The organism is Nocardia sp. NPDC056952, from assembly GCF_042674185.1.
Lineage (GTDB): Bacteria > Actinomycetota > Actinomycetes > Mycobacteriales > Mycobacteriaceae > Nocardia.
Window position 1 is genome coordinate 914,371 of sequence record NZ_JBHURA010000001.1, and the last position, 113,334, is coordinate 1,027,704.

Annotated in this window: 104 protein-coding genes and 1 pseudogene (2 of these 105 cut by a window edge); 52 read left to right on the forward strand and 53 right to left on the reverse strand. The window is 69.0% G+C overall.

Annotated features, from left to right (window positions below):
- The 3 genes in view from ACFTS5_RS04060 to ACFTS5_RS04070 are tightly spaced (each overlapping or abutting the next) and all read right to left on the reverse strand, a layout consistent with a single transcriptional unit that may run on beyond the window.
- Window positions 1-666, reverse strand: partial view of an ABC transporter ATP-binding protein gene (locus ACFTS5_RS04060; RefSeq protein ID WP_378627219.1) — the 5' portion only. It extends 159 nt beyond the left edge of the window; 666 of the gene's 825 nt are visible here — the first part of the coding sequence; the start codon lies at window positions 664-666; its stop codon lies off the left edge, out of view.
- Window positions 663-1,823: a FecCD family ABC transporter permease gene (locus ACFTS5_RS04065; RefSeq protein WP_378627220.1), complete on the reverse strand. Its 1,161-nt coding sequence runs from the start codon at window positions 1,821-1,823 to the stop codon at window positions 663-665. Before ACFTS5_RS04065 ends, ACFTS5_RS04060 begins: the two co-directional genes overlap by 4 nt.
- Window positions 1,820-2,866: a FecCD family ABC transporter permease gene (locus tag ACFTS5_RS04070; protein WP_378627222.1), complete on the reverse strand. Its 1,047-nt coding sequence runs from the start codon at window positions 2,864-2,866 to the stop codon at window positions 1,820-1,822. The genes ACFTS5_RS04065 and ACFTS5_RS04070 overlap by 4 nt, the downstream gene beginning before the upstream one ends.
- A gap of 110 nt (window positions 2,867-2,976) precedes the next feature.
- On the opposite strand from ACFTS5_RS04070, the gene ACFTS5_RS04075 reads away from it, so the two are divergent.
- Window positions 2,977-3,675 (forward strand): hypothetical protein, encoded by a 699-nt coding sequence (locus tag ACFTS5_RS04075; RefSeq protein ID WP_378627223.1) that lies wholly within the window; start codon window positions 2,977-2,979, stop codon window positions 3,673-3,675.
- Window positions 3,676-3,769: 94 nt separating this feature from the next.
- Here the strand turns inward: ACFTS5_RS04075 and ACFTS5_RS04080 are convergent, their stop codons facing one another.
- From ACFTS5_RS04080 to ACFTS5_RS04100, 5 genes are all read right to left on the reverse strand, one after another.
- On the reverse strand, window positions 3,770-5,200 hold the full coding sequence (locus ACFTS5_RS04080) for a wax ester/triacylglycerol synthase family O-acyltransferase (RefSeq protein WP_378627224.1): 1,431 nt from the start codon (window positions 5,198-5,200) through the stop codon (window positions 3,770-3,772).
- Window positions 5,197-6,234: an alpha/beta hydrolase gene (locus ACFTS5_RS04085; RefSeq protein ID WP_378627226.1), complete on the reverse strand. Its 1,038-nt coding sequence runs from the start codon at window positions 6,232-6,234 to the stop codon at window positions 5,197-5,199. Before ACFTS5_RS04085 ends, ACFTS5_RS04080 begins: the two co-directional genes overlap by 4 nt.
- Window positions 6,235-8,220: 1,986 nt before the next feature.
- Window positions 8,221-8,733 carry a pyridoxamine 5'-phosphate oxidase family protein gene (locus tag ACFTS5_RS04090; RefSeq protein ID WP_378627227.1) on the reverse strand — a complete coding sequence of 171 codons (513 nt, stop codon included), beginning with the start codon at window positions 8,731-8,733 and terminating at the stop codon, window positions 8,221-8,223.
- Window positions 8,730-8,894 carry a hypothetical protein gene (locus tag ACFTS5_RS04095; protein WP_378627228.1) on the reverse strand — a complete coding sequence of 55 codons (165 nt, stop codon included), beginning with the start codon at window positions 8,892-8,894 and terminating at the stop codon, window positions 8,730-8,732. The genes ACFTS5_RS04090 and ACFTS5_RS04095 overlap by 4 nt, the downstream gene beginning before the upstream one ends.
- Before the next feature lie 93 nt (window positions 8,895-8,987).
- Window positions 8,988-12,224: a BTAD domain-containing putative transcriptional regulator gene (locus ACFTS5_RS04100; protein WP_378627229.1), complete on the reverse strand. Its 3,237-nt coding sequence runs from the start codon at window positions 12,222-12,224 to the stop codon at window positions 8,988-8,990.
- A gap of 177 nt (window positions 12,225-12,401) precedes the next feature.
- Between ACFTS5_RS04100 and ACFTS5_RS04105 the strand changes: the two genes are divergently transcribed.
- Window positions 12,402-13,970 (forward strand): MFS transporter, encoded by a 1,569-nt coding sequence (locus ACFTS5_RS04105; RefSeq protein WP_378627231.1) that lies wholly within the window; start codon window positions 12,402-12,404, stop codon window positions 13,968-13,970.
- 133 nt (window positions 13,971-14,103) lie between these two features.
- Here the strand turns inward: ACFTS5_RS04105 and ACFTS5_RS04110 are convergent, their stop codons facing one another.
- Window positions 14,104-14,724 carry a maleylpyruvate isomerase family mycothiol-dependent enzyme gene (locus ACFTS5_RS04110; RefSeq protein WP_378627233.1) on the reverse strand — a complete coding sequence of 207 codons (621 nt, stop codon included), beginning with the start codon at window positions 14,722-14,724 and terminating at the stop codon, window positions 14,104-14,106.
- 70 nt (window positions 14,725-14,794) lie between these two features.
- On the opposite strand from ACFTS5_RS04110, the gene ACFTS5_RS04115 reads away from it, so the two are divergent.
- A complete protein-coding gene (locus ACFTS5_RS04115; protein ID WP_378627235.1) occupies window positions 14,795-15,700 on the forward strand; it encodes a MerR family transcriptional regulator in 906 nt (301 codons plus the stop codon).
- Between the two features lie 47 nt (window positions 15,701-15,747).
- Here the strand turns inward: ACFTS5_RS04115 and ACFTS5_RS04120 are convergent, their stop codons facing one another.
- Window positions 15,748-16,260 (reverse strand): L,D-transpeptidase, encoded by a 513-nt coding sequence (locus tag ACFTS5_RS04120; RefSeq protein WP_378627236.1) that lies wholly within the window; start codon window positions 16,258-16,260, stop codon window positions 15,748-15,750.
- 143 nt (window positions 16,261-16,403) lie between these two features.
- The gene (locus ACFTS5_RS04125) at window positions 16,404-17,597 is read right to left on the reverse strand and encodes an FAD-dependent monooxygenase (protein WP_378627238.1); all 1,194 of its coding nucleotides are present in this window, start codon (window positions 17,595-17,597) and stop codon (window positions 16,404-16,406) included.
- An 82-nt stretch (window positions 17,598-17,679) separates the two neighbouring features.
- Here ACFTS5_RS04125 and ACFTS5_RS04130 point away from each other — a divergent pair, with 82 nt between their 5' ends.
- Window positions 17,680-18,384 carry a TetR family transcriptional regulator gene (locus ACFTS5_RS04130; protein WP_378627239.1) on the forward strand — a complete coding sequence of 235 codons (705 nt, stop codon included), beginning with the start codon at window positions 17,680-17,682 and terminating at the stop codon, window positions 18,382-18,384.
- A 268-nt stretch (window positions 18,385-18,652) separates the two neighbouring features.
- On the forward strand, window positions 18,653-19,036 hold the full coding sequence (locus ACFTS5_RS04135; protein WP_378628326.1) for a PaaI family thioesterase: 384 nt from the start codon (window positions 18,653-18,655) through the stop codon (window positions 19,034-19,036).
- On the opposite strand, the gene ACFTS5_RS04140 is transcribed toward ACFTS5_RS04135, so the two are convergent.
- Window positions 19,033-19,635: an exonuclease domain-containing protein gene (locus ACFTS5_RS04140; RefSeq protein WP_378627240.1), complete on the reverse strand. Its 603-nt coding sequence runs from the start codon at window positions 19,633-19,635 to the stop codon at window positions 19,033-19,035. The genes ACFTS5_RS04135 and ACFTS5_RS04140 overlap by 4 nt on opposite strands.
- A gap of 246 nt (window positions 19,636-19,881) precedes the next feature.
- On the opposite strand from ACFTS5_RS04140, the gene ACFTS5_RS04145 reads away from it, so the two are divergent.
- From ACFTS5_RS04145 to ACFTS5_RS04180, 8 genes are all read left to right on the forward strand, one after another.
- Window positions 19,882-20,184, forward strand: coding sequence for an urease subunit gamma (locus tag ACFTS5_RS04145; protein ID WP_101467224.1), 303 nt, complete (start codon window positions 19,882-19,884; stop codon window positions 20,182-20,184).
- Window positions 20,185-20,193: 9 nt separating this feature from the next.
- Entirely contained in the window at window positions 20,194-20,505 is a 312-nt protein-coding gene (locus ACFTS5_RS04150) for an urease subunit beta (protein ID WP_378627242.1), read from the forward strand.
- Window positions 20,506-20,562: 57 nt separating this feature from the next.
- Window positions 20,563-22,284, forward strand: coding sequence for an urease subunit alpha (locus ACFTS5_RS04155; RefSeq protein WP_378627243.1), 1,722 nt, complete (start codon window positions 20,563-20,565; stop codon window positions 22,282-22,284).
- A gap of 143 nt (window positions 22,285-22,427) precedes the next feature.
- The gene (locus ACFTS5_RS04160; protein WP_378627244.1) at window positions 22,428-22,973 is read left to right on the forward strand and encodes a YbaB/EbfC family nucleoid-associated protein; all 546 of its coding nucleotides are present in this window, start codon (window positions 22,428-22,430) and stop codon (window positions 22,971-22,973) included.
- Between the two features lie 109 nt (window positions 22,974-23,082).
- Window positions 23,083-23,412, forward strand: a complete 330-nt coding sequence (locus ACFTS5_RS04165; protein WP_378627246.1) for a type VII secretion target — start codon at window positions 23,083-23,085, stop codon at window positions 23,410-23,412.
- Window positions 23,413-23,414: 2 nt separating this feature from the next.
- Window positions 23,415-24,395 (forward strand): hypothetical protein, encoded by a 981-nt coding sequence (locus tag ACFTS5_RS04170; RefSeq protein ID WP_378627247.1) that lies wholly within the window; start codon window positions 23,415-23,417, stop codon window positions 24,393-24,395.
- Window positions 24,396-24,443: 48 nt separating this feature from the next.
- Window positions 24,444-25,115 carry an O-methyltransferase gene (locus ACFTS5_RS04175; protein ID WP_378627249.1) on the forward strand — a complete coding sequence of 224 codons (672 nt, stop codon included), beginning with the start codon at window positions 24,444-24,446 and terminating at the stop codon, window positions 25,113-25,115.
- A gap of 107 nt (window positions 25,116-25,222) precedes the next feature.
- Window positions 25,223-26,152, forward strand: a complete 930-nt coding sequence (locus tag ACFTS5_RS04180) for a LysR family transcriptional regulator (protein WP_378627250.1) — start codon at window positions 25,223-25,225, stop codon at window positions 26,150-26,152.
- A 9-nt stretch (window positions 26,153-26,161) separates the two neighbouring features.
- Here ACFTS5_RS04180 and ACFTS5_RS04185 read toward each other — a convergent pair whose 3' ends face one another.
- The 9 genes from ACFTS5_RS04185 to ACFTS5_RS04225 all read right to left on the reverse strand — a co-directional run bounded on the left by ACFTS5_RS04185 (window position 26,162) and on the right by ACFTS5_RS04225 (window position 35,385).
- On the reverse strand, window positions 26,162-26,974 hold the full coding sequence (locus ACFTS5_RS04185) for a carbohydrate ABC transporter permease (protein ID WP_378627251.1): 813 nt from the start codon (window positions 26,972-26,974) through the stop codon (window positions 26,162-26,164).
- Window positions 26,964-27,911, reverse strand: a complete 948-nt coding sequence (locus tag ACFTS5_RS04190) for a carbohydrate ABC transporter permease (RefSeq protein ID WP_378627252.1) — start codon at window positions 27,909-27,911, stop codon at window positions 26,964-26,966. The genes ACFTS5_RS04185 and ACFTS5_RS04190 overlap by 11 nt, the downstream gene beginning before the upstream one ends.
- Window positions 27,912-28,769: a metallophosphoesterase gene (locus tag ACFTS5_RS04195; protein ID WP_378627253.1), complete on the reverse strand. Its 858-nt coding sequence runs from the start codon at window positions 28,767-28,769 to the stop codon at window positions 27,912-27,914.
- Window positions 28,766-30,136 carry an ABC transporter substrate-binding protein gene (locus ACFTS5_RS04200; RefSeq protein WP_378627254.1) on the reverse strand — a complete coding sequence of 457 codons (1,371 nt, stop codon included), beginning with the start codon at window positions 30,134-30,136 and terminating at the stop codon, window positions 28,766-28,768. Before ACFTS5_RS04200 ends, ACFTS5_RS04195 begins: the two co-directional genes overlap by 4 nt.
- Before the next feature lie 36 nt (window positions 30,137-30,172).
- Window positions 30,173-31,294, reverse strand: coding sequence for an ABC transporter ATP-binding protein (locus ACFTS5_RS04205; protein WP_378627256.1), 1,122 nt, complete (start codon window positions 31,292-31,294; stop codon window positions 30,173-30,175).
- Between the two features lie 302 nt (window positions 31,295-31,596).
- Window positions 31,597-32,820, reverse strand: a complete 1,224-nt coding sequence (locus tag ACFTS5_RS04210; protein ID WP_378627258.1) for a cytochrome P450 — start codon at window positions 32,818-32,820, stop codon at window positions 31,597-31,599.
- 89 nt (window positions 32,821-32,909) lie between these two features.
- Window positions 32,910-33,761, reverse strand: coding sequence for an alpha/beta fold hydrolase (locus ACFTS5_RS04215; protein WP_378627259.1), 852 nt, complete (start codon window positions 33,759-33,761; stop codon window positions 32,910-32,912).
- 21 nt (window positions 33,762-33,782) lie between these two features.
- Window positions 33,783-34,229: a PaaI family thioesterase gene (locus ACFTS5_RS04220; protein WP_378627261.1), complete on the reverse strand. Its 447-nt coding sequence runs from the start codon at window positions 34,227-34,229 to the stop codon at window positions 33,783-33,785.
- A gap of 169 nt (window positions 34,230-34,398) precedes the next feature.
- Complete coding sequence (locus ACFTS5_RS04225) at window positions 34,399-35,385, reverse strand: zinc-binding dehydrogenase (RefSeq protein WP_378627262.1); 987 nt, start codon at window positions 35,383-35,385, stop codon at window positions 34,399-34,401.
- Window positions 35,386-35,592: 207 nt separating this feature from the next.
- Between ACFTS5_RS04225 and ACFTS5_RS04230 the strand changes: the two genes are divergently transcribed.
- Window positions 35,593-36,813, forward strand: a complete 1,221-nt coding sequence (locus tag ACFTS5_RS04230) for a DUF418 domain-containing protein (protein ID WP_378627264.1) — start codon at window positions 35,593-35,595, stop codon at window positions 36,811-36,813.
- 20 nt (window positions 36,814-36,833) lie between these two features.
- Here ACFTS5_RS04230 and ACFTS5_RS04235 read toward each other — a convergent pair whose 3' ends face one another.
- From ACFTS5_RS04235 to ACFTS5_RS04245, 3 genes are all read right to left on the reverse strand, one after another.
- Window positions 36,834-37,511: a class I SAM-dependent methyltransferase gene (locus tag ACFTS5_RS04235; protein WP_378627265.1), complete on the reverse strand. Its 678-nt coding sequence runs from the start codon at window positions 37,509-37,511 to the stop codon at window positions 36,834-36,836.
- A gap of 150 nt (window positions 37,512-37,661) precedes the next feature.
- Complete coding sequence (locus tag ACFTS5_RS04240) at window positions 37,662-38,633, reverse strand: zinc-binding dehydrogenase (RefSeq protein WP_378627267.1); 972 nt, start codon at window positions 38,631-38,633, stop codon at window positions 37,662-37,664.
- 33 nt (window positions 38,634-38,666) lie between these two features.
- A complete protein-coding gene (locus ACFTS5_RS04245) occupies window positions 38,667-39,338 on the reverse strand; it encodes a TetR/AcrR family transcriptional regulator (RefSeq protein ID WP_378627269.1) in 672 nt (223 codons plus the stop codon).
- Window positions 39,339-39,429: 91 nt separating this feature from the next.
- Here ACFTS5_RS04245 and ACFTS5_RS04250 point away from each other — a divergent pair, with 91 nt between their 5' ends.
- From ACFTS5_RS04250 to ACFTS5_RS04265, 4 genes are all read left to right on the forward strand, one after another.
- Window positions 39,430-40,917: an MFS transporter gene (locus ACFTS5_RS04250; protein WP_378627271.1), complete on the forward strand. Its 1,488-nt coding sequence runs from the start codon at window positions 39,430-39,432 to the stop codon at window positions 40,915-40,917.
- A gap of 106 nt (window positions 40,918-41,023) precedes the next feature.
- Window positions 41,024-41,674, forward strand: a complete 651-nt coding sequence (locus tag ACFTS5_RS04255) for an urease accessory protein UreF (RefSeq protein ID WP_378627273.1) — start codon at window positions 41,024-41,026, stop codon at window positions 41,672-41,674.
- A gap of 30 nt (window positions 41,675-41,704) precedes the next feature.
- Window positions 41,705-42,412, forward strand: coding sequence for an urease accessory protein UreG (gene ureG, locus ACFTS5_RS04260; RefSeq protein ID WP_378627274.1), 708 nt, complete (start codon window positions 41,705-41,707; stop codon window positions 42,410-42,412).
- On the forward strand, window positions 42,402-43,070 hold the full coding sequence (locus ACFTS5_RS04265) for an urease accessory protein UreD (RefSeq protein ID WP_378627275.1): 669 nt from the start codon (window positions 42,402-42,404) through the stop codon (window positions 43,068-43,070). The genes ureG and ACFTS5_RS04265 overlap by 11 nt, the downstream gene beginning before the upstream one ends.
- Window positions 43,071-43,131: 61 nt before the next feature.
- Here ACFTS5_RS04265 and ACFTS5_RS04270 read toward each other — a convergent pair whose 3' ends face one another.
- The 4 genes from ACFTS5_RS04270 to ACFTS5_RS04285 form a co-directional block, all read right to left on the reverse strand.
- Window positions 43,132-43,911, reverse strand: a complete 780-nt coding sequence (locus ACFTS5_RS04270) for a hypothetical protein (protein WP_378627276.1) — start codon at window positions 43,909-43,911, stop codon at window positions 43,132-43,134.
- Between the two features lie 205 nt (window positions 43,912-44,116).
- The gene (locus ACFTS5_RS04275) at window positions 44,117-45,538 is read right to left on the reverse strand and encodes an NAD(P)/FAD-dependent oxidoreductase (protein WP_378627277.1); all 1,422 of its coding nucleotides are present in this window, start codon (window positions 45,536-45,538) and stop codon (window positions 44,117-44,119) included.
- 157 nt (window positions 45,539-45,695) lie between these two features.
- Entirely contained in the window at window positions 45,696-46,580 is an 885-nt protein-coding gene (locus tag ACFTS5_RS04280; protein ID WP_378627279.1) for a tat pathway signal sequence, read from the reverse strand.
- 130 nt (window positions 46,581-46,710) lie between these two features.
- Window positions 46,711-46,917 (reverse strand): hypothetical protein, encoded by a 207-nt coding sequence (locus ACFTS5_RS04285; protein ID WP_378627280.1) that lies wholly within the window; start codon window positions 46,915-46,917, stop codon window positions 46,711-46,713.
- A gap of 189 nt (window positions 46,918-47,106) precedes the next feature.
- On the opposite strand from ACFTS5_RS04285, the gene recC reads away from it, so the two are divergent.
- The 3 genes from recC to recD are packed head-to-tail and all read left to right on the forward strand — an operon-like array spanning window position 47,107 to window position 55,852.
- Window positions 47,107-50,562 carry an exodeoxyribonuclease V subunit gamma gene (gene recC, locus ACFTS5_RS04290; RefSeq protein WP_378627282.1) on the forward strand — a complete coding sequence of 1,152 codons (3,456 nt, stop codon included), beginning with the start codon at window positions 47,107-47,109 and terminating at the stop codon, window positions 50,560-50,562.
- Window positions 50,559-53,921, forward strand: a complete 3,363-nt coding sequence (locus ACFTS5_RS04295) for a UvrD-helicase domain-containing protein (RefSeq protein WP_378627283.1) — start codon at window positions 50,559-50,561, stop codon at window positions 53,919-53,921. Before recC ends, ACFTS5_RS04295 begins: the two co-directional genes overlap by 4 nt.
- Window positions 53,918-55,852, forward strand: a complete 1,935-nt coding sequence (gene recD, locus ACFTS5_RS04300; RefSeq protein WP_378627285.1) for an exodeoxyribonuclease V subunit alpha — start codon at window positions 53,918-53,920, stop codon at window positions 55,850-55,852. The genes ACFTS5_RS04295 and recD overlap by 4 nt, the downstream gene beginning before the upstream one ends.
- 49 nt (window positions 55,853-55,901) lie before the next feature.
- On the opposite strand, the gene ACFTS5_RS04305 is transcribed toward recD, so the two are convergent.
- The 3 genes from ACFTS5_RS04305 to ACFTS5_RS04315 all read right to left on the reverse strand — a co-directional run bounded on the left by ACFTS5_RS04305 (window position 55,902) and on the right by ACFTS5_RS04315 (window position 59,656).
- Window positions 55,902-57,848, reverse strand: coding sequence for a DUF4153 domain-containing protein (locus ACFTS5_RS04305; protein WP_378627287.1), 1,947 nt, complete (start codon window positions 57,846-57,848; stop codon window positions 55,902-55,904).
- Between the two features lie 72 nt (window positions 57,849-57,920).
- On the reverse strand, window positions 57,921-58,958 hold the full coding sequence (locus tag ACFTS5_RS04310; protein WP_378627289.1) for an ATP-binding protein: 1,038 nt from the start codon (window positions 58,956-58,958) through the stop codon (window positions 57,921-57,923).
- Complete coding sequence (locus ACFTS5_RS04315; protein ID WP_378627290.1) at window positions 58,955-59,656, reverse strand: response regulator; 702 nt, start codon at window positions 59,654-59,656, stop codon at window positions 58,955-58,957. Before ACFTS5_RS04315 ends, ACFTS5_RS04310 begins: the two co-directional genes overlap by 4 nt.
- A 262-nt stretch (window positions 59,657-59,918) precedes the next feature.
- Between ACFTS5_RS04315 and ACFTS5_RS04320 the strand changes: the two genes are divergently transcribed.
- Window positions 59,919-60,836: a DMT family transporter gene (locus tag ACFTS5_RS04320; protein WP_378627291.1), complete on the forward strand. Its 918-nt coding sequence runs from the start codon at window positions 59,919-59,921 to the stop codon at window positions 60,834-60,836.
- On the opposite strand, the gene ACFTS5_RS04325 is transcribed toward ACFTS5_RS04320, so the two are convergent.
- The gene (locus ACFTS5_RS04325; protein ID WP_378627293.1) at window positions 60,810-61,490 is read right to left on the reverse strand and encodes a TetR/AcrR family transcriptional regulator; all 681 of its coding nucleotides are present in this window, start codon (window positions 61,488-61,490) and stop codon (window positions 60,810-60,812) included. The genes ACFTS5_RS04320 and ACFTS5_RS04325 overlap by 27 nt on opposite strands.
- A gap of 147 nt (window positions 61,491-61,637) precedes the next feature.
- On the opposite strand from ACFTS5_RS04325, the gene ACFTS5_RS04330 reads away from it, so the two are divergent.
- Together ACFTS5_RS04330 and ACFTS5_RS04335 are read left to right on the forward strand one after the other, a co-directional pair.
- Complete coding sequence (locus ACFTS5_RS04330; RefSeq protein ID WP_378627294.1) at window positions 61,638-63,212, forward strand: succinic semialdehyde dehydrogenase; 1,575 nt, start codon at window positions 61,638-61,640, stop codon at window positions 63,210-63,212.
- Between the two features lie 42 nt (window positions 63,213-63,254).
- The gene (locus ACFTS5_RS04335; protein WP_378627296.1) at window positions 63,255-64,082 is read left to right on the forward strand and encodes an SDR family NAD(P)-dependent oxidoreductase; all 828 of its coding nucleotides are present in this window, start codon (window positions 63,255-63,257) and stop codon (window positions 64,080-64,082) included.
- Between the two features lie 136 nt (window positions 64,083-64,218).
- Here ACFTS5_RS04335 and ACFTS5_RS04340 read toward each other — a convergent pair whose 3' ends face one another.
- Both ACFTS5_RS04340 and ACFTS5_RS04345 read right to left on the reverse strand, forming a co-directional pair.
- Window positions 64,219-65,022 (reverse strand): putative protein N(5)-glutamine methyltransferase, encoded by an 804-nt coding sequence (locus tag ACFTS5_RS04340; RefSeq protein WP_378627297.1) that lies wholly within the window; start codon window positions 65,020-65,022, stop codon window positions 64,219-64,221.
- Between the two features lie 64 nt (window positions 65,023-65,086).
- Entirely contained in the window at window positions 65,087-65,959 is an 873-nt protein-coding gene (locus ACFTS5_RS04345) for a YdcF family protein (RefSeq protein ID WP_378627298.1), read from the reverse strand.
- 163 nt (window positions 65,960-66,122) lie between these two features.
- On the opposite strand from ACFTS5_RS04345, the gene ACFTS5_RS04350 reads away from it, so the two are divergent.
- Window positions 66,123-66,974, forward strand: a complete 852-nt coding sequence (locus ACFTS5_RS04350; protein ID WP_378627299.1) for a bifunctional 5,10-methylenetetrahydrofolate dehydrogenase/5,10-methenyltetrahydrofolate cyclohydrolase — start codon at window positions 66,123-66,125, stop codon at window positions 66,972-66,974.
- Window positions 66,975-67,153: 179 nt separating this feature from the next.
- Here ACFTS5_RS04350 and ACFTS5_RS04355 read toward each other — a convergent pair whose 3' ends face one another.
- The 3 genes and pseudogenes from ACFTS5_RS04355 to ACFTS5_RS04365 all read right to left on the reverse strand — a co-directional run bounded on the left by ACFTS5_RS04355 (window position 67,154) and on the right by ACFTS5_RS04365 (window position 69,745).
- The gene (locus ACFTS5_RS04355; protein ID WP_378627301.1) at window positions 67,154-68,542 is read right to left on the reverse strand and encodes a hypothetical protein; all 1,389 of its coding nucleotides are present in this window, start codon (window positions 68,540-68,542) and stop codon (window positions 67,154-67,156) included.
- Window positions 68,543-68,653: 111 nt separating this feature from the next.
- Window positions 68,654-69,070, reverse strand: a pseudogene (locus tag ACFTS5_RS04360) (L,D-transpeptidase); the annotation flags it as partial.
- A 231-nt stretch (window positions 69,071-69,301) separates the two neighbouring features.
- Entirely contained in the window at window positions 69,302-69,745 is a 444-nt protein-coding gene (locus ACFTS5_RS04365) for a winged helix-turn-helix transcriptional regulator (RefSeq protein ID WP_378627303.1), read from the reverse strand.
- Window positions 69,746-69,820: 75 nt separating this feature from the next.
- On the opposite strand from ACFTS5_RS04365, the gene ACFTS5_RS04370 reads away from it, so the two are divergent.
- Window positions 69,821-70,705 carry an NADP-dependent oxidoreductase gene (locus tag ACFTS5_RS04370; protein WP_378627304.1) on the forward strand — a complete coding sequence of 295 codons (885 nt, stop codon included), beginning with the start codon at window positions 69,821-69,823 and terminating at the stop codon, window positions 70,703-70,705.
- A gap of 1 nt (window position 70,706) precedes the next feature.
- Here ACFTS5_RS04370 and ACFTS5_RS04375 read toward each other — a convergent pair whose 3' ends face one another.
- On the reverse strand, window positions 70,707-71,366 hold the full coding sequence (locus ACFTS5_RS04375) for a cyclodeaminase/cyclohydrolase family protein (RefSeq protein WP_378627306.1): 660 nt from the start codon (window positions 71,364-71,366) through the stop codon (window positions 70,707-70,709).
- A 151-nt stretch (window positions 71,367-71,517) separates the two neighbouring features.
- On the opposite strand from ACFTS5_RS04375, the gene ACFTS5_RS04380 reads away from it, so the two are divergent.
- Entirely contained in the window at window positions 71,518-72,555 is a 1,038-nt protein-coding gene (locus ACFTS5_RS04380) for an LLM class F420-dependent oxidoreductase (RefSeq protein ID WP_378627308.1), read from the forward strand.
- Window positions 72,556-72,618: 63 nt separating this feature from the next.
- On the opposite strand, the gene ACFTS5_RS04385 is transcribed toward ACFTS5_RS04380, so the two are convergent.
- Window positions 72,619-72,954, reverse strand: a complete 336-nt coding sequence (locus tag ACFTS5_RS04385; RefSeq protein WP_101468711.1) for an STAS domain-containing protein — start codon at window positions 72,952-72,954, stop codon at window positions 72,619-72,621.
- A gap of 132 nt (window positions 72,955-73,086) precedes the next feature.
- Window positions 73,087-74,586 (reverse strand): SulP family inorganic anion transporter, encoded by a 1,500-nt coding sequence (locus ACFTS5_RS04390; RefSeq protein WP_378627310.1) that lies wholly within the window; start codon window positions 74,584-74,586, stop codon window positions 73,087-73,089.
- A gap of 138 nt (window positions 74,587-74,724) precedes the next feature.
- Between ACFTS5_RS04390 and ACFTS5_RS04395 the strand changes: the two genes are divergently transcribed.
- The 3 genes from ACFTS5_RS04395 to ACFTS5_RS04405 are packed head-to-tail and all read left to right on the forward strand — an operon-like array spanning window position 74,725 to window position 76,950.
- Window positions 74,725-75,204 (forward strand): cation:proton antiporter regulatory subunit, encoded by a 480-nt coding sequence (locus ACFTS5_RS04395; protein ID WP_378627311.1) that lies wholly within the window; start codon window positions 74,725-74,727, stop codon window positions 75,202-75,204.
- A 59-nt stretch (window positions 75,205-75,263) separates the two neighbouring features.
- The gene (locus ACFTS5_RS04400) at window positions 75,264-75,746 is read left to right on the forward strand and encodes a cation:proton antiporter regulatory subunit (RefSeq protein WP_378627312.1); all 483 of its coding nucleotides are present in this window, start codon (window positions 75,264-75,266) and stop codon (window positions 75,744-75,746) included.
- Window positions 75,747-75,756: 10 nt separating this feature from the next.
- On the forward strand, window positions 75,757-76,950 hold the full coding sequence (locus ACFTS5_RS04405) for a cation:proton antiporter (RefSeq protein WP_378628328.1): 1,194 nt from the start codon (window positions 75,757-75,759) through the stop codon (window positions 76,948-76,950).
- Window positions 76,951-77,005: 55 nt separating this feature from the next.
- Here the strand turns inward: ACFTS5_RS04405 and ACFTS5_RS04410 are convergent, their stop codons facing one another.
- Complete coding sequence (locus ACFTS5_RS04410) at window positions 77,006-77,659, reverse strand: response regulator transcription factor (protein ID WP_301901138.1); 654 nt, start codon at window positions 77,657-77,659, stop codon at window positions 77,006-77,008.
- On the reverse strand, window positions 77,656-78,672 hold the full coding sequence (locus ACFTS5_RS04415) for a histidine kinase (RefSeq protein ID WP_378627314.1): 1,017 nt from the start codon (window positions 78,670-78,672) through the stop codon (window positions 77,656-77,658). The genes ACFTS5_RS04410 and ACFTS5_RS04415 overlap by 4 nt, the downstream gene beginning before the upstream one ends.
- Window positions 78,673-78,848: 176 nt before the next feature.
- Here ACFTS5_RS04415 and ACFTS5_RS04420 point away from each other — a divergent pair, with 176 nt between their 5' ends.
- Genes ACFTS5_RS04420 through ACFTS5_RS04430 form a run of 3 tightly spaced genes read left to right on the forward strand, consistent with a single transcriptional unit; the run spans window position 78,849 to window position 80,909 of the window.
- Window positions 78,849-79,124, forward strand: a complete 276-nt coding sequence (locus tag ACFTS5_RS04420; protein WP_378627316.1) for a hypothetical protein — start codon at window positions 78,849-78,851, stop codon at window positions 79,122-79,124.
- A gap of 29 nt (window positions 79,125-79,153) precedes the next feature.
- On the forward strand, window positions 79,154-79,612 hold the full coding sequence (locus ACFTS5_RS04425) for a CBS domain-containing protein (protein ID WP_378627318.1): 459 nt from the start codon (window positions 79,154-79,156) through the stop codon (window positions 79,610-79,612).
- A gap of 13 nt (window positions 79,613-79,625) precedes the next feature.
- Window positions 79,626-80,909, forward strand: coding sequence for an ArsB/NhaD family transporter (locus ACFTS5_RS04430; RefSeq protein ID WP_378627320.1), 1,284 nt, complete (start codon window positions 79,626-79,628; stop codon window positions 80,907-80,909).
- Window positions 80,910-80,924: 15 nt separating this feature from the next.
- Here the strand turns inward: ACFTS5_RS04430 and hutG are convergent, their stop codons facing one another.
- Window positions 80,925-81,842: a formimidoylglutamase gene (hutG, locus tag ACFTS5_RS04435; RefSeq protein WP_378627321.1), complete on the reverse strand. Its 918-nt coding sequence runs from the start codon at window positions 81,840-81,842 to the stop codon at window positions 80,925-80,927.
- Entirely contained in the window at window positions 81,839-83,026 is a 1,188-nt protein-coding gene (hutI, locus tag ACFTS5_RS04440) for an imidazolonepropionase (RefSeq protein ID WP_378627323.1), read from the reverse strand. The genes hutG and hutI overlap by 4 nt, the downstream gene beginning before the upstream one ends.
- Window positions 83,027-83,245: 219 nt before the next feature.
- On the opposite strand from hutI, the gene hutH reads away from it, so the two are divergent.
- Complete coding sequence (gene hutH, locus ACFTS5_RS04445) at window positions 83,246-84,805, forward strand: histidine ammonia-lyase (RefSeq protein ID WP_378627325.1); 1,560 nt, start codon at window positions 83,246-83,248, stop codon at window positions 84,803-84,805.
- An 83-nt stretch (window positions 84,806-84,888) separates the two neighbouring features.
- Here the strand turns inward: hutH and helR are convergent, their stop codons facing one another.
- Complete coding sequence (gene helR / locus ACFTS5_RS04450) at window positions 84,889-87,081, reverse strand: RNA polymerase recycling motor ATPase HelR (RefSeq protein WP_378627327.1); 2,193 nt, start codon at window positions 87,079-87,081, stop codon at window positions 84,889-84,891.
- 142 nt (window positions 87,082-87,223) lie between these two features.
- Complete coding sequence (gene hutU, locus ACFTS5_RS04455; RefSeq protein WP_378627329.1) at window positions 87,224-88,900, reverse strand: urocanate hydratase; 1,677 nt, start codon at window positions 88,898-88,900, stop codon at window positions 87,224-87,226.
- An 86-nt stretch (window positions 88,901-88,986) separates the two neighbouring features.
- On the opposite strand from hutU, the gene hutC reads away from it, so the two are divergent.
- From hutC to ACFTS5_RS04530, 15 genes are all read left to right on the forward strand, one after another.
- On the forward strand, window positions 88,987-89,742 hold the full coding sequence (gene hutC / locus ACFTS5_RS04460) for a histidine utilization repressor (RefSeq protein WP_378627331.1): 756 nt from the start codon (window positions 88,987-88,989) through the stop codon (window positions 89,740-89,742).
- Between the two features lie 381 nt (window positions 89,743-90,123).
- The gene (locus ACFTS5_RS04465; protein ID WP_378627333.1) at window positions 90,124-90,453 is read left to right on the forward strand and encodes a hypothetical protein; all 330 of its coding nucleotides are present in this window, start codon (window positions 90,124-90,126) and stop codon (window positions 90,451-90,453) included.
- 10 nt (window positions 90,454-90,463) lie between these two features.
- Window positions 90,464-91,060, forward strand: a complete 597-nt coding sequence (locus ACFTS5_RS04470) for a hypothetical protein (RefSeq protein WP_378627335.1) — start codon at window positions 90,464-90,466, stop codon at window positions 91,058-91,060.
- A gap of 719 nt (window positions 91,061-91,779) precedes the next feature.
- On the forward strand, window positions 91,780-92,829 hold the full coding sequence (locus ACFTS5_RS04475; protein ID WP_378627337.1) for a polyprenyl synthetase family protein: 1,050 nt from the start codon (window positions 91,780-91,782) through the stop codon (window positions 92,827-92,829).
- Window positions 92,826-94,088, forward strand: coding sequence for a hypothetical protein (locus tag ACFTS5_RS04480; protein WP_378627338.1), 1,263 nt, complete (start codon window positions 92,826-92,828; stop codon window positions 94,086-94,088). The genes ACFTS5_RS04475 and ACFTS5_RS04480 overlap by 4 nt, the downstream gene beginning before the upstream one ends.
- A gap of 50 nt (window positions 94,089-94,138) precedes the next feature.
- Window positions 94,139-95,134, forward strand: a complete 996-nt coding sequence (locus tag ACFTS5_RS04485) for a fatty acid desaturase (RefSeq protein WP_378627340.1) — start codon at window positions 94,139-94,141, stop codon at window positions 95,132-95,134.
- Complete coding sequence (locus ACFTS5_RS04490) at window positions 95,125-95,922, forward strand: methyltransferase family protein (RefSeq protein ID WP_378627342.1); 798 nt, start codon at window positions 95,125-95,127, stop codon at window positions 95,920-95,922. The genes ACFTS5_RS04485 and ACFTS5_RS04490 overlap by 10 nt, the downstream gene beginning before the upstream one ends.
- A gap of 36 nt (window positions 95,923-95,958) precedes the next feature.
- Window positions 95,959-97,005 (forward strand): mevalonate kinase, encoded by a 1,047-nt coding sequence (gene mvk / locus ACFTS5_RS04495; protein ID WP_378627343.1) that lies wholly within the window; start codon window positions 95,959-95,961, stop codon window positions 97,003-97,005.
- Complete coding sequence (mvaD, locus tag ACFTS5_RS04500) at window positions 97,002-98,066, forward strand: diphosphomevalonate decarboxylase (RefSeq protein WP_378627344.1); 1,065 nt, start codon at window positions 97,002-97,004, stop codon at window positions 98,064-98,066. The genes mvk and mvaD overlap by 4 nt, the downstream gene beginning before the upstream one ends.
- Window positions 98,063-99,145 (forward strand): phosphomevalonate kinase, encoded by a 1,083-nt coding sequence (locus ACFTS5_RS04505; RefSeq protein ID WP_378627345.1) that lies wholly within the window; start codon window positions 98,063-98,065, stop codon window positions 99,143-99,145. The genes mvaD and ACFTS5_RS04505 overlap by 4 nt, the downstream gene beginning before the upstream one ends.
- Window positions 99,142-100,239, forward strand: coding sequence for a type 2 isopentenyl-diphosphate Delta-isomerase (fni, locus tag ACFTS5_RS04510; RefSeq protein ID WP_378627347.1), 1,098 nt, complete (start codon window positions 99,142-99,144; stop codon window positions 100,237-100,239). Before ACFTS5_RS04505 ends, fni begins: the two co-directional genes overlap by 4 nt.
- Window positions 100,232-101,290: a hydroxymethylglutaryl-CoA reductase gene (locus ACFTS5_RS04515; RefSeq protein WP_358065645.1), complete on the forward strand. Its 1,059-nt coding sequence runs from the start codon at window positions 100,232-100,234 to the stop codon at window positions 101,288-101,290. Before fni ends, ACFTS5_RS04515 begins: the two co-directional genes overlap by 8 nt.
- On the forward strand, window positions 101,287-102,459 hold the full coding sequence (locus tag ACFTS5_RS04520; protein ID WP_378627350.1) for a hydroxymethylglutaryl-CoA synthase: 1,173 nt from the start codon (window positions 101,287-101,289) through the stop codon (window positions 102,457-102,459). The genes ACFTS5_RS04515 and ACFTS5_RS04520 overlap by 4 nt, the downstream gene beginning before the upstream one ends.
- Window positions 102,460-102,468: 9 nt before the next feature.
- Window positions 102,469-103,950 carry a flavin-containing monooxygenase gene (locus ACFTS5_RS04525; protein ID WP_378627352.1) on the forward strand — a complete coding sequence of 494 codons (1,482 nt, stop codon included), beginning with the start codon at window positions 102,469-102,471 and terminating at the stop codon, window positions 103,948-103,950.
- The gene (locus tag ACFTS5_RS04530) at window positions 103,947-105,425 is read left to right on the forward strand and encodes a flavin-containing monooxygenase (protein WP_378627354.1); all 1,479 of its coding nucleotides are present in this window, start codon (window positions 103,947-103,949) and stop codon (window positions 105,423-105,425) included. Before ACFTS5_RS04525 ends, ACFTS5_RS04530 begins: the two co-directional genes overlap by 4 nt.
- Here the strand turns inward: ACFTS5_RS04530 and ACFTS5_RS04535 are convergent.
- From ACFTS5_RS04535 to mftR, 6 genes are all read right to left on the reverse strand, one after another.
- Window positions 105,417-107,777 (reverse strand): SpoIIE family protein phosphatase, encoded by a 2,361-nt coding sequence (locus ACFTS5_RS04535; protein ID WP_378627356.1) that lies wholly within the window; start codon window positions 107,775-107,777, stop codon window positions 105,417-105,419. The two genes, ACFTS5_RS04530 and ACFTS5_RS04535, sit on opposite strands and share 9 nt — an antisense overlap.
- A gap of 52 nt (window positions 107,778-107,829) precedes the next feature.
- A complete protein-coding gene (locus ACFTS5_RS04540) occupies window positions 107,830-108,423 on the reverse strand; it encodes a SpoIIE family protein phosphatase (protein ID WP_170112222.1) in 594 nt (197 codons plus the stop codon).
- Window positions 108,424-108,442: 19 nt separating this feature from the next.
- A complete protein-coding gene (locus tag ACFTS5_RS04545) occupies window positions 108,443-108,856 on the reverse strand; it encodes an ATP-binding protein (RefSeq protein ID WP_056809992.1) in 414 nt (137 codons plus the stop codon).
- Window positions 108,846-109,226, reverse strand: coding sequence for an STAS domain-containing protein (locus ACFTS5_RS04550; RefSeq protein WP_056809990.1), 381 nt, complete (start codon window positions 109,224-109,226; stop codon window positions 108,846-108,848). The genes ACFTS5_RS04545 and ACFTS5_RS04550 overlap by 11 nt, the downstream gene beginning before the upstream one ends.
- 10 nt (window positions 109,227-109,236) lie before the next feature.
- On the reverse strand, window positions 109,237-110,142 hold the full coding sequence (locus ACFTS5_RS04555) for an STAS domain-containing protein (RefSeq protein WP_056809988.1): 906 nt from the start codon (window positions 110,140-110,142) through the stop codon (window positions 109,237-109,239).
- Window positions 110,143-110,252: 110 nt separating this feature from the next.
- On the reverse strand, window positions 110,253-110,879 hold the full coding sequence (gene mftR / locus ACFTS5_RS04560) for a mycofactocin system transcriptional regulator (protein ID WP_378627358.1): 627 nt from the start codon (window positions 110,877-110,879) through the stop codon (window positions 110,253-110,255).
- An 81-nt stretch (window positions 110,880-110,960) separates the two neighbouring features.
- Between mftR and mftE the strand changes: the two genes are divergently transcribed.
- Window positions 110,961-111,662, forward strand: coding sequence for a mycofactocin biosynthesis peptidyl-dipeptidase MftE (gene mftE, locus ACFTS5_RS04565; protein WP_378628331.1), 702 nt, complete (start codon window positions 110,961-110,963; stop codon window positions 111,660-111,662).
- A complete protein-coding gene (gene mftD, locus ACFTS5_RS04570; protein WP_378627360.1) occupies window positions 111,659-112,903 on the forward strand; it encodes a pre-mycofactocin synthase MftD in 1,245 nt (414 codons plus the stop codon). Before mftE ends, mftD begins: the two co-directional genes overlap by 4 nt.
- 100 nt (window positions 112,904-113,003) lie before the next feature.
- On the opposite strand, the gene ACFTS5_RS04575 is transcribed toward mftD, so the two are convergent.
- Window positions 113,004-113,195, reverse strand: a complete 192-nt coding sequence (locus ACFTS5_RS04575; RefSeq protein ID WP_378627362.1) for a hypothetical protein — start codon at window positions 113,193-113,195, stop codon at window positions 113,004-113,006.
- Here ACFTS5_RS04575 and ACFTS5_RS04580 point away from each other — a divergent pair.
- A protein-coding gene (locus ACFTS5_RS04580) for a hypothetical protein (protein WP_378627364.1) crosses the window boundary here: on the forward strand, window positions 113,188-113,334 show its 5' portion. Its footprint extends 123 nt past the window's final position; the window shows 147 of its 270 coding nt (coding positions 1-147); its start codon is at window positions 113,188-113,190; its stop codon lies off the right edge, out of view. The two genes, ACFTS5_RS04575 and ACFTS5_RS04580, sit on opposite strands and share 8 nt — an antisense overlap.

Below are 113,334 nucleotides of genomic sequence, written 5' to 3' on the forward strand. Positions count from 1 at the left end.
GATCGCGCCCGCGCGCATCACCACGAGCTCGTCGCTGTAGCGGATGGCGAGGTTGAGATCGTGCAGCACCATCACCACCGTGCGCCCGAACTCGGCGTGCAGCCGGTCGACGAGGTCGAGCACTTCCAGCGAGTGCGCGAGATCGAGGTAGGTGGTCGGCTCGTCGAGGAGCAGGATGTCGGTGCCCTGGGCCAGAGCCATGGAGATCCAGGCGCGCTGGCGCTGGCCGCCGGAGAGCTCGTCGAGGGTCCGGTCGGCCAGGTCGGCGATACCGGTCTGGGCCAGCGCGGCCGCGACCTCGGTCTCGTCGTCGGCCGACCACTGCCGCAACCAGGACTGATGCGGATGACGTCCCCGCGCGACCAGATCGGCGACGGTGAGCCCTTCGGGCGCGACCGGAGTCTGCGGCAGCATGCCGATCACCCTGGCCACGTCCTTGGTCTTCATCGACGAGATGGCCTTGCCGTCGAGTACGACCTGTCCCGCGCTGGGGCGCAGCAGCCTGCCCAGCGATTTCAGCAGGGTCGACTTGCCGCAGCCGTTGGGGCCGATGACCGTGGTGACCACGCCGGGCGCGATGTCGAGGCTGAGCTCGTCGACGATCACCCGCTCGCCGTAGCCGAGGGAGACGGCGTCGGCGGAGAGGCGATGAGCGGGGCTGGTCATGAGAGCGTGGCCTTCCGATTCATGCGGACGAGCAGGTAGAGCAGGAACGGTCCACCGAGCGCGGCGGTGACGATACCGACCGGCAGGTCGACGGGCAGGAGCGCGCGCGAGATGACATCGGCCCCGGCGACCAGTGCGGCACCGGTCAGCGCCGAGGCGATCAGCGGCTCGCCTGCGGTCCGCAGCGCCATTCTCGCGATCTGCGGTGCGGCGAGGGCGACGAATCCGACCGGCCCGACAGCCGCGGTCGCCACCGAGGCCGCCACCACCGACGCGCCGATGAGCAGCGCCTGCTGCGACTGGATCCGCACACCGAGCACCCGGGTCGAGTCCTCGCCGAGGCGCAGCGCGGCCAGCGTGCGCGCCGACACCAGCGACACCACGGTCACCACGGACAGCGCGACGACGGCCGGCACCACTCTCGACATGTCGGCTCCGTTGAGCGAACCGGTGAGCCAGAGCTGGGCACGGGCGGCATCGGTCAGGCTGGCACGGGTGAGCAGCCAGCTGATCACCGACATCAGGACCGCGTTCACGCCGATGCCGATCAGGACGAGCCGGAACCCGGTGACACCACGTTCGCCGCCGCCCCCGCGACCCCACGCCAGGAGATAGATGACGACCGCGGTCAACAGGCCGCCGGTCAGCGCGGCGATCGGGGCTCCGACGGTCGCGACCAGCCCGGTTGTCGCACCACCGCTGCCGACCAGCACCGCGACAGCGCCGACACTGGCGCCGGTGGTGATGCCGAGGACGTCCGGCCCGGCCAGTGGGTTGTGCAGGATCGACTGCATCAGCGCGCCCGACAATCCGAGCGCGGCGCCGACGACCACGGCCGTCAGCGCACGCGGCAAGCGCGATTCGATGATGATGAAGCGCTGGGATCTGGTACCGCCGCCGCCGAGCACGTCGAGTACGCGTCCCAGGGGGATATGGGTATCGCCGACGGCGATGTCCAGGCAGAACAGTGCGAACACCGCGACCGCCAGTGCCACGACGACGCCGAACACGACCGGCCGCAGCACCAGCGACACCGGCCCGACCCGCAGCGCGGGACGCACCCGGCGCAGCTCGGTCACTGCGCGATCCGCTCGGTCGGCGTTCGGGGGTTCGGCGGCAACCTGGTCGGCGGCTTTGCCCATCTCGACTCCACTCACAGCGCCACCAACTTCTTCCGACGCACCAACGCGATGAAGAACGGCGCGCCGATCGCGGCCAACATCACCCCGACCTGGAGTTCACCGGGGCGGGCGATCACCCGCCCGGCGGTGTCGGCGACGAGCAGCAGCAACCCGCCGAGTAGCCCGGAGTAGGGGATCAGCCACTTGTTGTCCGGTCCGGTGATGGTCCGGGCCATGTGCGGAACCACCAGGCCCAGAAACGCGATCGGCCCGATCGCCGCGGTCGCCCCGCCGCTGAGCAGCACCACTGCGAGCAGGCCGAAGGCCCGCGCCCGGGTGACGTCGACGCCGAGTCCGCGGGCGACATCGTCACCGAGGCTCAGCAGATTCAGGCTGGGGGCCGCGGCCATGGCCATGCCGACGCCGACCACCAGGAACGGCAGAACCTGCCAGAACACTTCCGCTTCGCGCCCGGCCACGTTGCCGACCACCCAGAACCGATAGGTGTCGAGCGCCGCGTTGTCGAGCACGATGATCGCGTTGGTCATCGCCTGGAGGAAGGCGGTGACCGCGGCGCCGGCCAGGATCAGGCTCAACGGACTCGCCTTGCCCCCACCGATCGAGGAGACCCCGAACACGATCACCCCCGCGATCGCCGACCCGGCGAAGGCGAACCAGATGTACTGCGCGGGCGCGGTGAACCCGAACAGGAAGATGCTCAGCGCGGCCAGAAAGCCCGCGCCCGCATTCAGTCCTAACAATCCGGCATCAGCGAGCGGATTCCGGGTATACCCCTGGATGAGCGCGCCCGCGACGCCCAACGCCACTCCGGCGACCAGGGCCAATGCGGTGCGCGGCAGACGCAGCTCACGCACGATTTCCTCGGCGGTGGAGCGGGCCGGGCATCGGAACGGGCCGCCGTCGCAGCCGAAAGCGTGTGTGACGGCGTCGAACACCGTGGTGGGTGTGAGCGAGCGGGTGCCGATGGCAATGCTCGCCACCACCGCCACGGTGAGCAAGACAACGAGCAGCAGAAGCCCGGTCAGACGACGACGTCTGACGGTGCCAGGGTGGATCACGGCGACGAACTTCTCCTGCCTCGAAACCGGACACGACTTGTGAAGTCTGGTAAGCCTAACCTATGTTCCGAGACATCATCGTCACGGGAACCAACGTTCGAGGAGGTTCGATGTCCGAGCCCGTCACCACCGCCACTTCCCGCACCACCGCCGCGTTCGACCGTGCCTGTGCCAGGTTGCAAGCGCTGCAACCCGAGCATCCGCGCGTGTATGCCGTCGCGGCGATGAGCGGGCAGGGCAAACGGCGATGGTGGCATGTGCCCAACGGGCTGTCCGAGGGCCGCGTCGAGCTGATGTACCGGCGTCACGCCGCGGAGATGATCAACGACGAGATCGCCGCCGAAGTAGTGGCCACCGCGCTCATCCACGCCGTGGCGGGCCGCGTCACGGCACTGTTCGTGATGGACGCGCAGGCATGGGATCCCGGCCGCGACAACCTGTGGATCCACCACGACAACGACGGCGGCATCGACTGGGCAGGCTTGTCCGACACCACGATTCGCGTCGTCGACTGCGATTCCGAGCCGGGTGCGGTCGCCTTCCCCTGCGAAGCCGCCATGGCGGTCTGGCTCGCCCAGCGCTGCGCGTCGTCGCTGATCCCGCTCCAATCGGTCCTCACTCGCTGCTCCGGTCTGCCCGCTCGCCGGTTCTGGACCCTCGTGGGCGAATCCATCATCGGCGCGGCGACCTACGTCCCCGATCTGGCACGCGCCGATGTCTCCGCGGGCGCGCGCCGTGGCCAGCTCCTGCTCGGCGCCTTCGAGGAACGCGGCCTCCCGGTGCGCCGCAGCAGCTGCCTGCAGCGCTAGCCAGATCTGGACGGTTGATCACCAGGATCTCATGCCGGTATCCGCCGCGCGAATTCGGTGATCGCGTATGCGGGCTCGGTCGGGCGGCCGCCGCTCACGCGCTGGTAGGCGCCACTTTCCCGAGGGCGTGCAGGGCGGCGGCAAGTGTGCGGAACGAGGCGAGAATCAACTCGCCGTAATGCTCCGGGTCCGGCATCATCGTGGCGTTCGTCGTGACCGCGATGACGATCTCGTCACCCTGCGAGGTGATCAGGTGACGCAGGCCGTCGCCGTCGAGGATGGGCAGTGACCCGACCGCGCGGCGAACCGGCCTGCCGCAGAAGACCAGCGTGTCGGTCACCGGCGGCACATTGCTGATCGTGGTGTTGCACAACGGCACTGTCGCCGTGTCGTCGAAACGCCTTTGCGCCCTTGCCCATCCGGCGGCGCGCAGCAGGAGCGCGGGTGCGGTCTGCACCCGCCGGTCGGTGCGTTGCACCACCGGGTCGGCGGTGCGCTGTTTGGCGCGGCTCGCCGACCGCTGAATCGCGGTCAGCCGCTCGATCGGGTCGACGATGTCGGTGTGCAGGTCGACGATCATCTGGCTGAGCTGATTCGCCGAATCCCATTCGGCGACACCGCGCATCGACATCGGCACCATGGCGGCCAGCGCGCCGTCGGGCGTTTCGTCGTGTTCGGCGAGGTAGGCGGCCAGTGCGCCGGAGATCGCGGTGAGCATCAGGTCGTTGATCGTGACCCGGTGGGGCGCCGCGGTTTTGGCGGCGAGTACCTCCGGCATCGGAATCGGTGACAGGTGAAAGGTGAGCTCCGCGTGGATGTCCCGGTTGAACCGGGTGGCCGGGCGCTCGGCGACGGGATCGTGGACGGTACCCGCATCGATCAGGGCCCGCAGCTCGTCCTGCGCCTTCCGCGCCCGGCGCAGACCGGCGACGAAGCGCACCGGCGCCGCCGCGAGCGCGCCCGCGGTGCGCACGGCGGTGGTCAGCGGCCGCGCCTCGTCGAGCTGGATCGCGGGCGCGGGTTCCGTGCCGAACAGCCGCCCCTCGAGTGCCCGGGTCGCCACGCCGTCGCCGGCGCTGTGGTGGAACTTCAGCGCCACGACGGTGGTCGTGCCCGGCATCGCCGGTACGCCGTCGACCCGGTCCAGTACATGGATCTCCCACGGTGGTCGTGTCAGATCCATCCGGGCGGAGGTGATCTCGGCGATCCGTGCGCGGGCGTCGTCCCACGAAGCCGCGACCTCCAGGCTGACGTGGTCGCGCACCGACAGGGTCGGGTCGGGCTCCCAGTACGGCAGGTCGAGGTCCATCGGGACGCGCCGCAAGCGCCGGTGGAACAGTTCCGCGTGCCCGATCCTCGCGCGCGCCCAGTCCAGTACCTGCTCGATCGTCAGCGGGGCGTGGCCCGACGCGTCGGCGAAGTAGACCGCGACGATGTTCGACAGGTGCCGGTCGGTTTCGTCGTAGACGAACACCGCGTCGCGCGGACTCAGTCGCCGGGAGCCCACCCGGAGTTCGGCGCTCATATGCCCAGTGCTGTCGCCATCATCGGCCAGGAGGCGTGCAGGTCGTCCTCCCAGTAGCCCCACGAGTGGGTACCGGTCGGTCGGATGTTGTAGGTGATATTCGTGCGGCCGAGTTCTCGGGTGCGCTGCGCCAGATTCGCGGTGCAATACGCCGTCGCGGCTTCGATGCCACCGCCGACGAGCATTTGATTCGTGAGAATCGAAGTCGGATTCTTTCCGTTGATGTGTACGCGCGGATTCGACAACGTGTCGTGTGGTCCCGGCAATCCGGTGCCCGCCGAGATATAGATCGGGATATTCGGCAAACGATGGGCTTGCACGTAGGGATCGTGCTCGCGCCAGGCGGCGTCGGTCTCGGGACCCCACATGTTCTCGGTGTTGCCGCCGCCCATCCGCACGACGAGGGAGACGAAGGCGCGGCCGATCGGATCGCTGGTCATCGCGCACCCGCTGTACGCGGAGACGCTGCGGTACAGGTCGGGCGCCTGGATCGCGAGATCGAGGACCGAGGTTCCCGCCATCGAGATACCGGCGAGGGAGTTGACGCCGTTGGTGCCGAAGGCGGCGTCGATCACGGGCGGCAGCTCCCGGGTGAGGAACGTCGTCCACATGTTGTTGCCGTTGTTCTCGAGGTTCTTCGCCAGGCCGGCGTCGGGTCGCTGCCAGTCGGTGTAATAGCTGAACGCGCCTTCCATCGGGATGACGACGTTGACGTGTTTGTCCGCGAAGAACCCACCGGCATCGGTCTGACCGGGCCAGTTGGCCGAATCCTCGCCGCCGCCCGCGCCGTTCAGCAGATACAGCGTCGGTGCCGGGGTCGAAGTGTCGACCGGCCGGAGCACCCGCAGGGCGATCGTGCGATCCATGGCGGGGGAGTAGACGCTGATGTCGGCGACCTGGCCGGACTGCGTCTGGCTCATCAGGCGCGCGCCGGGCGCGGCCGAAGCCTGCGCGCGGTCGACGAACAGGGGCGTCGAGGCCACAGCCAGGACGCAGACGGCCGACATGATCGCGCGGAGCATTTCGTTCTTCATGGTGTTGCGAGCCTGCTGACTTCTCGGGGCGGAAGCGGGGCCGGCCACACCGTGGCCGACCCCGTACCGCGCTGAACTACCTGCGCTGGATCTACTTGCCCGGGGTGGGCGTGCCACCGCTCACGCTGATCAGCGCCTGGATGAAGGGCAGAGCCGCGTCGCTGAGGCTGCCGGCGCCGGTCTGCATCAGTTCGTAGAGGGAACCCATGTCTAACTCCTGGTGATGAGGTGGATCAGGCTCGGTGAACGAGCCGAAGTGCCGATGCGGCCCGGGTTTACGGGAAGAAGGCTTCTACCGAACCCAGGAAGGCGGCGAGCAGGCCGTCGCCTTCGGCCGCGGAACCCAGTCCGGCGATCGCGGCCATCATGATCTCGGTCAATGAACCCATCGTGAATCTCCTTGCTCGGGTGAAAGGTCTGATCACAGCCGGATAAACCGCTGCGATGATGTCGGGAATCGACGGCGATTGCCCGCTCGGTGGCTATGCGCCGCCGAGGGGCGTGCCGCCACTCAGGCTGATCAGGGCGTCGACGAACGGCAGCGCGCCGTTGCCGAGGCTGGCCATGCCCGTCGCGAACAATTCGTAAAAGGATCCCACGTGTTACTCCTGAATATGGGGAAATTCAGCATCTGGGCTGAATCGACGATGCCGACGGGTGGTCGGGGTTACGGGAAGAACGCTTCCACCGAGCCCAGGAAAGTTCCGAGCAGGAGGTCGCCCGAGTTCGCGGACGCCATTCCGCCCAGGACGCCGAGTAGCAGCTCATCGAATGAGCCCATGGTGTATCTCCTTGCGCTGTTGTCCAGCCCCCGGAACTGGGGTGGTCCCTTGGTTCGGGTGGCTCTCACCATCGGTAACTGATGTGATGCCGGTAACGTAGCGCCGTCGTAGATGTGTGGCAAGGCAATGTTTCACTCACCGTGAATCGTTCATTTTTTTCATTCCTGATGGAAACTGCTCAGCGGTTGCCGTCACTGTCGGCCGGACTGCGTGTGACCTGTAGTTACCGCGACTGTCTGGCACAGTAAACCAGGATTCCACCGCGAACGTCCTCGTTCGCCGCAAGTGCGTCAAGGGGGATTGATGCCGATGCTGGGTAGTCTGATCAGCGGCTGCTCTGTGAGGCTGGGTGAGTGGAGGCTGTGGCTTGCGGCGTGAGGTTCTTCGATGAGGGGTTCTGGCCGCATCGGGCGAAACGGCCGTAGCTTCGTAGCTGCCTGTTGTCGAGTGGTTCGCCCCGGTACTGGATGTCCGGCGATCGCACCGACGTCGGCAATCCTCTTTTTTCCGAGACGGACCTGGCGTGAATCATGTCGATCAGCTATTGAAATGACGCGTTGACACCTGGCGTGGGTGGTAGGTAGGAATGGGTCGGGGGCGGACCGTCAACGGCCCGCCCCCGACTGTGTCGCCGTGTGTTACTTACCCGGCGTCGGCGTCCCGCCGCTGACCGTGATCAGCGCCTGAATGAAAGGCAGGACGGCGTCGCTCAAGCTGCCTGCGCCGGTCGCCATCAATTCGTACAGGGATCCCATTGTGTCTTCTCCTCGGGTGATGAAGTAATTATCGTTGGTCGGGCGGCGCGTTTACGGGAAGAAGGCCTCGACCGAGCCGAGGAAGGCTGCGAGAAGGCCGTCGCCCTCGACCATGGAACCCAGTCCCGCAATTGCGGCCATCATTATTTCCGTCAGCGAACCCATGGTGAATCTCCTTGCATGATCGGTAAGCATTCCGCCGGAAAATGGTCGTACCGTCGGTCGGAATGTGGATCACAATCAGATCTCTGTTGTGATGGGGGTAACGTAGCTCCGCTCATTTCCTACGGCAAGGAAATCGTCCGATTCGTGCAATTCGGGCAGAGATCCTTCCTGATGGAAGTGCCGGTGGGTATTGGTACCTGTCACGAAGGATCGAGCCGTGACCTGTACGGACGTCCAATCCCGTCAGATCCGACGATGAACGGCCACGTTCGCCGCCGGATCTGTCAATCCCCCTGGAGTTTGCCCCGCCAGAGACGTGCCGGAATTCCGCTGACCAGATCTTGTCGCCGCAGCACCTGGATGCGCCACGGCGTGAGGCGAAGTACCTGGAAGGCCCGGTCGTCGGCGCCCTGCCAGAACTGTCCGGGGTCGTAGCCGGCACCGGGTGGACTGCCGTGCCGATACAGATCCCACACGTGTGCGCGCTCGCCGGGATCATCGGTCCATTCGGCGACCGCGTCGACGGCGACGGTGTTCTGTGCCGGGCTCCAATAGGAAAACGTCACATGCGGATTTCCCGCGATATGGGCGGCCTTCACCGGCGTGCGGTAGGTTCCGAGCCAGCCGGCCGGGTGGTCGGAATCGGTTTCCCACACCGGAATCAGGACGCGCGACCGTGGGCGTCCCTTGGCGTCGACGGTGGTCATGGTCGCGTAGTTGACGGCGCCGACGATGGCGTCGAAGTCGGGCTTGATATCGGCGAACGTGTGCACGTGGGCGCGGGTGCGGTTGCTCACTGCTGATCCTCCACGCGTGCGCCGGCGCGGCGGCCGACGGTGGTGAGGACGAGGTCGGTGGTGCCGCCGTCGAGGAAGCCGTCACGCCCGTCGGTGGCGAGGTAGCGGCGGACGTGGTCGGTCACCGGGAGATCGGAGCTGTCGGTCACGGTGTGAGTCATGGATTCACCGTGCCCGGGTGGGCTTCGGACGGACTCAGGGTCTACTCGAGGCGGTCGGGCGATCGAGGTCGGTCGACGGTGTCCGCAGTGGGCTCAGGGCCGGTTCGGGACTTCCGCGAGGTGCAGGGTCGAGGGTTCGGCTCGCTCACCCTCGGCGAGGTTGTCGGCGAACCGGTTCGCTCCGATGTCGGCGAGGATGCGCGCCTCGATGCGGTCGACGTCGCCGCGTTCGGCCTCGGGCAACGGGGCGCCGGTGGACCGGCGCAGTGCGTCGGCGGCACCGAGTAGCCGCGCGGCGTGGGCCGAGAATCCGGCGAGCGACCGCGCTCCGGCCAGGCCTTCCAGCGCGAGTGCGTGGGCACGGGGGTCGCCGGTGCGCAGGGCGCAGCCGAGTCCACGCAGGTGCTGCCGTTCGGCTTCGCCGGCGTCATCGGCGAGTTCGGCGGTGAAGCCCAGTTCGGCGAGGATCAGGGCGGCACCGAAATGCGACCCCGCCCGCAGATGCCAGTCCAGCCAGGTGCCGAGGTACTCGCGCGCCGCCGCCAGGTCGCCGCGGCGGCGCGCGACGAGACCGAGCCCGAGTACCGCGGATTCTTCCCCGACGAGGTGTCCCTGGTCGACTGCCACCCGACGGGCCCGTTCGTGCAGTTCGGCGCTGCGGTCGAGCTCACCGCGTAGCAGTGCGATCCGGCCGAGCGAGGTGAGCCGCTCGCCGACTTCGGTCCACAGACCGAGTTCCTCGGCGGTGGCCAGCGCGCCCCGGTGGTGGTCACGGGCGGCGTCGAGGTCGCCGGTCACCTCGGCGTGGCTGCCGAGCAGGAATCCGGCGAGGGCCTGGCCCCAGCGATCGCCCACCTTCGCGAACAGATCCCGGCTCCGCTGGGCGTGCGCGCTCAGGCCGATCAGGTCGCCGCGGGCGAAGGCGTCGCGCGCCAGCGACACCGAGGCCGCCGCGACGCCCCAGTCATCGGCGTTGTCGGCGAAGGCGTTTCGCAGGTCGGCCGCGTCGTCCATGCCCTGGTGGGCGGCGAATCCGGAGTAGACGTGCGCGAGGTACCAGCGGGCACGCAGTTCGGCGGGTGTGGGTCGCTCGGCGAGGGCGGGCAGAGCATCGACCGTACGGCCGGCGCCGATCTCGAGAGCGCCGCGCCACAACAGGGCAACCCGGCGTGCGGCGGGCGCGGTCTCGCCGGATACCGCGACAGCGATGTCGAGTGACCGGATGCCCTCGGCGAGTCGTCCCCGCATCACCCAGTACCAGGCGAGGGCGTTGACCAACCGCAGCGCGTCCTCGGATCTGCCTGCGGCACGGGCGGTCTCGAGTGCCCGTCGCAGGTCGGCCGACTCGGCATCGAGCCGGGACAGCCAGCGGCGCTGGTCACCGGTGCGTAGGTGCTGGTCGGCCAGTTCGGCGAACGCGAGGTAGTAGGCGAGATGGCGCAGCCGGGTGTCGGGTTCCTCGCCGCTGTCGCGCAATCGGTCCGCACCGTAGGCGGCGACCGACTTCAGCAGCCGGTAACGCGGGCGGGTATCGGTGGCGGGGGTGATGATCAGGGAGCGGTCGACCAAACGGGCCAGCAACTCCGCGACCTCGGCGCCCGCGATGTCGCCACCGGCGCAGACGGCCTCGGCCGATTCCAGCGTGCCGCCGTCGGCGTGGGCCGAAAGCCGCCGCAGCACAGCACGTTCGGGCTCGTCGAGCAGTTCCCAGCTCCAGTCGATCACCGCACGCAGGGTGCGCTGGCGATCGGGTGCGTCCCGATAGCCGGACGACAGCAGCGTGAAACGGTCCTCGATCCGTTCGGCGAGCACGTGCACCCCGAGCGCGCGGACTCGCGTCGCCGCCAGTTCCAGTGCCAGTGGCAGGCCGTCGAGATGGGTGACGATCGTCGCGATCGCCGCCGCATTGTCGTCGGTGACAGCGAAGCCGGGCGCGCTCGAGCGGGCCCGTTCGACGAAAAGCTGTGCGGCAGGCGAGGTTTCCACCTCGCTCGACCCCGGTCCGGCGGCGGGTGCGGTGGGCAGGGCCAGCGGTGCCACCGGCCGGATGTGCTCGCCCGCGATATTCAGTGGCACCTGACTGGTTACCAGCACCCGCAGCTCCGGTGCGGCGGCGAGCAGCCGTGACACCACCGTGGCGGCCGCGTCGGCGACGTGCTCGCCGTTGTCCAGCACCAGCATCACCTGCTTGGCCCGCACCGCCTCGGCGAGATGGTCGAGCTGAGAGCCGTTGCCGGGCACCGGGAACGGGCTCGAACCGGCCGAATCGTCACGGACATCGAAGGCGCCCGCCACGACTTCGATGACCGTCGTCAGCGCGCTGTCGGTGTCGGTGCCCAGGCACAGTCCGGCGAGCTCGACGAACAGCACGCCGTCGCGCGCCGGATGCGCGGCCGCGGTGGCCAGTGCCAGGCGGGTTTTGCCGACACCGCCCGGCCCGGTGAGCGTCACCAGCCGTTCGGCGCCGATCAGCGTCTCGACCGCGGCGAGATCGTCCGCGCGCCCGATCAGGGAGGTGGGCGGGACGGGCAGGTTCCGGCGCGGTGTCACCGGTGCCGCGGGCGCGGGCCGCGCGGGCGCACCGAGAGCCGGATCCTGTTCCAGCACAGCACGATGCAATGCGGTGAGCTCGGGACTGGGATCGAGGCCGAGCTCTTCGGCGAGGTGTTCGCGCAGCCGACGGTAGGTTTCCAGGGCTTCGCCGTGCCGTCCCGACCGGTACAGCGCCAGCATGTGGGCCGAGCGTAACCGTTCCCGCAGCGGATGGAGCGCGGTGAGTTCACCGAGTTCGTCGGCGACCTGATCGTGTTCGCCGAGCGTGATCCGGGTCTGCGCGAGTTCCTCGACAGCGGTGAGCCGCTGTTCCTCCAGCCGCAGCACCGGGATCCGCGCGAACTCGTGATCGGCGAGGTCGGCCAGGACCTCGCCCCGCCACAACGCCAGGGCTTCGGCGAGAAGCGTTGCCCGAGCGGCGGTGTCGTCGGTGGCGCGCGCCCGGTGGAGCAATCGCTGGAACACCTGGGAGTCCACCGAGCCGTCGGCGACCTCGAGCAGGTAGCCGGGGGAGCGCGACACCAGCAGCTCGCGCCCGCCCACCTCGGCGTCGCCGAGAACCCGGCGCAACTGTGAGGCTCGCGTCTGCAACGAACCAGCGGGGTTGGCGGGCAGGGCCGTATCCCACAGATGCTCGACGAGCCGGTCGGTGGGCACGATCCGGCCCGGTTCGACCAGCAGTGCGCCGAGCAGAACCCGCACCTTGAGCTCTGGAACCCGGACGGATTGTCCCCCGTCGGTCCAGACCGCCAACGGACCGAGCACTCCGAAACGCATGTCACCCACCCTAAACGGCCCGTTCGCCGGCCCGACGGCGCACGGCGGGCGGCGCTGCGCCTCGGCCATCGCGCCGGACAACCGCTCGAGGTCGTCTGGAGTCGACCCGAAGGGTTCCTGAAGCACGGCCCGGCACTGTCGATCCCAGTTCGAATCGTCCTCGAAGGGAAACTCCTGATGTCCGAGTTCACCGATGTCCCCGAGCGGGCAGGTACCCGCCAATGGCTGGGGCTCGCGGTCCTGCTCCTGCCCACGGTCCTGCTGTTCCTGACCATGACCGTGCTGTTCCTCGCTACCCCGTATATCGCCGCCGACCTGTCGCCGAGCAGCGGTCAGCTGCTGTGGATCAACGACATCTACGGTTTCGTGATGGCCGGTTTCCTCGTCACCATGGGCACCCTCGGTGACCGGCTCGGCCGCCGCCGGCTGCTGCTGGCCGGGGCCGTGCTGTTCGGCGCCGCCTCGATCCTGGCCGCGTTCGCGCCGGGCCCCGAACTGCTGATCGCCGCCCGGGCGGCGATGGGCTTCGGTGCGGCCGCCGTCATGCCCGCCACGTTGTCGCTGATCACGACCATGTTCCGGGACGACAGGCAGCGCGCCACCGCCATCGGCCTCTGGGCCGCGTCGGTGTCGGCGGGTGTGGCGCTCGGGCCGCTGCTGGGCGGTCTGATGCTCGCCTCGCTGTGGTGGGGTGCGTCGATGCTCATCGGTGTGCCGGTCATGCTGGTCGTCGTTGCCGCGGTACCGGTGCTGATTCCCGAATACCGTGCGCCGAGCGCGGGTCGACTCGATCCGATCAGTGTCGCGTTGTCGCTGGCCGCGCTGCTGCCGTTCGTCTACGGCGTGAAGAAGCTGGCCGAGACCGGATTCGCCGCCGAATCGCTGCTCACGCTGCTCGCCGGTGTGGTGTTCGCGGTGGTCTTCGTCCGCAGGCAGCTGCGCCTGGCCGATCCACTGCTCGACGTGCGACTGTTCGCGAATCGCACGTTCAGTGGGTCGCTCGGTGTGTACATGCTGGCCGCCGTCGCCCTGGGCGGGGTGTACCTGCTGTTCACCCAGTACTTGCAGCTGGTCGCGGCCCAGTCGCCGCTGCAGGCCGGGCTGTGGATTCTGCCCGCCGCCATCGGCCTGGTCATCGTTTCCACCGTCACCCCCGCTCTCGCTCGCCGCGTTCGTCCCGCCTATCTCATCGCCGCGGGCCTGGCAGTCTCGGCCGTCGGCTACCTGGTGCTCACCCAGGTCGGTAGCGTTGCCGGGCTACCGCTGCTCATCGTCGGCTTCTACGTCCTCTACCCGGGCATCGCCCCGGCGATGGCCCTGATCCCGGGCCTGGTCATCGGTGCGGCCCCGGCGGAGAAGGCAGGCGCGGCCTCGGCCGTGAACAGCACCGCCAGCGACCTGGGCGTGGCATTGGGCGTCGCGCTACTCGGTAGCGTGGGCGCGGCCATCTACCGCGCCGATATGTCCGATGCGGAGGGAGCCGCCTCGGAAACCCTTCCTGCAGCGCTGAGTTCGGCCGGGTCGCTGCCCGCCGGCCTCGCCGATCCGCTCGTACTGGCTGCTCGGGAAGCGTTCACCAACGGACTCAACGCCGCCGCGTGGACCGCCGCGGTGCTCTCGGCAGCCGGTGCGGTGCTGGCGGTGGCGTTGCTGCGGCGGATCCCGGCGGGGGCGACCTCGGTGCCGGAGACAACGGAGGTTACGGAAGCAGGCGGTGTCGCCGAGCGAACCACTGTCGCTGTCTGACGGTCGCGAAATCTCGCCGACCGACAGCGGTCCGCAGCACCAGTTCGCCGGGTGCTGCGGATCGCTGTAATTCGTCGCCCTACAAGGTATTTCGAAGGGCTTCGCCGAAGATCCCGCAGTTGTGCGTCGGCGACTACCGCCGGTCGGCTCGTTCATCGGGGGAGGTGCGGCCGGTGACAACCATCAGTAGTTCTGCCGCTGTGCCGGTGATCGGTGTGCCGTTGCCCGCGGTCCAGGAGCTGTCGGTGGCTCGCAACGAGTATCCGGCCAGCCGATTCTGCGCGTGGAAAGGTGCGCCCATCGTCCACACGCGGTCCAGTGCGAGTTGCGCTGCCGTAGGTGGCATCACCCGGTCGATGCCGAGCGGGACGGCGATGTCCTGCCCGTGCACCAGCAGATCCATCAGCCGATCGATCGGTGTGGTGCCGATCGGGATGACCCTGGAGTCGATCGTGGCGCGCAGTTCGGCGAGCAACTCGGCGGTCGGTGTCCGGTCGGCGTGCCGGACAGCGGTGTCATGGATGAGGCGGTCGGTGTTGCCGCGAGCGCGGATCAGGTTCACCAGCAAGGCCGTGACCGTGACGCGGGTGGCCAGTACCAGGTGGGCCACGACGTCCCGGATCCGCCACCCCTCGCACAGTGACGCGGTGTCCCATGCCGATGCGGGCAGGCCGCGCAGCAACTCGACCAGGGTGGTGCGTTCGTCGGCCACCGCCTGCCAGATCGTGTCGTTCCTCGTGTCCGGTCCGGTCATCGTCGGTTCTCCTTCGCGTGGGCGTCCTCGGTACCGTAGGAGTTCCACCGAGGTGGAGGTGCCAGTGAAAGTGACTCACATCACATATCTGACGATCGGCGAGCTCGCCACCAGGACCGGCGTCGCGGTACGAACAGTCCGGTACTACTGCGATGCGGGCCTGCTGGACGCGGCGCGCACGCCCACCGGACACCGAGTGTTCGAACCCGGCGCGGTCGACCGGCTGGTGCTGCTACGCCGGCTGCGCTCCTTCGGCATCGGACTCGCGGCGATCGAGGACGTGCTCGACGGCACCCGCTCGCTCGCCGAGGTGATCGCGGCCGAACGCGTCGGCGTCGACGACGAACTCGACGCGTTGAACCGTCGCCGGGCGCTCCTGCGCGCCGTCGAATCGGCCGCTCCCGACCGGCAGGACGAGCACCTTAATCTGCTTGCCGCCGTGGTGGACCCGCGAGCGGCCCACGATGTGCTCGTCACGTTCTGGCGCCGCCAACTCACCCCGCTACCGGCCGCGGCCGTCGACGGTTTCCTCAGCATGAACGTCCCCGAGCTGGCACCCGACGCCCACCCCGAACACCTCCTCGCCTACGCGGAACTGATTGCCGCGGTATCGGATCCGGAGATCGCCACCGCCGTGTACGACACCATCCGCCACCGCAGCACCCCCGGCATCCGCGACGAACGCCGCCTCCTGTTCGACGTAGCCGATGCCTGCGTCGCGGTCGCACCCCTCGTCACCGCAGGCCAGCCACCCCGCCCCGGCCCTGAACTGGACCATTACGTCGCGATCCACGCGACCGCCCGCGACCGCCACGACACCCCGTCCTTCCGCCGCCAACTCCTCGTCGACGCCGCGGGCGCAGACCACCGAGTCCGCCGATACTGGCACCTCACAACAACTCTCACCGGCGAAGCCGCCACCTCCGGCACCACCCAACTCTGGCTCGTCGACGCCCTCACCGCCTCGGTGACGTGAAAAAAGGGAGGCCGATGAACGGCCTCCCTTTTTTCACGACGCAGAACTCAGGGAACGACTTCGACGATGTCGCCCGGCTCCAGCCACTCGTAGTGTGCCTTGGCGCCTTCCGGAGTCAGGCGGATGCAGCCGTGGGACTGCTCCTCGGTGGGTCCGATGTGGTAGGCGATGTCACCGTTGAAGAAGACCGCGTACTCCATGGGGGCGTTGTGCAGGGTGCTCCAGTGGAACGGCTTCTTGAAGGCCACCTTGAAGACTCCGGGCGGCGTTTCGTAACCGGGGCGGCCGTGGGACATCGGGCTCGGCCCGAACGTGACCTTGCCGTTGTCCATCAACCACGCGTTGTTGGTCGACAACTGCAGGCACGCACGGGCTTTCTCGCTGCACGGGGCCACCACGGGCTCCGGCGGCGGAGCGGGAATGATGGCGGGCACGCCGGGCACATCGGGCCCGCCGGGCCACAGTGGTTCGGCCTGAACGGGTGCTGTGACCGCGGCCCCGACCACCGCCGCGCACATCGCCGCCTGCACGGCCCATCGGGGAATACGACTACTACTCACGAAATCTTGCCTCTCTCGCCGCGCCCACCCCTGGTCGTCGTACGCCCAGAACATGAGCTTTCACCATCGACACAAGCCTCGGAAACATAGAGGTACTGCGATCATGGAGTATTACGATCGTGTTGAGCAAGCCCAGGGCCGGGCTACCGGCGCGTCACGCGCCGCAGCGGATCGACCCGGGCCGCCGCGGGAGGGTTCGCCCGGAACACGCGGGCCGCCAGCGGTGGCAACACCATCAGCCGGGTGAGCTGGTTGCGCAGCCAGATCCCGGTGTTCGTGGCGGGGACGAGCATGGCGCTGCCGGGGCCGACCGAACGCTGGCGAGCTCGCACGATCGGGCGGAAGTCGTGTTCGTAGCGGGCGAAGGCGGCGGCGTGGCCGTCGCTTTCGGCGAGGGTGGTGGCGAGACGATGCGCGCCTTCGATGGCGAGGGCGGCGCCCGAACCGGAGAACGCGGTGGGGCAGTAGGCGGCATCGCCGACCAGACCGACACGGCCGCGCGACCAGTTCGGCATGCGGATCTGCGTCATCGCGTCGAGGTAGAACGTCGGATCGGCGGTGGCGGCGTCGAGCAGGGCCGGGATTTCCCAGGCAGCGCCGGCGAATTGTTCGCGCAGTAGCTCGATCTGTGACGGCCTGTCGCGCGGGAAGTCGAACTCACGCGCTGTGCGAAACGCGAAGAACGCTTGCGCGTCTCGGTGATCGCCGGATCGATACACTCCGGCGACGCGGCCAGGCGTGTTGTGCAGCGTCACCTCCCGCCGCGCGCCGAAGCTCACATCCACCGTGGCGGTCGCGAAGCCGATGCCGAGCGGGTGCGCCGCCTCGGCCTCGCTCAGCACCGCGAGATTGCGCACCCGCGAATGCAATCCGTCGGCGCCGAAGACCAGGTCGAACTCCGCACTGGTGCCACCGGCGAAACTCACCTGCACCACGTCGCCGTCCTGGGTGATGGTGTCGACGCTGTCGCCGAAGCGGTAGTCGACGTCGTGAGCGGTGGCGTCGTAGAGAACGCGGGCGAGGTCGCCGCGCATCACCTCGATATCGCCGGGCTCGTCGAAGGTGCTGGTCGGCATACCGGCGACGCGTCGTCCCTCGGCATCGACGAAGGTGAGCGCCCGGATATCGGTGGCGAGGTCGCGCAACGCGGGCAGCACCCCCATGGATTCGGCGATACCGACCGCCGCGCCGCGCAGATCGACGCCGTTGCCGCCTACGCGCAGCGCCGGAGCTTGTTCGACGACGGTGGGACGGAACCCCTGGCGGGCGAGCCAGTAGGCGAGAGTGGGCCCGGAGATGCTGGCGCCGGAGATGAGAATGCGGGGACTGGTCGACATGACGACTCCTCAGTGACTGACCGTTGGTCAGTTTCCACGGTAAGCTCCTGACCGGTGGTCAGTCAAGGGATAGAATGCGCCGATGAGTGATGACGCAGCGGTCGGCACCAGGGAGCGCATCCTTGCCGTCGCGATGGATCTGTTCGGCGCGCACGGTTACCACCGCACGACGGTGCGGGCGATCGCCGACCAGCTGGACATCTCCAAGGCCGGTGTCCTCTACCACTTTCCGAGCAAGTACGACATCCTCGCCGGACTGGCCGAGCCGCTGCTCGTCGCCCTCGCCGACGCCGTGGCCGCGGCGGCCGACCCCGATCCGCGGGTCGCTCGCAGGCAGGCTCTCGAAGGCATTCTCGAGGTCTACATCGAGCATCGATATCTGCTGCGCCTCAACGTCAACGATCTCGCGCTCGCCGCGTCGGGCAGCATCTTCGAGCGGTTCCGCGACTTGGTGCTGGCAGCGAACGTGCTGGTGGCGGGACCGAATCCGACGCTGTCCGACCGCGTGCGCGCCGTGCAGGCATTGGGCGTGCTCAGCGACCCGGTGGTGTTGTTCGCGGACGAATCGCCGGCTGCCCTGCGTGCGGAAGTGCTGGCGGGGGTGGATCTGCTGTACCCCGACGAAGCGAATGCTGTTGTGGCGCACCGTGGTAGGCCCACCCTGCTCGATGAGAAGGGGGTAGCTGCGGCGCGCAGGATGAGCCGGGTCGAGCACCGTAGCGCCTCGGAGATCGCCGCCGCCCTCGGCGTCTCGCGAGCAACCGTGTATCGGTATCTCAAGGACTAATTATGAGACGAATTATGAGACATTAATGAGACGATTGGGTGCGTACTTGACGACTTAGGTAAGCCTGACCTACTCTGATCTCGGCGTACGGATGAGCCGGTGGTCCCGAGGGCTGCGGTCGACTCCGCCATCCTGCCGCGGCGGGCTCTGTTTTCGAGACGGAGCCCGCCGCTACGTCTTACCGGCTGCCGAGCGCCGTTTCGGATGGTGTAAACCGGACCGTATGAGCGAAACGCCCCTGTCCCTGGCCGATGTCACCCCCGAGTTGATGACCAAGGCCAGCGAAGGCACCTTCACCGACCTCATCGGCTTGCGCTACACCGAGGTCGGCCCCGACCGGGTCCGCGGTGAATGGCAGGTGCGCCCCGAACTGCACCAGCCCGCGGGTATCCAGAACGGTGGCGTCTACTGCACCATCATCGAAACTCTCGCGAGCGTCGGCGGCGGCGTCTGGTTCGGCGAGCGTGGTTCGGTCGTGGGCGTCAACAACAACACCGACTTCCTGCGCGCGGTCCGCGAGGGCCTCCTCACCGCCGAGGCCACCCCCATCCACCGCGGCCGCAGCCAGCAGCTCTGGGTCGTCGTCATCACCGACGCGGAAGGTCGCACCGTCGCCCGCGGCCAGGTCCGCCTCCAGAATCTCGCCGCCTAGCGGTCCCTCCGCCGATAGCCCTCGGGTCGATCGACGGTGGTGACCCGCCATCCGCCGCGGCCGAGCACCTCGACGACCAGCGCGCCGATGTTCCACGCGTCGTCGTCACCGCGGTGATGGGTGCCTTCGAGGGGGATGTCGGCGATCCGGAGTGCGTGGTCCATGCCGGGGCGCCGCCGCAGGTCGTAGGACTCGGCGAAGACCTGCTTGGCGTTGGTGTGCTCCGGGCCGAAGGGGTAGCCGACGCCGGTGGCCGCGCACTGGGTGCGGAACTGTTTGCGGTCGTAGTCGCCCCAGCTCGCCCACGGCCGCTCGCCTGCCGCGAACTCGTCGGCCAGGCGGCGGCACGCCTCACCGAACTCGACACCCTTGTCGACCTGCCGCTGGGTGAGAGTGGTGAGCTCGGTGCAGAAATCGCTCACCGTGGACCGGGCCGGGCGCACGATGATGTCGTGCTTGCTCACCCTGGTCCGGGCGGCGAGATCGACCACGGTGATCCCGATCTCGATGATCTCGTTGACCTGTCCGGCGGGCGGGTCGCCCGCCCAGCAGGTGGCTTCCACGTCGACCACGTTGAGCAGGCCGGTCCAATCGTTCATGGGGGTGACGGTACGGGCGCGTCATGGTGCGCTCCAGTGATATTCGTGGCGCGGCGATCCGTGGCACCGGCGCACCCGCCGCTCGGCCGGTGAGCCGGCCGTTCCCGGGCCGATCCTGGACCCATCGTTAACATCTCGTTAACCGCCTCGGGGTCGTCCCCGGTCGCGCTCGGCGGCGGTCGCCGCGCGGTCGCGGGACGTGCCAGAATGTCGCTCACCGACCACCACCCGCCGAGGAGAGAACGTATGCGCCTGTCGCCGCACGAGCAGGAACGGCTGCTGCTGAGCTATGCGGCCGAGCTGGCGCGCCGCAGGCAGGCGCGGGGGTTGAAGCTGAACCATCCGGAGTCGATCGCGTTGATCACCGATCACGTGCTCGAGGGAGCACGGGACGGGCGGACCGTGGCGGAATTGATGTCGTCGGGGCGGTCGGTGCTCACCCGTGAGGATGTGATGGAGGGGGTGCCCGAGATGATTCACGACGTGCAGGTCGAGGCGACGTTTCCCGACGGCACCAAGCTCGTCACCGTGCACCACCCGATCGGATAGGCGAGACCCATGATTCCCGGCGAATACCTCTGTGCCGAGGGCACGATCGAACTGAACGCGGGCGCGGTGCGCGTCGAACTGGATGTGGTCAATACCGGCGACCGCCCCGTTCAGGTGGGCAGCCACGTGCATTTCCCGCAGTCCAACGCCGCGCTGGAGTTCGACCGTGAGGCCGCCCACGGGCACCGGCTGGATATTCCCGCAGGCACGGCGGTTCGATTCGAACCCGGTCTGCCGCAGCGGATTTCGCTGGTTCCGCTCGGCGGTACCCGCGAGGTCTACGGCATCAGCATGAACCCGCCGGGGCACCTGGATGCCTGAGTTGACCGAAAACTATCGCGCGGCGGCCCGCTCGCCGCGACGTCCGGGAGAGAGCCGATGACCGAACTGAGCCGCGCCCGCTACGCCGAACTGTTCGGGCCGACCACCGGCGACCGTCTTCGCCTGGCCGACACCGACCTGATCGTCGAGATCACCGAAGACCGCAGTGGCGGACCGGGACTCGCCGGTGAGGAAGCGGTGTTCGGCGGCGGCAAGGTGCTGCGCGAGTCGATGGGCCAGTCGCGCGCCACCCGCGCCGACGGCGCACCCGACACCGTCATCACCGGTGTCGTGATCATCGACCACTGGGGCATCATCAAGGCCGACGTGGGCATCCGCGACGGCCGCATCTGCGGTATCGGCAAGGCAGGCAACCCCGACACGATGTCGGGCGTGCACCCGGCCCTCGTCGTCGGCCCGTCGACCGAGATCATCGCGGGCAACGGCCGCATTCTCACGGCGGGCGCCATCGACTGCCACGTCCACTTCATCTGCCCGCAGCTGATGGACGAGGCGCTCGGCGGCGGCATCACCACCCTCATCGGCGGCGGCACCGGCCCCGCCGAGGGTTCCAAGGCCACCACCGTCACGCCGGGCTCCTGGCATCTGGCCCGGATGCTGGAATCCCTGGACCACTGGCCGATGAACATCGTGCTGCTCGGCAAGGGCAACACGGTCAGCCAGGAATCGATGTGGGAGCAATTGCGTGGCGGCGCATCGGGTTTCAAGCTGCACGAGGACTGGGGCTCCACTCCGGCCGCGATCGACGCCTGCCTCACCGTCGCCGACGCGGCGGGCGTGCAGGTGGCACTGCACTCGGACACGCTGAACGAGGCCGGTTTCGTCGAGGACACCCTCGCCGCCATCGCGGGCCGTGGCATCCACGCCTACCACACCGAGGGTGCCGGTGGCGGCCACGCACCCGACATCATCACTGTCGCTTCCCATCTCAATGTGCTGCCCAGCTCCACCAACCCCACCCGGCCGCACACCGTCAACACCCTCGACGAGCACCTCGACATGCTGATGGTGTGCCATCACCTGAGTCCGTCGATCCCCGAGGACCTGGCCTTCGCCGAATCGCGGATCCGCCCGTCCACCATCGCCGCCGAAGACCTCCTGCACGATCTGGGCGCCATCTCCATGATCGGCTCGGACTCCCAGGCGATGGGCCGCATCGGTGAAGTGGTGATGCGCACCTGGCAGACCGCGCACGTGATGAAACGCCGCCGTGGCGCCCTGCCCGGTGACGGCGCGGCCGACAATGCCCGCGTGCAGCGCTATATCGCCAAATACACGATCTGCCCGGCGGTTTCGCACGGACTCGACGACGAGATCGGCTCGATCGAGGTCGGCAAGCTCGCCGACCTGGTGCTGTGGGAACCGGCGTTCTTCGGTGTCCGACCGCACGCGGTTCTCAAGGGCGGCATGATCGCCTGGGCCGCGATGGGCGACGCCAACGCCTCCATCCCCACCCCGCAGCCCGTGCTCCCACGACCCATGTTCGGGGCCGCGGGCCCGGCCGCCGCGGCGACCTCCCTGCACTTCGTCTCCGAACAGGCCATCGACGACGGCCTCGCGAACCGTCTGAACGTGCGCCGAAAGCTGGTGCCGGTCAAGAACGCTCGCCGCGTCACGAAGGCCGACATGCCCCACAACGACGCCATGCCCCACATCGAAGTAGACCCCGACACCTTCACCGTCCGCATCGACGGCGAAGTCTGGGCCGAGGAACCCGCCACCGAACTCCCGATGGCCCAGCGCTACTTCCTTTTCTGAGCGCCGCCTTCGCTGCGTCCGTGCCGGGCTGACGAACGCTGTCGCGGCTGTGTCCATTAGGCTCGTCGCGATCCGAGCGGGGCGGGTTTCGGCACGCCTTCCGCCGCACAGCGCCGGGGACCCCGGCGGGAGGGGAACACAGCATGGACGACCTGAACAACGCCGCCGCGGACCTGTCGCGCTGGGCGGAGGACCTGGAACAGAAGGCGCAGCGCTACCAGGAGCTGCACGCCAAGATGACGGCGGTGAGCGTCACCGATACCTCGGCCGACGGCCGGATCAGCGTCACCGTGGACGCCAACGGTTCGACCACCGCGATCACTTTGGCGGCCGCCGTGCGCGGCATGGATCCCACCGCCGTGGCGACCGAACTCATGGCCTGCACGCACCGTGCCCAGGCGCGCCTGCGTGATCAGGTCACCGGCCTGGTCCATGACACGGTCGGTACCGACGAGGCCGGGGCGGCGATCGTCGGCCAGTACAGCGACCGGTTCCCCGACCTCGACCCGACCTCGCCGGCGCCCGTGCCGCCCTCGGCGCCGCCCGCCGCTGCGGCCGCACCCATCGCATCGTGGCCGTCCGCGCCCGAGGCTCCCGCCACCCGCAAACCCGACCGTGATCGGGTTGTCGCGCCCGAGGAGCCGTCCGACGAGGACATGTTCTACCAGCGCAAATCCTGGTTGCAGTAGCCACCGCTACAACCCGGCACACATTCGAGGGAACCGAACGGGGTCGGGGCGCGTCCAACTAGATCGAGAGCTGCGGACTCGACCGAGTTCGCCGGAGGAGGGATTCTGCGTGACCAGTCTGGTGAATGTGAATCTGGATGCGATCAGGTCACAGGCCTGCTCGGTGGACGGCGTGTCCGGCGGGGTCGCCAAGGCGCTCGAAGCGGCGAACTATCTCGCCCATGCCGACGACGGCTACGGCCTGCTCGTGAAGCCGTACGCGGTGAGCACCCTCAACTCGCTCCACGACGACATCACCGAGGCACTGGCGCAGCTCGACACCCTGACCACGGAGATGCCGGGCAAACTCCGCACCGCCGCCGACACCTTCGAAACGTGTGACACCACCCGGGCCGGCGATCTGACGGGCAAGACCGCCGAGATCGAAAGGAATGTCTGACCATGGCCGACGGACCCAACGCGGCGGGCACGTTCCTCAACGAGCACACCGTCCTGCCCGGCACGGTGAGCACCTTCGACGACGGCGAAGCTCCCGAGAACGACCTGCTCCAAGACGGCGTCGACTATCGGGACACCTACTACCAGGAAAGCAACTTCCTGTTCAGTAACGTGGGTCGGCCGACGGGTGGGGACGAACCCGACGCGGGCATCATGAAGGGCACGCTCCAGGGTGACACCTGGGAGAACGGCCTCGGCCTCTACAACGCGATGACCGGCGACGGGTCGATCATGACCAAGGTCGACGCCATCTCCAAAGCGGCCGGTACCGCGGGTGATTGGGCGTCGGCGGCGACGATGTTCAGCAAGGCGATCAAGGGCACCTCCACACTGGCGAAGTTCGACCCGTTCAACTTCCTCGGTTCGCAACTGATGACCTGGATGCTCGAGCACGTCGAACCGATGCGCAAATCACTGGAATCGATCACCGGCAGCCCGGATATGGTCCAGGCGTATTCGGATTCGTGGAAGGCGATCGCCGAGAGTCTGACGACCACCGCGCAGGAGTGGGCTACCGCGCTCGACAGCGGAATCGGTGAATGGGCGGGCGCCGCCGCCGAAGCCTACGTGGCCACCGCGACCGAGCTGACGGGCAAGATCGCCGAGAAGGCGGCCGTCGCCGAGGTGCTGTCGGAGTGCAACGCGGCGATGAAGGGCATCGTCGAGACAGTGCGCGAGATCGTGGTCGAGATCCTGAGCAATCTCGCCGGCATGCTCGCCGAGATGACCGCACTGCTCATCGCCTCCGCCGGAACCGCCACCCCCGCGCTCATCGCCAGGGCGCTGCTCGACATCTCGCTGGCCACGGTGACGGTCTCGCAGATGCTGGTGAAACTGGCGCAGGCGCTGATCGATACGAAGATGCTGGCGCAGAGCGCGGTGAAGATCATCCAGGGCGTGACCGAGGTCGAGACCGCGAAGTAGCGGCCGAGGAAGCCGGTGCCGGCCCGTGCTCGGTGGCAGACTGCGTTTATGACGATCAACGATTGGGCCGATGTCGACAGCTACCTCGTCACCACGCTCGTCGGTGACGAGGGAGCGCCCGCACTCACCGCCAACGCCGATGCGGGGCTGCCCGCCATCGACGTCTCCCCACCCCAGGGCAAACTGCTGAACCTGTTGGCCCGCACCGCGAAAGCGCGCCGGGTGCTCGAGATCGGCACGCTCGGCGGCTACAGCACCGAGTGGCTGGCGCGCGCGGTCGGCGACGGTGGTCTCGTCGTCACCCTCGAATTCGAACCCCGCCACGCCAAGGTCGCGCGCGAGAACCTCGACCGCGCCGGCGTGGGGGAGCGCGTCGAGATCCTGGTGGGCGCGGCCCTCGACACCCTGCCCGGTGTCGCCGAGGATCTGACCGAACCGTTCGACCTGGTCTTCATCGACGCCGACAAGGTCAACAACTCCAACTACGTGCAGTGGGCGCTGCGCCTGACCCACCCGGGCTCGGTGATCATCGTCGACAACGTGGTGCGCGCGGGCGCGGTGGCCGACGAGCAGACCGAGGATCCCAATGCCCGAGCGAGCCGCGAGCTGATCGAATTGCTCGCCGCCGAACCGAGTGTCGACGCGACCGTCATCCAGACCGTCGGCGCGAAAGGGTGGGACGGATTCGCCTACGCCGTGGTGAACGGCCCGAATTCCTGATCTTCACCGCCCGGCAATGCGCAGGGTCATTGCCGGGCGTCCGGGATTCATCGGGAGGTTGTTCGCTGCCGCTAGCGTGGGACTGTTCGACTTCAGGAGCCGCCATCATGGAATTCCGTCATCTCGTCTCGTTCATCGCGCTCGCCGAGGAATTGCATTTCGGACGGGCGGCGCAGCGCCTGCATCTGACGCAGCCGAGCCTGAGCGCTCAGTTGCAGAAGCTGGAGAAGTCCCTGGAAGTGCAGCTGGTCGCGCGCAATTCGCACGAGGTGCGGCTGACACCGGCGGGCCGGGAGTTCGAGCTGCAGGCCCGCCAGATCATCGCCCAGCTCGACCGGGCCGCCCAGGCCGCGAAGGCGACCGCCGCCGGTCGCGCCGGCAGCCTGAACGTCGGCTACAACCTGCCCGCCAGCAAGCACATCCTGCCCGACGCGCTGGCCCAGCTCACCGACCGCCACCCCGGCATCTCGGTGTCGCTGTGGGAGAAGCGAACCGGGCCGCAGCTGGCCGCGCTGGCCGACGGATCCCTCGACCTGGCCATGGTCTACGGCCACCCCAGCACCGCCGACTTCCGGTACCGGCGTCTGCTGCACCGGATACCGCTGGTGGCGGTGGTCGGCAGGCAGCACCGCTGGGCCCACCGCTCGCACGTGCCGTTCGCCGAACTGCGGGATCAGGACTGCGTGCTGTTCGCCCGCGATCAGTGTCCGGCGATGTACGACGCGATCCTGCGGTCGGCCGCGCAGACCCGGATCTCGCTGAACATCACCCAGATCGCCGACGATCCGGGCGCCACCGCCCACATCGTCTCGGTACGCCCACTGGTCGGATTCGCCTCGCTGCCGCGGGCAGTCTCGGCGGGTATGGGGTCCTCGGACACCGACCCGGTAGCGGTGAAACTGGTCGATCCGGTCCCGACCCTGGATCTGCACGTGGTGTGGCGGGCCGACGAACAGAATCCGGCGGTGGCGATGTTTCTGGACTGTCTCGCGTCCACGGCACCTGCCCTGGCCGACGACCAGGTTCTGACGGCGTGAAGTCGTCGTTCATTTCAGTCCCGACCGCACGAACGCATTGACGATGTGGCGCTGCAGCACCAGATACAGCAGCAGCACCGGCAGACAGGCCAGACCCGCCAGCGCCATCATCGGTCCCCACTGATCACCTTCGGTGCCCATGAAACTGCGCAGTCCGAGCTGCAGCACACTGTTGGACTGACGCAGCACGACCGCGGGCCAGAAGTACTCGTTCCACGCGTTGATGAACAGCAGGATGCCGAGTGCGGCCAGTGCGGGTCGCAGGTTCGGCACCACCACGGTCCACAGAATCGACCACGACGAGCGCCCGTCGATCTTCGCCGCGGCGATGAGCTCTTTCGGGAACGCCGACATGTGCTGGCGCAACAGCAGCACCGCCAGCGCCGAGCACAGCGTCGGCAGCACGACGCCGATCAGGGTGTTGATCAGGCCCAGCTGGTTGAGCAGGATGTAGTTGGGCAGCATCGTCACCTGGAACGGCACCAGCCACACCCCCACGAACGCCAGATACAGCAGCTTCTGCAGCGGGAAGGTGTAGATGGCGAACGCGTAGGAGGCCAGCAACGCGATGAGGAGCTGGCCCGCCGCCGAGAGCACCGCGACGAAGAACGTGTTGGCGATCAGACCGGCGATGTCGACCTTCTGCGCCGCGTCGAGGTAGTTGGCCGTCGACAGGGGCCACGGGATCGGCGACAGCGAGGTGACGTCCTCGGGTCGGCGCAGCGACGTCGCGAACAGCCAGTAGATCGGGAACACGCAGACCAGTGCCGTGGCGGCGAGCAGCAGATGGCTGCCCAGCCCGCGCAGTCGTTCAATCGTCATGGACAGCAACCTTTTCCGAGATCCAGACCAGCAGTGCGGCCACCAGACCGAAGCCGAAGAACAGCAGCACACCGGCCGCGGCGCTCAGACCGGCGTCGAAACTGTGGAAGGCGTAGTCCCAGAGCAGGTAGTAGATGTTGGTGGTGGCCTGCGCGGGACCGCCCTGGGTCATCGAGTCGATGAGCGGGAAAGTCAGTGTGGGACTGAGCAACACGGTCGTGAGGACGAGGAACAGCACGGTGGGCGAGAGCAGTGGCAGGGTGATCCAGCGCCGGATCTGACCGGGTGAGGCGCCGTCGACCCTGGCCGCTTCGTCGTAGTCTCCGCTGATTCCGGCCAGGCCCGCCCACACCACGAGCACCGCGAAGCCGATCAGGTGCCAGGCGGTGATCGCGATGATCACGCCCTGCGCGGTCGCGGTCTCGTACACCCAGTTGCGGTCCGAACCGGTCACCTGGGCGAGGAAGCCCGTTCCCGGATGCAGCAACCAGCGCCACACCGCCGCCGCCGCGACCGGCGCGACCAGGAACGGCGCGAATACCAGTGCCTGATAGATCGTGCGCGCCCGACCGGTGACCCGTCGGCTCGCCATCGCGATCACGACCGGCAGCACCACCGTGAACGGCAACAGGCCCAGGATCAGTGTCCCGGTGCGACCGAGGGCGCCCCAGAACGGCGGAAGATCCAGCAGCCGTTCGTAATTCGCGGTGCCCACCGGTGTCATCGGCGCGGTCGGCAGCAGGTTCCACGAGTAGGTGGACAGCTGCAGGGCCTGCACCAGCGGTTGATAGGTCCACACCACCAGCAGGAACAGCGCTGGACTCAGGTAGAGGTAGGGCGCGACGAACCGGGCCACATGGCGGCGGGTGAGGCGCCGGCGCACCGGTGTCGCCGCGACCGGCGGTACCGGCGACGCCGGCGCATCGATGACGAACATCTACCGCACCGCCGCCCGCGCGGCGACGATCGCCGCGATCTGCTCGAGCATTTCCGACTCCGGCCGGTCATAGACCTTGGGCGTCGGAGCGGCGTCGATCGCGGTGGCCAGCACAGCCGACTCCAACACGTCGATGCGGCTGAACCCGAAGCCGACGAAGCCGCGGTGCCTGCCCGCCGGTGCCATGGGGTCCACCCGGTAGGCCGTCGCGGGACCGATCCACACCGGGATCCCGGCCAGCGCCGACGCACCGGTGAGGTGGTTGTGCCCGCACAGGATCATCCGGACATCGGTGCCCGCCACCACTTCGGCCAGCTGTTCGGCATCCTTGAGCCGGAGGAAGTCGAGGGTGGCCAGCGGGGAACGCAGCGGCGGATGGTGCACCACCAGCACGGTGCCGTGCGGGGCGGAGGTGCGCAGTTCCTCGGCCAGCCAGGCCAGCTGCTCCGGTTCGAGCTTGCCGTCGTGCTGGAACGGTGTGGTGCTGTCCAGCACGATGATCCGCACGCCCGCGATCTCGACACACTGGTCGTGCGGCAGGTCCGGGTCCACCGTGTCGCGGCCGAGCAGTTCGGCGCCGAAGGCGGTGCGTTCGTCGTGATTGCCCATCGCGTAGACGATCTCGGCGCCGAGTTCGGCCGCGACGGGTTCTACCGCGGCCCGCAACCGCCGGTAGGCCTCGGGTGATCCGTTGTCGCTGAGATCACCGGAGAAGATCAGCACGTCGACGCGCTGCCCGAAGTCGCGCAGCCGGTCGAGCACCGCCGTGAGGTTGGCGGCGGTGTCGACACCGTGAAGCAGTTCGCCCTCGGGCCGCAGGTGGGTGTCGGTGATCTGGACGATCGTCAGCCCGCTCATGACTTCGGCATGAGTTCGGTGCCCGCGGTGCGGGCGGCGGTGAGCGTGGACTGCGGGTCGGCGCCCTGGAACACGACGGCCTCGACGGCGTCCATCATCCCGTCACGCATCTGCAGATAGTTGTTGCCCGGCATCGACACCCACGGCTCCATGTTCGCCAGCTGCGCGACGTTCGGGCGCAGCAGCGGGTTCTGGTCGGCCCAGTCCTTGAGCCCGCCTGCTTCTTCGAGCAGACCGGTCCGCAGCGGCAGGTAGCCGATGTTCTGCGCGATCTTCTTGTAGGAATCCTCGCTGGTCAGGTGCTTGATCAGTTCCCACGCGGCCCGCTGCTTCGCCGGATCGTTGGACAGGATGTGCAGGCCCGCACCGGAATTCGTCGGGATGGCGGGCTTGCTGCCGAAGCCGGGCATCGGCGCCGAACGCAGGTCCCACTTGCCCTTGGACCCGGTGACGAAAACGCTCTGCAGCGCGCTGGTTTCGAGCATCATCCCGATCTCGCCGCGACCGAACGCCTCGTAGCCCTGCTTCTGATTGAGCTTGGGCATGCTGCCGCTGTTCACGAGGTTCTGCGCCATCTTGGTGACCTCGACGGCGGGCGCGTCGGCGAAGGTGAGGGTGTTGCGATCCTCGGAGATCACGCGGCCGCCGTTGGAGCGCACCAGCGACTGGAAGCACCAGTCCTTGGCGGTCTTGGTCAGGCAGTCGATGTAGACCCCGCCCTTGCCGGTGCGGTCGGCGATCGCCTTCGCGGCGGTGGTGACCTCGTCCCAGGTGGTGGGCGGCTTGGCGGGATCGAGACCGGCCTCGGTGAACAGCGACGCGTTCAGATACAGGACGGGCGTGGAGAAGACGAACGGAACGCCGTAGGTGTGGCCGTCCCAGTCGTCGAGGGTGCGGGCCCGGGGCGCGTACGCGTGGCGGGCGCCGTCGAAGTTCTGTTTCACTTCCGGTGCGCCGACCAACTGGTCCAGCGGCTTGGCCTTGAGCTGGTGGATGGTGAAGTCCAGGTCGGAGAAGCCGAGCTGGGCGACGTCGGGCGGGGTGCCCGCCACCATCTGGTTCTGGATGCTGGAGACGGTGTCGGTGGCCGGGTTGGGGCTGTTGCCCTGCGGCTTCTGCGCGGTGACCTTGATATTGGGGTGCTTGGCGCCGAAGTCGGCGATCAGGGCGTTGAAGGTGTCGGTCCAGGCGCCCGCCACACCGTAGCTGTAGGACTCGAAGACGATCGAAACCTGTTGGTCGGCAGCCAGTTCGGGAATCTGCGCGGTGGAGGTGGCGTCGGTGGACCCGGTGGTGCCGAGGCCGCAACCGGTGAGGGCGAGGGCGGCGGTGAACACCACGCCCAGCGCGGGCAGTGTGCGTTTCATCGTGGTTCTATCCTTCTCATCGGGGTGGTGCCGAAATCAGGGGACGGGGATCGCGGCCGCGTCGACGGCCGGTTCCGCGAGGGAACTGGGCGCTTGCCACGTCAGCCGCAGGCCGGTGTCGGGGTCGAACAGGTGGATGTCGGCGGGGTCGACGCGGCAGGCGATGTCCTCGCCCACCCGGACACCGGCCGGACGGGCCGCGCGCACACAGAGGCCGGACTCGAGGTGCACGAGTTCTTCGCTGCCGAGGTTCTCGACCATCCGTACCCGCCCCCGGACATCGGTCGAGGTGTCGTCGATCCGCAGGCGTTCCGGGCGGATTCCGGCGACGACGGCGGTGGCGTCGCCGGAATCCTCGGTGATGTCCAGCGCGGCATCGATGCCGTCGGCCATCACCGTCATATGGCCGTCGCTCGCGGTGACGACGGCGGGGAACAGGTTCATCGGCGGTGAGCCGAGGAAGCCGGCGACGAAGGTCGAGCGCGGGCGATCGTAGAGCTCCTCCGGGGTGCCGCACTGTTCGATGCGGCCCTGGTTGAGCAGCGCGATGCGCGTCGCCATCGTCATCGCCTCGACCTGATCGTGGGTGACGTAGAGGAAGGTCGCGCCGAGGCGCTGGTGCAGCGCGATCAGTTCGGCGCGGGTCGCGCTGCGCAGTTTCGCGTCGAGGTTCGACAGCGGTTCGTCCATCAGGAACGCGCCGGGATCGCGAACCATGGCGCGTGCCAGCGCGACTCGTTGCCGCTGTCCGCCGGACAGGGCGACCGGGCGACGCTCGAGCAGCGCCGAGATCTCCAGCGTCGCCGACACCTCGGCGACCCGCTGCGCGATCTCCGCGCGCGGCCTGCGCCGCGCCCGCAACGGGAACCCGATGTTGCGCGCCACCGATAGATGCGGATACAGCGCGTAACTCTGGAACACCATCGCCAGATCCCGCCGCTGTGGCGCCGCGTCCGTCACGTCGACGTCGCCCACCAGAATCCGCCCCGCGCTCGGCTCCTCCAGCCCCGCGATCATCCGCAACAACGTGGACTTGCCGCAGCCACTGGGCCCCAGCAACACCATGAACTCACCATCGGCGATGTCGAGACTCACCTCGCGCACCGCGTACTCGGCATCGAACTTCTTCGACACCGCTTCGATCTGCAGTCGTGCCATGCGCCCAGTGTCGAGCCCGCCAAGGCCCCCGTGCCGGGGCGATAGTGAACGTCGATCGGTCCAATCATCTCGACCCCACCGACGCACGAACCGCACCATCGGTGCTCGTCGTGCTCGTCAGACGTTGGTGGGGTTCGGCGAGGCTGTCACCGGGTGATCGGCCGATGGTGGAGAGCTCCGCCCCGGGGCGTTGATCTCCATCGTGGTGGCGGTCAGTGCTGTTTTCGGACGGTGGATCATCGAGTTCCGGCCACCGTGTTCTCGCAGGTAGGCGTGGTGCGAATCAGATACCAGCCGAGACTTCAGCGCAGCCGGACCGGTAGTTCGAGTAGGCCTCGGATGAGGGTGCTGGTTTGCCAGCGGAGGTCGGCGGTGGGGGCGAGGGTCAGGTCGGGGTAGCGGTGCAGGAGAGCGGTGAAGGCGATTTCGGCTTCTACGCGGGCCAAGGGGGCGCCGACGCAGAAATGGATGCCGTGGCCGAAGGCGAGGTGGCCGGCGGTGGGGGTGTCGGTGGCGAGGGTGTCGGGGGCGGCGAAGCGGGCGGGGTCGCGGTTGGCGGCCGAGAGGGCGACGTAGACGATCTCGCCCGCGGGGATCTCGATGTCGCCCAGCGTGACCGGTTCCGCGGTGTAGCGGGCGGTGGCCATGTCGACGGGGCCGTCGAAGCGCAGGAATTCCTCGATCGCGGCGGGGACACCGGTGGGGTCGGCGCGCAGGGCCTGCCACTGTTCGGGGTGGCGGAGCAGGGCCAGGACGCCGTTGCCGATGAGGTTCACCGTGGTCTCGTGGCCCGCGACCAGCAGCAGGAACGCCATCGACACCAGCTCCTGATCGGTGAGCCGATCGCCCTCGTCGTCCGCGAGGACCAGCTGGGACAGCAGATCCTCGGCGGGCGCGGACTGCTTGGTGCGCACCAGCTTCGCGAGATAGCCGACCATCGCGGCCGACGCGGCGGGACGCTCGTCCTGCTCGCCCTCGCCCACCACCGTGACCAGGGCCTTGGTCCAGGCTTGGAAATCCGCGCGATCCTCGAACGGGACACCGAGCAGCTCGCAGATCACCGTCACCGGAAGGGGATTGGCGAAATCGTTCATCAGATCGACCTCGTCGCGATCACCCATCGCGTCCAGCAGCGACGCGGTGATCTGCTCGATACGTGGTCGCAGCAGGGCGACCTGGCGGCTGGTGAAAGCCTTGTTCACGAGCTTGCGCAAGCGGGTGTGCGCGGGCGGGTCGGTGCCGAGCATATGGCTCAGGAGCGCGACGATATTCGGGTCCGTCGCCGTGGTGTCCCGCTTGGTGTGCAGGATCGCGTCGATCCGCACGACATCCTTGCGCAAGCGCGGGTCGGCGAGCGCGATCTTGGCTTCGGGATAGCCGACGACCACCCAGCGGACGACATCGTCGGGGAAGCGAACCCGATGGACGGGACCCTCGGCCCGCCACCGGCGGTACTGCGCGTGCGGATCGTCGAAGAAGTCGGCGCCGATGGACTCGACTGGGGCGGAAGCGGTGAGGTCGGCCATCGAATCGACGGTACCCGCGCCGGGCCCAGCGCGCATCGACCGTGAATACCGGCACCACGGAACACCCTGTGACGAACGCGAATTCGCGATCAGGTGGGGTGTGGCTCCGCCGTCGAGGTACTCGACTCGACCGATGCCAGGAAATCCCGCAGGAGCTCGGTGACGGTCTCCGGTTGTTCGAGGGAACTCGAGTGACCGCACGCGGGGATCGTGTGGAGCCGGGCATGCGGGATGAGCGAGGCGATGTGGCGGGCATGCGGGAGCGGGGTCGCGGCGTCGTCCTCGCCGACGATGATCTGGGTGGCAACGGTGATCGCCGGGAGTTCGCCGTCGACGGCGCCACGTTCGGTGACACCGTGGACGGCGTTTCGTGTACCGACACGGTCGATCGCGGCCAGGCGCCGCGACCACTCACGAACAACTTCCTTGCCGGTGGGCGAAGCCAGGAAGGCGGGGCCGAACAGGTGCGTGGCCACCCGGCCGGCGATGGGGCGGATGCCGAGCCAGCGCACTGCCAGGGCCAGACGGTGGTATTCGCCGATCTTAGCGGGATCCTCGGCGCGAGCGCTGGTGTCCAGGAGGGTGAGCGATCGCAGGAGTTCGCCGTGCCTGGCGGCCAATCGTTGGCCGACGAAGCCACCCATGGACAGCCCGACCCAGTGCACGGGGCCCGCGTCGAGAGCGCGAATCACTCCTACCGCATCGGCGGCGAGAGTGTCCATGTCATAGCCGCCGGCGGTGGGTGGGGTATCGCCCTGGCCGCGCCAGTCGAGGGTGACGCACCGGTAGTCGCGTTGCAGGGCCGCGAGCTGGGCGCGAAACATCCAGCCACCGAACAGCAATCCGTGGCCGAAGACCACGGTGGCGGCGCCCGGTTTGCCCGCGGGAGCGCCGGTGTCGGTGTAGGAGATCGGAACACTGTCGATCTGAATGATCGGCATGAGGTCACTCGCCGCCGGTGCTCAGGCCGCCGCGAGGCGGACGTTGCGCATCGTCACCAGCGCGGTGGCACACAGGACTTCGCCGGTCTCCTCCACCGAGAACACCTCGGCGGCGGCGATCGTGAGCAGTGCGCCGGGCTTGATCACCCGGCCGCGGGCGACCACGTTCGGGCCTTTGGCGGGCGCGAGAATCTTCACGGTGTAGTCGATGGTCATGTTCACCCAGCCTGCGGGCAGCAGCGTGCCCGCGGCCGAACCGGCGGCGAAATCGGCGAGCGAGCCGAGGACCCCGCCCTGGAAATAGCCGTCGTGCTGGGTGAGTTCGCGCCGGTGTGGTTGCACGATCTCGACGTCGCCGGGCTCGACCCGGCTGAAGTGGAAACCCAGGTGCGCGGCGGCGGGCATGGACAGCACGACGCTGGGAACCAGCTGTGCGAAGTCGGGATTGGGGGCCTGTGCTGCGGTCATCGGCTCAGTCCTCTGCTCGGCAGCGGCGCGGCGTCGCCGCTCCTCCTGCGGCGAATCCTGCCCGCTGACGGCGCGCGGGAACAGCCCATCGCGGAAATTTCGCCTGCTGTTGGGAGTCCGGAAAGAGTTCGGCCGGGCGAGTGGCGCGTTCACCCGCCCGGCCGAGCGCTCAGCGGGTTCCGGCGTGCAGGACCACTTTGCCGTTGCGGCCGGGAGTTTCCGACACCACCGCGGCCTCGGCGGCCTGCGTGAGCGCGAAATCGGCCTGGACATCCAGCCGCAGGGTGCCGTTGGCGGCGAGGGTGACGAGTTCGGTGATCAACCGGACGTAATCGGCGCGGTCGATGTCGGAACTGCGCTGCTGGCCCCAGAACCCTTTCACCACAGCCTGTTTGAAGATGACGGCGCCGGTGTCGATGATCAGCGGTTTGCCCGACAGCGCGCCGAAGGAGATCAGTTCACCGCGCGGGGCGAGCAGCGCCATCAGATCGCCCGCGGCCGGACCGCTGACCTGGTCGACGGCGCGCACGATCGGTTCGCCACCGGTGATGTCGGCACCGGTGGCGAGCCAGCCCACCGATTCGGTGTCGAGCACGGGACCGTAGCCGAGCTTTTCCAGCGCCTGCACCGACGACTGCCCGCGGACCAGGCTCAGCACCCGCACTCCGCGTTCCTTCGCGAACAGGTTGACCAGGCGACCGACCGCGCCGTTGGCGGCGTTCACCACGATCCACTCACCGGCTCGCACCTGTAGATCGTCGAGCAGCATCAGGGCGCTCAGCGGCATGGCGAGCAGCTGGCAGGCGGTCTCGTCGGGCACGGAATCCGGCATCGGCACCGCTTGCTCGGCGCGGGCGACGAAGGAATCCGCCCAGGCTCCACGGACCCCGGCGATCGCCACCCGCTGACCGACCTGAAGCGCGTCGACACCCGGGCCGACCGCGTCGACGACGCCGGCCGCCTCGGTTCCGGGGATCGCGGGCAGCGGCGGCCGATAGCCGTAGACGCCGCGGATGATCGCCAGATCGTGATTGTGGATCGGCGACAGCGACATCGCGATCCGCACCTCACCCGGCCCGGGCTCCGGGGCGGGCACCTGCTGCGCGGTGAGCACATCCTTCGGTTCGCCGAATTCGTCGATGACAACTGCCTGCATGTCCGCCTCCGTGGTGGTTGCGAGTCCCTGCCGAGCGTGATCGTGCTCCATTGTGGCACCGTGTCGGTCTCGGGTGGCTCAGGGATGCCCATGCTCGGACCCCGCTGTCAATACCTCGCAGGGCTGAGAGCGGGTCACTCCGACAGGGCCTGAAAATAGCTCGCACGGTGGACGAATGTGACCGGGTGGCGTGCGTACCCTCGGTGCATGGCAGACGCGCTCGGAACACGCTCGCCCGCAGTGCGATCCGGATCGCGGATCGCCGAGGTCGACATCCTGCGTGGGTTCGCCCTGTTCGGGATCCTGATCACCAACGTGGTCGTGGCGACCTCGCTGTGGTCGGTGGTAGGCACGCGCGAGGATCCGGTACTGCGCTTCGGCGGCACCGTCGACCTGCTGGTACGAGCCACCGTCGACGCGCTGTTCGCCGGGCGGTTCTACCTGCTGTTCGCGTTTCTGTTCGGGTACTCGTTCACGTTGCAGATCGCGGCGGCCCAGCGTGCGGGGGCTTCGCCGGTGCGGCGGTTGCTGCGGCGGTGTGCCGCGCTGATGGCGATCGGACTCGTCCACGTCTATCTGCTGTGGATCGGGGACATCCTCACCCTCTACGCGTTCCTGTGCCTGACCCTCATCGCGCTGCGCAAAGTGCGGCCGCGGACCGCGGTGATCACCGCGGTGGTGCTGTACGCGGTGTGGTCGGCGTGGAGCTTCCTGCCGGGCAGCGCCGGTCTTCTCGCGTTCGGTGAGTTCGTCGACCTGCCCGCGATATCGGCCGACTACACCGCCGACTTCGGGTCGACGTTCGCCGCGCAGACGGCGCTCGCGCCGGTGTTCCTGCTGCTGATCTGGTTCGGTCAGGGCGTGCCGAGCCTGGCGATGTTCCTGACCGGCATGGCGGCGGGCAAACGAAACCTGTTCGCGGATCCGGATACGCTGCGCCGCTGGTCCTTTCGCGCACTGGTGATCGGCTTCGGCATCGGCCTGCCGATCTCGGCGATGACCTTCGCCGAGTCGATGACCTGGTGGCACGCCCCCGCGGTGATCCACGGCCTGCAAATGCTGGTGAACCCGTTCATGACGTTCGCCTATGTCGCCGCGATCCTGCTAGCCGCGCAGTCCGCACGCCTGGGCCGCTACACCGCCCTGCTCGCCCCGGCCGGGCGCATGGCCGCCACCAACTACATCGGGCAATCCGTGGTGCTGATGCTCGTCTACACCGGATACGGCCTCGCCCTCGCCGATGACATCGCACCCCTGGGCGTCGTCGCGATCGCCCTGCTCACCTTCGCCGCCCAGCTCGCGTTCAGCACCTGGTGGCTGCGCGGTCATTGGTACGGTCCGGTGGAGTGGTTGCTGCGCGCCGCGACCTACCTGACCGTCCCGGCGTGGCGGCGCCCTGCCTTGCAGAATGCTCCGCCCGGCGCCTGAGCCGCCGACTCGGCGCTCTGTCAGCCGGCGGCAGGCTGCGGCGGGCGGTGGAACTCCGCCCGCCAGCGGTGCAGACCTGAGGCGTCGGCACGGGAGATGGTTTCCACCCGGACCAGGGTCAGGTCGGGAGCGGTGAAAGAGTCGATATCGGCGCGGGTGAGCGGCCACGGCGGGCCGGTGGTGGCGGGGGTCTGGCTGATGTCGGCGATCACGAGCAGGGTCGCGTCGGGCGCGAGGAGGTCTCGGATACCGGTGATGGCGTGGGTGCGGACGTCCAGGGGCAGGGATTGAACGGTGATCGACTCGATGACCAGGTCGAAGGCGTGGCGCCAGGTCGGCGGCGGGTGGAGGAGGTCGGCAACCTTGTAGGTGACGGGCGAATGCGGGAAACGGGCGCGGGCGCCACGGATCGCGGTGGGGGAGACGTCGAAGGCGGTGGTTCGGATGCCTTGGGAAGCAACGAATTCGGCGTCGATGCCGTATCCGCAGCCGATCACCACGGCCCGCGCTCCCTGGGGCAGGGTGGCGGTGCGGAGCCAGTCGACCAGCAGGGGATTGGGGACGTCGCGATCCCACGGAACCACCGAGGTCCCCGCGGCGGCCTCGGCGTAGAGCGGTTCGAACCATCCGGTCGGATCGTTCGCGGCCAGCGCCTGAGCGGCGAGGCGACGATCGGCGGACGGCTGCGCGTCGGTCATAGGTCCAGTCTTCACCACCGACGGTCGGCTCGTCGCCCGACATTCGGGGACGCGCCCGACGACCGCTGAGCTGGTCGGTTGATCATCAGGCCCAGGTTGCCGGAGATACCGACCAGATCACCACCACCGGAGCCCGATGATCTCGACCTGTCAGGGGATCAACACGACTTTGCCTGTGGTGGCACGGGATTCGAGAGCGTGATGGGCGGTGGCGGCCTCGGCCAAGGGAAATTCGGTCACCGCGGGGCGGAACAAGCCAGTGCCCGCGCCGGCGAGTGCGCGTTCGGACAGGACGCGCAGGTCACCGCCCGCCCGCTGGATCATCGGCGGGCCGAGCACGGTTTCGGAGGTGATGCCGCGCCCGGCGGTGTCCACCTGTGCCGGAGCACCGGCCGACCAGCCGAAGACCAGATGGGCGCCGCCGGGGCCGAGCAGGTCGACGGCGGCTTCGGCGACGGGTCCGCCGACGCCGTCGAACACGACGGTCGCGGCCCGGCCACCCAGCTGGGCGCGCACCTTCGCCGGCCAATCCGGCAGCGTGTAGTCGACCGCGATATCGGCGCCGTTGGCGCGCACCATGGCCACCTTGTCCGGTCCACCCGCGAGCGCGACCACCGTGGCGCCCGCGGCGACGGCGTACTGGACCAGCAGGGTGCCGATCCCGCCGGCGGCCGAGGTCACCACCGCGACGCTGTCGGCATCGAGATCGGTGAACTGGAGAATGCCGAGCGCCGTGCGACCGGTGCCGACCATCGCCACGGCGGCGCTGAAGCTCACGCCGTCCGGAATGGCAAGGAGGCGTTCGGCTTCGGTGACCGCGAGCTCGGCATAGCCACCCGGTGCGGTGCCCAGGTGGGCGACGACACGCGTACCGAGCAGGGCGCGGTCAACGCCGTCGCCGACGCGGTCCACGACTCCGGCGACCTCGCGGCCGGGGACCGTCGGCAGCGCGGGCGCCGGGAACGGGCCCGGCTCACCACGGCGTAACGCGGTATCGACGAGATGGACACCGCAGGCCGCCACCTCGATACGCACCTGACCCGGGCCCGGTGTCGGATCCGGGATCGACTCGTAGCGCAGGTTCTCGGCGGGACCGAACTCGTGGAGCTGAATCGCATGCATGACGTCAGTGTTCAACCTGAACGGTGCTCGAGGTCAAGCGCGACGGGCGGCCCGCGCGGCGAAACCGTCGCAGAGCGCTTCGAGACCGAGGAACAGCAGGTCCTCGGAGGTCAGGTCGCTCACCCCGGCGCCTTCGAGATCGGCCAGCGCCGGCGGGACGGGGAAGGAGGGTTTGCCCTCGAGGAGATCGCGCAGGCCGTTGGTGTCGTCGGTGGCGGTGCGCTTCTCGGCGAGCAGTGCGCCGCCGACCACCGGCAAGCTGGCGCCGGAGATGTAGTTCCAGACGGAGAATCCCATCGTGGTGGCCTCACGGGCGGTCACGCCGAGTTCGCGCAGGCCCTCGACCAGCCATGCCAGGCTGGTCAGGCCCTGCGGGCCGAAGCTGTAGCGGGGGACCGCGAAGGTGAGCAGCACCCAGGGATGCTGCTGATAGAGCTCCCAATCGATCTCCGCGGCGATGCGCACCCGGTCGCGCCACGTCCACCCGCGACCGGCCGGATCGGGGTAGGGGTGCCGGGCGGCGATCTCGTCGGTCATGGCCGCGATGAGTTCGTCCTTGTTCGCCACGTGCCGATACAGCGACATGGTGCCCACATCGAGGCGGTCGGCGATGCGGCGCATCGACACCGCGTCGAGTCCGTCGGCGTCGGCGAGGGAGATCGCGGCGTCGACGATCGCCGTGCGGGTGAGCTTCGTCTCGGTCATCCCATGACTCGCTGTCGTAATACAACCTTCATGCGTACACTGTACCCAGCTCTCGCGTACGGCGTACGCACAACCTCGGAAGGATGTCGGAATGACGAAGCTGGAACCGGCGGTGCCCACCGCAGTCGCCGGTGGACGCCGCGCATGGCTCGGATTGGGCGTGCTGCTGCTGCCGGTGCTGCTGGTGTCGATGGACATCTCGGTGCTCTTTCTGGCCATGCCGACCCTCACGGCCGACCTGGATCCCACCGCGTCGCAACAACTCTGGATCCTCGACATCTACGGGTTCATGCTCGCGGGTCTGCTCATCACCATGGGCAACCTCGGCGACCGGATCGGCCGACGCAACATCCTGCTCGCCGGCGCCGCCATCTTCGGTGTCGCGTCGGTGCTCGCCGCGTTCGCGCCCACCGCGCCGATCCTCATCGCGGCCCGCGTACTCATGGGCATCGGCGGTGCGACGCTGCTGCCGTCGAGCCTGGCGCTGATCTCCACCCTGTTCCCCGACACCCGGCAACGGGCCACCGCGATCGGTATCTGGACCGCGTTCTTCGCCGGTGGTTCGGCGGTCGGGCCGATCATCGGCGGCGTTCTGCTGCACCATTTCTGGTGGGGCTCGGTATTCCTGATCAACATCCCGGTACTGGCGATTCTGCTGATCTTCGGGCCGATCCTGCTGCCCGAACATCGCTCCGCCGCGCTGGGACCGATCGATCTGCCCAGCGTCGCGCTGTCGATCGGCGGCATCCTGCCGTTGATCTACGGCATCAAACACATCGCCGCCGAAGGCCTCGACGCAGTGTCGCTGGTGATCGCCATGATCGGCGTCGGGCTGCTCGTGCTGTTCGTGCGCAGGCAGCGGCATCTCACCGAACCGCTGCTCGACCTGTCGCTGTTCACGCGGCCGCTGTTCCGGGTGGCGATCGGGGCCAGCATGGCCGGCATGATGTCGCTCGCCGCGCTGAGTTACCTGACCAGCATCTACCTGCAGTCGGTCACCGGGCGTGACCCGCTGGCCGCCGCGCTGCTCGGCATTCCGATGGCGATCGCGGTGTTCGTGTGCTCGATGAGCGGCGCGCGGCTCGGGCTGCGGCTCGGCGTGCGGGCGACGTTCACGCTCGCGCTCCTGCTGTCGGCCATCGGCAACCTGATGCTGCTCGGCGTCGGTGTCGACGGCGGTCTCGGCTGGTACATCGCGGGCTCGGTGATCGCCGGTATCGGGTACGGCTTCTCGTTCACCCTGGTGTCGGATGTCGCGGTGTCGGCGGTGCCCGCCGAGCGGGCGGGTTCGGCGGTCGGGATCTCCGAAACGAGTTTCGAACTCGGCAACGCGCTCGGTCTCGCCCTGCTCGGCTCGGTGGCCGCGCTGGTGTTCCGTTCCGGCGGCGACTTCGGCGAGACCCTGGGCGACACCCTCCTGGAGTCCGCCGGCGACGACGGGCTGATCCACGCGGCCCGCGAATCCTTCGTCAGCGGCATGCACGTCGCGACCGCGGGCGGCGCACTGCTGCTGATCGCGATGGCGGTACTGGCCTGGCGCTCGGCTCGCACCGATACGACGACCACCGACGCGCGCTGAATCGCCCGCCGGTCACGACCACCGGGCGGCGTGATCGCCGCCACGGTGTGCCGGGCCGGGCGGCCTCACCGGGCAGACGTCCAGGTTTGTTGCATAGGATCGGCGGATGCGAAACGAGGGTGCGGCGGGACTGGCGACATTGCTCGCCCTGGCCGATTCGCGCCTGCCCATCGGTGGACACGTGCACTCCGGCGGCGTCGAGGAAGCGGTGTCATCGGGGTTGCTGCGCGACAACGCGAGCGTGGAGCTGTATCTGCGGCGCCGGGTATCGACTTCGGGACTGGTCAGCGCGTCGCTGGCCGCCGCAGTGTGCGGCGCAGCGCTCACGCCTGAACGCGCCGAGCTCGAAGCCGACGCCCGCACGCCCTCGCCCGCCGCGCGAGCGGCGTCGCGCGCGCAAGGCCGGGGGCTGCTCCGCCTGGCCAAACAGCTGTGGCCGCACCATGATTGGGCCGCGGTAGGTCCGCGCCCGCATCTGTCGACGGTGTTCGGCATGGTCGGCGCCGCGAGCGGAGCGAGCACCGAACAGCTGGCGGGCGTGGTCGTCTACACGACGCTCACCGGCGCCGCCACCGCCGCGCAACGACTGCTCGCCCTCGATCCCGCCGCCATCGCCGCGAGCACCGTGCGCCTGGCACCGCTGTGCGACCGGATCGCCGCCGAGGCCGCCGTCGGCCTCGCCGCCCTGTCCGATCCACTGCAGGACGCCCTCGCCGAACGCCACCTCCAGCGCGACATGCCATTGTTCGCGTCCTGACCCCGTGATTCCGAGAAGAATGGAGCCCCCATGCCTCCCCATCTGATCGATGGCGAACCGCACGATCACAGCCACGACCGGCCCAAGCGCGACCGCACCGCCGGTGAAGCGCTGCGCATCGGCATCGGTGGCCCCGTCGGCTCCGGCAAGACCGCGCTGGTGGCGGCTCTGTGCAGGCAGCTGCGCGATGAGCTGTCCCTCGCGGTGCTGACCAACGACATCTACACCACCGAGGACGCGGACTTCCTGCGCCGCCACGCCGTGCTGCCCGACGAGCGGATCACCGCCGTGCAGACCGGCGGCTGCCCGCACACCGCCATCCGCGACGACATCACCGCCAACCTCGACGCCATCGACGATCTCGTCGCGGCCAATCCGCCGCTGGACCTGATCCTGGTGGAATCCGGCGGCGACAATCTCACGGCCACCTTCTCGTCGGGCCTGATCGATGTGCAGATCTTCGTCGTCGACGTGGCCGGCGGCGACAAGGTGCCGCGCAAGGGCGGCCCCGGCGTCACCTTCTCCGACCTGCTCGTGGTGAACAAGACCGACCTCGCCCCACTGGTCGGCGCCGACCTCGGTGTGATGGAGCGCGACGCGGCCAAGGTCCGCGACGGCCGCCCCACCGCCCTGGTCTCGCTGACCGACGACCCGGCCGCCACCCCGGTCCTGGCCTGGGTGCGCGAGCAGCTGCGGGTCGCCGCCGAACAGGACGCGGCCACCGGCGTTGCGCACTGAACTGAGCATCGTCGCCGCACCGGGCAGGCTGCCCCGCATCGACGCGGTCGGCGGCCTGGCCGGGCGGCACACCGGTATCGACACCGTGCACCTGATCGGTACCGCGGCGACCCCGCTCGGCGGGGACGAACTCGACATCACCATCGTCGTGCGCCCCGGCGCCCGGCTGGTGGTTCGTTCGGTGGCGGCGACGATCGCCCTACCGGGCGCGGACACCATGATGTCGAACGCGCACTGGCGTTTCGACATCGGCGAAGGCGCCGAACTGGATTTCGATCCGGAACCCACCATCGTGGCCGGTGGCGCACACCATCAGGTGGTGACCACGGTCCAGGTGGCGCCCGACGCGCGGCTGCGGCTGCGGGAACGGGTGCAGGTGGGCCGCAGCGGCGAGGACGGCGGCGGGTGGCGCGGTGATCTGCTGGCCGACCTGGGCGACGTGCCGCTGCTTCGGCACCGGCTCGAGCTCGGAGCGGGTTCGTCGACCGACGATCGGCTGAGCGGGGCCCGTGCGCTCGACAGCGAACTGGTCTACCCGGACCATCGCCCTGCCTGGTCGGGCAGCGTGGACGAGGTTCGGCTGCCGCTGGCCGCGGGCGGCTCGCTCGCCACCCGCACGAGCAGCCGCCTGCGCGCGCTCGCGTTCGCGTCCGGATAGCTGACGAAAAGGCGGTGGGAGCCGGGCAGCAAGAGCCCGACTCCCACCGCTGGGAATTCGATCAAGCGTTGACGAGCTCGGCTTCGCTGTCGGCGGCCTCGGGGACCATCCCCCGCGGCGGCGCGAGGAAACCGCTCGCCGCACCCACCGCCGCACCGATACCGGCGCCGACGACCGTGACGGGGATCGACACGGCCATGTACGCGGCCATGCCGCCCAGGATCGGACCCGCGACCAAACCGATCGGCACGAACGGGATTCCGGCGACGAGCCCCGCCAACGCGCCACCCGTGCTCGCCATCATGGCGAACGGGATCGCGACGGTGGAACCGACCGCGGCGCCCCTGGCCGCCGAACCGAGGGTCTCGGAAGCGATCCGGTCCGAGCGGCTGCGCTCGAGCCCGACCGAGTCGAGGAATGTCGCCAGGTTGGCCTCGGTGTTGGCCGCGGCGTCGTTGATCTGGATCGAGGTGTCCACCGGCACGAAGTCCGGCACCGGAACCTGCTGGTCACCGAAGCGGAACTGGCCCGGCGGTGGCAGGATCGGCGGCACCGGCGCGACCGCGGTCGGTGCGTGCAGCGGTCCCACCGGGGACAGGTAATCCATTTCCGGCCCCGTCCGCGACCACTGCAGCGAGCTGCGGGTGTTCGCGGGCATCGGCTGCCCCACGTAAGGGGTGGCGTTGGGCGCCACCGCGTCGAACTCCGGTCCGGGCTGATGCTCGGGCTGGGTCACCGCCGCTTGCGCGGGATCGGCATTCGCGGTGCCCGTGCCGATCAGGGCCATGACCAGGGGTACCGCTCCGGCTGCGACGACCGAACCTACCTTCTGTCGCTGCAAGTTCGGCGCCCTGTGTTTCCCCGTCGCCATAGATCACCTTTCATCCTGGGGATTGGTCACACATATGACCTCCGACATTCGGACCGGCGCCCGACTCGGATGGGTCCGAAACGTCGGCAACCCGCAACAGCGGTCCGTGGAAAGGCAACTGGCACGCGAAAGGCCGGGTGGTTCGACGGAACCACCCGGCCTGCGTAGAGCTGTGTCAGCCGATCTTGCGCTGCTCCGCGGTGAGCGGTTCGGCGGTGGCAGGCGGCGCGCCCACGTCGGCCGCGAGTTCCTTGGCCTCCGCCTGATCGGCGTTGACCTCCTCGATCGCGAGCCGCGCGAAGATCCACTGCTCGGTCGCCGCCATCTGACCGCGGTTGCGGCCGAGGAACGACACGAACCAGCCGATCACCGTGACGATTCGGCTGCGGTAGCCGACCAGGTAGTACAGGTGTAGGGCCAGCCAGGCGAGCCAGGCGAGGAACCCGCTGAACTCGAGCTTGCCGATCTGGCAGACGGCGTCGAACCGCGAGATCGTGGCCATCGAGCCCTTGTTGAAGTACTTGAACGGCTTGCGCTCCTCCGGCGTCTGACCGTGCAGCCCGGCCTTGATCGCCTTGGCCGCGTAGGTCGAACCCTGGATGGCTCCCTGTGCCTGCCCCGGCACGCCGGGCACCGACATCAGGTCGCCGACCACGAACACGTTCGGATGACCCTTGACGGTGAGGTCGGGCTCCACGATGACGCGCCCCGCCCGGTCGACCTCGGTGCCCTCGGATCGCTCGGCGATCATCTTGCCCAGCGGGCTGGCCTGCACGCCCGCCGACCACACCTTGCACACGGCCTCGATGCGCCGCGTGCTGCCGTCGGCGTCCTTGACGATCACGCCGTGCGCGTCGACATCGGTCACCATGGCGTTGAGCTGGATCTCCACACCCATCTTCTCGAGCCGCTTGGCCGCCTTGGCGCCCAGCTTGGGACCCATCGGGCCGAGCACCGCGCCGGCGCCCTCGAGCAGGATGACGCGCGCGTCGCGGGGGTCGATGGTGCGGAAGGTGCCGTCGAGGGTGCGGTCGGCGAGCTCGGCGATCTGCCCCGCCAGCTCCACCCCGGTCGGGCCCGCGCCGACGACGATGAACGTCATCAGCCGGTCGCGCTCTTCCTGGGTGGTGGCCAGCTCCGCCTGTTCGAAGGAGCCGAGGATGCGCGCCCGCAACTCGAGCGCGTCGTCGATGGTCTTCATGCCGGGCGCGTAGGTGGCGAAGTGGTCGTTGCCGAAGTACGACTGCTGGGCGCCGGTGGCGACGATCAGGCTGTCGTAGGTGGTTTCGGTGTCGCGGTTGAGTAGTCGCGAGGTGACTTTCTTGTTCGCCAGGTCCACGTCGACGACGTCGCCGAGCAGCACCTGCGCGTTCTTCTGCTTGCGCAGCACCAGCCGCGTGGCCGGGGCGATCTCGCCGGTCGAGAGGATGCCGGTGGCCACCTGGTACAGCAGCGGCTGGAACAGGTGGGTCGACGTCTTGGAGATGAGCGTGACGTCGACATCGGCTCGGCGCAGATGCCGGGTGCCGAACAAACCGCCGAACCCGGAACCGATCACCACTACGTGGTGCCGCTTCCCGACAGACTCAGTGCTCATCGTCGCGCTCCTCGACAGACTGGGGTGGGCCCCGCGGTGGTGGTGACAGGGTTAACCGTAGTCGGCTCCGGTTGTGACGTCGCAACAAGAACCCGATAGCGGCGTGTGACGCGGTATCTCATCGAACGACAAGATCGACGATACGGGATGCGCCGAGTCAGCGACCTGCGAGAAGGATCTCGGCGACCCGGGTGTCGGTCTCGGCGCCGTCGGTGTATCCGCCTGCTCCGCCGAGCGCGTTCATGATCGACAGCGTGTACCGCTCACCGGCGCCCGCGACGCCGACCGAGTTGACCACCCAGCCGTCGGCCTCGGCCGACCAGCCGTTCTTCAGGCCGGGCCGCATCGACGCACCCGCGCCCCACACGCCCCAGTGCTGATTGGAGTCGACCGAGCGCATCCGGTCGAGCAGGTAGGCGAGATCGTCGGGGTGCATGGTGTCGAGGATGGTGTTCATCAGCCGATCCAGGTCGGCGGCCGTGCACTTCTGGAACGACCAGTCCGGGAACAGGGCGGTCGTGGTCGGCTGCGGGATCAGGCTGACCATGCCGTAGGCGCGGAACGCGTTGTTGTAGGCCATCCGGTCGAAGCCGATGTACTTCTGCCACAGCACATCGGTGGCGTGGTCGTTGGAGGTGGCCAGCATCGCCTCGATGTTGAAGCGGTCCTCGGGGGACAGGCCGATGGCGCCGACGCGGGCCCGGTTGAGCAGGTCGGCGGCGATGGCCAGCTTGATCGTGGACGCGGTCCAGACCTGGTTCTCGGCGTGTTCGTTGGCGTAGATGCCACCGGTCTTGCGGTCGCGCAGCACGTAGCCGACCACACCGGGGCGGCCGACGAGATAGGCGTCGGCCCGGGCGATCCGGGAGCTCAGGTCGGCGTCGAATCCAGGCACCGACACCTGGGTCAGCGCGGGCGGCGCGGCATGGGCCGGACCGGTGAGGACAGGGACGCCCGGAGTGAGGGCGGCCGCGGCGGCGAGGAGGCAGGCAGTTGCTGCGACTCGGGAAACGACACGGGTGGAGGGGGAACGGTCACGCACGATGGACCACACTCGCACACCGGACGCCGCAATGCACTACTTCACCCCAAATCCGGCATCAGGCGCGACAACCCCGCCGAGACGCACGCTGTCCGTCGCTCAGGGTTGTTGCGGCACAGCGCAATTGCTGTCAGTGATGCGCGGCGTGCGGAGTGGCGATGGTGCAGCCGTTGAGGCGGTGGCAGTGCTCGAAGGCTTCGCCGTGCCGGTCCAGTGGCCACGAATGCAGTACCTGATCAGGCCCGTAGCGCCGGGAATTGATCAGCTCCCAGCGCGCGCCCACTCGGCGGACGATGAAGCCGCCACCGGGAACCAGGGGAAACACCTGCGCGATCATGAAACGAAACCAGCCTTTCGCCCGCGGCCGTACTGTCCCACCCGAACCGCCACGATCCCACGCCCGGCGTCGAGGGTGCCGCAGGCGGGGCCGGGACGTCTTGCGGTGTGGCGTATTTCACTAGCCCGGTGCAGTGGTGGTGGCGGGGCCGCGCGATTGCGGGTCGGTCGCTGGGCGTATAAACAACGGATGCCGTTGCACCTCCATCGCGCCGAACGCGCCGACGCGCTGGCCGACGGACTGGGGCGTTTGCTGGGTGATGTTCCCGCCGATCCTTTCGCCACGGAAGTGGTCGCGGTGCCGGCCAAGGGGGTGGAGCGCTGGCTGGCGCAACGGTTGTCGGGCGTGCTCGGAGTCGTCGGCGCCGAGGCCCGCGACGGGGTGGCCGCCAATATCGCGTTTCCCGCGCCCGCGGCGATGGTGGCCGAGGTGCTGGCCGGTGCGAGTGGGGTCGCGCCCGCCGACGATCCGTGGGCGGGTCAGCGGCTGGTGTGGACGCTGCTGCGGGTGATCGACGAGGTCGCCGACCAGCCGTGGGCCGCCGTCCTTGCTCGGCATCTCGGCCTGCCCGGTACGGATCACCGTCTCGGCAGGCGCTACTCCACGGCCGCCCACCTCGCGGCCCTCTTCGACTCCTATACCGCGCAACGCCCGCAGGTCCTGCTCGACTGGGCGGCGGGCGCGGACACCGACGGCGCGGGCGGGCCGGTGCCCGACGACCTCGCCTGGCAACCGCGGTTGTGGCGCGCCCTGCGCAGCGCCGTGGGCGTCCCGAGCCCGGCCGAACGGCTCGCCGATGCCTGCGCCCACCTGCGCGCCGAACCCGCCTCGATCGACCTGCCCGAGCGGCTCTCCCTGTTCGGGCTCACCCGTCTGCCCGCCGATCAGCTGGCCGTGGTCACCGCTCTCGCCGCCCACCGCGAAGTTCACCTCTGGTCGGCGCACCCGAGTCCGGCGATGTGGGCCGCGCTCGGCCGGGTAGCCGTCGGCATCGCGGTGAACGAGGACGCGTCCGTACTCGCGGAGGGTCGACTCGGCGAACGGGCTGTCGGGGGCGACGGCACGGCCGACCCGGGCGGCAACGCCGTCGGCGCTGATCGCCGCGCGAACGACGCGGCCGTCCGTCCACGCGCGGACGACCACACCGCGGATCTGGTGTCCCACCCGCTGCTCTCGGGGCTGGCCCGGGATGTGCGGGAATTGGAGCAGCGCCTGAACCCGGTGCTGGACAGCGATATTCACCTCGCCGGTGCGACGGCCGCGCCCACCCTGCTCGGTGCCTTGCAGACCGCTGTTCGCGCGGACCGCGTCCCCGAGATCGGGGCGGTGCCCGACGGCAGCGTCGAGATCCACGCGTGTCACGGCCCGGCGCGGCAGGTGGAAGTGCTGCGGGATCTGCTGCTGAGCACGTTCGCGGCCGATCCGGCGCTCGAGCCGCGTGACGTGCTGATCATGTGCCCGGACGTGGAGGCGTTCGCGCCGCTGGTGCGCGCGGCATTCGGTCAGCGCGGGTCCGGGGTGGATCTGCCGATCGACGGCGAACACCCGGCGCATCAGTTGCGGGTGCGGCTCGCCGATCGCGGGCGGGCGGTGACCAACCCGATGCTGGCGGTGGTGATCGAACTGCTCGAACTGGCCGACGGACGCGTCACGGTGACGCAGGTGCTCGACCTGGCGGCGAGCGAAACCGTCCGCCGCCGTTGCGGTTTCGACGACGACGACATCGAACGGCTGCGCGAGTGGGCGGCCGAATCGGGCGCGCGATGGGGGATCGGGCAGCGTCAACGCGAGGCGTTCGGGCTGGCCGATTTCGCCCAGAACACCCTCAACGCCGCCGTGGACCGCATCCTGCTCGGTGTCACCGCCGACGAATCCGGGGACGACTGGCTCGATCTGGCGTTGCCGCTCGACGATGTCGACTCCAACGACGTCGACCTCGCCGGCCGCTTCGCCGAGTTCATCGACCGCCTCGCGGTGTGCCTGCGCGACCTGCGCGGCCCGCGCCCCGCCGCCGAATGGACCGCGGTGCTGCTGCGCGCGGTCGAGCTGCTCACCGACGTGCCCGACGCGCACGCCTGGATCCGCACCGAAGCGCGCCGCGAGATCGTGGCCGCCACCGAACACGCGGGCGACACCCCGCTGCGCCTCGCCGACGTGGCGGTCCTGCTGACCAGCCGCCTGGCGGGCGGCCCCGGCCGCGCGAACTTCCGCACCGGCGAACTCACCGTGTGCACGCTCGTGCCGATGCGGTCGGTGCCCCACCGTGTGGTGGTACTGCTCGGCCTCGACGACGACGTCTTCCCGCGTCCGGGCAGCGTCGACGGTGACGATCTGCTGGCCCGGAACCCGCTGGTCGGCGAACGCGATGCGCGCAGCGAAGACCGGCAACTCCTCCTCGACGCCGTCATGGCCGCGGGGGACAGGCTGCTGATCCTGCACACCGGTGCGGACCCGGTCACCGGCGCCGCTCGTCCGCCCGCTGTTCCCGTCGCCGAGCTGCTCGACGTGCTCGCCACCCATGTGGGTCCGGCGGCCATGGACGCCGTCCACGTTCGCCATCCCCTGCAGGCTTTCGACCGGCGCAATTTCGCCCCCGAGAAGCCACGCAGCTTCGACACCGTCGCCTTGGCCGGTGCCCGCGCCGCCGCGCGCCCGTCCCGGCCGCGTCCACCGCTGCTCACGGCGGCGCTGCCACCTGCTGCCGTCGCGGATGTCGCACTGACGGAACTGATCTCGTTCGCCGAACACCCGGTGCGCGCGTTCCTGTGGCAGCGGCTCGGCCTGCGGGTCCCCGAGGAATCCGAGGACATCGCCGATCAGCTCCCGATCGAACTCGACGGCCTGGCCAAATGGGACCTCGGCGAACGCATGCTGACGGCTCGCCTCACCGGCGCCGACCCGGCCGGGCTGCGCGCCGCCGAATGGCGCCGGGGAACTTTGCCCCCCTTCGGTTTCGGGGCCAGGGTGCTAGACGAAGTGGAGGGCACCGTCGACACTCTCGTGCGGACCGCGCTGCCCGACTACGAGGCGCCGCCGCGCGCCGTCGACATCGCCGTCGACCTCGGCAACGGCCGCACCCTCGCGGGCACCGTGCCCGAGGTTCGCGGCGAAACGCTGGTGCGCACCACCTACTCGCGGCTCGCGCCGAAACACCGGCTCGCGTCCTGGGTGTCGCTGCTGGCCCTCGCCGCCACCGAAGACCGCTCGTGGCAGGCGATCAGCACCGGGCGGGGGCAATTCCGCAGCAGGCCGGTGGCCAGATCGGTGATCACCGCACCCGAAGCGCCTGCCGCGCTGGCGATCCTGCGTGATCTGGTCCGGTTGCGCGACGAGGGGCTGTGCGAACCGCTGCCCTGCGCGCCCGCCGCCACCGCGGCCTACGCCGAGCGACGCTTCCGCGGTGACAGCGTCGCCGACGCCCTGCTCGCCGCCGAACACGCCTTCGACGGCGGGCCCAACGGCCCCGACAAATTCGGCGACCACACCGACCGGTACCTGCGCTATGTCTGGGGCCGCGCACCCCGATTCGCCGGTCTCGCCACCGAAACCAGCCGGCCGGGCGAGCCGGAGAGCACCCACTTCGGTGCGCTCGCGCGCCGCTGGTGGGCGCCGCTGCTCGCCGCCGAAAGTCAGGGACAGCCGTGACGGGAACCGTCTCGGCGCCGACCGCCTTCGATGCCACCGGTCCACTGCCGCAGGGCACCACGGTGCTCGAGGCCAGCGCGGGCACCGGCAAAACGCACGCGATCGTCGGGCTCGCGGTGCGCTATGTCGCCGAGGCGGGCATCGCGATCACCGAACTGCTCCTCGTCACGTTCAGCCGCGCCGCCACCCAGGAATTGCGCGAGCGCACCAGGGACCGTTTCGTCACGGTGGCGACCGCCCTGGCGGAGCCCGATACCGCACGGCACCATCAGGACGAGCTCGTCCGCGCGATGGCCGACGCCGACCCCGCCACGGTGCGCTTGCGCAGGCACCGATTGCTCACCGCCCTGGCCGATTTCGACGCGGGCACGATCGCGACCACCCACTCGTTCTGCCAGCGGATGCTCGACGAACTCGGCCTGGCCGGCGAACACGATCCCGGCGCTCGGCTGGTCGAATCGGTGGACGAACTCGTCGGCACCGTCGCCGACGACCTGTATCTGGCCCGCTACGCCCGCGACCGCGCCCCGTTCACCCTGCGCGATGCCCACACCCTGGCACTGGCGGCGGTTCACGACCGGCATGCCGACCTCGCGCCACGCACCGACGGCGCGGCGGGGGAGCGGGTCGCCTTCGCGAGCGCCGTGCGCGCCGAGACCGAACGCCGCAAACGCCGTGCGGGACTGCGTGATTTCGACGATCTGCTGGTCCTGCTGCACGATGTGCTGGCCGACGCCGAACACGGGCCGCGCGCCCGCGCCCGGATCAGGCAGCGCTACCGGGTCGCGCTGGTCGACGAGTTCCAGGACACCGATCCGTTGCAGTGGGACATTTTGCGCCTGGCCTTCCATCAACACGCCACCCTCGTCCTGGTCGGCGACCCGAAACAGGCCATCTACGCCTTCCGCGGCGCCGAAGTGCTCAGCTACCTCGACGCCGTGGCGCTGGCCGATCGACGCAGCGAGCTCACCCGCAACTGGCGCAGCGACGCCGGACTGCTGCGCGCCATCGACCATCTGTGTGGCGGTGCGGAATTGGGTCATCCCGAGATCAGCGTCTACCCGGTCACGCCGACGCGCCCGACGACCCGCCTGCACGGTGAGCCGGACGTCATCAGCCCGCTGCGACTCCGGGTGCTCCCACGGACCGGGGCCGGTCCGCGCAATCGGTCGGGGTTCCCGTCGGTGGGCAGGCAGCGGGCCAAGGTCGCCGACGACCTGGCCGCCGATATCGTCACCCTGCTCGAATCCGGTACCACCATCGACGCCAAACCTCTACGCGGCGGGGATCATTCGCTCAGCGAGGTCGGCGACGGCCGGGTGCGCAGACCGATCGGGCCGGGCGATATCGCGGTACTGGTGCGCACCCGATCCCAGATCGATGTGGTGCGTGCGGCTCTGGACCGGGTCGGGGTCGCCTCCGTTCTCGCCGGTGGCACCAGCGTCTTCGCGACCGTCGCCGCGACCGATTGGCTGTGGGTGCTGCGGGCCCTGGAACAACCGCATCGCGGCGACCGGGTGCGGCTGGCCGCGTGCACACCGATCCTCGGTGTGACCGCCGCCGAGATCGACTCGGGCGGTGCGGATCTCGTCGGCCGGGTGTCGACCCAGTTGCGTGACGCCGCGCGCTTGTTCGCGCGCGCCGGATTCGCCGCCGTGTTCGACAAGCTCGCCACCGAGACCGACCTCGCGCCCCGCCTGCTGGCGGTGGACAACGGCGAACGCGAACTCACCGACCTGCGCCACATCGCGCAGCTGCTCGACGAGGTGGCACTGGCCGAGGGGCTCGGCCTGACCGCGCTCACCCGCTGGCTCGCCGACCGCGTGCGCGAGCCGGAGGCCGGTAGCGTCAGCGGCCGCAGCCGCCGCCTCGATCGGGACGCGGCGGCCGTGCAGATCGCCACCGTGCACGCCAGCAAAGGCCTCGAATTCCCGATCGTCTACCTGCCTTTCACCTGGGACAGCGCCAAGAATCCGTATCCGGCGACGCTGCTGTTCCACGACGACAACGGCACCAGGGTGCTCGATATCGGCGGCAAGGAGGCGCCCGGGTACGGCGAGCGCCAGTTGCGGTGTGAGGCCGAGGAATCGGGGGAGGAACTGCGGCTGCTGTATGTGGCGCTGACCCGGGCGATGTGCCAGATCGTCGCGTGGTGGGCGCCCGCGGTGACCACCGGCGCCGCGCCGCTGCACCGGATGATGCTGGGTCGGCGCCCGGGATCGGCGCAGGTACCGCGCCGGGCCGAGATTCCCGCCGACACCGCTGCGGCGCAACGGATTTCCGAATGGGCCGCGTCCGCATCGGAGGTGATCTCGGTGACCGTGGTCGACCGTCCCGAGGATGTGGCGCCCCGGCGGGTGCGCACCGAGCTGCCGACCGGCGAGCTGGCGGCCGCGGGGTTCACCCGCGCGCTCGACCAGCAGTGGCGGCGCACGTCGTATTCGGCGCTCACCGCAGGCGCGCACGACGCACCTGGCGTGGCCGACGAGGAACCCGAGGACGGCCCGGGCCCGGACGACGAGCCGACCGAGGCGCCGGTCGACGCCCTGACCGGAAGCACGGCCGACCCGTCGTTGATGAACGACCTGCCCTATGGTGCCGAGTTCGGCACGCTGGTCCACGGCGTTCTCGAAACGGTCGACACCTCGGTGCCCGATCTCGCTGCCGAGGTCCACCAGCGCTGTGTCGAAGCGGTCGAGCACACGATGGCCGAGCTCGATGTCGACCTGCTCTCGACCGCGCTGCTCGAAGTTCTGCGCACCCCGGCCGATTTCGGATCCCTGGCCGAGATCGCGACCCGTGACCGGCTCAACGAACTGGAATTCGAGCTCCCGCTCGGCGGTGGTGATTCACCCGGACCGCGCTCGGCCGGGATGCACGCCATCGCCGCGCTGCTGCGTACCCACCTGCCCGCCGACGACGACCTCGCCGGCTACGCCGATCATGTTGCCGCACTGTCGGATACGGTGCTGCGCGGCTATCTCACCGGCAGTATCGACGCGGTGCTGCGGGTGCCCGACGAGACAGGTGAGCTGCGCTATCTGATCGTCGACTACAAGACCAACCGGCTCGGGACCGGCGACCTCACCGTCGAGCACTATCGCCGCGACCACATGGTCGCGGAGATGATCCGCTCGCACTATCCGCTGCAAGCGCTGCTGTATGCCGTGGCGCTGCACCGGTATCTGCGCTGGCGGCTGCCCGGTTACGACCCCGCTCGCCATCTCGGCGGCGCCCGATACCTGTTCGTGCGGGGCATGATCGGCGCGGCGACCCCACCGGGACACGGTGTCTTCGATTGGCATCCTTCGGCGGAACTCGTCGTCGCGCTGTCGGACCTACTGGCGGGGCGATCATGACATCTATCCAGGTGGCGCAGCGGGGGACCGGGTTGTTGCGGGTCTTCAACGAGGCGGGGGTCCTGTCGGCGGCGGACGTGCACGTGGCGGTGCGGTTGGGTCGCATGGGGCGCGAGGACAGCGAGGACGTGTTGTTCGCGGCGGCGCTGGCCGTGCGCGCGGTGCGCTCGGGATCGGTGTGTCTCGAGTTGGCCCGGATGCGCGAGATCGGCATCGATGCCGACGAAACCCGCGACAGCGTCACGGGAATCGACCCCGCGACCCTGCCCTGGCCGGACACCGACCGGGTGCTCACGGCCCTGCGGCGCAGTCCGCTGATCTGCGGTGGTCAGTCCGGTCCGCTGCGCCCGTTGCGGATTGTCGAAGCCGACGCCGAGGGTGGCGCGCTGCTCTACCTCGACCGGTACTACCAGCAGGAGCAGACCCTGCGACGAGTGCTCACCGAACGCAGCTCCGACCACCCCGCGATCGAGACCGAACTGGTGCGCGCACAACTGGATCGGCTTTTCGCCGACCCGCTCGGCGAGGGCCCCGACCGGCAGCGTCTGGCCGCTGCCCTGGCCGCGACCCACTGGACCACCGTCGTCGCCGGTGGCCCCGGCACCGGCAAAACCCACACCATCGCCCGGATCCTGGCCCTGCTCACCGCCCATCGCGCCGCCTCGCCGAAACTGCCCGCCTTGCGGATCGCGCTCGCCGCACCCACGGGCAAAGCGGCGGCCCGCCTGCAGGAAGCGGTGCGCGAACAAGCCGCCGTCCTCGGCCTGCCCGAACTCACCGCCTCGACCCTGCATCGCCTCCTGGGCTGGCAACGCGGACGCACCACCCGATTCCGCCACCACGAGCACAACCGTCTGCCCTACGACGTGGTCGTGGTCGACGAGACCTCGATGGTGTCGCTGACGATGATGAGCCACCTGTTCTCCGCGCTGCGCCCGGATACTCGCCTCGTGCTCGTCGGCGACCCCGACCAGCTCGCCTCGGTCGACGCCGGTGCCGTGCTGGCCGACCTCGTGGCCGGGCCGGTGAGCGGCGCGCCCAATCCCGCGCTGCGCGAGGTGCTCGGCCCCGATGTCGACGCGGTACCCGGGACTTCCGAAGGATCGCCGGTCGATCCACCAGCGACGCAGGCGCACTCGCTGACGGCTCTCGAGCAGCGGCGGTTGCAGGGCGGGATCGTCCGATTGACCAGGGGGCGCCGATTCGGCGGCCACATCGCCGATTTGGCGGTCGCCGTTCGCGCGGGTGACGCCGATGCGGCGCTGGCGATTCTGCGCGCGGGCGGTGACGACGTGTCGCTGTGTGGCCCCGACGATGTTCGCGCGGTGCGGGCGGATGTGACGACCGCTGCTCTCGCCGTCACGGCCGCCGCCGAAACCGGCGACGCGATCGGCGCACTGACCGCCCTCGAGTCGCATCGCCTGCTCTGCGCCCACCGCCAGGGCCCGTTCGGCGTGGAACGCTGGGACCGCATGGCGGCCGAGTGGGCGGCGGCAGGCGGCGCGGGACCCGAAGGGCCGCAATCGGTCTGGTACCCCGGCCAGCCGCTGCTGGTCACCGCCAACGACCACGAAGCCCGCATCTACAACGGTGACACCGGCGTCATCATCCGCCGCCCCGACGGCTCACTGCGCGCCGCGCTCCAGCGCGGCAGCGAGCCCTACCTGGTTCACCCGACTCAATTCCCGGCGGTGGTCACGGTTTTCGCCATGACCATCCATCGCAGCCAGGGCAGTCAGTACGACACCGTCTCGGTCGTGCTGCCCGAACCCGAATCCACGCTGCTCACCAGGGAACTCCTCTACACAGCCATCACCAGGGCGCGTTCCCACGTCCGCGTCATCGGCACCGAAGACGCCATCCGCGCCGCGATCGGCCGCCGTGTCCTGCGAGCCAGCGGATTGTCCAGAACTGTTGCGCCGCAGGGGTAGTGAGTGATGACGCGCGGTCGCCCGTAACGAGCGAGCGCGCCTGCGGCGGTCAGCGGGCTGAGCTGCGAGACCAGTTCCAGGACCACCAGTGGTCGGGGTCGAGGTCGTCGACGACGGGGGTTTCGATCTGTGTCCGCAGGTGTGCGGGCAGCGGGTCGAGGGCGGGAAGGATGTCGGGGGACAGACTGCTCAGGTAGTCCGCGTCCAGGCGGCCGCTGGTCTGCCAGCGGTCGATATTGCGTTCGGCGACAAGATATTCCGGATTGATCACCGCGAGGGCGATGAGGGTGGCCAACGCCGCGCCGATCGCGGCGCGCGGCACCCAGCTCCAGTGCAGTCGTGCGATGGCGGCCAGCACGAGAACGTAGACGAGGCCGACCCACAGCTCGCAGGTGGTCACCAGCAGGCGCAGCACGGTGAACCCGTAAGCCTGCTGGTAGGTCCACATCCGGCCCAGTGCGGAGCACACGATGACCAGCGCCAGCACGCTCACCGCGCTCAGCAGGACGCGCAGCGACCGGCGGTCGGCAGTGGTTTCCCGCACCGACCAGTGCAGTACCGCGAGGATCACGGCCAGCGTCAGAACGCTCACCGCCGACAACTGCCAGAAGCCGCTGCGGGCGTATTCGGCATAGGTCAGACCGGCGGTGCGCTGCACGTAATCGTCGCCACCGAACAGTGCGACGAACTGCGCGCCGACGAATACCGCGAACAACACGGTCAGCGCCCCGACCGGCAGCATCCACTCACTGCGTGACCACAGCCGCTGCGGCCGCACCGAATCCGCCGCGCGTGAAGGTGGCCCGGCCAGCACATACAGCGCTCCGAGCACACCTACCGTGACGACAGCGAACAAGAAGATCCACTGCCACATGGCCGGGCCGTCCACGGTCGGGACGAGCCCGTTCAGCAGCTCGGCGAAGGTTGCGTCCGCCCCACCGAGCAGCGGCACGAACACCACCAGCAACGCCGCCGTCGCGGCCACCGAGATCCCGTACCGGCGGATACTCGAGGTCCCCACCGACCGCGACTCCCGCAGCCCCGAGAACGCCCACGGCACCGCCCCGAACGATGCCAACGGCACCGCGAACATGTCGTGCGCGATGCCACGCACACTTCGTCGTCCCAACACCGCCAGCGACCCGGCGACGCATGCCGCGAGCACACACAGCACGAACAGCCAGCCCGCCGCCCGAACCGTTCCCACTCCCAGCAGCACCATCGCGGCTGCCGCCCACCAGGCCCGATCGCCGATCGAAACAGCGCGGGAGGCTGCCGCGACGTCGTCGGCGTTGGACGGTGCGAGTGCACCGGTATCCGAAAGTGGTAGTGGTTCAGCGGTGTTCGTGCTGACTTCGTCGGCCGCAGCCGGCACCGGCGTGGACGGAGCCGGCGCGGGTGACGTTTCGGCCGTCGGTGCGGAATCCGAGGTGGGCTCGGGTGACGGACCGCCGGACCGGGCGCGATAGTCGACGACGCAGAGAGCTCCGGCGATGGCGGTCCCCGCGATCAGCCAGCCGATGCCGGGACGGTCGAGCGGGATCACCGTGGCGCCGATGATTCCGGCGAGTGCCGCGGCCGGGAGGACACCGGGTGGGCGCGCTACCCGCTGCCAGCGTGGGGGGACAGGGGGAATGGGCGGTGGCAGACTCGGCCACGCCGCGGTTCGCAGGTCGGCGGTCCCGGACGGGGCGGCCGGCAATTTCGCGAACGAGACCGAGACGGGCGGTGCGGGCGGCGTGGCCGGGTCCGGCGAGGTCTTGGTGAGCACAGCGGTCGACTGAGTACCGGAGCCTTCCGCATCGCCGCCCACCTGGAGGTCTGCGGCGGTGCTGCCGGAGTCGGGCACGCCGCTCGCGACTGCTTCGCTTGCCGGGTCGGTCGCGGTTGTGGTCGTGTCGGCGCCGGGCTTGTCGGCGGCTCGTGCCGCGGTGTGCTGGTTCTCGGCGGCACCCTGATCGGGCGTCGGCGCCTCGGGTATCGGCTTGTCGGACATAGGTTCCCCTCCTGGAGGTGTGCGGATGCGTCCCGGGACCTAAGTGCCGGGTCGCTGGTTTCGAAGTAGAGGTCAGTCCGTGGGAAGGACGACGCGGATGCGGGAGCCGGGGTCGGCGACAGCGATGGTGCCGCCGTGCAGGTCGATCACCCAGCGGGCGATGGCCAGTCCGAGGCCGGTGCCGCCGCCGTCGGTGCGCCCGCCACGGGTGAAACGGTCGAAGACGGTGGCGCGCTCGGCTTCCGGGATGCCGGGGCCGTCGTCCTGGATCTCGACGACGGTCCCCTCCTGGTGGGTCGATGCCGAGACGCGGACCTCGCCGCCGGACGGGCCGTGCCTGGCGGCATTGTCGAGCAGGTTGAACAGCACCTGATGCAGACGGGCCCGGTCGGCGAACACGGTCGTGCAGCCGGGTTCGATCCCGGTGGTGAACCGGACACCGCGACCGAGCGCGGCGGTCATCACCTCGGCTTCGGCGATCACCTCCGCCAAGAGTGGTGCCAGCGGCAGGTTCTCGCGATCCAGCGTGAACGCGCCCGCCTCGATGCTGGACAGGTCGAGCAGTTCCGAGACGAGCAGGCCGAGGCGTTCGGTCTGGGCCAGCGCGGTGCGCAGCGTCGCCGGGTCGGGTTCGCTCACCCCGTCGACCAGATTTTCCAGCACGGCGTGCAGCGCGGTCACCGGCGTGCGCAGCTCATGGGACACATTGGCGATCAGGTCGCGCCGTTGCCGGTCGGCGGCGGCCAGGTCGGCGGCCATCTGGTTGAAGGCGGTCGCGAGCTGACCCACTTCGTCCCGCGAGGACGCCCGCACCCGGAAGCTGTAGTCGCCCTGGGCCATTCGCCGCGCCGCCGCGGTCATCTCGCGCAGCGGCCGGGTGATCCCGTGGGCGAGGAACTGCGAGGTGAGCAGCGCGATGCCGATCGCGGCCACCGTGGTGCGTGGCGGCAGCCAGCCGATCTTCAGCCGGAAGTACCCGAACGCGACACCGCCCGAACACAACATCAACACGGCCAGCTTGAGCTTGATCGACCGCAGCCGGTCCAGCGGCCGCGGCAGCACGTCGGCGATCCGGTCCATCAATTCCGCGGCGCGGTCGGCGGTCGTCATCGCGCGTCCAGGGCGTACCCGACACCGTGTACGGTGCGGATGAGATCGGCACCGAGCTTGCGCCGCAACGCTTTCACGTGCGAATCCACCGCGCGGGTCCCCGCCGCGTCGGACCAGTCCCAGATGTCCTCGAGCAATCGCTCCCTGGCCAGCACCGCCCTCGGACGCTGCGCGAGCCGGGTCAGCAGGTCGAATTCCAGGGGGGTGAGCCGTGCTTCGGTATCACCGCGCCACACCCGCCGTTCGGCGAGATCTATCCGCAGATCGCCGACGACGATGCTGGTGTCGCCCCGCTCGGCGGCCCGATCCACCCGCCGCAACAGGGCGTGTACCCGGGCGGCGAGCACCCGCATCGAGAACGGTTTGGTGAGGTAGTCGTCGGCGCCGACGCCGAGCCCGATGAGCTGGTCGGTCTCGTCTGTGCGCGCGGTGAGCATGAGGACGGGCATGTGTCGCTCGGCCTGGATCCGGCGGCACACCTCCAGCCCGTCGAACCCCGGCAACATCACATCGAGAACCACCAGATCGGGTTCCCCCGCCAGCGCCGCCGCCACCGCGGCGGGCCCGTCGTGTGCCAGGTCGACGGTGAACCCTTCGGCCCGCAACCGCGCGGCCACGGACTCGGCGATCGTCACCTCGTCGTCGACCACCAGGATCCGGCGTGCCGCCTGTCCTGTCCCGCCCCCACTGTTGTCCATGGTGCGACCCTAGCGAGCGGGTGTGGAGGGTTGCGACGCCAAATGTGGAGATTCTGTGTGGAGTACACTCGCGACGTGCACGAGTGCTTCCGTTCCACCCCGCCGCCCGCCTCCTGAGCGAGGTGCCCCGCCGCGCTCGGTAGTAGCGCGCACCGGCCGAACCGGCCGCCCGTGGTTTCGCTGGGCCGACCCGTCGAGCCTGCTCACTCCAGCACCTCGCTTCTCGCGACCCCCTCACCTTCTGTCGCAGGAGCGCACACCCATGTCTGTTTCGCTGTCCGCCCGCACGGGCACAGCTGATCTCGTCGTCGCCGGAATCCTCTGGGGGACCGGCGGCCTGCTCGGCACCCTCGTTCAACGATCGACCGGTCTGTCCCCGATCGCGGTCGCCGCCGTGCGCCTTGCCGTCGGTGGGCTGCTGCTGGTGGGACTCTGCGTGCTCACCCGCCGGGCGATCCCGCGTGGTGCGCCCGCATGGCGACGCATCGGCGCGATCGCCGTCCTGGCGCCGGTGTTCCAGGGCTGCTATTTCGGCGCGGTGGCACTGTCCTCGGTGAGCCTGGCGACCCTGATCACCATCGGGATGTCGCCGGTCGTCGTCGCGCTGGCCGAGTACCTCACGGGCAGGCGAGCTCTCGATCGCACCCGCGCCTGCGGCATGGCGCTCGCCCTCACCGGCCTCGCGCTGCTGGTCGGCGCACCGGGTGCGGACGGGGCGCGGGCGCTGTGGGGCGCGGCCATGGCGCTGGGTGCGGCCACCGCCTTCGCCGTGCTCACGGTGATCGCCGCGGTTCCGGTAACCGGACTCGACCCCGTCACCGGCACCGGCGTCGGGTTCACCGCGGGCGCGATCCTGCTCGCCCTGCCCGCGGCCATGACCAGCACCGCGCTCGACCCGAATCTGCCCGGCATCCTGGGAGCTCTCGCGCTCGGGCTGTTCCCGACGGCCATCGCGTACACGCGCTACTTCCGCGGCCTCACCGCGGCGGGCGCGGGCACCGGCGCACTGCTGGCGCTGCTCGAACCGCTCACCGGCACGTTGCTGGCGGTGCTGTTGCTGGATGAGCGGCTCGGTCTCGTCGGCTGGTTCGGCGCGGCGCTGCTCTCGCTCGCCCTGGTCACCGCGGGACGCGTGGCCGGGGACCCCGCAGCGCTACGGATCAGGGAACAGGCCGGGTAGTTCCATCGCGTAGGCGAGATCGTCGCGGGTGCCCAGGGTGACCAGCAGGACGCGAATCATGGTCACCCTGGCCTCGGACGCCAGCGCCGGATCGGGATCGCTGCCGGGCTCACTGCCCGCGGTGAGCCGGTAGACGATGTACTCGCACACGTGCAGCGCCGCGTCCAGGTCCAGCGGTGCGGGGATCGGGCGCCCGAGTTCGCCGAAGGTCTTGCGCACCAGGTCGCGAATGTCGTCGAGGGCGCGTTCGCGATAGCCCGATACCACCGAGCCGGGATCGTGCAGCTCGGCGAACAGGGGCCGCAGCATCGGGCCGTGCCCGCGCGCCCAGTCCACATACGCGTCGATCAGCCGGATGCCCAGCTGGACCGGCTCGTCGGTGCCGGCGAGTGCTTCGCGGATGCCGCCGACGAGGCCGTCGTTGGACGCGTCGAGCACCGCGTGCAGCGGCTCGGACGCATTGCCGAAATAGCGGTAGAACGTGGGCCTGGCCAGCCCGGCTTCTTCGATGATCTGGGCGACGCTCAACCCGCGCGAACCGTTGCGGGTGAACACCGCGGCGGTCGCCTCGATGATCCTGGCGCGGACTTCCTCGGCCTGCTCCTGGGTCTGCGGCGGGCGCCCGCGACGCACCGTCGTCGCTTCCTCGGTCATCGCACCTCCCTCACCGCTGGTCCTCGCGCACTGAAAGCTTGACACGAACCAGGGCGCTGGCATTAATCTAACACTAGTGTTCAGTAAATAACCTGAACGTGCGCGACCCGTTCCGCGCGATCCATCTGTTGAGGAGAAGGGCCGACAATGACGACAGCCCCCGAGCTGACCGCCGAACCCACCGCGCTGCCCGCCGCGCTGGTCAAGCCCCTGTTCGAGCGCGGCGTCGCCGGTGGCGCACCGTCGGTCGCGGTTTTCGCGCCGGCCACCGGCCACAAGATCGGTGACCTGCCGCAGTCCTCGGTCGCCGATATCGAACGTGCCTTCGCGGTCGCCCGGCACGCGCAGCGCGACTGGGCCAAGGTCCCGGTGAAGCAGCGTGCCGAGATCGTGCGCCGCTTCCACGACATCGTGCTCGCCGAGCAGGACACCATCCTCGACATCGTGCAGACCGAGACCGGTAAGTCCCGGCCGCACGCCTTCGACGAGATCGCCGACGTCGCGCTGAACGCGCGCTACTACGCCACCGTCGCGCCCAAACTGCTCGCCGACCGCAAGCCGCGCGGCGTGCTGCCGGTACTCACCTCGGTCGAGGTGCACAACCGGCCCAAGGGCGTCGTGGCGGTCATCTCGCCGTGGAACTACCCCCTGGCGCTGGCCGCCTCCGACGCGCTGCCCGCCCTGATCGCGGGCAACGCGGTCATCGCGCGCCCCGACAACCAGACCGCGCTCACCGCGCTGTGGGCCATCGACGCCGCCGAGCGGGCCGGGCTGCCGCGCGGTCTGTGGCAGGCGGTGCTCGGCCGCGGCCGGGAGATCGGTGGCGAGGTGATCGCGCGCGCCGACTACGTCGACTACACCGGTTCCAGCGCCACCGGCCGGACCATCGCCCAGCAGGCCGGCGAGCGCCTGATCGGTTACTCCCTCGAGCTCGGTGGCAAGAACCCGCTGCTCGTGCTGGCCGACGCCGATGTCTCCAAGGCCGCGAAACTGGCTGTGCGCGCGTGCTTCTCGTCGGCCGGTCAGCTGTGCGAGTCGATGGAGCGTATCTACGTCGACGCCACCGTGTACGACCAGTTCGTCGCGGAATTCGTCGGCAACGTCAAGAACATGTCGCTCGGCGGCGAGCTCGACTACAGCCGGGACATGGGTTCGCTGACCTTCCAGCGTCAGCTCGACACCGTCAGCGGGCACGTCGACGACGCGGTCGCCAAGGGCGCCAAGGTGCTCGCCGGTGGCCGTGCCCGCCCGGATCTCGGCCCGTACTTCTACGAGCCCACCGTGCTCGCCGACGTGGCGCCCGGCATGACGGTCTACCGCGAGGAGACCTTCGGCCCGGTCGTCTCGGTGTACAAGGTCGACTCCGACGAAGCTGCCGTCGAGGCGGCCAACGACACCGCCTACGGCCTCAACGCCAGCGTGTGGAGCCGGGACGTGAACCGCGGCAAGGAGATCGCCGCCCGGATCAACGCCGGCTCGGTGAATGTGAACGAGGGTTTCAGCGCCGCGTGGGGCAGCGTCGACGCGCCCTCGGGTGGTCTCGGCATCTCCGGCCAGGGGCGCCGCCACGGTCCCGAAGGCTTGCTGAAGTACATCGACACCCAGACCATCGCGGTCCAGCGGGTGCTGCCGATCGCGCCGCTGCCCGGCATGTCCGAGCAGATGTGGGCCAAGACGATGACGCTGGTTTTCGGTGTCATGAAGACGCTGCGCCAGAAGTAGATGCGGCAGAAGTAGCAACACGAGCAGGGGTAGGTAGCGAGAATGAAGTTGGAAACGGTCGCAGGCAAGCGGGTCCTCATCACCGGTGCCGCCATGGGACTCGGCAAGTTGTTCGCCGAGAAGGCCGTTGCCGAGGGCGCCGACGCGGTAGTGCTGTGGGATATCAACGAGTTGGCGCTGCGCGAGACCGCGGCGCAGCTGACCGCCGCGGGCGGCAAGGTGCACCACTACGTGGTGGACGTGTCGTCGCAGGACTCGATCCGTGAGGCGGGCGAGGCGGTGCGCAAGGAGGTCGGCGGCATCGACATCCTCGTCAACAACGCGGGCATCGTGCGCGGCAACACCTACTTCTGGGAAACCGAGAACCGCGCCGACATCGACAAGACGATGGCGATCAACTCCTTGGCTCCGATGTACGTCACCCTGGAGTTCCTGCCCGGCATGGTCGCCGGTGCCGGCGAGGGGCGCGTGCTCAATATCGCGTCGTCGGCCGGTCTGGTCGCCAATCCGCGCATGGCCGTGTACGCGGGGTCGAAGTGGGCCGCGCTGGGCTGGTCGGATTCGGTGCGCCTCGAGCTCGAGCAGGCGGGCCACGACCACGTGAAGGTCACCACGGTCTGCCCGACCTACATCAACACCGGCATGTTCGACGGCGCGAAGGGCATTCTGTTCACGCCGATGCTCGAGCAGCACGAGGTCGTCGACACCTCGTGGTCGGAGATGAAGAAGGGCGGCGCCCTGGTGGTGCTCCCGTGGACCTCGCGGATGAACCGGGCACTGACCGGTCTGCTGCCGATCAAGGTTCGCGACTTCTACCTGAACGCGGTGGGCGTGTACCACTCGATGGATCAGTTCACCGGACGCAAGTAGGCATTCGGGACGGGTGCCCCCGTCGACGGGTCGCGCAGGCGATCGGTCGACGGGGGCATCGTCGCGTCCGGCGGCAGTGCGCGCGGCCTCGTCGACGGGCTACTGATCGGTCTCGACGGTCGTGGTGTCCACGCGATCAGCGATCCCGGGTGCCGAGAACCACCGTGGCGTAGTACTCCTCGGACTCGGCGACGCGCGGCGTGAGACCGTGCGCGGTGAGCACCGAACACGCGGTGTCGACCTGCCCCGCCCCGGTTTCCACCAATACCGTGCCGCCCGGCGCCAGCCAGGTGGCCGCCCCTTCGGCGACCCGGCGGAACACGTCGAGCCCGTCCGCTCCACCATCGAGCGCGGCGAGCGGCTCGTGCTCGCGTGCCTCCGGTGGCAGATCCGCGACTCGGGCACTCGGCACGTACGGTGTGTTCGCGAGCAGGATGTCGATGCGCCCGCGCAGGTCGCCCGGCAGCGCGTCGAACAGGTCACCGCCGAACACCGGCGCGCTGATCGGCGCGAGATTCTCGCGCGCGCAGGCGACGGCGACGGGGTCGATATCAGCGGCGACGAGCTCGACATCGCACCCACGTGCGGTGAGCTCGGTCGCCGCGCACAGCCCCAGTGCCCCACAGCCACAACACAGGTCGACCACGCAGGCTCGCGCCGTGTCCGGCGCGACGCCGTCGACCGCCTGCTCCACCAGGAACGCCGTGCGCTGACGCGGTACGAAAACGCCAGGACGCACCGCTACCCGCTGCCCCCGGAATTCCACCCAGCCGAGCAGATATTCGAGCGGAGTCCCCGAGACCCGCTGTCCGACCAACGCATCGAGGCGCCCAGGATCGCCGCCGGCCGCCTCGATCAGCAGCGCGGCCTCGTCCTCGGCGAATACACATCCCGCGCGCCGCAACTCGACGACCACCTCGGGAAAACCGGAACCACTCATGCGCCGATTGTTCCTGACCGGGCAACCGAATTTTCACCGCCGGTGACGGTGGCGGCGCGACGAATCAGCGCGCGGTGTCCAGTTCGAAGGTGCGCGTCGCGTCGAGATAGATCCCGCGCTGGGCGTTGCGCGCGGGCGGAGGCAATTGGGAAACCAGCTGTTCGAGCGAGGTCGTGGCGCCGACCACGGTCGTCCCCGCGACGATGAAGTCGGCGACCGCGCGCCGAATGTGATTCGGCGAGGTCACCACCACCGCGCTGGTCGCGCCGAGATCGCGCAGCAGTCGCGTGCTGAACAGCGCGTTCTGCACGGTCGACCCGGCCCGGTCCTCCACATGGATCCGATCGCCCGGCAGCCCGCGCGCCACCAGCCAGCGCCGCATCGCCTCGGCCTCGGAGATGCCGTTCTGCGGATTGCCGCCGGTCACGATCACCGGTGAGAACGGTGCGGCGATCGCCTGCAACCACGCGGCGGTGAGCCGGTTCTCCAGCTCCGGGCGCAACGCGCCGTCGGGCAGCAGCCCGTAGCCGAGGACCACGATGCCGGTCTGTGGACCGACGAGCGCGGGCAGCGGGTTGGGCAGGGTGGCAGCGGCCGCGGTCACCGCGTGCAGCACGCGATTGGTGCCCGCCGCCATGCCCGCGTCGATACCGCCGAGCCGGGCCAGGGCGTCACCGACCGCGGCTCCGTCACCCGCGTAGTGCGACCAGATCGCCTGCAGCGCGAGCGCGTCGGCATCATGGGGATCGGCGGCGATCAGGGCACGCAGGTCGGCGCGTCCCGCGGCGTCGTCACCGTCGGTGAAGTGGCGCTGTGCCGAGTTGTAGAGCGCGGCCACATCGGCTTCCGCGGCGGCCGGGCCGACCGTGGTGCCGGTCAGCGCGGCGGTCGCCACGACAGCGGCGGCCAGGTGTTTCCAGTGTTTCGAGATCTTCACGACAGTCGCAACCCTTCCCGCGAACGGTTCGGTACGTGCTGGCAGAGCAGAGCTGCCGACACCCTACGACCGCCCGTCCGGACCGCGGTGGACCTCGACCAGCTTGCGCGCGTCGCGGCCCGGCGCCACGTCGCCGGTCCGGCGGCGGATAAGGTGTCACACCGTGGATACCGCTTCGCTGACCGGCAAGGAACTCGCCGCCGCCATCAACGCCGACTCGAAGGAGCGCGCGGCCGCGCTCACCGCCGCGGGCACCGCGCCGACGCTGGCGCTGATCGTCGCCAACGACGACCCGGCCAGCGCCTGGTACGTGAACTCCCTGCGCAAGGCGGCCGAACGGCTCGGAATTGCCTGCGAGCGCATCGATCTCGGCGCCGACGCGAGCGCCGAGGCGATCCGCGCCGAGCTGAGCGCGCGCAGCGCCGACCCGGCGACCGACGCGATCATGCTGCAGACCCCTCTGCCCGCGGGCGTGAACCTCGACGACGTGAGTTCGGCGATCGCCGCGACCAAGGACGTCGACGGTGTCAGCCCGCTCTCACTCGGCCTGCTCGCGTCCGGCCTCGACGGTTTCGTCCCCGCCACCTCCGAAGCCGTCGTCGAGCTGCTGAAGCATCACGGGATCGCGCTGCAGGGGCGTCTGGTCACCGTGGTCGGCCGCTCCAACATCGTCGGAAAGCCCCTCGCTCAGCTGCTGCTCGCCGAGAACGCGACCGTTACCGTCGCGCATTCACGCACCGCCGATCTGGCCGCGGTGACGACTCCCGCCGATATCGTGGTCGCCGCGGCGGGCCGGATCGGCCTGGTCACCGGTAAGCACATCGGCGACGGCGCCGTGGTGGTCGACGTGGGTACCAACGAGGCCGCGGACGGCAAGATCGTGGGCGATGTCGACGCGGCGTCGGTCACCGGTAAGGCCGCGGCGCTGAGCCCGGTGCCCGGCGGTGTCGGCCCGGTGACCACCGCGTTGCTCATGCGCCATGTGGTCGTCGCGGCCGAGAAAGCACGCGCCTGAGCATCTTTCGCGATTCGCCCGCGGGATCTACCCGCGGGCGAAGTCGATACCGTGTGGTCTCGGCGCGACAGCGCGTCGAGACCCGTCAACGGCGGTAGACCAGCGGCCGCCTGCTGATCGAGTGCGGACCATGGTCGGTGCCGAGGCGGCCGTAGTCGAGACCGGCCCGCGTTTCGGAGCTAGCGGGGTGCCGCTCCGAATGACGTGATCAGCGTCTTGTTGCCGACCTCGGCGGTCCCCACCAGCTGTGGTGTGTAGGTGCTGGGGGCCGAATCCGGTCGGAACGCGGTGATCTTGACCAGGTACTGCCCGGTGTAGGCGCCCGGGGTGATCTCCACGCAGTGCGTAGTTCCCACCGGAGTGGAGTCGATCCCGGCCTGGATGGCGGCCGCAGACGGCGCCACGGCACCTGGTGCCACGAGGGTCCGTGCTTCGTCGCCGGAGCGCGCGACGTAGTAGGCGTGCTGGAAGGCCATGATCGCCGCGATTCCGGACTCGGTGCCGCCCGCGCCGTTGCCCCGCACCATGGCACCGATCTGTTCGGTGGGGCACTCGGCCGTCACCGGGCTCGCCGAACTCGGGATGAGCGGGGTGCTCGCCGCCGTGGAAGCCGGTGCGGGCCCGCGCAGTTGGACATAGGTGCCGCCGAGGAGCACAGCGCCTGCCACCGAGGCGACCAGTGGTGCGACCCAGCGGGGCACCCGCCGTCGCTTGGAGCGGTCGATCATCCGCGCGAAGACTTCGTCGTCACCGTTGTAATCGGGTGCGGCACGCGAGGATTCGTCGTCGGCGCCGTTGTCGGTGTCGTGTGATGACAGGGCGTCCGTCTCCGGGTAACCGGGTGCGAGGCGTGGTGGGAAGGTGTCCGCGCCGAGGTACTCGGGCGCCGGGTGCGGCGGGAAGGTATCCGGACCTCGGTAGTCCGCCGCGGGGCGTGGCGGGAAGGTATCCGCACGGTTCTCGGGTGCGGGGCGTGGTGGGAAGGTATCCGCACGGTTCTCCGGCGCGAGGCGCCGTGGGAACGTGTCCGCGCCGCTGGTCGGCACGGCCGCCGGGCGCGGTGGGAAGCTGTCCGCACCGGGGTACTCGGGTGTGGGACGCGAATGCCAGGTCGACGCGGCGTCGTAGCCGGGCCTCGGATGTTCGAGGGCCGCCCACGCGGGGCCGGGGGCGGTGACGATCGGGAGTTGATCGGTGTCGGGGCCGTTGTCGTCGATCGAGAACGCGGTGTCCGGGAGGCGGTGGCGCGCACCGGGATCGAATTTCCCGCCGACCACGGGCAGCCGATCGGTGACGGTGGCGTCCGCCGGGACGACGGGAACGACCTCGTCGTGTTCGGCGTCGCGAAGCCGGGCCGCCGAGATGACCGGAATACCGGCCGGTGTCGTCGGCCCGCCTTCTATCCGGTGGCGGGCGCCGCCGGCGGGCTGATCGCTCGCCCGGCGGGGCCGTGGCGCGCTCAGGTCGCGGGACCGCCGAATCGGGGTGACAGCCGCGAGCGGAGCACCGGCCGATCCCGGGTCGTGCTGTCGAGCCCCGATCGGTCTGTGCGCTTCCGGTCGATCCATCGCCCCACCTTCATCAGGCTCGTCGCCGTCAGGGTATGTCCCGCAACGATTTCGTTACGGGCACGATACTGCCCTGACGGCGCGTTCGCCGAATGCCACGAGGGAAAATGTTTACCAGTGGATATAGACCTCATCGCCGATGCCGACATTCTCGTAGTACCAGGCGGCGTCGTCGGGTGCGAGGTTGATGCAGCCGTGGCTCACATTGGCGTTGCCCTGCGAGTCCACCGACCACGGAGCCGAGTGCACCATCACACCACCCCAGGTGAGGCGCACGGCGTATTCACCGTCGATGATGTAGCCCTCGGGGTCGTCGAGCGGGATGCCGATGGTCCGCGAGTCGAACACCACCGACCGATCCTTCTCGAGCACGCTGAACGTGCCGGTGGGAGTTTCGAAGCCGGGCTTGCCCATCGACGCGGGCATCACCCGCACTACCTGTCCACCCTGGCTGACGGTGAAGGTGTGCGTCGACAGGTTGGCCTCGGCGTAGGTGCCACCGCCGTATTGGGTGCGCTGGCCTCCGATCAGGTCCGCGGACGCGGCTCCCGACCAGGCTGCGGCCAGTATTGCCGCCATGATCGCGACGAACAGGACACGAAATGCGCTCCTCATAAACGCCACCCCTTCACTCACTCGTAGGCGGATCCCAAGTCTAGGCCGCCATGATCAACTCGACCTATCGAAGTGGTAACGGCCGACGGGCTCAACGGTGTGTCGTCTTGCGTTCACGCAGGTCGGGGCCCCGATAAACCGTTCTCACTTCGAGACCGGTGACAGCGGGCGCCCCGGTTGCGGCACCGGGGCTGGTTCGGCGGTGCGCGCGGCATCGAAATCGGCTCTGGCGGCGGTGATCTCCGCGTGGTGGTCGACCACCCAGGCACCCATCGCCTGGCTGATCCGCCCCAGATCCGCCCCGAGCGCGGTGATGCTGTACTCCACCCGGGGCGGCATCGTGGGGAACACCTCGCGCCGGACCAGGCCGTCGCGTTCCAGGTCGCGCAGCGTTCGGGTGAGTACCTTCTGGGTGATGCCGTCCAGGCGCCTGCGCAAGGCGTTGAAACGCACCGGCCCGCCCGCCTCGCGCAGGCTGCCGAGGACCAGCAGCACCCATTTGTCGGCGAGTACCGACAGCAGTTGCCGCGCGGGGCAGTCCCGCAGGAACGCTTCGACCGAACTCTGATCCCCACTGACGGTATCCACGGGGTACCACGGTATCCGAAAGGTGCCTACTACCGTTGGGACACCACTCGGCGCAGACTCGGCGGTATGTGGCAGATGATGCAGAGATCCTTCGGCGGTCCGGACGTCTTCGAAAGGGCAGAGGTGCCACGGCCGACACCGGGGCCGGGGGAGGTGCTGGTGCGCGTCGTGGCGACCAGCGTCAACGCCGCGGACTGGAAGGTGCGCAGCGGTGTGATCCGGCGGCTGGGGGAGCCGCCGCTGGTGCTCGGGCTCGATGTGTCCGGGATCGTCGCCGCCGTGGGCGACAAGGCGACACGTTTCGCGCCGGGAGACGCGGTATACGGCATGGTGTTCGGCGGCGCGAACGCGGAATACGTAGTGGCGCAGCAGAATCGACTGGCCCGCGTGCCCGTCTCGATCGACCCGGTGCACGCGGCCGCCCTGCCGGTGGCCGGGGTCACCGCCTGGCAGGCACTGTCCTCGGTGCGGCCGGGCGAGCGGGTCCTGGTGCACGCGGCGGCCGGTGGTGTCGGGCATCTGGCGGTGCAGATCGCCGCGCGACGCGGCGCGTCGATCGCGGCCACCGCGCGAACCGGCAATCACGCCTATCTGCGCGAACTCGGCGTCACCGAACCGATCGACTACCGGACCACCGATTTCACCGCCGCGGTGCGCGAGGTCGACCTGGTGGTGGACCTGATCGGCGGCGACTACACGGATCGATCATTGACCGTCCTGAGCGAAACCGGACAGGTGGTGGCCGCCGAAGGTCCCGCGACACACCCGGATTCGCGCGTGCGCCGACTCTATGTCGATCCGACGACGGCCGTGCTCGACGAGCTCGCGGCGACGGTCGACCGAGGGGAGCTGACCGTCGACATCGCGCAGATCCTGCCGATCACCGAACTCGCCGCCGCGCATCGGCACAGCGAATCCGGTCGGGTCCGCGGCAAGATCGTGCTCACCGCGGACCGCTGACTCAGCCGCGGACCGCGTGCAGCACGTCGCCGTGCAGGGCGTCGGCGCGGGCGGCGATGGTATCGACGCGCAACAGCGCGGCGGCGAACGGGTCGCCGAGGTCGGCGGGCAGCGAGCCGACGTTGATCTCGATATTGAGCTGCGAACTCATCGCCGCGGCGCGGGCGGCGTCGGCGGCGGCGCCGATATCGGTGACCACGTTCGGATTGCCGATCGGCAGCAGTTCAGCGGCCAGCGAGAGGATTTCGTCGGCTTCGTCGACCACGGCGGCGGGCACACGCGCGGCTTCGACGAGTGCCGCGTTGATCGCCGCGGTGCGGGCGGCGATCTCGGCGTCGGTGTCCTTGGGCAGCTTGTAGGCGGCGCCGACGGCGGTGAACGCGGCCGCGTCGGCATCGGCGAGCGCGAGCGACCTGGCCAGCGCGGCGTCGGCGGCCACGATGATCTGGTCGATCACCGGCCGGTTCTGCGCGTCCTTGGCCCGGGTGGTGTAGCGCGCCACCATCGCCACCAGCGCGGCGGCCTGCGCGGCGTGCAGCGCGGCCACGGCCCCGCCACCGGGGGCGGGCACCTTCGCGGCCAGCTCCGACAGGTAGTGCTCCAAGGTCACCGAACCGAAGGAGGGGGCGATCTGCTGCGGCGACACGGTGGGCTGCGACACGACGGGGTGGCCTTTCGATGCGGCGAGAATTGCGTGGAATCTTCCCCCCCAACGCTACCGCGTGCCCGCCCACGCACCCCGCTCGACCAGCACCTGTGCCGACAGACCGACCGGTCGGGGTGTGCGTGTTGTCCGGGGCTATGTTGGGTGCATGCGGATCGGATTGAGCATCAACTACACGGACGGTTTCAAGGAGACGGCGGCCGAGGTCGCCGACCTGGAACGCGCCGGCCTCGACATCGTCTTCGTGCCGGAGGCGTACTCGTTCGACGCGGTGAGCGCGCTGGGCTTCCTGGCCGCCCGCACCGAGCGGGTGCAGCTGGCCTCGGGCATCCTGCAGCTCTACACCCGGACCCCCAGCCTCACCGCGATGACCGCGGCGGGCCTGGACTACGTCTCCGACGGCCGTTTCATCCTCGGCATCGGCGCGTCGGGTCCGCAGGTCATCGAGGGCTTCCACGGCGTCCCCTACGACGCCCCGATCGGGCGCACCCGCGAACTCCTCGAAATCTGCCGCACGGTGTGGCGCCGCGAGAAGCTCAACTACCAGGGCAAGTACTACCAGATCCCGCTGCCCGCCGAGCGTGGCACCGGCCTGGGCAAAGAGCTCAAGCTGATCAATCACCCGGTGCGCGCGGATATTCCGGTGCTGCTGGCCGCGCTCGGCCCGAAGAACGTGGAGCTGGCCGCCGAGGTCGCCAACGGCTGGCAGCCGATCTTCTTCCTGCCGGAGAAGGCGAAGGACGTGTGGGGCGACGCGCTCGCCGCGGGCAAGGCCAAGCGTGATCCCGCGCTGGGCGAGCTCGACATCTTCGCCGGTCCCGCACTGGCGATCGGTGAGAACGTCACTCCGCTGCTCGAGTTCGTGAAGCCGCACCTGGCGCTCTACATCGGCGGAATGGGCGCCAAGGGCAAGAACTTCTATCACACCCTCGCCACCAAGTACGGCTACGGCGAGGCCGCCGACCGCATCCAGGAGCTGTACCTGGCGGGCGACAAGCAGGCCGCGACCCAGGCCGTGCCCGACGAGCTGGTGCGCGACGTGTCGCTGATCGGCCCGGAGAGCTTCGTGAAGGAACGCATCGCCGCGATGGCCGAGGCGGGCGTCACCACGCTCAACGTCACGCCGATCGCCGAGAACGCGGCCGGTCGCGTGAAGCTGATCGAGCAGCTGCGCTCGCTCTGCTGACACCCACCGACGACAAACGCGCCGCCGTCCGGAGATTTCCGGGCGGCGGCGCGTTGTGTTGTGTCAGGACGTGAACGACGCCAGGGCGGCGTCCAGGGTGGTGTGCATGGCGAACACCTGGTCCAGGCTCGTCATCTTCAGCTGACGGCTGGTGGCGGGTCCGTCGGCCACGACCGCGATCGAGGTGGTCTCGCCTGCCCGCTGATGTGCGGCGACCAGCGTCGCCATGCCCGCCGACGCCAGGAACCCGACCGCGGTCAGGTCGATCACCAGCGCCGCCGGTTTCTCGGCCAGGATGGCCTCGATGGTGGCATCGAGCGCGGGTGCGGTCGCCAGGTCGACCTCGCCGGTCACCGTCAGCACCGTGACGCCGTCGTGTACCGCCGTCGTGGTGGTCATCGTGTCCGTGAGTGGATACGCGTCTCCGGAAGAGTTGGTCACTGTTCAACAACACACAACTTTGCCCGAATACGCAAGCCACAGCGTTTGCTCGCTACGGGATCGCCATGGTCGGGGTCCGTCGCGGCGATGCTAGTTCTCCTCGCCGCCGAGGCCGGACAGCCGTTCGTGCCTGGCTTCGGAGGCGGCGTTGAGCCCGATGATGTCGACCTTCTTGCCCTTGGCGGCGTATTTGGTGGTGATGGCGTCGAGCGCGGCGACGGTGGAGGCGTCCCAGATGTGGCTGTCGGACAGGTCGATCACGATGTTCGCCGGATCGTCGACGTAGTCGAACTGGTAGACGAGATCGTTGCTGGAGGCGAAGAACAGCTCGCCGCGCACCTTGTAGACGCGGATGTCGTCGGCGGTGCGCACCGCCACGACCTCGGTGAAGTGCGCGACCCGATGGGCGAACGCCACTATCGCGACCAGCACTCCCACGATCACGCCGTACGCCAGATTGTGCGTGACAACGGTGACGACCACGGTCACCAGCATCACCGTGGTCTCGGCGAGCGGCATGCGCCGCAAGGTCTTCGGTGCGAGGGAGTGCCAGTCCACGGTCCCCACCGACACCATGATCATCACGGCCACCAGCACCGCCATCGGGATCTGCGCCACGAGCCCGCCGAGCCCGACGACCAGGCCGAGCAGGAACACCCCGGCCAGGAATGTCGAGATCCGGGTCCGCGCGCCGGAGACCTTGACGTTGATCATGGTCTGGCCGATCATCGCGCACCCGCCCATCCCGCCGAAGAACCCGGTGACGAGATTGGCCACGCCCTGACCCCAGCCCTCGCGGGTCTTGTCCGAATGTGAATCGGTGATGTCGTCGACGAGCTTGGCCGTCATCAACGACTCGAGCAGTCCCACCAGCGCCATCGCCAGCGCGAACGGGGCGATGATCCGCAGGGTGTCGAGGTTCCACGGCACCTGCGGGAGCCCGAGTGCGGGCAGGCTCGTCGGTAGCGCGCCCTCGTCGCCCACATTCGGCACCTCGAGCGAGCAGGCGATCGTCACCGCCGTGAGCACCACGATCGCGACGAGCGGCGCGGGCACCACGGTGGTGAGCTTCGGCAGGAAGAACAGAATCGCCAGGCTCGCCACCAGCATCGGATACACCAGCCACGGCACCCCGATCAGGTGCGGCAGCTGCGTCAGAAAGATCATGATGGCCAGCGCGTTGACGAATCCGACCATCACACTGCGCGGGATGAACCGCATCAGCCTGGCCACGCCGACCACGCTCAACACCACCTGGAACACCCCGGCCAGCAGCACGGTCGCGATCAGATAGTCGATGCCGTGCTCACGCACCACGGGCGCGATCACCAAGGCCACCGCGCCCGTGGCCGCGGAGATCATGGCGGGCCTGCCGCCGGTGAAGGCGATCGTCACCGCCATCGTGAACGAGGCGAACAGCCCGACCCGGGGATCCACCCCGGCGATGATCGAGAACGAGATCGCCTCCGGAATCAGCGCGAGGGCGACCACCAGGCCGCCGAGCACTTCGATCCGCAGCCGTGTCGGGCTGCGCAGGGCCGCGAGTACCGAGGTGTCGTCCCGAGCTGGCCGAGGCGCCGACACGGCCATCCCGAACTCCGTTCCGCTAGAGGCCGGGGGTCCGGCAGTCGACAACCTTAACTTCGCGTGAGGTCGGGGTTTCGCCTGGTATGCCCGGTGCGCAGGGTAGGGGGTGGTGTTATTCCCATCTGGTCGTACTGTGAGGGCGTGAACATCGATGTGACGCCTTTACCGGGAATCGGCGTGTGCAAGGACTTTCCGCTGGCGGAGGCGCGCCGCCGGATCGGCGTGATCGAACATCGCGACGGCTCCGTCGACCTGGTCGTCTCGCGAGCGGGCGACTACGATTCGACCACCTCGATTCCCCTGTCCGACACCGAGATCGGTGTGCTGGCCGGCCTGCTCGGCGCGCCGCAGGTGGTGCAGAAGACACGCGAGACCCACAGTGCGGGGGAGCTGTCGACCAGGCAGTTCGCGATCGATCGTGGCAGCCCGTTCGACGGTAGGCCGCTGCGCGACACCGAGATGCGCACGCGTACCAAGGCCTCGGTCGTGGCGGTGGTGCGCGCGGGTGAGGTGACTCCTTCGCCGGGAACCGATTTCACCTTCATCCCCGGTGATCTGGTCGTTGTGGTCGGCACCGACGAGGGTCTGGACGCGGCTGGACGGCTTCTCGACGCCGGCTGACAATCCATGCGGATAGTAAAGGGCAGGTAAGGTATCCCTAGCTGAGGTTAGGTGATCCCATGAATGTAGAAGTGACGTCCCTGCCGGGAATCGGTGTCCGCAAAGAGTTTTCACTGTCGAAGGTGGACCGCCGGATCGGCATCGTCGACCACCGCGACGGCGGTACCGACCTGATTTTCACGAAGGTCGGCGACCCGGATTCCACCGTCCAGATTCCACTGTCCGCTGTCGAAGCCCGCACGCTGGCGAGTCTGCTCGGCGCACCGCAGCTGGTCGCGCAACTGCGCGAGGAACATCGCGAACTCGACGGAGTGAGCACGCGGTCGATGCTGGTACCGCCGAACTCGCCCTATGCGTCACGACGTTTGGGCGACACCGAGTTGCGGACCAAGACCCGCGCCTCGATCGTGGCGGTCCTGCGCGCGGGCCGGGTCCTGGCATCGCCAGGACCGGAGTTCGTGTTCGCCGGCGGCGACATGGTTGTCGTGGTCGGCACGAATGCCGGACTCGACGCCGCCGCTTCGATCTTGACCGACGGCTGAGCCGGTGGAGATCAGTGGAACCGCGCTGGCATTGATCCAGCTGGGGGCTGTGTTCTTCGGGTTGGGTGTGCTCGGGCGGATCGCTGCCCGCATCGGCCTCTCGCCCATCCCGCTCTACCTGCTCGGGGGGTTGGTCTTCGGTACGGGCGGTCTGATCGAGTTGCACGAGGTGGAGGACTTCATCCACATCGCCAGCGAGATCGGCGTCGTGCTGCTGCTGTTGCTGCTCGGTTTGGAATACACCGCCGGTGAACTGGTCACCGGCATGCGCAAATCGTGGCCCGCCGGTCTGCTCGACCTGGTGCTCAACGCGACTCCCGGTGTGATCGTGGCGCTGATGCTCGGCCTCGGGCCGACGGGGGCGATCGCGATGGCGGGCGTCACCTACATCTCCTCCTCCGGGATCGTCGCCAAGGTACTCAACGACCTCGGCCGCCTGGGTAACCGGGAGACGCCGACGGTGCTGTCGATCCTGGTGTTCGAGGACCTGGCGATGGCGGTGTACCTGCCGGTGCTCACCGCGGTCCTGGCCGGTGTCGGATTCGTGGCGGGGATGACCACGGTCGGTATCGCGCTGGTCGCGGTGACCCTGGTGCTCATCGTCGCGCTGCGCTACGGCCGGTACGTCTCGGCGATCGTGGCGAGTGAGGATCGGGAGATCTTCCTGCTCAAGCTGCTCGGTTCGGCGCTGCTGGTGGCGGGTATCGCCTCGGCGGTGCAGGTGTCGGCGGCGGTCGGTGCGTTCCTGCTCGGTATCGCGATCTCGGATTCGACCGCGCACGATGCCACCAAGATCCTCGAACCGTTGCGTGACCTGTTCGCGGCGATGTTCTTCGTGCTGTTCGGTTTGAGTACCGATCCGGCGAGTATTCCGCCGGTGCTGGGCTGGGCGGTGCTGCTGGCCGTGGTCACCACGGTCACCAAGATCGCCACGGGGTGGTGGGCGGCCAAACGGGCGGGGGCCTCGCAACTGGGCCGCGCCCGCGCGGGGACCGCGTTGGTCGCGCGCGGTGAGTTCTCGATCGTCATCGCCGGTCTGGCGGTGGCCGCGGGTGCGGTGCCGGCCGAGTTCGCCGCGCTCGCCACCACGTACGTGCTGTTGATGGCCATCATCGGCCCGATCGGCGCCCGCATCGTGGAACCGGTGATGCGGCTGGTGGTCGGTCGCAAGCAGCGTGTGAAGGTCGACCCGCACGCAGAATGACGACCCGTGTCCGGGCCCCCCGCGCGATCGTTCGGTGCGGGGGCCCTCGGTGTTCTCACGGCTCGATCAATCCGGCGCGGATGGCGTATCTGGTCAGGTCGAGCCGGTCGCGCAGGCCGAGTTTCTGCAGGATGTTGGCGCGATGGCGGTCGACGGTCTTCGCGCTGATCACCAGCTCGGCGGCGATCTCGCGCGCCGAGTACCCCTCGGCGATCAGCTTGAGCACCTCCTCCTCGCGGGGGGTGAGGATCGTTTCCGGCAGCGCGGAGCCCTGCCGGGCGAGTTGCAGGTAATCGCGCACGAGTGCGGTGACCGCGCCCGGGTAGAGGAACGATTCACCGCGCATCGTGGCCCGGCACGCCTCGATGAGGTCGCGATCGGCCACCGACTTCAGCACGTAGCCGGAGGCGCCCGCCTTCAGCGACTCGAAGAAGTACTGCTCGTTGTCGTACATCGACAGCATCAGGATGCGTACCGGATGGTTGTTCCTGGTGATCTCGCGGGCGGCCTGGATGCCGGTCATCCGCGGCATGGCGATGTCGAGGATCACCAGGTCGATGCTGTCGTCGGCGAGGGCGGTGACCGCGTCCAGCCCGTTGGCGGCCTCGGCGACCACGAGCAGGTCCGGTTCGTTGTCCAGGATCATGCGCAACCCGCTGCGCACCAGGGCGTGGTCGTCGGCCAGCAGAATCCGGGTCGGCGCGCTCATGCGGGCACTGCTTCGCGTGCGGCGACCGGGACGATCAGTTCGACCGCGGTACCGCCCGAGGCCGGGGACGTGATGGTCAGCGTGGCGTCGATCAGCATCGCGCGCTCGCGCATCCCGCGGATGCCCGCCCCGTCCTCGACCGCGCCACCGCGACCGTTGTCGGTCACCCGCAGCATCACGGTGTCGGCTCTCGGTGTGATCAGCAAGCTCACCTCGTCGGCGTCGGCGTGGCGCAACACGTTCGTCAAACTCTCCTGGGCGACCCGGTAGCAGACGAGTTCGATGTCGGGGTCGAGGCGGCTGATCGCCGGGTCGACCTCGCGACGCACGGAAATGCCTGCCGTGCGGCTGAATTCGTGACACAGCGCGGTGATCGCGCTGTGCAGGCCGAGTTCTTCGAGCACGTCGGGCCGCAGCCGCGCGGCGATCCCGCGCACCTCGTCCAGACAACCGCGCACTGTTTCCTGAGCCGCCTCGACTTCTTCGCGCAGGTCGGCGGGTGCCCGGTCGACGACCCGTTTGAGCCGTAACAGCGCCACGGTCAGGCTCTGGCCGATCTCGTCGTGCAGTTCGCGGGCGATGCGCCGCCGCTCACCCTCCTGGGCGGCCAGCGCGGTCCCACCGGCGACCGAACGCTCGGCCTCCAAGCGGTCGAGCATCGCGTTGAACGTCTCGATCAGCTGATGGAAGTCCCCGCTGGCCCCGCGCTCGAGGCGGACAGCGCGCCGGGGCGGGTCGACGCGGCGCATGGAGGCGACCAGCTCGTCGAGCGGAGCCAGCGACGTGCGCAGCGCTACGGCGTTCGCCGTCAGGATCACCGCCAGCCCGATCACCAGCACCGGCACCTCGGTCAGGCGCAGCCGGGCCGACACCGTGGCCGGGGAGAAGGCCAGGATCAGCGTGCCGAGGGTGAAGATCACGCCGTTGAGCACGCAGATCCGCCAGAACAACGCCGTCACCGGCGTTCGGATTCGCCGCGAGCGTCCTGCTCGCAGCACTGCGAGACGGTTCATGACACCAGCATGCTGGCGCCCCCGCGTTCTGTCCATGGTGCCCAGCACCCATCCCGCACCCGGTGACCGGCGCCGACCCGCCCAGGAAATGGGTGTCACGGCCGATAGTGCCCGCCACCTGCGCGAACCAGACTTCGATCAGACGCTTTCGACGAGCCGAGGAAGGACCGCCGGCCATGGACATCGACCGGACGACGATCCCGGGAGCAGGTGTGCTGCACAGCTTCCACACCCGCCACGGCATCCGATTCGCCCTGCTGACGCACACGTCGGGCACGCGACGGCTGCTCGCCTACGCAGGGGGTGGCGACGAACCCACGGTCGACATCGAGCTCGAACCCGACGAAGCCGACCAGGTCGCCGAGCTGATGCGTTCGCGGCCCTTCGGCGACCGGCTCGCTCGCCTCGAACAACGCCTGGACCACCTGACCGGACGGCAGGCCCACCCGTGAGCACCGTCGAATCCCCCCGGAGCCATGCCATGCGCGCACGCGACATCGCGATGAACCTGCCGACCGTTCGCACCAGCGACCCCGTCGCCCGCGCGGTGCGGCTGATGGTCGTCAACCGGTTGCCCGGTCTGATCGTCGTCGACGAGCTCGACCGGCCGGTGGCGGTCCTGCCGGGAACCCAGGTGCTGCGCCTGGCGATTCCCGCCTCCTACCACGACGACCCGACACTGGTCCGCACGATCGACGAGGTGCACGCCGACCTGTTCTGGCAGGAACCCGGCAGCCTCACCGTGGGCGACTGCCTGCCCGACGGCGCGAGCAAGCCTGCCACCGTCACCCCCGACGCGACCCTGCTCGAAATCGCGATCCTGATGGCGCGCAAGCACAGTCCGCTCATCGCCGTGGTCGACCGTTCGCGCACCCTGTGCGGCGCGATCACCCTGGAACGGTTGCTGACCAGCCTCGCTGTCGTCGGCCCCGGCGACTGAACGCCACGCGCTCATGGCCGCAGCGCTTGCCGTCACCATCTTCGTGGTCGCCTTCTTCTTCATCGCCACGGAGAAAGCCGACAAGGTCAAAACCGTCCTGATCGCCGCGGGGGCGATGGCTCTGCTCGGCCTGATCCCCGGCGACGAGGTCTTCTATTCCGCCCACGAGGGCATCGACTGGAACGTCATCTTCCTGCTGCTCGGGATGATGATCATCGTCGGCGTCATCAAGCAGACCGGCCTGTTCGACTATCTGGCGATCTGGTCGGCGAAACGCTCGCGGGGCAATCCGTATCGCCTGATGGTGATGCTGATGTTGATCACCGCGGTCGCGTCACCGTTCCTCGACAACGTCACCATCATCATGCTGGTCGCCCCGGTGACGCTGGTGGTGTGCCGACGTCTCGGCATCGCCGCGCAACCGTTCCTGATCGCCGAGGTGCTCGCGTCCAATATCGGCGGCGCGGCGACGCTGATCGGTGACCCGCCCAACATCATCATCGCCAGCCGGGCCGGGCTGACGTTCAACGACTTCCTCGTGCACATGGCCCCGATCGTGGTGATCACCTTCGTGCTGTTCGTCGCGCTGACCCGGGTGCTGTTCCGCTCGGCGCTGCGCACCGATCCCACCTCGGTCGAGGCGGTGATGGCGCTGCAGGAACGGCGCGCGATCCGCGATCCGGCACTGCTGGTGCGCTCGATGGTCGTGCTCACCGGTGTGGTCGTCGGCTTCTGCCTGCACAGCGTGCTGCACGTCGCGCCGTCGGTGATCGCTCTGGTCGGCGCGGGCATCATGGTGCTGGTCTCCGGCCTCGACATCGGCGAGGTCCTGCACGAGGTGGAATGGCCGACGCTGGTGTTCTTCATGGGACTGTTCGTGATGGTCGCGGGCCTGGTACACACCGGGGTGATCGCCGCCATCGGTGACGCCGCGATCGGCTGGGTCGGTGACGACTACTTCCTGGCCGCGACCGCGCTGGTGTTCGGTTCGGCGATCCTCGGCGCGTTCGTCGACAACATTCCCTACACCGCGACCATGGCGCCGGTGGTGGAGGACATCGTCGCGGGCGCACCGGATCCCGCTACCGGGCAAGCGCTGTGGTGGGCATTCGCCCTGGGCGCCGACTTCGGCGGGAACGGCACGGCGGTGGCGGCCAGTGCCAATGTGGTCGCCCTCGGGATCGCCGCCCGCGCGGGGCAGCGGATCACCTTCTGGCAGTTCACCAAGTACGGCATGTTGGTCACGATGCTCAGCAGCGTCATCGCCTGGATCTATGTGTGGATCCGCTACTTCTGAGTCCCGCGCCGGAGTTCACCCGACGTGACGGGTGACGATCCGGTGGATCAGCCGGGCGGCGGTGCGGGCGGTGCGGTTGTCGATGTCGAGCCGCGGATTCAGTTCGGCGACATCGACAACCGCGAGTTTGCCGCAGGCGGTGACGCGGTCGCACACGGCCTGGATCGTGGACAGCGCGACACCGTAGGCGGCAGGGGCACTCACACCGGGAGCCACCGCGGCCGGAAGGACGTCGAGATCGATCGTCAGATACAGCAGGTCGATCCCGGCCAGGAAGACGTCGACGAAGGCGGCGACCCGGGTCGGCTCGCAGTCGTCGTCGAGGAGATAGCGCACGCCGAATCTGTCCGCGGTGTCGAACAGGACCCGGGTGTTGCTGGGCTGGCTGATCCCGATCACCGCGTACCGGACGTCGTCGCCGGTCTCGAGGATCTGCCGGAACGGGGTGCCGGAACTGGGCACGGGATCGGGCCGCAGGTCGAAATGCGCGTCGAGGTTGAGGATCCCGATGACGCTGCCGGGGACGCGGCGAGCCGAACCGGCCAGCCCGAGGTAGGTGCCGTAGGCGACCTCGTGGCCGCCGCCGAGAACGACCGGGAAAGCGCCGTCGTCCAGCAGCGCGGACACCGTCTCGCCCAGCCGCCGCTGACCGTCCTCCAACCGGTCGTCCGTGACGGCGATCGTCCCCGCGTCGAAGGCGCGCAGTTCGGTGGCGAGCGCCATCGGCGACAACGCCCCGCGCAGCGCGTCCGGGCCCGCCGCCGCGCCGAGGCGGCCCTTGTTCCGGCGCACGCCTTCCTCGCAGGCGAAACCGACGAAAACACACGCGCCGGGATCGTCGCCCGGCTGGTAGGGCGTGACGGCCTGATGCCAGCGCAGGTGCTCCGGCGTCGTGCCGTCGACGCGACCGGTCCAGGCGGATTCGGAAGTCATCGCACCCCACCTCGATGCGCGACGAGGACTCCTTCGCGCCACACCTGACCGACCAGCGCAACGCCGGGGCGGTAGGCGAGGTGCAGGTGCGAGGGGGCGTCGAGCGCGATGACATCGGCGCGGGAACCAGGGGAGAGGGAACCGATATCGGTGCGCCGCAACGCCTTCGCGCCACCTGCGGTTGCCGCCCAGACCGCTTCGTCGGGCGTCATGTGCATTTCCCGCACCGCCAGGGCGATACAGAACGGCAAGCTCGTGGTGTAGCTGGTGCCCGGATTGCAGTCCGCGCCGAGCGCGACGGTGACTCCCGCGTCCACCAGCGCCCTGGCATCGGGATAGCTGTTGCGCGTACAGAAGTCGGCGCCGGGCAGCAGCGTGGCCACCGTATCGCTGTCCGCGAGCGCGTCGATATCGGCACGATTCACGTGCGATACATGATCCACCGACGCGGCGCCGAGCTCGACGGCCAACTGCACCCCTGGTCCCTGCCGCAGCTGATTGCCGTGGACGCGCGGCACCAGCCCGTGTGCGATCCCCGCGGTCAGCACGGCATGCGCCTGATCGCGATCGAAGGCGCCCTGCTCGCAGAACACATCGATCCACCGGGCATACGGCGCGCACCGCGGAATCATCTGCTCGCACACCATCGTCACGTAGTCGTCGGCGCGCCCGGCGTATTCGGGCGGCGGCACGTGTGCGGCCAGCAGCGTCACCTCGTCGGTGCGGCGGGCCGCGATCCGGACGCTGCGCAGTTCGTCGGCCACGGTCTGCCCGTAGCCGCTCTTGCACTCGACCGTGGTGCTGCCTGCCCGCAAGGACTCGTCCAGCAGCCGTCGCACAGTCGCCGCGAGCTGCTCGTCGCTCGCTGCTCGCGTCGCGGCGATCGTGGTGCGGATGCCACCCGCCCCGTATGGCCGCCCCGCCATCCGCGCCGCGAACTCCTCGGCGCGGTCGCCCGCGAACACCAGATGCGAATGCGACTCGACGAACCCGGGCAGCACCGCGCGTCCGCCGAGATCGAACGCGGTGTCGGCGGCCGGTGCGGCGGCACTGTCACCCACCCACGCCACCCGCCCGTCGTCGATGACCAGTGCGGCGTCGCGCCGCAGCCCCAGCGGGCCCTCGCCCAGCGCCGGGTCGTTGGTGACGAGAGTGCCGATATCGCTCAGCACGGTGGTGGGCATGGAGGAGTCCTCCTGGGCGCGTTGTCGAGCACGGCGGTGTGTGAGGGGTACATCATGTGCGCGGGAGAGCAGCGCGGCACGTTCCCCGCACCGTAGCGGCCCTTCGGATCGTAGAGCGCGGGTAGAGCCCGGTGGATGCTCGCCAGGATACGTACGATAGGTATAGACCTGTATAGACAAGAACGTCAAGGGATAGCCCGCAGTGAGGGGAGAAGCATCGTGAGCATCGACTCGGATCGGCCCGGACCGGTCGTCGTCGGCACGGGTCCGGTCTCGGCGCGGGATCTGGTCCGGGTGGCCAGGGACGGCGTCGCGGTGGTGGTGTCCGACGATGCCGTCGCCGCCGTCGAGGCGAGTCGTGCGCGGATCGAAGCGCTGGCCGCGGACCCGAGGCCGGTGTACGGGGTGTCGACCGGGTTCGGCGCGCTGGCCGTCCGTCATATTCCGCCGGAGTCACGCAAGCAGTTGCAGCGGAGCCTGATTCGCTCGCATGCGGCGGGGTCGGGCGCGGAAGTGGAGCGGGAGGTGGTGCGCGCGTTGATGTTGCTGCGCCTGTCGACCCTGGCCACCGGCCGGACCGGGGTGCGCCCGGTGGTCGCGCGGACCTATGCCGCGCTGCTGTCGGCGGGCATCACCCCGGTGGTCTACGAGTACGGCAGCCTGGGCTGTTCCGGTGATCTCGCGCCGCTGGCCCACGTCGCACTGGCGGTGATGGGGGAGGGCACCGTCCGGGACGCGACCGGCGCGCTGCGATCTGCCGCCGAGGCCATGGCCGATGCCGGGATCGCCCCGGTCGAGCTCGCGGAGAAAGAAGGCCTCGCGCTGATCAACGGCACCGACGGCATGCTCGGCATGCTGGTGCTCGCCTGCCACGACCTGCGGGCCCTGCTGCGGCTGGCCGATGTGACCGCATCGATGAGCGTGGAGGGTCTGCTCGGCACCGACAAGGTCTTCGCCGCCGACCTGCAAGCACTGCGCCCGCAACCGGGCCAGGCGGTCGCGGCCGCCAATATGGTGCGCGTGCTGGCGGATTCGCCGATCGTGGCCAGCCACGCCACCCCGGACTGCACCGTCGTCCAGGATGCCTACTCGTTGCGCTGCGCACCCCAGGTCGCCGGCGCCGCCCGCGACACCCTCGACCACGCCGAACGCGTCGCCGGCCACGAATTGGCCAGTGCCGTGGACAATCCCGTCGTCACCCTCGACGGCCGGGTCGAGTCCAACGGCAATTTCCACGGCGCCCCCGTCGCCTATGTGCTGGACTTTTTGGCCATCGTGGTCGCCGACGTCGCCTCGATGAGCGAACGCCGCACCGACCGCTTCCTCGACAAGGCCCGCAACCACGGCCTCGCCCCGTTCCTGGCCGACGATCCCGGCGTCGACAGCGGTCACATGATCGCCCAGTACACCCAGGCCGCCATCGTCTCCGACCTCAAACGTCTGGCCGCCCCCGCCTCGGTCGACTCGATCCCCTCCTCGGCGATGCAGGAGGACCACGTCTCGATGGGCTGGTCCGCCGCCCGCAAACTCCGCCGCGCCCTCGACGGCCTCACCCGGGTGCTGGCCATCGAAGCCCTCACGGCGGCCCGCGGATTGGACCTGCGGGCACCCCTCACTCCAGCACCCGCCACTGCCGCCGTCGTGTCGAGGCTGCGCACCGAAGTTCCCGGTCCGGGCCCGGACCGCTACCTCGCCCCGGATATCGAAGCGGCGGTTCGGCTGGCGACATCGGGTGCGTTGCTGGCCGCCGCCGAATCGGTGACCGGCCCCCTCGGCTGACGGCGACCGCGGCCCTGGGTACCGAGGCGCCGGCGTGGACCGCTGCCTCGCCCGCGAAGGCGAGGCAGCGGTCTCGTGAATCGCTACGCTCGCAGCCGTTGTGCCTGCTGGACCTCGGTGAGTCCGCGCAGCGACTCGGGCAACGGGCTCTGGTGCAGGACCCCGAGACGTTGGGTGGCCCGGGTCAGCGCGACGTAGAGTTCGGCCGCCCCGCGTGGCCCGTCGGCGAGAATCCGCTGCGGATCCACGACCAGTACCGCGTCGAACTCGAGACCTTTCGTCTCCGACGCGGGCACCGTGCCCGGCACGCCCGGCGGGCCGATCACGATGCTCGTCCCCTCGCGGCCTGCCTCGTCCTGAACGAATTCCTCGATCGCGGAGGACAATTCGTCGGCGGTGATCCTGCGCGACCAAGGGGCGACACCGCAGGACCGGACCGAATCCGGCGGCCGGACGTCGGGGGCGAATTCGGCGAGCACATCGGCGGCCACGGCCATGATCTCCGCGGGGGTGCGATAGTTCACGGTCAGGGAACGGTAGATCCAGCGGCCGGGGACATAGGGCTCGAGCATCGTGGCCCAGGACGTCGCGCCCGCCGCCGACCGGCGCTGGGCGAGATCGCCGACGATCGTGAAGGAGCGGCTCGGGCAGCGCCGCATCAGTACCCGCCAGTCCATCGCCGACAACTCCTGGGCCTCGTCGACCACCACGTGTCCGTAGGTCCACTCACGGTCGGCCGCGGCACGTTCGGCGAGTTCGCGGGTGTCGCGCTCGAGGAAGCGTTCGGCCAGGTCTTCGCCGTAGAGCATGTCCTGGGCAAGCAGGTGGTCCTCGTCGTCCATCAGGTCTTCGCGGCTGATGAGGGTGTCCAGCACGCCGGCCGCGTACTCGGCCTCGGCCTTGCGCTCTCGCTCGGCGGAGTCGTCGGCGGCTTTGTCGCGGCCGAGCAGGTCGACGAGTTCGTCGAGCAGCGGCACGTCCGAGACCGTCCACGCGCCACCGTCGGCCCGCCACAGCGCCTCGTCCGCGCCTGCCGCCCGCAACCGATCGTGTGACGAATACAGCTGGGACAGCACGGTTTCCGGTTTCAGGATCGGCCAGCACTGATCTAGTGCCGCGGTGAACTCGTCGTTGTCGGCGAGCTCGCGGACCAGGTCGGCGCGCAGTTGTTCCCATGCCTCGGTGTCGTCGCGAGTCAGCCAGCCCTCGCCGATCCGGGCGATCGCGCGCTCGGTGAGGACATAGGTGATGATCTCGGTGAACACCGCGCGCGCCTCGTTGTGCGGGCGCCCGCTCTCCCTGGCCTCCTGCCTGGCCCACTCCGCGGTCGCGGCATCGATGCGCACCGTCACATCGGTCAGCGCGATCGTCAGCGGCGCCTCGGGCAGTCGCTGGCGATCCGCGATCGTCGCGGCGAGGACGTCGAGGATTCGCAGCGAACCCTTGTGCCGGGCCGCCTCGGGGGAGTCCTCCGCCGTCGCGCGCAGACCGGGCACCAGGTCGGCGGTGGTGGCGAACACGACATTCGTCTCGCCGAGCGAGGGCAGCACATGGGCGATGTGGTTCAGGAAGGCCGGATTGGGCCCGACCACGAGCACGCCTTGGCGCTCCATCCGCCTGCGCTGGGTGTAGAGCAGGTACGCGACGCGGTGCAGCGCCACCACGGTCTTCCCGGTGCCGGGACCGCCCTCGATCACGGTCACGCCCGGGTGCTCCAGGCGGATGATCTCGTCCTGTTCGGCCTGGATCGTCGCGACGATGTCGCGCATCCCGTCCCCGCGTGGCGCGTCGACCGCGGCGAGCAGCGCGGCGTCCGTTCCGCCCTCGCTCCCGTCCGGGCGCCCGAGCACCTCATCGGTGAAATCGACCACCCGGCGGCCCCGGGTGTGGAACTGCCGACGCCGGCGCATGCCCTCCGGGTTGGCCGCGGTGGCGACGTAGAAGGCGCGCGCCGCAGGTGCCCGCCAGTCCAGGAGCAGCTGTTCCAGATCGTTCGACTCGTCGAACAGCCCGATCCGGCCGATATAGGACCGCTCGCCCGAGGCCGCGTCGAGCCGGCCGAAACACAGTCCGTTGTCGGCCACATCGAGGCGCTGTACTTCCTTGCCCAGCGCCCGCACCTCGTTGTCGCGCTCCATGGGGGAGTCGCCCTTCGTGCGCAGCGCCGCGCTGTAGCGGCCCTTCACCCGTGCCCGCTCGGCATCGAGGCGCGAGTACAACCCGGCGACATAGCTTTGCTCGGATCGGCGTTCCTCTTCGTACCCGTGCGCTGACATAGGCCCCTAACTGTACTTTTTCCGGTGCGACCGGATGATTGTGCAGCACCCCCGGGGCCTTGCCGCAAGTCCCTGTTTACGCTATATATTGAAAGTGGAAAGAGCCTCGGCGATGCCGGGGCTCTCGTCTTTTCCGGGCCGGTCAGCCCTCCTGCATCGGAATCCGCACACCCCGTTCACGAGCTACCTCGGCCGCGTGCTCGTAACCCGCGTCGACATGTCGCATCACGCCGGTGCCCGGGTCGTTGGTCAGCACCCGCTCCAGCTTCCGCGCGGCCAGCTCGGTGCCGTCGGCGATGCACACCTGGCCCGCGTGGATCGAACGGCCCATCCCGACCCCGCCACCGTGATGGATCGACACCCAGCTCGCCCCGGACGCGGTATTGAGCAGTGCGTTGAGCAGCGGCCAGTCCGCGATCGCGTCGGAGCCGTCGGCCATCGCCTCGGTCTCGCGATAGGGGGAGGCCACCGACCCGGAATCGAGGTGATCGCGGCCGATGGCCAGCGGAGCGGACAGCTCACCCGAGGCGACCATCTCGTTGAATCTCAGGCCCGCGCGATGACGTTCGCCGTAGCCGAGCCAGCAGATCCGCGCGGGCAGACCTTCGAACTTCACCTTCTCGCCCGCCATGGTGATCCAGCGGCGCAGATGGTCGTTGTCGGGGAACAACTCCACGATCGCGCGGTCGGTGGCGGCGATATCGGCCGGATCACCCGAGAGCGCGGCCCAGCGGAACGGACCGAGGCCCTCTTCGAAGAGCGGGCGGATGTAGGCGGGAACGAAGCCGGGAAACGCGAAAGCCCGGTCGTAGCCGCCCTTTCTGGCCTCGTCGCGAATCGAGTTCCCGTAGTCGAACACCTCGGCGCCGGCGTCCATGAAGCCGACCATCGCCTCGACATGCGCGGCCATCGACGCCTGTGCCTCGGTGGTGAACCAGACCGGATCCTTCTCGGCGAGGGTGTGCCAGTCCTCGAGCGCGACCCCGATCGGCAAGTAGGACAACGGATCATGGGCCGAGGTCTGATCGGTGACGATATCCATCGGTGCGCCCATGGCCAGCAGTGCGGGAAAGACCTCGGCCGCATTGCCGACCAGGCCGATCGAGAGCGGCCTGCGCTCGTCACGCGCTGCGACAGCGAGATCCAGTGCCTCCCGCAAGGTCTCGGCCTTCGTGTCGAGGTAGCCGTGCGCGATCCGCCGGTCGATGCGCGCCGGATCGCAGTCCACGCACAGCGCGACCCCCTCGTTCATCGTCACCGCGAGAGGCTGCGCGCCCCCCATCCCGCCGACGCCCGCCGTGAGAGTGATGGTGCCGGCGAGGGTGCCGCCGAATCGCTTGCGTGCCACCGCGCCGAAGGTCTCGTAGGTGCCCTGCAGAATGCCCTGGCTGCCGATGTAGATCCACGACCCGGCCGTCATCTGCCCGTACATCATCAGCCCCATCTGCTCGAGCCTGCGGAACTCGTCCCAGGTGGCCCAGTCGCCGACGAGATTCGAATTCGCCAGCAGCACCCGCGGCGCCCACTCGTTGGTGCGGAAAACTCCCACCGGCTTCCCGGACTGCACCAGCAATGTCTCGTCCGCGGCGAGGGTCTCCAGCGTTCGCACGATCGCGTCGAATGCCGCCCAGCTGCGTACCGCCCGCCCGGTCCCGCCGTAGACGACCAGGTCGTCGGGGCGTTCGGCGACCTCGGGATCGAGATTGTTCATCAACATCCGCAAGGCGCCCTCCTGCTGCCAACCGAGGGTGTGCAGCTCGCTGCCGCGCGGAGCGGACACGGGACGTGGGCCGGAGACAGGCGGTGTCGCATCGGTCATGGGGACCAGTATATTCCTGTATATACAAGTAACGACGAGTTTCGAGCGCAACGTATTCTCTGGGCGAGGCGAGGAGATATTCGGTGGTGGCGATCGAGGTAGTCGATGCGGAGCTGGCCGCGCTCTACGGCGAGCTCGGCAGCGAATTCGCGGCGTATGAGCGGGTCAAGCAGCTGATCATGGCGCAGATCAAGGCGCGCCGGTGGAACGCGGGGGAGCAGATCCCCTCGGAGAACCAGTTCGTCGCCGCGCTCGGCCTGTCCCGGATGACGATCAATCGCGCCCTGCGTGACCTGACCGCCGACGGCGCGCTCACCCGGGTGATGGGTGTGGGCACCTTCGTCGCGGCGAGCAAGGCCTCCTCACCGCTGTTCGAGGTCCGCAACATCGCCGACGAGATCACCGGTCGCGGACATCGTCATCGCACCGAGGTGGTGTTCGTGCGATCCGAGGTTCCGGGCGATGCCGAGCTGGCGAATGCCATGGGCGGCACGGTATTCCACTCGCTGCTGGTGCACTTGGAGGACGGCGTGCCGATCCAGCTCGAGGACCGCTACGTCAACCCGGCACAGGCCCCCGACTACCTCGCCCAGGACTTCACCGCCGTCACTCCGAACGTCTACCTCAGCGAGGTCGCGCCACTGTTGCGCGGTGAGCATGTCGTCGAGGCGGTGCGGGCCGCCCGCGAGGAGTGTGTGCTGCTCGGCATCGACGCCGACGAGCCGTGCCTGCTCATCCGGCGCCGCACCTGGTCCTCGGGCGGGTTGGTCAGCATGGCACGGCTCGTGCATCCGGGTTCGCGCAATCGGCTGGAAGGCAGCTTCGGTAGCGAACCGGGCTGACTGTGCGTCGAGTGCGCCGAACAATGGTCCCGACTCGAAACATCTGTCGCCGCTTGGCAATTGCTCGGTGAGATTCCGATCAGGCGGATTGTCGAACTGTTTCCTTTCCGAACGGGTGTGAAGACTTGCTTACCGAGGAGGGTGGCGCGTGCATGCTCGCCCTCCGAGATTGTTATCCGATCTGAACAATAAACCGGAACAGCAAATTGACAGCTAATGAATAAATGCCGCCTGAGCTGGGAATATGTCTCCTGTTCGGATTTGGTTCAGTTTCGAGTTATCACTGTTTCGTGACGAAGTACGCGGTTGGCCGGATCGGGGCTGTACGTTTGGGACTCGATAGTTTCGCTGGGTTCCATTCAGGTAACGGAGAGGGCGGAAATGGCTACAGTCACGCAGCCGTCGGGGCCGCACACCATGATCTCTCGACGTGATTTCTCCGCAGCGAAAACAGTGATGACACCGTCGAGTCTGGTGACCCTCGGGTTGATCTTGCTGATTCCCGTGTTCATCACGGCGGGCCCGATTCTCGCGTCGGCGTTGATCGCACGATACGACGGCGTCGGGTGGTCCGGTGGGGTGGTCTTCGGGGTGATCGCGACCGTCGTCGTCATGTCGGTGCTGGCCTCGGCGTGGGCGTTCCGCCTGGCGTGGCGGCGTGGTTCCGCCGCTGCCGCGCAGCGCCCGCTCGGTTCTTCTCTCGTGCGGTAGGAGGTCGACAATGCAGACGCACCGACAGGCGGCGGCGCCGCTCATCGAACCGCCCGTGACCACCGCTGCCGACGAATGCCGCCTGCTGCGGATCGTCGCCCGAATCGAAGCGCCCCACGTGTGGGACTCGACTTCCGCCCGGCTGCTCGACTGCGCGCGCCGGCGGTGGCAGGGCAGGCCCGACATCGCCGACCACCCGGCCTTGCGCCGCTGGTCGCAGATCCAGGACTCCCAGCAGCGACCCGAACAGCCTTGCCTGCGCACGCTTTTCGCCGCCTTCGCCTCCGGCTCGCTGGTCGGTGGAGATCCCTGCGCGGACCTGGCCGCCGCGATCATGCTCCTGTCGAGCTGCCCCGCCGAAGCGGTTCAGCAGGCGGACCCGCGCAACGAGCAGCACACGGTGCGCTTCTCGGTCTACGCCTATCGCGACGACGACCTCCCGCTGGCCGAAGACTTGATCACCACCACCGTCCATGCCTGCGGCACCGTTCTGGCCCGTCGCTGCACGATCATGCGTCCCCCTGTCCGGTCCACCGCCCCGCTCGTCGACCATCCGACACCGGACCTCCGGGTTCTCGGCCGTCTCGGCAGCACCGCCGCCCGCTGACCGAACCCGGTCGCGTCTTTTCACTCGGCCGCTTCGCTGCCCGCCGCGTTTCCGGTGAAACCGACGGTGCTGCACAAGGTTTCATCGTTACGTTGGGCGTGACAACGGATCGTCGCGGGCCTTCGGGTCGGTTCTCGAGCGCGCCTCGGCTCGCGGTAACGCGAATCGGATTGTATGGTTTGGACAGAGCTGTCACTGTCACCGGAGTTGTTGACGAACGGACAGTTCGTGTCACTCCGGTCCCGAATCATGTGTGTGCCAACAACATTGACGTTGCGAGCTCCGACTCGACCGCATCGCGGTCGACCCCACGCATCGCTGGACGACTCCCGAGGTGTCTATCTCGGGCGGCTCCGCGACGCGTGAGTTCGCCCCAGGATTCTCGCGATGACGCGGAAGCCATTGTAGTGCAGGCGATTACGCCGCACGCCTAGTGTCAGCAGTCGGCCGTCGCTGCTGTCTCACCCGCCTGAAATCTCCGTAAACCATTGTGGTACAGCACAATTGCAGGTTTCAAACTTGGAACATGTTGGAATGCTTGACATCTCGAGCTTCCTCCAGAAAACTACCCGTCGGTAGCCAGCGAACGGGACGCTCGACCCCGTCGGCTGCGAGAGGTGACTCCCTACGACTGCCCCGCCGGAAACTCCATAAACCCGTGTCCGGCAGTCGCCGGTGAACCTCTCCGCATCGTGACCACACCAAAGGAGCTCAGCGCTATGGATAATCCCGCGCTACCCGCAGCACAGCACTCGGGTGACCAGCACTCGGGCGACCAAGTGGTGGTCATGCCCAGACCGGCCGGACCGACCGAGCAACTGGCGCTGGTCACCGCACGACTGCGGGAACTGCTCATCACCGGTGAGGATTTCGACGCGATCTACACCCACATCCTGGCCGCTCCCGGCAAGCGTGTGCGGGCCCGGCTCGTCCTGGCCTCTGCCGGGTTGCTCCCCGACGCCGCCGACACCGCCGCCCCGCTGGGCGATGCCATCGACCTGGCCTGCGCGATGGAGATGCTGCACGAATCCTCGCTGGTCCACGACGACATCTGTGACGGATCGCTGCTGCGCCGCGACGCACCGTCGGTGCCCGCCGCGTTCGGCGTGCGCACCAGTGCCCGCGCCGGATTTCACCTGGCCGGCGCATCGATGCAGGTCGTCGCCCGGGTGCTGACCGACAACCCCGAGGTCTTCGCGCGGGTCGGTGAGGCGCCCGGCATCACCTACGCCGACCGGCTCTCCGACCTGTCCTACGGTCAGCTCATCGAGACCCTGCCGCCCTCGATCGACGAGGTCGCGCTGCGCCGCCACTACGAACTCGTGGCGGGGGCCAAGACCGGCACCCTGTTCCGGCTGTCGTGCGCCTACGGCGGCACCGCGGGTGGGGTCGATCTCGACCGGCTCTACGCCCTGATGGAGTACGCCGACCAGCTCGCGCTCGCCTTCCAGATCATGGACGACGTCCGCGATATCGAGGGCGGACCTGGCCTGGGCAAGGACGCCGGCGGCGACCTCGAACGCCGGGTGCCCACCTGGCCGGTCATCGAATGGCTCGGCTCGCGCCCCGGCGCCCGCGAAATGTGGCTGGACGCGGAGATTTCCAGCGCGACCCTGCAAGAAGACCTGGTGGAGAGCGGCGCGACCAAAGCCGCCCGCCTGGTCGCGATGGACGCCACCGAGAAGGCCACCCGCGCTCTCGACGTCTTCCCCCCTTCCCTCGCGCGTGACGACCTGCGCGAACTTCTCGAGCAGGTGATCTCCCGATGAGCACGGCACGACTTCCCCTCCTGATCCGCGGACTGCGTAATCTTCGCCGCGCACCGGATCTGGACGCACTGCGCACCGCGCGGTCTCCACAGGAACTGGCCGCGCTGGCGCTGATTCCCGCGGGCCGCAACCTGGGCATCGCCGTCGGCCTGCTGCCTGCGACCTTGCGCGCCGAGGCCACCGCCGCGCTGCTCGCCTGTCGCGTGCTCGACGCTTTCGAAGATCTCAGCGACCGCACGGTAGCCAGCGATGCCGTGCTGGCGGCGGTGGATTACCTCAACGGCACCAGTGACACCCTCCCGGCGCCGCTGCCCGCGCTCGAGGGCAAGATCCGCGACAGCGAAGCCGTCGACCGGGTACTCGCCGAGCGCATCGCCGACATCAGGGCGCTGCTCGCGGCGTTGTCCGAGCAGGGTCGCCAGCGGGTCGGGCTGGTGCTCACCGATGTCGGCCGGGTGATGGCGCGCAACATCGACGCACCGCTGACCCGCGTCGCCTACAGCGAAGGTGTGCTCGGCCGGATCACCCACTACGCCTGCGCCCTGGTCGCCGAAGATGTACTGCCCGAAGCGGATCTGCGGGAGCTGACCGGTTGTGTGGCCGTGATCGCCCAGTCGGCCAACGACCTGCGCGACAACGAACTCGCGATCTACGGCGCCGCCGACCGTGAGGAACTCACCCGGATGGTGATGCTGCGCCAGCTCACCCCCGCCCTCGGCGGCTTCGCACTGCTGGCCAAGCTCGGTCCCGGCACACCGAGCCTGGGCGCGCGGGCGGCGATGGCGTACATGACGATCACGACTTCGGCGTTCCTGTGTGGCGCCGTCGGGGCGCCCGCGCCCTTCCGGCGCCCGGTCGCCGCGGCCACGCTGGCCGCCGCCTCGCCGGCCTACTGGACCACGATGCTCGAGCGTGTGCGCCGCAGCGGCGACGCCGCGATCCATCAAATGCTCGACGCCTCACCGGATTTCACCACCGGCTCGGCGTCGGCCTCGCAGGTGCTCGGTGCGGGCGACCTCGCGTCGACGGAAACCTCGTTGATGCCGCTGATCGTGGACACCACCTTCGCTCTGGTGCAAACCCTGCCCGAAGGCCGCCTGACCGGCGAACTCTCCGACTCGGCGATCCGCACCATGATGATCGCCGATCACCTGGCTTTCGGTGCCATGGAGCGGGTGCCGAGCCACGAACCCGACGCGATCCGGGCGCTGGCCACACGGCTGCAGCTCGCCGCTCTCGACAACAGCAGCCACCAGTAGTCGAGGAACACCTCCTCGATGATCGTCACTACTAGCGAAGGAGCTCTCCCATGAGCACCGGAACGCCCGTCGCGCCCACAGAGAAACCGCCGTTCAGCCGGCGTGTGTTCAAACTCGAGCACGCGTCCAACGTCGGCCCGCTGCTCCACATCGCGTTGTGGATCGGCATGACCGCAGCCGCGCTGTTCATTCCCGGCACCTCCACCTGGTACATCGCGGTACCGCTGATCATCGTGCTCTCGCTGCTGAACCTCTCGCTGACCATCGGCGTGATGCACATGCACACCCATCGCCCGCTGTTCGTGTCCAAGTTCCCCAACCGGGTGGTCGACATCCTGTGCTGCCTGCCCGGCAACCTGACCGCGGCCGAGATGCGCGAGGTGCACGTCCTCAACCATCACCGGTTCAACGACGGCCCGGGCGATGTCACCGCGACCACCGGCCTGGACAAGGGCATCGGCGCCCTCTGGTACTGGGTGCGCTACGGCATGGTCGTCAAGATCCACACGGTGCGTACGGTGTTCGCCGCGAACCCGGCGCCGCGCCGTCGCAAGACGCGCCACCAGTTCATCTTCGATCTCGCGGTGTACGCCGTCGTGATCGGCTCCGTCTGGTACGTCGCGGGCTTCGAGAAGTTCGTGCTGTTCTACTGGGTCCCGTTCCTGATCACCCAGGTCAACGCCGGCTACTTCGCCTGGCTGAGCCACGCTCCCGCACGCGGATTCACCGATGAGCCGAGCACCTCGCTGAACAACGCGGGCAACATCCTCAACTTCCTGATCTTCAACCAGGGCTACCACAGCGTGCACCACCGCTACCCCGGCATCCACTGGAGCCAGATCCCCGACAAGCTCGACTACATGCGTGACGTGAACCCCGGCGTCATCGTGCCGTATTGGATGGTGGCGCAGTCGGGTTGGCGTCTGGTCGTGCCCGGCGGCTTCCTCAACGAGGGCTACGGCAACAAGTGGAAGGCGCGCCTGGAGTCGCGTCTGGAAGCGGGCACCGTTCGCTCACGCTACCTGCCGTGGTTCGCATGGATCTGATGTCACCGCAACAGGTTCGGGGCGTGGTGACGAGTCCCTCGCGGCTCGTCCCGTTCCTGTTCTCCTTCGCCGTCTACGGTTTCGCCGGCATCACGGTGCCGCTGATGCTGCTGTTCGCCGGCGGTTGGTGGCTGCCCAAGACGGTGGACAAGGGACCGCACCTGTCCGCGGTCCCCGCGATCGCCATCGACCTGGTGCTGCTCGCGCTGTTCGCGCTGCAGCACTCGGGAATGGCCCGGCCCTCCTTCAAGGCGTTCATCACCCGCTGGGTGCCCGAGGCGCTCGAGCGCACCGTCTACATCATCGGCGTGTGCCTGGTGATGTGGGTGATCATGCTGGCGTGGCAGCCGGTGCCGCACGTGTTGTGGTCGGCCGACGGCGCGCTCGCAGTGGTGCTCGACACCGGGTTCTGGATCGGCTTCGTGCTGGTCTACGCGGCTACCCTGCTGCTGAACCACTTCCACCTGCTCGGCATCAGTCAGGCCTACCGCCAGTACGTGATCCAGGTACCGGACGCGACGGTCGACCGTCTGCAGGTGAACGGCGTCTACAAGCTGGTTCGTCATCCACTGATGACCGGTCTGCTGGTGTCGTTCTGGTTCGCCAGTGAGTTCACCGTCGGACACCTGGTGTGGGCGCTCGGGCTGACCGGGTACATCCTGCTCGGAACCTACCTGGAGGAGCGCGATCTCATCGCTCGTTTCGGTGCGTCCTATCGCGCGTACGCCGCGCAGGTGCCCGCGTTCTTCCCGTCCGTGCGCGCCATTTTCGGCCGATCGTCTCGGTAACCGGCACGGCCGGGCCGAGTCTGGAGAGGAATCGTCGTGAACAGTCCCGTTCGAGAACGTACTGAACACAGCTCCACAGCGACCGGCCCGGTCCGTGGCGTGGGCCGAGCCCACGCCAAGGCGATCCTGCTGGGTGAGCACACCGTGGTGCACGGGACGCCCGCCATCGCGTTTCCGCTGCCGACCCTGTCGGTGCGGGCGATCGCGCGTCCCGGCACCCCCGGCGGCGTCGTCGAGGTTCCCGAAGGACACTTCGGGTTCGTCGCCGGCAACCCGAATGCCGTGGAGAACACGTTGTCCGGGCCGCGCGTAGCGGTCGAGGAGGCGTTGCGGCGCTGGGGCCTGACCGGTCATATCGCCGATGTGGTGATGGAGTGCGACATTCCGCTCGCTCGTGGGCTCGGATCGAGTGCGGCCTGCGCCGGCGCGGCCGTGCGTGCGGTCGCCGACCTGCACGGCCGGACCGTCGAGGCCGCCACGCTCTACGAACTCGTCCAGTGCGGCGAACAGGTCGCGCACGGCAGAGCCAGTGGCATCGACGCGAGCGCGGTGCTGGCCGACGGCCCGATCCTGTTCCACGAGGGCACCGCCACCGCACTCGACATCGGTCTCGACGCCGCGCTGGTGATCGCCGATACCGGGGTGCCCGGGTCCACCCAGCACGCGGTCGCCGGGGTGCGCCGCACACTCGACCGCGATCCGCGGTCCGCGCACCGGATGCTGACCAGGGCGGGCGAGCTGATCAGCGGTGCCGCGGCAGATCTCTCGTCCGGGGACGCCGCGTCGCTGGGCCGGGCGATGCTCGACTTCCAGGACCTGCTCGCCGGACTCGGCGTGAGCACCCCGCATATCGACACACTGGTCGCGGCGGCGCTGGAGGCGGGCGCGTACGGCGCCAAGCTCACCGGCGCCGGTCTGGGCGGCTGCGTCCTCGCGCTCACCGAGACCGGTGACGCGCGCACGGTCAGCGCCGCGTTGCGCCGCGCCGGCGCGGTACAGACCTGGACGGTCCCCACCCGCAGCCTGCGTTCAGGTGCGGAGTCCCTATCCGTCTCGACCTCGGAACACGGTGTCAATCCATGACTTTCACTCCCGCATCACCCGCGGTCGCCGAGCGCGGCGCCGTGACCGGGCCGTCCGCCGAGTCGGTCGCGTACCCGAACATCGCCCTGGTGAAGTACTGGGGCAAGCGGGACGAGGACCTGTTCCTGCCCGTCACGGGCAGCCTGTCGATGACCCTCGACATCTTCCCGACCACCACGTCGGTGCGGGTGATCGAGGGACCGGCCGATGTCGTCGAGTTCAACGGCGTCGCGGCCACCGGTGCCGCGCGTACCCGCATCGAGACGTTCCTGGATCTGGTGCGCGCCAAGGCCGGTCGGACCGACCGTGCGATGGTGGTGACGTCCAACGCCGGGCCCACCGGCGCCGGTCTGGCCTCCTCGGCGAGTGGCTTCGCGGCCCTGGCCACCGCCGCGGCGGCCGCCTATGAGCTCGACCTCGACGGTCGCGCCCTCTCGCGACTGGCCCGGCGCGGCTCCGGCTCCGCCTCGCGCTCCATCTTCGGCGGCTTCGTCGTCTGGCACGCCGGTGAAGGCGACGGCGAAGCAGGGGACCTGAGTTCGTTCGCGGAGCCGATCGGCGGCGACGAACTGGACCCGGCTCTGGTGGTCGCCGTGGTGAACCAGGGCGCGAAGGCAGTCTCGAGCCGTGTCGCCATGCGCGAGACCACCGCCACCTCGCCGTTCTATCGGCCGTGGGCCGAATCCTCGGTGCTCGATCTGGCGGAGATGCGCAAAGCCATCGCGCGGCAAGACCTTCCCGCGATCGGGGAGATCGCCGAGCGAAACGCCCTCGGCATGCACGCCACCATGCTCACCGCACGCCCCGGAATCCGGTACCTGTCACCGCATTCGCTCGCTATCCTCGACGCGGTCCTCGCGCTGCGCGCCGACGGGATCATGGCGTACGCCACGATCGACGCGGGTCCGAACGTCAAAGTGTTGTGCTCGCGTGCGGACGCGCCACTGGTCGATGCCACCCTGGACGGTCTCGGCGATTTCGTCACCACCCGGACCGCGCACATCGGTCCCGGCGCGTCGCTGACGACGGCCGGTGCACCGGCGGCGGGTGGCGATCGATGACCAGTTGTCGCGCACCGGGCAAGCTCTTCATCGCCGGTGAATACGCCGTGGTCGAGCCGGGACACCTCGCGGTGCTCACGGCGGTCGACCGCTACGCGACCGCCACGGTCACGGCGGCGGATCCCGGCGAGGGCATCACCCTGCACTCGGATCTGGACGGCGGCGTCACGCTGTCGTGTGCGCGTCACGGTGACGAATTGGCGCCCATCTCTGATGCTGTTGTACCAGCGGCATTTTCGTACGTCTTCGCGGCCGTTTCGGTCGTTCATCAGCTGCTCCTGGAACGGGCCGTCCCCGTCTCCGACTTCCGGCTGAGCGTCACCGCCGACCTCGGCGACGACGATGGTCGCAAGTTCGGCTTGGGGTCCAGCGCGGCCGTCACGGTGACCACCGTCGACGCCCTCGGACAGCACTTCGCGCTCGGGCTCGATCCCATGGATCGGTACCGGCTGGCCATGCTCGCCACGATCGCGGTCAATCCGCGCGCCTCGGGCGGCGATGTCGCCGTGAGTACCTGGGGTGGCTGGCTCGCCTATCGATCCCCGGACCGCGCGCAGGTGGCGGCCTCGCTCGCCCGTGACGGCGTCGACGCGACCCTGCGTTCGCCGTGGCCGGGCCTGTCGGTGCGCCCGCTGCCCACCCCGACCGAGCTCACCCTGCAGGTCGGCTGGACCGGGAACCCCGCCTCCACACCGGCGCTGGTCGCCGGCCTCGACGGCGACCGCAGCACCTTCCGGGCGCACAGCAACGAGTGTGTCGAACGGCTGGTCGCCGCCATCGAGGCCGACGACTCCCGCGCCGTGCGAGTCGAAATCGACAGCGCGCGAACACTGCTCGTCGATCTCGACGCGACGTCGGGCCTCGGCATCATGACACCGCGTCTGCACGCACTGTGCGACGCGGGCGCCGCGGTGGGTGCGGCGGCGAAGCCCTCGGGTGCCGGTGGTGGTGACTGCGGTATCGCGCTCATCGAACGCACCCGGCCCGCGGCGATCGCCGAGCTCACCGGGCGCTGGATCACCGCCGGAATCCGTCCGCTGCCCCTGCGAACCCACCTTGTCGAAGGGGACCCACGATGATCGCCGATCGCAAGGACGACCACGTTCGCCACGCGGTGAACCACCACCGCCAGGCCACCGGAGTCAGTGACTTCGACTCGGTCACCTTTGTCCACCACGCCCTCGCCGGCATCGATGCCGAGGACGTCTCCCTGGCCGTCGAAGTCGCGGGAAAGCAGTGGAACACACCGCTGTTCGTGAACGCGATGACCGGCGGCAGCACCAAGACCGGCGAGATCAACCGCCAGCTCGCCATCGCCGCGCGCGAGACCGGCATCCCCATCGCGTCGGGCTCGATGAGTGCCTACTTCCGTGATCCGTCGGTCGCGGGCACCTATCGCGTGCTGCGCCAGGAGAATCCGCACGGATTCGTGATGGCCAATGTCAACGCGAACGCGACCGTCGACCAGGTGCGCAGCGCCATCGATCTGCTCGAAGCCGATGCGTTGCAGATCCATCTCAACGCCGTGCAGGAAGTGGTCATGCCCGAGGGCGACCGCTCGTTCGGGGCGTGGCCGCGCCAGATCGAACGCATCGTCGCCGATACCGCGGTGCCGGTCTTCGTCAAGGAAGTCGGGTTCGGCCTGAGCAGGCAGACCGTCACCTGGTTGCGCGACGCGGGTGTGTCCGTGGCCGACGTGGGCGGTCGTGGCGGCACCAACTTCGCTCGCATCGAGAACGATCGGCGCGTCGGCGGCGACTTCGGGTTCATCGAGAGCTGGGGCCAGTCCACCCCGAACTGCCTGCTCGACTGCGCCGGCATCCCCGGCATCGACATCGCCGCCACCGGTGGCATCCGCTCGCCACTGGACATCGCGCGCGCGCTCGCGCTGGGCGCCGACGCGACCGGCGTCGCGGGGGCGTTCCTGGAAACACTGGTCAGCCACGACACCGCCGCCCTGGTCGACCAGATCGGGACCTGGCTCGACCAGCTGCGCACCATCCTCACCGTCCTCGGCGCCCGCACCCCCGCCGATCTGGTCGGCGCCGACCTGCTCATCACCGGCGATGTCGCGAACTTCTGCCTGCTTCGCGGCATCGACGCCGCAGCACTTGCCCACCGGAGCCCCTGGTGGCGTGAATCCGAAAATCGAGAAGGAGTCACCCATGAATGACATGTCGTATGCGGCGGTGCCGCTGCAGTGGGTGGGGCCTGTCCGCATTACCGGAAATGTCGTCGACGACGCCGTCGACGTTCCCCTCGCCACCTACGAAACCCCGCTGTGGCCCTCGGTCGGGCGCGGCGCGCGCATCAGCACCCTGGCCGAGAAGGGCATCGTCGCGACGCTGATCGACGAGCGGATGACGCGCTCGATCCTGCTGGAAGCCGACGACGCGTACACCGCCTACACCACGGTCCAGCAGTTGGAAGGCCGCATGGCCGAGCTCCAGGAGGTGGTCGCCGGCAGCAGTCGTTTCGCCCGGCTCATCGACCTGCACCACCAGATCACCGGCAACCTGCTGTTCCTGCGCTTCGAGTTCACCACCGGTGACGCGTCGGGCCACAACATGGCGACCCTGGCCAGTGACCACCTGATGGATCACATCCTGTCGACCATGCCCGGGGTGCGCTACGGCTCGATCTCGGGCAACTACTGTACCGACAAGAAGGCCACCGCGGTCAACGGCATTCTCGGTCGCGGCAAGAACGTGATCACCGAACTGCTCATCCCGCGCGAGGTGGTCGAGCAGCGGCTGCACACCACCGCGGCGCAGGTGACCCAGCTCAATATCCGCAAGAACCTGATCGGCACCCTGCTGGCGGGTGGAATCCGTTCCGCCAACGCGCATTACGCCAACATGCTGCTCGCCTACTACCTGGCGACCGGCCAGGACGCCGCCAATATCGTCGAAGGATCCCAGGGCATCACCCATGCCGAGGATCGTGACGGCGACCTCTACTTCTCGTGCACCCTGCCCAACCTGATCGTGGGCACGGTCGGCAACGGCAAGCACGCGAGTTTCGTCGACGAGAACCTGGAACGCCTCGGCTGCCGCGAAGATCGGCAGCCCGGCGAGAACGCCCGACGCCTCGCGGTGATCGGGGCGGCCACCGTGTTGTGCGGGGAGCTGTCGCTGATGGCGGCACAGACCAATCGCGGTGAATTGATGCGTGCCCATACCCAATTCGAGCGGTCCACCACGAGCAACGGAAGCCCACGATGACAACTACACCGGTCGGTATCCACGACCTCTCGTTCGCCACCACCCACTACGCTCTCGATCACGCCGTCCTCGCCGAGCGACTCGGCGTGGATCGCGACAAGTTCTACCTCGGCATCGGCCAGGAGAAGATGAGCGTCGCCGCCGCCGACGAGGACATCGTCACCATCGCCGCGGCCGCCGCCAAACCGATCCTGGAACGGCACGGCACCGACAACATCCGCACCGTACTGCTGGCCACCGAGACCGGTGTCGACCAGTCCAAAGCCGCCGCGCTGTACCTGCATTCGCTGATCGGGCTGCCCAACGCCGCCCGTGTCGTCGAGCTCAAGCAGGCCTGCTACGGCGGCACCGCCGGGCTGCAGTTCGCCGCGGGGCTGATCGCTCGCGACCCGTCGCAGCGTGTGCTGGTCATCGCCGCCGACATCGCGAAGTACGAACTCGACACCCCGGGTGAGCCGACCCAGGGCGCCGCCGCTGTCGCGATGCTGGTCACCGCGGATCCGGCGATCCTGGCGCTGGACCCGATTTCGGGCCTCTACAGCGCCGACATCATGGACTTCTGGCGTCCGAACTACCGGACCGAGGCCATCGTGGACGGCAAGACCTCGGTCAACGCCTACCAGAAGGCCGCCCAGGAGGCCTGGTCGGACTACCGCCGTCAGGGTGGCCGCGAGCTCGGTGAGTTCGCCGCGTTCTGCTACCACCAGCCCTTCACCAAGATGGCCTACAAGGCGCACCGGCATCTGCTCGAAAGCCAGGGCCACACCGCCGACGCCGACGCGATCGAGGCCGCCATCGGTACGACGACGACCTACAACCGCACGGTCGGCAACAGCTACACCGCCTCGCTGTACCTCGGCCTGGCCTCGCTGCTCGATCACGCGGACGACCTCACCGACCGGGCACTGGCCATGATCAGCTACGGGTCGGGCAGTGTCGCCGAATTCTTCAGTGGCACCGTGCAGCCCGGTTACCGCGCGCACCTGCGGACCGAGGCGAACCTGGCTGCGATCGCCTCGCGTGAGTTGCTCGGCTATGAGCACTACCGGGCGCTGCACGAGGCCGCTTCGCCCAGTGACGGCGCGTACCACGCCATGGCCGAGGAAACGCGGCGCCCGTTCCGGCTGGCCGCCGTCTCCGGTCACAAACGCATCTACGAATCCCGCTGAGGTCGCCCCATGAGCAGTAACGACACCCGCCACGTCCAGGTCATGATCGTGGGCAGCGGGCTCTCCGGCCTGGGCACCGCGATCCGGCTCAGCCAGCGTGGCCTGTCCGATTTCGTGGTCATCGAACGCGGCCCCGATGTCGGCGGAACCTGGCGCGACAACACCTATCCCGGTGCGGGCTGCGATGTGCCCTCACACCTGTACTCGTATTCGTTCGCGCTCAATCCCGACTGGTCCCGGTCGTTCTCGCCGCAGCCCGAGATCGAGCAGTACCTGCGCACCGTGTCCGAACGCTACGGCGTTCGCGACAAGCACATCTTCGACTGCGCGCTGACCGGGGCCCGCTGGAACGACGCCGACGGCCGGTGGGACATCGAGACCAGCAAGGGCACCTTCACCGCCGATTTCATCGTCTCGGCGGCGGGTGTGCTCGCCGAGCCGAATCTGCCCGATATCAAGGGCATCTCGAGCTTCGAGGGCGAGATCTTCCACTCCGCGCGGTGGAACCACGACGCCACCCTGGCCGGCAAGAAGGTCGCCGTCATCGGTACCGGTTCCTCGGCGGTGCAGATCGTTCCGTCGATCGCGCCCGAGGTGGAGCACCTCGACGTGTACCAGCGCACCGCCACCTGGGTGATGCCGCAGATCTCGCGGCCGTACCTGGGACTGGAACGCTTTGCCTTCAAACGCGTTCCGGGCCTGCAACGGTTCATCCGGGCGCTGATCTACATCACGCGCGAGCTGTTCGTGATCACGCAGGTGAAGTATCCGTGGACCGGCATCGTGCTCGAGACGGTCGGGCGATTCAAGATGCGCTTCGAGATCCGTGACCCGGAGCTGCGCCGAAAAGTGCTGCCCCAGCACCGGATCGGCTGCAAGCGCATGCTCGTGTCGAACAAGTTCTACGGTGCGCTCGATCGTGACAACGTCGACGTCGTCACCGACGGCATCGCCGAGGTCCGCAGCGGCTCGATCGTGTCCGAGGACGGCACGGAGCGGGAGGTGGACGCGATCGTGCTGGCCACCGGCTTCCACGTCGCCGATTCACCGACCTTCAACCTGTACACCGGTCGCGACGGCCGGACCGTGTCCGAGGCCGCCGATGCCGAGGGCTACCAGATGTACAAGGGCACCACGGTCGCCAATTTCCCGAACATCTTCTTCATGCTCGGTGCCAACTCCGGGCTGAACTACACCTCGCTGATCTACATCATCGAATCCCAGATCAACTACATCGTCGACGCGATCACCACGATGGAGCAGCGCAACCTGCAATCGTTCGAGGTCCGCCTGGACGCGCAGGTCGAATACAACGAGCAGCTCCAGCCGAAGATGGCCCGCACCGTGTGGGTCAACGGCGGCTGCACCAGCTGGTTCCTCGACAAGCACGGCAACAACTCGGCGCTGTGGCCGGACTTCAGCTTCAAATATCGGCGAATGGTGCGCACCTTCGACATCGACGCCTACGACACCACGACGAAGACACGATGACCGCACCGTCGACGCGTCACACCCGCGTCGCGATCATCGGTGCCGGCTTCGCCGGGCTGGGTGTGGCTGTTCGACTGCGCCAGCTGGGGATCACCGACTTCGTCGTCCTCGAGCGGGCGAGCGATATCGGCGGTACGTGGCGCGACAACACCTATCCCGGCGCCGGGTGCGATGTCCCGTCACAGCTGTATTCGTACTCGTTCGCCCGCAATCCGCACTGGACGCATTCGTTCTCGACACAGCCGCAGATCCAGCGGTATGTCCAGGACGTGGTCGATCGGCACGGGGTGCGCGACTCGATCGTCCTCGACTGCGAGGTCATCGGCGCGCGCTGGGACAACGACGCCGCGCGCTGGGAGATCCAGACCAGCGACGGCGCCTACACCGCCGACATCATGGTGTCGGCGGCAGGCCCGCTGAGTGCCCCGAAGCTGCCCGACATCAAGGGCATCACCACGTTTCGTGGCGCGATGTTCCACTCCGCGCGCTGGGATCACGAGTTCGAGCTCGCGGGCAAGCGGGTCGCGGTCGTCGGCACCGGTGCGTCCGCGATCCAGATCGTGCCGTCCATCGCGGGCGAGGTCGCCAAGCTCGACCTGTATCAACGCAGCGCACCGTGGGTGTTGCCGCGCATGGGACGCAAGTACTCGTGGCTGGAACGCCTCTACTACCGGCGTGTTCCGGGTGCACAGCGGCTGGCGCGGATCGGCGTGTACTGGGTGCGTGAGTCTTTCGTGCTCTGGCAGTCCAAGTACCCACCGTTCGCCGACTTCTTCTCGCGCGGTGCGCGATTGAAGATGTGGTGGGTGATCCGGGACCGGGAGCTGCGCCGCACCGTCACTCCCGGCTACCGCCTCGGGTGCAAGCGGATGCTGGTCTCGAACGTGTACTACCCCGCGCTGGCCCGAGACAATGTCGAGGTCGTCGCCGACGGCATCGCCGAGATCCGCGAGCAGTCGATCGTCGCGAACGACGGCACCGAGCGTGACGTCGACGCCATCGTGCTGGCGACGGGCTTCCGGATCGCCGACTCGCCGACCTACGACCTGATCAGCGGGCGGGACGGCCGCACGCTGTCCGAGGTTTTCGGTGCCGAGGGGATGAGCGGGTACAAGGGTACGACCATCGCGAACTTCCCCAACATGTTCCTGATGATCGGCCCGAACTCCGCGCTGAGCTACACCTCGGCGATCTTCACCATCGAATCCCAGATCAACTACATCAGCGACGCGATCACCACGATGTCGGCCGGTGGGTTGCGCACGGTCGAGGTCAAGGCGGACGCGCAGGCCGGTTACAACCGGGACCTGCAGAAGAAGTTCGACGGCACCGTGTGGAACGCGGGCGACTGCACCAGCTGGTTCGTCGACGAGGACGGCCACAATGCCACGCTGTGGCCGGACTTCAGCTTCCGGTTCCATCGGATGCTGAAGACCTTCGACGTCGAGGCCTATGAGACGACCCGGTCAGAATGAATTCTGCCGCGAGCTGACGGTCGGCGGCCGCGACGAGGCCCGCAGCGGGTTCGCGGTGGGGAAGGTGATCGAGGGCAGGGTCACCCACATGCGCACCCGGGTGCCGGTCTCGTCGTGGTCGAAGGTGAGATCCTCGGTGAGTACCCGCATCATCTCCACGCCGCGACCACGGTAGCCGGGGTCGGTGGGAGTGGGGATCCAGTTGCCGTTGTCGGCGATCTCCAGGACCACCCGGTCACCGTCGCAGCGGGCCGTGAGGTTCACGCGGCCCGGTTCGGTGTCCCGGTAGGCGTGCTCGACGCTGTTGCTGCAGGCCTCGTTGGCGGCCGCGACCAGGTCGGCGGCCAGGTCGTGCGGGACCGCGGCGGTGGCGAACCAGCGGTAGAGACCACGGCGCACCCCGGCCAGTTCGGTGGCGGCAGCGGGAAAGTCGAGGCTCAGCGGCTCCGGCGGCTGGCGGTAGACGACCATGGCGACGTCGTCGTCGTAGCCCGCGGGCGGGCACAGCCGCGACAGCACCGCGTCGGCGACGTCGCGGGGGAGTGCGGCGCCGGTTTCGCTGAGCACTTCGGCGATCTTGACGAAGCCCTCGGCGATGTCGTACCCACGCTGCTCGACCAGGCCGTCGGTGAACAGCACCAGGGTGGCGCCCGGCGGGAGCGCGGTCGTGGCTTCCGGCCTGCGCGGCGTGTCGAAGGTCGCCAGGGGAACCGCGCGTCCACCCTCGAGGATCCGGCCCGGCCCACCGGGGGGCGCGAGGACCGGCGGCATGTGGCCCGCGTTCGAGTACCGCACCATCCCGCGCTCCGGGTCGAGCACCGCCGCGCACACCGTCGTACACATGGCGCCCGGGATCCGGGAGGCCACGGCGTCGAGTTCGGCGAGCAGCTGTGCCGGTCCGGCGCCGCGCAGCAGCAGAGCCCTTGCCGCGGTACGCAATTGGCCCATCACCACCGCGGCCGACAGGCCACGGCCGACGCAGTCGCCCACGACGACGCCGATGGTGCCGTCACGCAACGGCACCACGTCGTACCAGTCGCCGCCGATCTCCAGCGGTGGCAGGGCGGGTTCGTAGTGCACCGAGAACCGCGGCGGCAGTTCGATCGGCCCGAGCATCGCCCGCTGCAGGGTGAGCGAGGTGGCGCGCGCCTGATCGAAGTTGCGGGCGCGCTGCAGTGCCACGCTGAGATGGCCGACGAGCAGCGAGTACAGGGCCCAGTCGGCGGCGCTCACCGCGCGCGGCGCGCCGAAGCGCACCCACAGCGCCGCGTCACCGGTCTCGCCGAGCGGTGCGACGACCGCGTCGACCCCGCCCTCGTCACCGGTGATGGCCGACAGGCCACGGGCGGATTGCCTGCGCGAGCGATCGAGCAGAGCCTGGGTGTCGTCGTCGAGCACAACGGGGCCGTCCGCGCGCGGGCCACTCTGCCGCATCGGCGTCGCGGTGAATTGTGATGCGGTGGCGATGGTTTCGGGAGCGGGCTGCGCTTCTTCGCTGCTCGACGGCGTCACGCCGCAGGAGTAGACATCGGGGCGCCCGGTCCGGCTCGGCCAGATCGCGACCAGTGCGGTCTCGGCGCCCATGGTCCGGCGCAGCTCGTCGAGTCCGACCGCGAGGACCTCCACCATGCTCGTCGCGGCCCCGACGGCGGTGGCCAGACGCGAGGCGGCCTGGTCGCGGGCCTGTGCGTCGTGTTCGGCGGTCACATCGCGCACGGTGCCGACGAAGATCCGCTCGTCGTTCTCCTGCTTCACCAGCGAACTCGCGCTCACCGCCAGCCAGCGTTCCCGGCCGTCGCGATGACGCACCGGCATCACGAATCGCGCTGCCTCCGTGCCGATCTGGGGGTAGCCGGTGCGATCGCTCAGTGCCCAGGGGTGCGGTAGCGAGAACGGCACCTCGGTGGCGCCGTAGCCGGTGAGCACCCCGAACGCGGAGTTCACCTCGACGATGGTGCCGTGGTCGTCGGCGACGAAGAACCCGTCCTGCAACGACTCGACGAGCGCGGTGCGAAACGCGTCGCGGCCTTCGAGATCCTCCGCGCGGGAACGCTGTTGCTCGTAGCGGCGAGTGCCGTCGAGATAGCCGCGGGTGGCGATATCGAGGGCCGCCATGGTCTGCAGCAGGAATTCCAGTGCCACTTCGGCGCGGCGCGGATCGGCCCGCGTGCCGGCGTCCTCGGCGACCGCCCGGAAGTGATGCTCGGTGAGATCGAGCAGGCTGATGCCCTCCACGAGGGCCCGCCTGCCGAGGTCGTAACCCTCCGAGAGGCCGGCCTGGCCTGGTGCGGCGACGTGGCGGCGCATGGCCGCCGAATAGTCGTCGAGAAATGCGACCAGGACAGCGCTCATCGGCAACCTCTCATCGGCCGGGTCGGTGCGAACAGACCGCAGTCACGGGGCCTCACGGGCACGGCCCACGGAAACGCGCCGCGAGCACCAGCGCGTCATCGGTGTCCTTCGCGTCGCGGGCGAGCAGATCGCCCGCGATGGCAGTGGCCGGTTTGGCCAGGTCCAGCGATTCCGGGCCGACCGCGACGATCCCGTCGGTCGCCATCAGCAGCAGATCGCCGGGGCGGATCGGCAGCGTCTGCGGCTGCAGGTGCGAGGGCAGCCGGTATCCGACGATGCCGCCGGTGAGCAGCATCGTGGCCCGCAGCTCCGGACCGGCCGGGCCGAGGGTGAGCAGTCGTGAATCGACGTTGCCCACACCGAGCCATTGCAGCGTCTCGCCCGGCTCGATCAACGCCAACGACACTGCGGCGCCGCGAGTTTCGACCATCGCGCGATGACAGAGCACCATCAGCACATCCAGCGGTTCGCCACAGTTCTCGGTGAGGATGACCGTCGCGCGATCGGCGGCCTCGGCCGCGGGCGCACCGTGACCGAGCCCGTCGAGCACCGCGAACAGCACACCGGCGCCGGTGTCGAGCACGAGCGCGCGGTCACCGGAGACGTCCTGGCCGGGCAGAGCCCGACCGGCCGTCGACCACTCCATGCGCCCGATGATCCCGTCCTCATGCAACGTCGGGTACCCACTTCCACATCTCGATCAACGTCCCGCGGCCCGGGGCGGAATCGATGGTGAGGCGGTCCATCAGTCTGCGCGCGCCGGGCAGTCCGAGTCCGAGTCCGCGGCCGGTGGAATAGCCGTCCTCCAGCGCGCGGGGAATGTCGCGGATGCCGGGACCCTGGTCCTCGGCTTGGATGACGAGCGCGCGGCGACCCTCGCGCAAGTCGATGAGCAGCCTGATCTCGCCGCTTCCCGCGTAACTGGTGATGTTGCGAGCGATTTCGGAGATGGCGGTGGAGATCATCGTGCGGTCGGTGAGGGTGAACCCGAGGTCACCGGCCAACTCGCTCCCGGCCTGCCGGGCGGTAACGATGTCCTCGGACACCTTGACCGCGATCGCCACCTGCTCAGCGGCCACTGTCGCGACCGTCTCGTCGCCGCGGGTGCCGATTCAGCCAGGAGAGGCCTTCCTCGAGATCCAGCGCGGTGTGCATGTCTTCGAATGTAAGGCCCAGTTGCACCATGGCGAAGGCGACTTCGGGTTGCAGTCCGACGATGACGGTTTCCGCGCCGCGCAACTGGGTCATGTGCGCGATGGTGCGCAACGAGCGCGCGGCGAAGGAGTCCATCACATCGATGGCGGTGACGTCGACGATGATGCCGGTCGCGCGATAGCGACTGACCTGCTTCATCAGGTCGTCCTGTAGCCGCTCGGTGTCGGCGTCGGTCAGGGCCGACTGTACCGAGGCGATCAGGTACGTGCCCTGCTTGAGAATAGGTACCGGCATGGTGGCTTGGTCAGCGCCCGTCCCGCTCGCTCAAGCGTTCGGTCACTCGGGAGACCTCGTAGCCGAGGAGACGCTCGGCCTCTTCGATACCGCCCTGGAGGTCGCCGACCGCGTTCATCTTGGACAGATCGAGGCCGATGGTCACCAGGGTCAGCGCGATCTCCGAGGACAGGCCGGTGATGATCACGCTCGCGCCCATCAGACCCGACGCGTCGACGGTCTGCACGAGGTGGTTGGCCACCACGGAGTCGATCGCGGGCACACCGGTGATGTCGATGACGACGACCTTGGCGCGATTGGCGCGGATGGCGCGCAGCAGCTGCTCGGTGAGCTGGCGGGCGCGCTGGGAGTCGAGCACACCGATGATCGGCAGGATGAGCAGCTGCTCGCGGACCTGCAGAACCGGGGTGGACAGCTCGCGGATGGCCTCTTGCTGGCGGCTGATGACGCGCTCGCGCTCCTGCACGAACGACACGGCCACGGTGTTGGCGATGCGGTTGGCGGCCGGTTCGTAGGCGTCGAGCACGCGATTGAGCAGCTCGAAGTTGGACTGGTACTTCTCGAAGAGGCTGCGTGCCAGCACGTCGCGCAGCAGCAGCACGATGCCGATGACCTCGTCGGTCTCGACGCCTCGCGGAATGATGCGCTCGGACAGGTCGCGGGCGTAGGCCTGCAGTGCCTCGACGCTACCGGTGACGAGCACCTCGACGTAGTTGTCGTACATCGACGTCGCCTCGGAGAAGATCTCCTCCGGGGTCATCGCGGTCAGCAGTTCGGCTTCGGTGATGCGCCGTGCCCACTCTTCCCGCAGCCCGGTGCGGTTCTGCCGCAGGTGCTCGACCAGCTGTGGCAGCAGGTTGTCGAGCGGTTGCGCCGGCAGCGAATCCGCCGAAAGACTCGTGGACACCTCGGACATGGAAACCCCTGCCCCTTTCGACGACGGACGTTTTCGGTGCGCACAGTGCGCGTTGAGCCTGAGCCTACTCATACCCCCTCTGTGGTGCTGCCCAAACGTGGCGCGCCCGGCTATTCCGGGGCGAACCCGCGTTCCAGCGCGCGCAGTGCCCGGTCCAGGTACACGGTCAGATCGGTGTCGCCACGCTCGAGCCAGGCATCGAAGGCGGCCCGCGCGGCGGCCAGGGTGGTGCGCCCGATGGCGAGCGGAATCAGGTCGCCCGCGCCCGCGCCGAGACGGCTCGCGGCGAACTCGCCGACGGCGTGTTCCCACGCGTCGTAGTGCGCCCCGGCGCCTGCCGAGAGGGCGGGAACTCCGGAGACGAGTCGCATTCTGGTGCGCAGTTCGGGGATGTCCTCGGGGCGATATCTGTTGGCCGCCACCACAATTCGGCGCACCGCCGTCATCATCGGCTCGTCGGAGGGGACGGCGGCGAACGCGGCGCGCAGGTCGTCGACCTCGTTGTCGAACTGGTGCCACAGCACCTCGGCCTTGGTGGGGAAGTAGCGGAAGAACGTGCGTTCGCTCACTCCGGCCTCGGCGGCGATGCGTTCGACGGTGACGTCGTCGAACCCGTGTTCGGCGAACAGCTTCATCGCGATCACCTCGAGCTCGCGGCGCGTGGTGCGTGGCGGACGCCCGCGGTGCCCCGACTGCTTCGGAATCGGCATCGGTGCGCGCGGCGGCGGGGCGGACATGGATACAGGATAGGGACTCGGCGAGCTTTCGACCTGCACGCGCTCTTGATTATGTCAGTGACTGACGTTAATGTGGCTGCCATGTTCGTGGCGCACCTCACATCGCCCGAGGCAGGTGTGCGCGCCGCCGAGGGCGTGATCCTGGTCATCCCACTCGGCGCGACCGAGCAGCACGGCCCGCATCTGCCGCTGTCGACCGACAGCGATATCGCCTCGGCGGTGAGCCGACGGGCCGCGGCCGAGCGGTCCGATCTGCTGATCGCGCCTGCCGTGGCCTACGGGGCCAGCGGCGAGCACGCGGGGTTCGCGGGCACCTTGTCGATCGGACAGACGGCGCTGGAACTGCTCGTCGTCGAACTGTGCCGCTCCGCCACGGACACGTTCTCGCGGATCGTGCTGGTCAACGGGCACGGCGGGAACGTGGAAGCGCTGCGCCGAGCCGTCGCGCTGCTGCGGTCGGAGTCGCGCGACGTGCGGCTGTTCTCACCCGGCTACGGCGGCGATCCGCACGCCGGGCGCACCGAGACCTCGATCCAGCTCGCGCTGCGCCCCGACCGGGTGCGTACCGAACTGGCGGAACCGGGGGACTGCCGCCCGCTGGCCGAACTGCTGCCGCTGCTGCGCGCGGGCGGGGTGCGGGCGGCCAGCCCCAACGGAATCCTCGGCGACCCCACGGGATCGAGTGCCGAAGAAGGCGCCGGCCTGCTGACGATCGCCACTACCGCACTACTGGAAGACCTGCGCCGATGGTGGCCGCAGGATCATGAGGAAGGACCCCGATGAATCCCTGGTTCGAGACCGTTGCCGAGGCGCAGCGGCGCGCCCGCAAGCGCCTGCCGAAGTCGGTGTACGGCGCGCTGATCGCCGGATCCGAACGCGGACAGACCATCGAAGACAACCAGACCGCGTTCACCGAACTCGGTTTCGCCCCGCACTGCGCGGGCCCGATCGGCGACCGTGACCAATCGACCACGGTGCTCGGTCAGCAGGTGTCGATGCCGGTGCTGATCTCGCCGACCGGCGTGCAGGCGGTGCACCCCGACGGTGAGGTCGCCGTCGCCCGCGCCGCGGCGGCCCGCGGAATCGCCATGGGGCTCAGTTCCTTCGCGAGCAAGCCCGTCGAGGACGTGGTCGCGGCCAACCCGGCGACCCTGTTCCAGCTGTACTGGTGTGGCAACAAGGATCAGATCCTCGAGCGGATGGCCAGGGCGAAGAAGGCCGGTGCGGTGGGCCTGATCCTCACCCTGGACTGGTCGTTCTCGCACGGCCGGGACTGGGGCAGCCCGGTGATCCCGGAGTCGCTGAACCTGCGCACGATGATGAAATTCGCGCCGCAGACCCTCGCGCGCCCCCGCTGGCTCGCGACCTACCTGCGCTCGGGCAGCATCCCCGACCTCACCGCACCCAACATGGCGGTCGGTGGCGGCGCGGCCCCCGGGTTCTTCGGCGCCTACGGCGAATGGATGCAGACACCGGCACCCGATTGGGACGATGTCGCCTGGATCTGCGCGCAGTGGGACGGCCCGGTGCTGCTCAAGGGTGTGATGCGGGTCGACGACGCCCTGCGCGCCGTCGACGCGGGCGTCGCGGGCATCTCGGTGTCCAACCACGGCGGCAACAACCTCGACGGCACCCCCGCCGCCATCCGCGCCCTGCCGGTGCTCGCCGACGCGGTCGGCGACCAGATCGAGGTGCTCCTCGACGGCGGTATCCGGCGCGGCAGCGATGTCGTCAAGGCCGTGGCGCTCGGTGCGCGCTCGGTGCTGATCGGGCGCGCCTCCCTGTGGGGTCTGGCGGCCAACGGTCAGGCCGGTGTCGAGAACGTTCTCGACATCCTGCGTGGCGGTATCGATTCGGCGCTGCTGGGTCTGCGCAAGACCTCGATCACCGACCTGACCCGCGACGACATCATCGTTCCCGCCGGTTTCGAACGCGCGTTGGGCGTCGGTTCGGGTCGAAAGGATTCCGGCAAAGGGGAATTCGCTACCAACGGAACTGTCGTGAGCGGCGCCGCTGCTGGATAGTATCGGCGGTTGGTCAACACCGCCCGAGGGGGAATTTCGTGAGTGTGGTTTCGGAAATCGAGGGTTCGCGCAGGCGAATCATGATGTCGCGCAGCGTGTCCTACACGTTGCCCGCCGTGGTGGCGGTGGCGCTGGTCTCGGCCGGATGTGGCACTGCCACCCCGAAACCGGCACCGCGCGCGGCGTCGGCCACCCTCACGACCACCTCGAAGCCGCCGACGACGACGTCGCGGGTGACCACCACGACCTCGACCGCCGCCACACCGGCGTCGGTCGGTGTCTGCGTGGACAAGACGACCAACGTCCGCGTGGCCGACGACCGGTGCGACACCAGCGATGCCACGTACTCGCGCTTCTGGTATCAGCACACCGATACGTTCGTGTACCCGGCGATCGGCGTCGCCGTCGCCCTGGCGGCGGGCAGTTTCCTG

Bases quoted from the DNA above. Each gene is read 5' to 3' on its own strand.
- ACFTS5_RS04075 (WP_378627223.1), top strand. From the start codon at position 2,977: ATGTCCGAGCCCGTCACCACCGCCACTTCCCGCACCACCGCCGCGTTC.
- ACFTS5_RS04080 (WP_378627224.1), bottom strand. From the start codon at position 5,200: ATGAGCGCCGAACTCCGGGTGGGCTCCCGGCGACTGAGTCCGCGCGAC.
- ACFTS5_RS04085 (WP_378627226.1), bottom strand. From the start codon at position 6,234: ATGAAGAACGAAATGCTCCGCGCGATCATGTCGGCCGTCTGCGTCCTG.
- ACFTS5_RS04095 (WP_378627228.1), bottom strand. From the start codon at position 8,894: ATGACTCACACCGTGACCGACAGCTCCGATCTCCCGGTGACCGACCAC.
- ACFTS5_RS04100 (WP_378627229.1), bottom strand. From the start codon at position 12,224: ATGCGTTTCGGAGTGCTCGGTCCGTTGGCGGTCTGGACCGACGGGGGA.
- ACFTS5_RS04105 (WP_378627231.1), top strand. From the start codon at position 12,402: ATGTCCGAGTTCACCGATGTCCCCGAGCGGGCAGGTACCCGCCAATGG.
- ACFTS5_RS04110 (WP_378627233.1), bottom strand. From the start codon at position 14,724: ATGACCGGACCGGACACGAGGAACGACACGATCTGGCAGGCGGTGGCC.
- ACFTS5_RS04125 (WP_378627238.1), bottom strand. From the start codon at position 17,597: ATGTCGACCAGTCCCCGCATTCTCATCTCCGGCGCCAGCATCTCCGGG.
- ACFTS5_RS04130 (WP_378627239.1), top strand. From the start codon at position 17,680: ATGAGTGATGACGCAGCGGTCGGCACCAGGGAGCGCATCCTTGCCGTC.
- ACFTS5_RS04135 (WP_378628326.1), top strand. From the start codon at position 18,653: ATGACCAAGGCCAGCGAAGGCACCTTCACCGACCTCATCGGCTTGCGC.
- ACFTS5_RS04140 (WP_378627240.1), bottom strand. From the start codon at position 19,635: ATGAACGATTGGACCGGCCTGCTCAACGTGGTCGACGTGGAAGCCACC.
- ACFTS5_RS04145 (WP_101467224.1), top strand. From the start codon at position 19,882: ATGCGCCTGTCGCCGCACGAGCAGGAACGGCTGCTGCTGAGCTATGCG.
- ACFTS5_RS04150 (WP_378627242.1), top strand. From the start codon at position 20,194: ATGATTCCCGGCGAATACCTCTGTGCCGAGGGCACGATCGAACTGAAC.
- ACFTS5_RS04155 (WP_378627243.1), top strand. From the start codon at position 20,563: ATGACCGAACTGAGCCGCGCCCGCTACGCCGAACTGTTCGGGCCGACC.
- ACFTS5_RS04160 (WP_378627244.1), top strand. From the start codon at position 22,428: ATGGACGACCTGAACAACGCCGCCGCGGACCTGTCGCGCTGGGCGGAG.
- ACFTS5_RS04170 (WP_378627247.1), top strand. From the start codon at position 23,415: ATGGCCGACGGACCCAACGCGGCGGGCACGTTCCTCAACGAGCACACC.
- ACFTS5_RS04175 (WP_378627249.1), top strand. From the start codon at position 24,444: ATGACGATCAACGATTGGGCCGATGTCGACAGCTACCTCGTCACCACG.
- ACFTS5_RS04180 (WP_378627250.1), top strand. From the start codon at position 25,223: ATGGAATTCCGTCATCTCGTCTCGTTCATCGCGCTCGCCGAGGAATTG.
- ACFTS5_RS04185 (WP_378627251.1), bottom strand. From the start codon at position 26,974: ATGACGATTGAACGACTGCGCGGGCTGGGCAGCCATCTGCTGCTCGCC.
- ACFTS5_RS04190 (WP_378627252.1), bottom strand. From the start codon at position 27,911: ATGTTCGTCATCGATGCGCCGGCGTCGCCGGTACCGCCGGTCGCGGCG.
- ACFTS5_RS04195 (WP_378627253.1), bottom strand. From the start codon at position 28,769: ATGAGCGGGCTGACGATCGTCCAGATCACCGACACCCACCTGCGGCCC.
- ACFTS5_RS04200 (WP_378627254.1), bottom strand. From the start codon at position 30,136: ATGAAACGCACACTGCCCGCGCTGGGCGTGGTGTTCACCGCCGCCCTC.
- ACFTS5_RS04205 (WP_378627256.1), bottom strand. From the start codon at position 31,294: ATGGCACGACTGCAGATCGAAGCGGTGTCGAAGAAGTTCGATGCCGAG.
- ACFTS5_RS04210 (WP_378627258.1), bottom strand. From the start codon at position 32,820: ATGGCCGACCTCACCGCTTCCGCCCCAGTCGAGTCCATCGGCGCCGAC.
- ACFTS5_RS04215 (WP_378627259.1), bottom strand. From the start codon at position 33,761: ATGCCGATCATTCAGATCGACAGTGTTCCGATCTCCTACACCGACACC.
- ACFTS5_RS04220 (WP_378627261.1), bottom strand. From the start codon at position 34,229: ATGACCGCAGCACAGGCCCCCAATCCCGACTTCGCACAGCTGGTTCCC.
- ACFTS5_RS04225 (WP_378627262.1), bottom strand. From the start codon at position 35,385: ATGCAGGCAGTTGTCATCGACGAATTCGGCGAACCGAAGGATGTGCTC.
- ACFTS5_RS04230 (WP_378627264.1), top strand. From the start codon at position 35,593: ATGGCAGACGCGCTCGGAACACGCTCGCCCGCAGTGCGATCCGGATCG.
- ACFTS5_RS04235 (WP_378627265.1), bottom strand. From the start codon at position 37,511: ATGACCGACGCGCAGCCGTCCGCCGATCGTCGCCTCGCCGCTCAGGCG.
- ACFTS5_RS04240 (WP_378627267.1), bottom strand. From the start codon at position 38,633: ATGCATGCGATTCAGCTCCACGAGTTCGGTCCCGCCGAGAACCTGCGC.
- ACFTS5_RS04245 (WP_378627269.1), bottom strand. From the start codon at position 39,338: ATGACCGAGACGAAGCTCACCCGCACGGCGATCGTCGACGCCGCGATC.
- ACFTS5_RS04250 (WP_378627271.1), top strand. From the start codon at position 39,430: ATGACGAAGCTGGAACCGGCGGTGCCCACCGCAGTCGCCGGTGGACGC.
- ACFTS5_RS04255 (WP_378627273.1), top strand. From the start codon at position 41,024: ATGCGAAACGAGGGTGCGGCGGGACTGGCGACATTGCTCGCCCTGGCC.
- ureG (WP_378627274.1), top strand. From the start codon at position 41,705: ATGCCTCCCCATCTGATCGATGGCGAACCGCACGATCACAGCCACGAC.
- ACFTS5_RS04275 (WP_378627277.1), bottom strand. From the start codon at position 45,538: ATGAGCACTGAGTCTGTCGGGAAGCGGCACCACGTAGTGGTGATCGGT.
- ACFTS5_RS04285 (WP_378627280.1), bottom strand. From the start codon at position 46,917: ATGATCGCGCAGGTGTTTCCCCTGGTTCCCGGTGGCGGCTTCATCGTC.
- recC (WP_378627282.1), top strand. From the start codon at position 47,107: ATGCCGTTGCACCTCCATCGCGCCGAACGCGCCGACGCGCTGGCCGAC.
- recD (WP_378627285.1), top strand. From the start codon at position 53,918: ATGACATCTATCCAGGTGGCGCAGCGGGGGACCGGGTTGTTGCGGGTC.
- ACFTS5_RS04305 (WP_378627287.1), bottom strand. From the start codon at position 57,848: ATGTCCGACAAGCCGATACCCGAGGCGCCGACGCCCGATCAGGGTGCC.
- ACFTS5_RS04310 (WP_378627289.1), bottom strand. From the start codon at position 58,958: ATGACGACCGCCGACCGCGCCGCGGAATTGATGGACCGGATCGCCGAC.
- ACFTS5_RS04315 (WP_378627290.1), bottom strand. From the start codon at position 59,656: ATGGACAACAGTGGGGGCGGGACAGGACAGGCGGCACGCCGGATCCTG.
- ACFTS5_RS04320 (WP_378627291.1), top strand. From the start codon at position 59,919: ATGTCTGTTTCGCTGTCCGCCCGCACGGGCACAGCTGATCTCGTCGTC.
- ACFTS5_RS04325 (WP_378627293.1), bottom strand. From the start codon at position 61,490: ATGACCGAGGAAGCGACGACGGTGCGTCGCGGGCGCCCGCCGCAGACC.
- ACFTS5_RS04330 (WP_378627294.1), top strand. From the start codon at position 61,638: ATGACGACAGCCCCCGAGCTGACCGCCGAACCCACCGCGCTGCCCGCC.
- ACFTS5_RS04335 (WP_378627296.1), top strand. From the start codon at position 63,255: ATGAAGTTGGAAACGGTCGCAGGCAAGCGGGTCCTCATCACCGGTGCC.
- ACFTS5_RS04340 (WP_378627297.1), bottom strand. From the start codon at position 65,022: ATGAGTGGTTCCGGTTTTCCCGAGGTGGTCGTCGAGTTGCGGCGCGCG.
- ACFTS5_RS04355 (WP_378627301.1), bottom strand. From the start codon at position 68,542: ATGGATCGACCGGAAGCGCACAGACCGATCGGGGCTCGACAGCACGAC.
- ACFTS5_RS04370 (WP_378627304.1), top strand. From the start codon at position 69,821: ATGATGCAGAGATCCTTCGGCGGTCCGGACGTCTTCGAAAGGGCAGAG.
- ACFTS5_RS04380 (WP_378627308.1), top strand. From the start codon at position 71,518: ATGCGGATCGGATTGAGCATCAACTACACGGACGGTTTCAAGGAGACG.
- ACFTS5_RS04385 (WP_101468711.1), bottom strand. From the start codon at position 72,954: ATGACCACCACGACGGCGGTACACGACGGCGTCACGGTGCTGACGGTG.
- ACFTS5_RS04390 (WP_378627310.1), bottom strand. From the start codon at position 74,586: ATGGCCGTGTCGGCGCCTCGGCCAGCTCGGGACGACACCTCGGTACTC.
- ACFTS5_RS04400 (WP_378627312.1), top strand. From the start codon at position 75,264: ATGAATGTAGAAGTGACGTCCCTGCCGGGAATCGGTGTCCGCAAAGAG.
- ACFTS5_RS04410 (WP_301901138.1), bottom strand. From the start codon at position 77,659: ATGAGCGCGCCGACCCGGATTCTGCTGGCCGACGACCACGCCCTGGTG.
- ACFTS5_RS04415 (WP_378627314.1), bottom strand. From the start codon at position 78,672: ATGAACCGTCTCGCAGTGCTGCGAGCAGGACGCTCGCGGCGAATCCGA.
- ACFTS5_RS04420 (WP_378627316.1), top strand. From the start codon at position 78,849: ATGGACATCGACCGGACGACGATCCCGGGAGCAGGTGTGCTGCACAGC.
- ACFTS5_RS04425 (WP_378627318.1), top strand. From the start codon at position 79,154: ATGCGCGCACGCGACATCGCGATGAACCTGCCGACCGTTCGCACCAGC.
- ACFTS5_RS04430 (WP_378627320.1), top strand. From the start codon at position 79,626: ATGGCCGCAGCGCTTGCCGTCACCATCTTCGTGGTCGCCTTCTTCTTC.
- hutG (WP_378627321.1), bottom strand. From the start codon at position 81,842: ATGACTTCCGAATCCGCCTGGACCGGTCGCGTCGACGGCACGACGCCG.
- hutI (WP_378627323.1), bottom strand. From the start codon at position 83,026: ATGCCCACCACCGTGCTGAGCGATATCGGCACTCTCGTCACCAACGAC.
- helR (WP_378627327.1), bottom strand. From the start codon at position 87,081: ATGTCAGCGCACGGGTACGAAGAGGAACGCCGATCCGAGCAAAGCTAT.
- hutU (WP_378627329.1), bottom strand. From the start codon at position 88,900: ATGACCGATGCGACACCGCCTGTCTCCGGCCCACGTCCCGTGTCCGCT.
- ACFTS5_RS04465 (WP_378627333.1), top strand. From the start codon at position 90,124: ATGGCTACAGTCACGCAGCCGTCGGGGCCGCACACCATGATCTCTCGA.
- ACFTS5_RS04470 (WP_378627335.1), top strand. From the start codon at position 90,464: ATGCAGACGCACCGACAGGCGGCGGCGCCGCTCATCGAACCGCCCGTG.
- ACFTS5_RS04475 (WP_378627337.1), top strand. From the start codon at position 91,780: ATGGATAATCCCGCGCTACCCGCAGCACAGCACTCGGGTGACCAGCAC.
- ACFTS5_RS04480 (WP_378627338.1), top strand. From the start codon at position 92,826: ATGAGCACGGCACGACTTCCCCTCCTGATCCGCGGACTGCGTAATCTT.
- ACFTS5_RS04485 (WP_378627340.1), top strand. From the start codon at position 94,139: ATGAGCACCGGAACGCCCGTCGCGCCCACAGAGAAACCGCCGTTCAGC.
- ACFTS5_RS04490 (WP_378627342.1), top strand. From the start codon at position 95,125: ATGGATCTGATGTCACCGCAACAGGTTCGGGGCGTGGTGACGAGTCCC.
- mvaD (WP_378627344.1), top strand. From the start codon at position 97,002: ATGACTTTCACTCCCGCATCACCCGCGGTCGCCGAGCGCGGCGCCGTG.
- ACFTS5_RS04505 (WP_378627345.1), top strand. From the start codon at position 98,063: ATGACCAGTTGTCGCGCACCGGGCAAGCTCTTCATCGCCGGTGAATAC.
- fni (WP_378627347.1), top strand. From the start codon at position 99,142: ATGATCGCCGATCGCAAGGACGACCACGTTCGCCACGCGGTGAACCAC.
- ACFTS5_RS04515 (WP_358065645.1), top strand. From the start codon at position 100,232: ATGAATGACATGTCGTATGCGGCGGTGCCGCTGCAGTGGGTGGGGCCT.
- ACFTS5_RS04520 (WP_378627350.1), top strand. From the start codon at position 101,287: ATGACAACTACACCGGTCGGTATCCACGACCTCTCGTTCGCCACCACC.
- ACFTS5_RS04525 (WP_378627352.1), top strand. From the start codon at position 102,469: ATGAGCAGTAACGACACCCGCCACGTCCAGGTCATGATCGTGGGCAGC.
- ACFTS5_RS04530 (WP_378627354.1), top strand. From the start codon at position 103,947: ATGACCGCACCGTCGACGCGTCACACCCGCGTCGCGATCATCGGTGCC.
- ACFTS5_RS04535 (WP_378627356.1), bottom strand. From the start codon at position 107,777: ATGAGCGCTGTCCTGGTCGCATTTCTCGACGACTATTCGGCGGCCATG.
- ACFTS5_RS04540 (WP_170112222.1), bottom strand. From the start codon at position 108,423: ATGGAGTGGTCGACGGCCGGTCGGGCTCTGCCCGGCCAGGACGTCTCC.
- ACFTS5_RS04550 (WP_056809990.1), bottom strand. From the start codon at position 109,226: ATGCCGGTACCTATTCTCAAGCAGGGCACGTACCTGATCGCCTCGGTA.
- ACFTS5_RS04555 (WP_056809988.1), bottom strand. From the start codon at position 110,142: ATGTCCGAGGTGTCCACGAGTCTTTCGGCGGATTCGCTGCCGGCGCAA.
- mftR (WP_378627358.1), bottom strand. From the start codon at position 110,879: ATGTCCGCCCCGCCGCCGCGCGCACCGATGCCGATTCCGAAGCAGTCG.
- mftE (WP_378628331.1), top strand. From the start codon at position 110,961: ATGTTCGTGGCGCACCTCACATCGCCCGAGGCAGGTGTGCGCGCCGCC.
- mftD (WP_378627360.1), top strand. From the start codon at position 111,659: ATGAATCCCTGGTTCGAGACCGTTGCCGAGGCGCAGCGGCGCGCCCGC.